Annotated in this window: 109 protein-coding genes and 1 tRNA gene (2 of these 110 cut by a window edge); 60 read left to right on the top strand and 50 right to left on the bottom strand. The window is 70.1% G+C overall.

The window, feature by feature from the left end:
• Together Q9R20_RS03170 and Q9R20_RS03165 are read right to left on the bottom strand one after the other, a co-directional pair.
• On the bottom strand, positions 1-1916 hold the 5' portion of the coding sequence (locus Q9R20_RS03170) for a LuxR C-terminal-related transcriptional regulator (protein ID WP_311247967.1). 667 nt of this gene lie to the left of the window's left edge; the window shows 1916 of its 2583 coding nt (coding positions 1-1916); its start codon is at positions 1914-1916; its stop codon lies beyond the left edge, outside the window.
• A 29-nt stretch (positions 1917-1945) separates the two neighbouring features.
• Positions 1946-3892 carry an Hsp70 family protein gene (locus Q9R20_RS03165; protein ID WP_311247966.1) on the bottom strand — a complete coding sequence of 649 codons (1947 nt, stop codon included), beginning with the start codon at positions 3890-3892 and terminating at the stop codon, positions 1946-1948.
• A 396-nt stretch (positions 3893-4288) separates the two neighbouring features.
• On the opposite strand from Q9R20_RS03165, the gene groES reads away from it, so the two are divergent.
• The 3 genes from groES to Q9R20_RS03150 all read left to right on the top strand — a co-directional run bounded on the left by groES (position 4289) and on the right by Q9R20_RS03150 (position 7177).
• Positions 4289-4585, top strand: coding sequence for a co-chaperone GroES (groES, locus tag Q9R20_RS03160; RefSeq protein ID WP_039394204.1), 297 nt, complete (start codon positions 4289-4291; stop codon positions 4583-4585).
• 137 nt (positions 4586-4722) lie between these two features.
• Positions 4723-5664, top strand: a complete 942-nt coding sequence (gene rarD / locus Q9R20_RS03155) for an EamA family transporter RarD (protein WP_311247965.1) — start codon at positions 4723-4725, stop codon at positions 5662-5664.
• 163 nt (positions 5665-5827) lie between these two features.
• Entirely contained in the window at positions 5828-7177 is a 1350-nt protein-coding gene (locus tag Q9R20_RS03150) for an ABC transporter substrate-binding protein (RefSeq protein ID WP_311247964.1), read from the top strand.
• 823 nt (positions 7178-8000) lie between these two features.
• Here Q9R20_RS03150 and Q9R20_RS03145 read toward each other — a convergent pair.
• The 5 genes from Q9R20_RS03145 to Q9R20_RS03125 form a co-directional block, all read right to left on the bottom strand.
• Positions 8001-9533, bottom strand: coding sequence for an HNH endonuclease signature motif containing protein (locus Q9R20_RS03145; RefSeq protein WP_311247963.1), 1533 nt, complete (start codon positions 9531-9533; stop codon positions 8001-8003).
• A gap of 782 nt (positions 9534-10315) precedes the next feature.
• Positions 10316-11038, bottom strand: a complete 723-nt coding sequence (locus tag Q9R20_RS03140) for an ABC transporter ATP-binding protein (RefSeq protein ID WP_311247962.1) — start codon at positions 11036-11038, stop codon at positions 10316-10318.
• Positions 11035-12054, bottom strand: coding sequence for an ABC transporter ATP-binding protein (locus Q9R20_RS03135; RefSeq protein WP_311248399.1), 1020 nt, complete (start codon positions 12052-12054; stop codon positions 11035-11037). The genes Q9R20_RS03140 and Q9R20_RS03135 overlap by 4 nt, the downstream gene beginning before the upstream one ends.
• Positions 12055-12091: 37 nt before the next feature.
• Positions 12092-13075 carry a branched-chain amino acid ABC transporter permease gene (locus Q9R20_RS03130; protein WP_311247961.1) on the bottom strand — a complete coding sequence of 328 codons (984 nt, stop codon included), beginning with the start codon at positions 13073-13075 and terminating at the stop codon, positions 12092-12094.
• Positions 13076-13082: 7 nt separating this feature from the next.
• Positions 13083-14351 (bottom strand): ABC transporter permease subunit, encoded by a 1269-nt coding sequence (locus tag Q9R20_RS03125; protein WP_396653664.1) that lies wholly within the window; start codon positions 14349-14351, stop codon positions 13083-13085.
• Between the two features lie 410 nt (positions 14352-14761).
• On the opposite strand from Q9R20_RS03125, the gene guaB reads away from it, so the two are divergent.
• Positions 14762-16264 carry an IMP dehydrogenase gene (gene guaB, locus Q9R20_RS03120; RefSeq protein ID WP_295837870.1) on the top strand — a complete coding sequence of 501 codons (1503 nt, stop codon included), beginning with the start codon at positions 14762-14764 and terminating at the stop codon, positions 16262-16264.
• Between the two features lie 47 nt (positions 16265-16311).
• On the opposite strand, the gene Q9R20_RS03115 is transcribed toward guaB, so the two are convergent.
• Positions 16312-17304, bottom strand: a complete 993-nt coding sequence (locus tag Q9R20_RS03115) for a sugar-binding domain-containing protein (protein WP_311247960.1) — start codon at positions 17302-17304, stop codon at positions 16312-16314.
• A 190-nt stretch (positions 17305-17494) separates the two neighbouring features.
• Between Q9R20_RS03115 and Q9R20_RS03110 the strand changes: the two genes are divergently transcribed.
• From Q9R20_RS03110 to Q9R20_RS03055, 12 genes are all read left to right on the top strand, one after another.
• Complete coding sequence (locus tag Q9R20_RS03110) at positions 17495-18481, top strand: phosphotriesterase-related protein (protein ID WP_311247959.1); 987 nt, start codon at positions 17495-17497, stop codon at positions 18479-18481.
• Entirely contained in the window at positions 18478-19131 is a 654-nt protein-coding gene (locus Q9R20_RS03105) for an orotidine 5'-phosphate decarboxylase / HUMPS family protein (protein WP_311247958.1), read from the top strand. The genes Q9R20_RS03110 and Q9R20_RS03105 overlap by 4 nt, the downstream gene beginning before the upstream one ends.
• A complete protein-coding gene (locus tag Q9R20_RS03100) occupies positions 19128-20078 on the top strand; it encodes an L-ribulose-5-phosphate 3-epimerase (protein WP_311247957.1) in 951 nt (316 codons plus the stop codon). Before Q9R20_RS03105 ends, Q9R20_RS03100 begins: the two co-directional genes overlap by 4 nt.
• On the top strand, positions 20075-20746 hold the full coding sequence (locus tag Q9R20_RS03095) for an L-ribulose-5-phosphate 4-epimerase (RefSeq protein ID WP_311247956.1): 672 nt from the start codon (positions 20075-20077) through the stop codon (positions 20744-20746). The genes Q9R20_RS03100 and Q9R20_RS03095 overlap by 4 nt, the downstream gene beginning before the upstream one ends.
• Positions 20743-21690 (top strand): sugar kinase, encoded by a 948-nt coding sequence (locus tag Q9R20_RS03090; RefSeq protein WP_311247955.1) that lies wholly within the window; start codon positions 20743-20745, stop codon positions 21688-21690. The genes Q9R20_RS03095 and Q9R20_RS03090 overlap by 4 nt, the downstream gene beginning before the upstream one ends.
• A 40-nt stretch (positions 21691-21730) precedes the next feature.
• Positions 21731-23086 carry an MFS transporter gene (locus Q9R20_RS03085; RefSeq protein WP_311247954.1) on the top strand — a complete coding sequence of 452 codons (1356 nt, stop codon included), beginning with the start codon at positions 21731-21733 and terminating at the stop codon, positions 23084-23086.
• Between the two features lie 84 nt (positions 23087-23170).
• Entirely contained in the window at positions 23171-23863 is a 693-nt protein-coding gene (locus Q9R20_RS03080) for a TMEM175 family protein (RefSeq protein WP_311247953.1), read from the top strand.
• Positions 23864-23878: 15 nt separating this feature from the next.
• Positions 23879-24994: a GuaB3 family IMP dehydrogenase-related protein gene (locus tag Q9R20_RS03075; protein ID WP_295837888.1), complete on the top strand. Its 1116-nt coding sequence runs from the start codon at positions 23879-23881 to the stop codon at positions 24992-24994.
• Between the two features lie 13 nt (positions 24995-25007).
• Positions 25008-25877: an SURF1 family cytochrome oxidase biogenesis protein gene (locus tag Q9R20_RS03070; RefSeq protein ID WP_311247952.1), complete on the top strand. Its 870-nt coding sequence runs from the start codon at positions 25008-25010 to the stop codon at positions 25875-25877.
• Between the two features lie 10 nt (positions 25878-25887).
• Positions 25888-26409 (top strand): DUF3817 domain-containing protein, encoded by a 522-nt coding sequence (locus Q9R20_RS03065; RefSeq protein ID WP_311247951.1) that lies wholly within the window; start codon positions 25888-25890, stop codon positions 26407-26409.
• Positions 26406-27986: a glutamine-hydrolyzing GMP synthase gene (guaA, locus tag Q9R20_RS03060; protein ID WP_311247950.1), complete on the top strand. Its 1581-nt coding sequence runs from the start codon at positions 26406-26408 to the stop codon at positions 27984-27986. The genes Q9R20_RS03065 and guaA overlap by 4 nt, the downstream gene beginning before the upstream one ends.
• A 463-nt stretch (positions 27987-28449) precedes the next feature.
• Entirely contained in the window at positions 28450-29811 is a 1362-nt protein-coding gene (locus tag Q9R20_RS03055) for a glycosyltransferase (protein WP_311247949.1), read from the top strand.
• A 36-nt stretch (positions 29812-29847) separates the two neighbouring features.
• Here the strand turns inward: Q9R20_RS03055 and ligD (Q9R20_RS03050) are convergent, their stop codons facing one another.
• Positions 29848-31080 carry a non-homologous end-joining DNA ligase gene (ligD, locus tag Q9R20_RS03050; protein WP_311247948.1) on the bottom strand — a complete coding sequence of 411 codons (1233 nt, stop codon included), beginning with the start codon at positions 31078-31080 and terminating at the stop codon, positions 29848-29850.
• Between the two features lie 473 nt (positions 31081-31553).
• Positions 31554-32426 carry a Bax inhibitor-1/YccA family protein gene (locus tag Q9R20_RS03045; protein WP_311247947.1) on the bottom strand — a complete coding sequence of 291 codons (873 nt, stop codon included), beginning with the start codon at positions 32424-32426 and terminating at the stop codon, positions 31554-31556.
• Between the two features lie 142 nt (positions 32427-32568).
• Between Q9R20_RS03045 and Q9R20_RS03040 the strand changes: the two genes are divergently transcribed.
• The 4 genes from Q9R20_RS03040 (at position 32569) to Q9R20_RS03025 (ending at position 37069) form a co-directional block, all read left to right on the top strand.
• Entirely contained in the window at positions 32569-33567 is a 999-nt protein-coding gene (locus Q9R20_RS03040) for a glycerophosphodiester phosphodiesterase family protein (RefSeq protein ID WP_311247946.1), read from the top strand.
• Between the two features lie 311 nt (positions 33568-33878).
• Complete coding sequence (locus Q9R20_RS03035; protein ID WP_311247945.1) at positions 33879-34808, top strand: FAD-dependent oxidoreductase; 930 nt, start codon at positions 33879-33881, stop codon at positions 34806-34808.
• A gap of 123 nt (positions 34809-34931) precedes the next feature.
• The gene (locus Q9R20_RS03030) at positions 34932-35984 is read left to right on the top strand and encodes an ABC transporter ATP-binding protein (protein WP_311247944.1); all 1053 of its coding nucleotides are present in this window, start codon (positions 34932-34934) and stop codon (positions 35982-35984) included.
• A 2-nt stretch (positions 35985-35986) separates the two neighbouring features.
• Positions 35987-37069, top strand: coding sequence for an ABC transporter permease (locus tag Q9R20_RS03025; RefSeq protein ID WP_311248398.1), 1083 nt, complete (start codon positions 35987-35989; stop codon positions 37067-37069).
• Between the two features lie 56 nt (positions 37070-37125).
• On the opposite strand, the gene Q9R20_RS03020 is transcribed toward Q9R20_RS03025, so the two are convergent.
• From Q9R20_RS03020 to Q9R20_RS03010, 3 genes are all read right to left on the bottom strand, one after another.
• Complete coding sequence (locus Q9R20_RS03020) at positions 37126-37962, bottom strand: DUF72 domain-containing protein (RefSeq protein WP_311248397.1); 837 nt, start codon at positions 37960-37962, stop codon at positions 37126-37128.
• A complete protein-coding gene (locus Q9R20_RS03015; protein WP_295837823.1) occupies positions 37959-38165 on the bottom strand; it encodes a hypothetical protein in 207 nt (68 codons plus the stop codon). Before Q9R20_RS03015 ends, Q9R20_RS03020 begins: the two co-directional genes overlap by 4 nt.
• A 244-nt stretch (positions 38166-38409) precedes the next feature.
• Positions 38410-39405 (bottom strand): GTP-binding protein, encoded by a 996-nt coding sequence (locus Q9R20_RS03010; protein WP_311247943.1) that lies wholly within the window; start codon positions 39403-39405, stop codon positions 38410-38412.
• An 80-nt stretch (positions 39406-39485) separates the two neighbouring features.
• Between Q9R20_RS03010 and ykgO the strand changes: the two genes are divergently transcribed.
• The 3 genes from ykgO (at position 39486) to Q9R20_RS02995 (ending at position 40292) form a co-directional block, all read left to right on the top strand.
• The gene (gene ykgO / locus Q9R20_RS03005; RefSeq protein WP_056226526.1) at positions 39486-39608 is read left to right on the top strand and encodes a type B 50S ribosomal protein L36; all 123 of its coding nucleotides are present in this window, start codon (positions 39486-39488) and stop codon (positions 39606-39608) included.
• An 82-nt stretch (positions 39609-39690) separates the two neighbouring features.
• Positions 39691-39999, top strand: a complete 309-nt coding sequence (locus tag Q9R20_RS03000; RefSeq protein WP_295837818.1) for a helix-turn-helix transcriptional regulator — start codon at positions 39691-39693, stop codon at positions 39997-39999.
• Entirely contained in the window at positions 39996-40292 is a 297-nt protein-coding gene (locus Q9R20_RS02995) for a hypothetical protein (protein ID WP_311247942.1), read from the top strand. Before Q9R20_RS03000 ends, Q9R20_RS02995 begins: the two co-directional genes overlap by 4 nt.
• Positions 40293-40377: 85 nt before the next feature.
• Here the strand turns inward: Q9R20_RS02995 and Q9R20_RS02990 are convergent, their stop codons facing one another.
• Both Q9R20_RS02990 and Q9R20_RS02985 read right to left on the bottom strand, forming a co-directional pair.
• Positions 40378-40602, bottom strand: coding sequence for an RNA-binding S4 domain-containing protein (locus Q9R20_RS02990; protein WP_295837812.1), 225 nt, complete (start codon positions 40600-40602; stop codon positions 40378-40380).
• Between the two features lie 4 nt (positions 40603-40606).
• Complete coding sequence (locus Q9R20_RS02985) at positions 40607-41377, bottom strand: DUF2071 domain-containing protein (protein WP_311247941.1); 771 nt, start codon at positions 41375-41377, stop codon at positions 40607-40609.
• Positions 41378-41443: 66 nt separating this feature from the next.
• On the opposite strand from Q9R20_RS02985, the gene Q9R20_RS02980 reads away from it, so the two are divergent.
• Positions 41444-41779, top strand: coding sequence for a metalloregulator ArsR/SmtB family transcription factor (locus Q9R20_RS02980; protein ID WP_311247940.1), 336 nt, complete (start codon positions 41444-41446; stop codon positions 41777-41779).
• Between the two features lie 49 nt (positions 41780-41828).
• On the opposite strand, the gene Q9R20_RS02975 is transcribed toward Q9R20_RS02980, so the two are convergent.
• Together Q9R20_RS02975 and Q9R20_RS02970 are read right to left on the bottom strand one after the other, a co-directional pair.
• Entirely contained in the window at positions 41829-42221 is a 393-nt protein-coding gene (locus Q9R20_RS02975) for a nuclear transport factor 2 family protein (RefSeq protein WP_311247939.1), read from the bottom strand.
• Positions 42222-42275: 54 nt separating this feature from the next.
• Positions 42276-42893: an HD domain-containing protein gene (locus tag Q9R20_RS02970; RefSeq protein WP_311247938.1), complete on the bottom strand. Its 618-nt coding sequence runs from the start codon at positions 42891-42893 to the stop codon at positions 42276-42278.
• A gap of 327 nt (positions 42894-43220) precedes the next feature.
• Here Q9R20_RS02970 and Q9R20_RS02965 point away from each other — a divergent pair, with 327 nt between their 5' ends.
• Positions 43221-43685, top strand: coding sequence for a hypothetical protein (locus Q9R20_RS02965; protein WP_311247937.1), 465 nt, complete (start codon positions 43221-43223; stop codon positions 43683-43685).
• A gap of 133 nt (positions 43686-43818) precedes the next feature.
• Here the strand turns inward: Q9R20_RS02965 and Q9R20_RS02960 are convergent.
• The 3 genes from Q9R20_RS02960 to Q9R20_RS02950 form a co-directional block, all read right to left on the bottom strand.
• Positions 43819-43891: transfer RNA gene (locus tag Q9R20_RS02960), tRNA-Met, on the bottom strand.
• Positions 43892-43973: 82 nt separating this feature from the next.
• Positions 43974-44627 (bottom strand): GntR family transcriptional regulator, encoded by a 654-nt coding sequence (locus Q9R20_RS02955; protein ID WP_311247936.1) that lies wholly within the window; start codon positions 44625-44627, stop codon positions 43974-43976.
• Positions 44608-45513: an EamA family transporter gene (locus Q9R20_RS02950; RefSeq protein ID WP_311247935.1), complete on the bottom strand. Its 906-nt coding sequence runs from the start codon at positions 45511-45513 to the stop codon at positions 44608-44610. The genes Q9R20_RS02955 and Q9R20_RS02950 overlap by 20 nt, the downstream gene beginning before the upstream one ends.
• A gap of 61 nt (positions 45514-45574) precedes the next feature.
• Between Q9R20_RS02950 and Q9R20_RS02945 the strand changes: the two genes are divergently transcribed.
• Positions 45575-45946, top strand: a complete 372-nt coding sequence (locus Q9R20_RS02945) for a hypothetical protein (RefSeq protein WP_311247934.1) — start codon at positions 45575-45577, stop codon at positions 45944-45946.
• A gap of 7 nt (positions 45947-45953) precedes the next feature.
• On the opposite strand, the gene Q9R20_RS02940 is transcribed toward Q9R20_RS02945, so the two are convergent.
• Positions 45954-46391 (bottom strand): MarR family transcriptional regulator, encoded by a 438-nt coding sequence (locus tag Q9R20_RS02940; RefSeq protein ID WP_311247933.1) that lies wholly within the window; start codon positions 46389-46391, stop codon positions 45954-45956.
• 53 nt (positions 46392-46444) lie between these two features.
• On the opposite strand from Q9R20_RS02940, the gene Q9R20_RS02935 reads away from it, so the two are divergent.
• Both Q9R20_RS02935 and Q9R20_RS02930 read left to right on the top strand, forming a co-directional pair.
• Complete coding sequence (locus tag Q9R20_RS02935) at positions 46445-46813, top strand: VOC family protein (protein ID WP_311247932.1); 369 nt, start codon at positions 46445-46447, stop codon at positions 46811-46813.
• 103 nt (positions 46814-46916) lie between these two features.
• On the top strand, positions 46917-47855 hold the full coding sequence (locus Q9R20_RS02930) for a hypothetical protein (protein ID WP_311247931.1): 939 nt from the start codon (positions 46917-46919) through the stop codon (positions 47853-47855).
• A gap of 67 nt (positions 47856-47922) precedes the next feature.
• Here Q9R20_RS02930 and Q9R20_RS02925 read toward each other — a convergent pair whose 3' ends face one another.
• Positions 47923-48330, bottom strand: coding sequence for a YccF domain-containing protein (locus Q9R20_RS02925; protein WP_311247930.1), 408 nt, complete (start codon positions 48328-48330; stop codon positions 47923-47925).
• A 135-nt stretch (positions 48331-48465) separates the two neighbouring features.
• On the opposite strand from Q9R20_RS02925, the gene Q9R20_RS02920 reads away from it, so the two are divergent.
• The 3 genes from Q9R20_RS02920 (at position 48466) to Q9R20_RS02910 (ending at position 53402) form a co-directional block, all read left to right on the top strand.
• Positions 48466-48945 carry a general stress protein gene (locus Q9R20_RS02920; protein WP_295837783.1) on the top strand — a complete coding sequence of 160 codons (480 nt, stop codon included), beginning with the start codon at positions 48466-48468 and terminating at the stop codon, positions 48943-48945.
• Positions 48946-49352: 407 nt separating this feature from the next.
• On the top strand, positions 49353-51785 hold the full coding sequence (locus Q9R20_RS02915; protein WP_311247929.1) for a UvrD-helicase domain-containing protein: 2433 nt from the start codon (positions 49353-49355) through the stop codon (positions 51783-51785).
• Between the two features lie 519 nt (positions 51786-52304).
• On the top strand, positions 52305-53402 hold the full coding sequence (locus Q9R20_RS02910; RefSeq protein ID WP_311247928.1) for an SseB family protein: 1098 nt from the start codon (positions 52305-52307) through the stop codon (positions 53400-53402).
• An 81-nt stretch (positions 53403-53483) separates the two neighbouring features.
• Here Q9R20_RS02910 and Q9R20_RS02905 read toward each other — a convergent pair whose 3' ends face one another.
• Entirely contained in the window at positions 53484-54110 is a 627-nt protein-coding gene (locus tag Q9R20_RS02905) for a DUF1684 domain-containing protein (protein ID WP_311247927.1), read from the bottom strand.
• 461 nt (positions 54111-54571) lie between these two features.
• On the opposite strand from Q9R20_RS02905, the gene ligD (Q9R20_RS02900) reads away from it, so the two are divergent.
• The 3 genes from ligD (Q9R20_RS02900) to Q9R20_RS02890 all read left to right on the top strand — a co-directional run bounded on the left by ligD (Q9R20_RS02900) (position 54572) and on the right by Q9R20_RS02890 (position 59057).
• Positions 54572-55600, top strand: a complete 1029-nt coding sequence (ligD, locus tag Q9R20_RS02900; protein ID WP_311247926.1) for a non-homologous end-joining DNA ligase — start codon at positions 54572-54574, stop codon at positions 55598-55600.
• A 323-nt stretch (positions 55601-55923) separates the two neighbouring features.
• A complete protein-coding gene (locus tag Q9R20_RS02895; RefSeq protein ID WP_311247925.1) occupies positions 55924-57801 on the top strand; it encodes an alkaline phosphatase in 1878 nt (625 codons plus the stop codon).
• Positions 57802-57869: 68 nt separating this feature from the next.
• Positions 57870-59057 (top strand): hypothetical protein, encoded by a 1188-nt coding sequence (locus tag Q9R20_RS02890; protein WP_311247924.1) that lies wholly within the window; start codon positions 57870-57872, stop codon positions 59055-59057.
• A 149-nt stretch (positions 59058-59206) separates the two neighbouring features.
• Here the strand turns inward: Q9R20_RS02890 and Q9R20_RS02885 are convergent, their stop codons facing one another.
• The 4 genes from Q9R20_RS02885 to Q9R20_RS02870 form a co-directional block, all read right to left on the bottom strand.
• Positions 59207-60250, bottom strand: a complete 1044-nt coding sequence (locus Q9R20_RS02885) for an ATP-dependent DNA ligase (RefSeq protein WP_311247923.1) — start codon at positions 60248-60250, stop codon at positions 59207-59209.
• Positions 60251-60254: 4 nt separating this feature from the next.
• Positions 60255-61427 carry an AI-2E family transporter gene (locus Q9R20_RS02880; protein WP_311247922.1) on the bottom strand — a complete coding sequence of 391 codons (1173 nt, stop codon included), beginning with the start codon at positions 61425-61427 and terminating at the stop codon, positions 60255-60257.
• A 233-nt stretch (positions 61428-61660) separates the two neighbouring features.
• Positions 61661-62902 (bottom strand): acyl-CoA dehydrogenase family protein, encoded by a 1242-nt coding sequence (locus tag Q9R20_RS02875; RefSeq protein WP_311247921.1) that lies wholly within the window; start codon positions 62900-62902, stop codon positions 61661-61663.
• A 251-nt stretch (positions 62903-63153) separates the two neighbouring features.
• On the bottom strand, positions 63154-63822 hold the full coding sequence (locus tag Q9R20_RS02870; protein ID WP_311247920.1) for a helix-turn-helix domain-containing protein: 669 nt from the start codon (positions 63820-63822) through the stop codon (positions 63154-63156).
• Between the two features lie 230 nt (positions 63823-64052).
• Between Q9R20_RS02870 and Q9R20_RS02865 the strand changes: the two genes are divergently transcribed.
• On the top strand, positions 64053-65546 hold the full coding sequence (locus Q9R20_RS02865) for an FAD-dependent oxidoreductase (protein ID WP_311247919.1): 1494 nt from the start codon (positions 64053-64055) through the stop codon (positions 65544-65546).
• Positions 65547-65720: 174 nt separating this feature from the next.
• Here the strand turns inward: Q9R20_RS02865 and Q9R20_RS02860 are convergent, their stop codons facing one another.
• The 4 genes from Q9R20_RS02860 to Q9R20_RS02845 form a co-directional block, all read right to left on the bottom strand.
• The gene (locus Q9R20_RS02860; protein ID WP_311247918.1) at positions 65721-66353 is read right to left on the bottom strand and encodes a LysE family translocator; all 633 of its coding nucleotides are present in this window, start codon (positions 66351-66353) and stop codon (positions 65721-65723) included.
• 244 nt (positions 66354-66597) lie between these two features.
• Positions 66598-68163 carry an FAD-dependent oxidoreductase gene (locus tag Q9R20_RS02855; RefSeq protein WP_311247917.1) on the bottom strand — a complete coding sequence of 522 codons (1566 nt, stop codon included), beginning with the start codon at positions 68161-68163 and terminating at the stop codon, positions 66598-66600.
• Positions 68156-70312 carry a molybdopterin oxidoreductase family protein gene (locus Q9R20_RS02850; RefSeq protein ID WP_311247916.1) on the bottom strand — a complete coding sequence of 719 codons (2157 nt, stop codon included), beginning with the start codon at positions 70310-70312 and terminating at the stop codon, positions 68156-68158. The genes Q9R20_RS02855 and Q9R20_RS02850 overlap by 8 nt, the downstream gene beginning before the upstream one ends.
• 4 nt (positions 70313-70316) lie before the next feature.
• Complete coding sequence (locus Q9R20_RS02845; protein WP_311247915.1) at positions 70317-71705, bottom strand: MFS transporter; 1389 nt, start codon at positions 71703-71705, stop codon at positions 70317-70319.
• Positions 71706-72069: 364 nt separating this feature from the next.
• On the opposite strand from Q9R20_RS02845, the gene Q9R20_RS02840 reads away from it, so the two are divergent.
• On the top strand, positions 72070-72834 hold the full coding sequence (locus Q9R20_RS02840; RefSeq protein ID WP_311247914.1) for a DUF4145 domain-containing protein: 765 nt from the start codon (positions 72070-72072) through the stop codon (positions 72832-72834).
• A gap of 386 nt (positions 72835-73220) precedes the next feature.
• Here Q9R20_RS02840 and Q9R20_RS02835 read toward each other — a convergent pair whose 3' ends face one another.
• The 4 genes from Q9R20_RS02835 to Q9R20_RS02820 all read right to left on the bottom strand — a co-directional run bounded on the left by Q9R20_RS02835 (position 73221) and on the right by Q9R20_RS02820 (position 76584).
• Entirely contained in the window at positions 73221-73862 is a 642-nt protein-coding gene (locus tag Q9R20_RS02835) for an aminotransferase class I/II-fold pyridoxal phosphate-dependent enzyme (protein WP_311247913.1), read from the bottom strand.
• 436 nt (positions 73863-74298) lie between these two features.
• On the bottom strand, positions 74299-75759 hold the full coding sequence (locus Q9R20_RS02830) for a ThiF family adenylyltransferase (protein ID WP_311247912.1): 1461 nt from the start codon (positions 75757-75759) through the stop codon (positions 74299-74301).
• Between the two features lie 19 nt (positions 75760-75778).
• Positions 75779-76159 carry a hypothetical protein gene (locus Q9R20_RS02825; RefSeq protein WP_311247911.1) on the bottom strand — a complete coding sequence of 127 codons (381 nt, stop codon included), beginning with the start codon at positions 76157-76159 and terminating at the stop codon, positions 75779-75781.
• Positions 76156-76584, bottom strand: coding sequence for a hypothetical protein (locus tag Q9R20_RS02820; protein ID WP_311247910.1), 429 nt, complete (start codon positions 76582-76584; stop codon positions 76156-76158). The genes Q9R20_RS02825 and Q9R20_RS02820 overlap by 4 nt, the downstream gene beginning before the upstream one ends.
• A gap of 490 nt (positions 76585-77074) precedes the next feature.
• Between Q9R20_RS02820 and Q9R20_RS02815 the strand changes: the two genes are divergently transcribed.
• The 4 genes from Q9R20_RS02815 to Q9R20_RS02800 all read left to right on the top strand — a co-directional run bounded on the left by Q9R20_RS02815 (position 77075) and on the right by Q9R20_RS02800 (position 81416).
• Complete coding sequence (locus Q9R20_RS02815; protein WP_311247909.1) at positions 77075-78178, top strand: ImmA/IrrE family metallo-endopeptidase; 1104 nt, start codon at positions 77075-77077, stop codon at positions 78176-78178.
• A 141-nt stretch (positions 78179-78319) separates the two neighbouring features.
• Positions 78320-79402, top strand: a complete 1083-nt coding sequence (locus Q9R20_RS02810; protein WP_311247908.1) for a hypothetical protein — start codon at positions 78320-78322, stop codon at positions 79400-79402.
• Positions 79403-79706: 304 nt separating this feature from the next.
• On the top strand, positions 79707-80564 hold the full coding sequence (locus tag Q9R20_RS02805; protein ID WP_311248396.1) for an alpha/beta fold hydrolase: 858 nt from the start codon (positions 79707-79709) through the stop codon (positions 80562-80564).
• A 42-nt stretch (positions 80565-80606) separates the two neighbouring features.
• The gene (locus Q9R20_RS02800) at positions 80607-81416 is read left to right on the top strand and encodes a hypothetical protein (RefSeq protein ID WP_311247907.1); all 810 of its coding nucleotides are present in this window, start codon (positions 80607-80609) and stop codon (positions 81414-81416) included.
• 229 nt (positions 81417-81645) lie between these two features.
• Here Q9R20_RS02800 and Q9R20_RS02795 read toward each other — a convergent pair whose 3' ends face one another.
• The 3 genes from Q9R20_RS02795 to Q9R20_RS02785 all read right to left on the bottom strand — a co-directional run bounded on the left by Q9R20_RS02795 (position 81646) and on the right by Q9R20_RS02785 (position 83145).
• On the bottom strand, positions 81646-82284 hold the full coding sequence (locus Q9R20_RS02795) for a hypothetical protein (RefSeq protein WP_311247906.1): 639 nt from the start codon (positions 82282-82284) through the stop codon (positions 81646-81648).
• Complete coding sequence (locus Q9R20_RS02790) at positions 82277-82699, bottom strand: Rid family hydrolase (RefSeq protein WP_311247905.1); 423 nt, start codon at positions 82697-82699, stop codon at positions 82277-82279. The genes Q9R20_RS02795 and Q9R20_RS02790 overlap by 8 nt, the downstream gene beginning before the upstream one ends.
• A gap of 65 nt (positions 82700-82764) precedes the next feature.
• On the bottom strand, positions 82765-83145 hold the full coding sequence (locus Q9R20_RS02785) for a nuclear transport factor 2 family protein (protein ID WP_311247904.1): 381 nt from the start codon (positions 83143-83145) through the stop codon (positions 82765-82767).
• A 303-nt stretch (positions 83146-83448) separates the two neighbouring features.
• On the opposite strand from Q9R20_RS02785, the gene Q9R20_RS02780 reads away from it, so the two are divergent.
• The 5 genes from Q9R20_RS02780 to Q9R20_RS02760 all read left to right on the top strand — a co-directional run bounded on the left by Q9R20_RS02780 (position 83449) and on the right by Q9R20_RS02760 (position 89910).
• Positions 83449-84954 carry an AMP-binding protein gene (locus Q9R20_RS02780; protein WP_311247903.1) on the top strand — a complete coding sequence of 502 codons (1506 nt, stop codon included), beginning with the start codon at positions 83449-83451 and terminating at the stop codon, positions 84952-84954.
• A 39-nt stretch (positions 84955-84993) separates the two neighbouring features.
• Complete coding sequence (locus tag Q9R20_RS02775; protein ID WP_311247902.1) at positions 84994-86823, top strand: DUF3556 domain-containing protein; 1830 nt, start codon at positions 84994-84996, stop codon at positions 86821-86823.
• On the top strand, positions 86820-88265 hold the full coding sequence (locus Q9R20_RS02770) for an NAD(P)/FAD-dependent oxidoreductase (RefSeq protein WP_311247901.1): 1446 nt from the start codon (positions 86820-86822) through the stop codon (positions 88263-88265). Before Q9R20_RS02775 ends, Q9R20_RS02770 begins: the two co-directional genes overlap by 4 nt.
• Positions 88262-89551: a helix-turn-helix domain-containing protein gene (locus Q9R20_RS02765; protein ID WP_311247900.1), complete on the top strand. Its 1290-nt coding sequence runs from the start codon at positions 88262-88264 to the stop codon at positions 89549-89551. The genes Q9R20_RS02770 and Q9R20_RS02765 overlap by 4 nt, the downstream gene beginning before the upstream one ends.
• A 101-nt stretch (positions 89552-89652) precedes the next feature.
• Positions 89653-89910, top strand: coding sequence for a nuclease (locus tag Q9R20_RS02760; protein ID WP_311247899.1), 258 nt, complete (start codon positions 89653-89655; stop codon positions 89908-89910).
• 47 nt (positions 89911-89957) lie between these two features.
• Here Q9R20_RS02760 and Q9R20_RS02755 read toward each other — a convergent pair whose 3' ends face one another.
• A complete protein-coding gene (locus Q9R20_RS02755) occupies positions 89958-90350 on the bottom strand; it encodes an aldehyde dehydrogenase (protein WP_311247898.1) in 393 nt (130 codons plus the stop codon).
• 304 nt (positions 90351-90654) lie between these two features.
• Here Q9R20_RS02755 and Q9R20_RS02750 point away from each other — a divergent pair, with 304 nt between their 5' ends.
• Positions 90655-91407, top strand: a complete 753-nt coding sequence (locus Q9R20_RS02750; RefSeq protein WP_311247897.1) for a hypothetical protein — start codon at positions 90655-90657, stop codon at positions 91405-91407.
• On the opposite strand, the gene Q9R20_RS02745 is transcribed toward Q9R20_RS02750, so the two are convergent.
• The 6 genes from Q9R20_RS02745 to Q9R20_RS02720 all read right to left on the bottom strand — a co-directional run bounded on the left by Q9R20_RS02745 (position 91400) and on the right by Q9R20_RS02720 (position 95145).
• A complete protein-coding gene (locus Q9R20_RS02745) occupies positions 91400-91609 on the bottom strand; it encodes a DUF1653 domain-containing protein (protein ID WP_311247896.1) in 210 nt (69 codons plus the stop codon). The genes Q9R20_RS02750 and Q9R20_RS02745 overlap by 8 nt on opposite strands.
• 81 nt (positions 91610-91690) lie before the next feature.
• Positions 91691-92131 (bottom strand): hypothetical protein, encoded by a 441-nt coding sequence (locus Q9R20_RS02740; protein WP_311247895.1) that lies wholly within the window; start codon positions 92129-92131, stop codon positions 91691-91693.
• Positions 92132-92841: 710 nt separating this feature from the next.
• Positions 92842-93129 (bottom strand): WXG100 family type VII secretion target, encoded by a 288-nt coding sequence (locus Q9R20_RS02735; RefSeq protein WP_311248395.1) that lies wholly within the window; start codon positions 93127-93129, stop codon positions 92842-92844.
• Complete coding sequence (locus Q9R20_RS02730; RefSeq protein WP_311247894.1) at positions 93129-93596, bottom strand: hypothetical protein; 468 nt, start codon at positions 93594-93596, stop codon at positions 93129-93131. The genes Q9R20_RS02735 and Q9R20_RS02730 overlap by 1 nt, the downstream gene beginning before the upstream one ends.
• Positions 93596-94867 carry a putative T7SS-secreted protein gene (locus Q9R20_RS02725; RefSeq protein ID WP_396653652.1) on the bottom strand — a complete coding sequence of 424 codons (1272 nt, stop codon included), beginning with the start codon at positions 94865-94867 and terminating at the stop codon, positions 93596-93598. Before Q9R20_RS02725 ends, Q9R20_RS02730 begins: the two co-directional genes overlap by 1 nt.
• Positions 94855-95145, bottom strand: a complete 291-nt coding sequence (locus Q9R20_RS02720; RefSeq protein ID WP_311247892.1) for a type VII secretion target — start codon at positions 95143-95145, stop codon at positions 94855-94857. Before Q9R20_RS02720 ends, Q9R20_RS02725 begins: the two co-directional genes overlap by 13 nt.
• A 182-nt stretch (positions 95146-95327) precedes the next feature.
• Between Q9R20_RS02720 and Q9R20_RS02715 the strand changes: the two genes are divergently transcribed.
• The 3 genes from Q9R20_RS02715 to Q9R20_RS02705 all read left to right on the top strand — a co-directional run bounded on the left by Q9R20_RS02715 (position 95328) and on the right by Q9R20_RS02705 (position 97432).
• On the top strand, positions 95328-95819 hold the full coding sequence (locus tag Q9R20_RS02715) for a DUF6153 family protein (RefSeq protein ID WP_311247891.1): 492 nt from the start codon (positions 95328-95330) through the stop codon (positions 95817-95819).
• 79 nt (positions 95820-95898) lie between these two features.
• Entirely contained in the window at positions 95899-96510 is a 612-nt protein-coding gene (locus Q9R20_RS02710) for a DUF305 domain-containing protein (RefSeq protein WP_311247890.1), read from the top strand.
• A gap of 124 nt (positions 96511-96634) precedes the next feature.
• Positions 96635-97432, top strand: a complete 798-nt coding sequence (locus Q9R20_RS02705) for an alpha/beta hydrolase (protein ID WP_311247889.1) — start codon at positions 96635-96637, stop codon at positions 97430-97432.
• On the opposite strand, the gene Q9R20_RS02700 is transcribed toward Q9R20_RS02705, so the two are convergent.
• The 3 genes from Q9R20_RS02700 to Q9R20_RS02690 form a co-directional block, all read right to left on the bottom strand.
• Entirely contained in the window at positions 97356-98180 is an 825-nt protein-coding gene (locus Q9R20_RS02700; protein WP_311247888.1) for an ADP/ATP-dependent (S)-NAD(P)H-hydrate dehydratase, read from the bottom strand. The genes Q9R20_RS02705 and Q9R20_RS02700 overlap by 77 nt on opposite strands.
• Positions 98173-98889 carry a histidine phosphatase family protein gene (locus Q9R20_RS02695; protein ID WP_311247887.1) on the bottom strand — a complete coding sequence of 239 codons (717 nt, stop codon included), beginning with the start codon at positions 98887-98889 and terminating at the stop codon, positions 98173-98175. Before Q9R20_RS02695 ends, Q9R20_RS02700 begins: the two co-directional genes overlap by 8 nt.
• Before the next feature lie 76 nt (positions 98890-98965).
• Entirely contained in the window at positions 98966-99466 is a 501-nt protein-coding gene (locus Q9R20_RS02690; protein ID WP_311247886.1) for a small multidrug efflux protein, read from the bottom strand.
• A 226-nt stretch (positions 99467-99692) separates the two neighbouring features.
• On the opposite strand from Q9R20_RS02690, the gene Q9R20_RS02685 reads away from it, so the two are divergent.
• The 4 genes from Q9R20_RS02685 to Q9R20_RS02670 are packed head-to-tail and all read left to right on the top strand — an operon-like array spanning position 99693 to position 102406.
• A complete protein-coding gene (locus Q9R20_RS02685) occupies positions 99693-99992 on the top strand; it encodes a hypothetical protein (protein ID WP_295835223.1) in 300 nt (99 codons plus the stop codon).
• Positions 99993-100033: 41 nt separating this feature from the next.
• The gene (locus Q9R20_RS02680) at positions 100034-100606 is read left to right on the top strand and encodes a GNAT family protein (protein WP_311247885.1); all 573 of its coding nucleotides are present in this window, start codon (positions 100034-100036) and stop codon (positions 100604-100606) included.
• Between the two features lie 28 nt (positions 100607-100634).
• Positions 100635-101807: a histidine kinase gene (locus Q9R20_RS02675; protein ID WP_311247884.1), complete on the top strand. Its 1173-nt coding sequence runs from the start codon at positions 100635-100637 to the stop codon at positions 101805-101807.
• Positions 101804-102406, top strand: a complete 603-nt coding sequence (locus Q9R20_RS02670) for a response regulator transcription factor (protein WP_311247883.1) — start codon at positions 101804-101806, stop codon at positions 102404-102406. Before Q9R20_RS02675 ends, Q9R20_RS02670 begins: the two co-directional genes overlap by 4 nt.
• Before the next feature lie 7 nt (positions 102407-102413).
• Here the strand turns inward: Q9R20_RS02670 and Q9R20_RS02665 are convergent, their stop codons facing one another.
• Positions 102414-102821: a Rid family hydrolase gene (locus Q9R20_RS02665; RefSeq protein ID WP_311247882.1), complete on the bottom strand. Its 408-nt coding sequence runs from the start codon at positions 102819-102821 to the stop codon at positions 102414-102416.
• A 232-nt stretch (positions 102822-103053) separates the two neighbouring features.
• Between Q9R20_RS02665 and sucC the strand changes: the two genes are divergently transcribed.
• Together sucC and sucD are read left to right on the top strand one after the other, a co-directional pair.
• Complete coding sequence (gene sucC, locus Q9R20_RS02660; RefSeq protein WP_311247881.1) at positions 103054-104217, top strand: ADP-forming succinate--CoA ligase subunit beta; 1164 nt, start codon at positions 103054-103056, stop codon at positions 104215-104217.
• A gap of 17 nt (positions 104218-104234) precedes the next feature.
• Positions 104235-105137 carry a succinate--CoA ligase subunit alpha gene (gene sucD / locus Q9R20_RS02655; RefSeq protein WP_311247880.1) on the top strand — a complete coding sequence of 301 codons (903 nt, stop codon included), beginning with the start codon at positions 104235-104237 and terminating at the stop codon, positions 105135-105137.
• Positions 105138-105561: 424 nt separating this feature from the next.
• On the opposite strand, the gene Q9R20_RS02650 is transcribed toward sucD, so the two are convergent.
• Positions 105562-107013: an NCS2 family permease gene (locus Q9R20_RS02650; protein ID WP_311247879.1), complete on the bottom strand. Its 1452-nt coding sequence runs from the start codon at positions 107011-107013 to the stop codon at positions 105562-105564.
• Positions 107014-107080: 67 nt separating this feature from the next.
• Between Q9R20_RS02650 and Q9R20_RS02645 the strand changes: the two genes are divergently transcribed.
• The 5 genes from Q9R20_RS02645 to Q9R20_RS02625 all read left to right on the top strand — a co-directional run.
• Positions 107081-107518 carry a nitroreductase family deazaflavin-dependent oxidoreductase gene (locus Q9R20_RS02645; RefSeq protein ID WP_311247878.1) on the top strand — a complete coding sequence of 146 codons (438 nt, stop codon included), beginning with the start codon at positions 107081-107083 and terminating at the stop codon, positions 107516-107518.
• A gap of 277 nt (positions 107519-107795) precedes the next feature.
• Complete coding sequence (gene nirB / locus Q9R20_RS02640) at positions 107796-110375, top strand: nitrite reductase large subunit NirB (protein ID WP_311248394.1); 2580 nt, start codon at positions 107796-107798, stop codon at positions 110373-110375.
• A complete protein-coding gene (nirD, locus tag Q9R20_RS02635; protein ID WP_295839286.1) occupies positions 110372-110764 on the top strand; it encodes a nitrite reductase small subunit NirD in 393 nt (130 codons plus the stop codon). Before nirB ends, nirD begins: the two co-directional genes overlap by 4 nt.
• Complete coding sequence (gene cobA / locus Q9R20_RS02630; protein WP_311247877.1) at positions 110761-111996, top strand: uroporphyrinogen-III C-methyltransferase; 1236 nt, start codon at positions 110761-110763, stop codon at positions 111994-111996. The genes nirD and cobA overlap by 4 nt, the downstream gene beginning before the upstream one ends.
• Positions 111993-112283: the 5' end (the start) of a uroporphyrinogen-III synthase gene (locus tag Q9R20_RS02625; RefSeq protein ID WP_311247876.1), read on the top strand. It continues 849 nt past the right edge of the window; 291 of the gene's 1140 nt are visible here — the first part of the coding sequence; it begins with the start codon at positions 111993-111995; its stop codon lies beyond the right edge, outside the window. The genes cobA and Q9R20_RS02625 overlap by 4 nt, the downstream gene beginning before the upstream one ends.

Raw genomic sequence — 112283 nt, 5'->3', positions numbered from 1 at the left:
GATTCCCACAGCGCCGGCTGTCCGAGATGCTCGAGCAGCAGCTCCGCCCGGCGCAGGTGCGAACGCACCGCGTCGGACTCCCCGACCCGGGCGGCTGAGAGGGCGAACTCGCCGAGGGGGATGAGCGTGTAGAGGTCGATCTGGGTGCGCAGCAGGGAGTCCTGCGCGCGATGCCAGACCGGGGCGAGCTCGGACGGCTGCCCGTTGCGGCGCACCAGCCCCAGTTCGACGGCGTCGGCGAGGAAGCGGTCGCGCGTGGAGAGCGGGCGACCGGAGGAGGTCGCGGCACGCAGCGCCGCCTCCGCCTCGGACGCGTGCTCGAGCTGCAGGGCGACCCACGCCCGCCACAGGAGCAGTCGCGGTGCCGCCCACGATCCGCCCTGAGCGCCGGCGATCGCGGCATCCAGCACCCGTTGGGCGACCGCGGCCTCGCCGAGGTGGAGGGCGACCAGCGCCGCGAGGACGGCGGGCAGTTCGGGCAGCGGGGCGTCGTTGGCGGAGGCCGTGTACATCTCACTGGCCCGCACCAGGTCTTGCAGGCCCTCTTCGCCGCTGTCACCGAGAGAGGCGCGGAGGCCGCGCGACAGCAGCTCGAGCGAGACGACGTGCGCGGTGGGGATGGAGCGGACGGTCGCACCGTCCTGCTCGGCGGCGGGGTCGGTGCGTCCGGCGGCGGTGGCGGCGATCAGCCACTTGGCGCGGCTCTCAGGCGTGGAGGGGGAGCCGCCGCCGTACACCTGCGCGGCGAGGTCCATGTCTCCCCGTGCCGCCCACACGGCCGCGGCCATGTCGAGCACCGCGTCGTCCGGCGCCTGAGCGCCCGACAGCATCCCGTCGACGAAGGCGCCCGCGGCATCCACGTCGCCCAGGGCCCACGCGGCGCGCGCGCGACGCAGCGCCAAGGTCTCGGGGGCGGCGCCCGCGCGGTCGGCCGCCGCGAAGAGATCCGCGGCCTTGGCCGGGTCGCGCGGGAGTTCGCGGTCGCCGTCGGCGAGCAGAGCGGATGCCACCCGCTCGTCCGTCGCGCCTCCGAGCAGCGCCTGCACGGTGGCGGCGTCCTTGACCAGGCGGGCCGAATACAGCTCGAGCAGACGGTCCGCCGTCAGGCGGGCCCGGACCGCGTCGCGCACGAGCGGGACGGTGCGTCCGCCGCGGTCGAGCAGGCCGGCGTCGTATCCCGCGGCGCACGCGGGTCCCGCGCTGCCGTCGAGGGCGTAGCGCTCGTCGAGGCACAGTGCTTCGACGGCCAGGCGCAGGGCCGGGTCGAGCGAGTCGATGCGGTGCGAGACCAGGTCGTACAGCGAGCGCGCGATCTCGTCGTGATCGCAACGACCGTCGCAGATCGCCTCGCCGTGCAGCACGAGGGCTTCGGCGGTCAGCCATGCGAGGCCGCCGGTCGCGTCGAACAGCGTGGTGAGGCAGTCCTTCGCGGCACCCGTGGGCGTCACGCCGACGTGGGCGATGGCGTCGGCGGGGGTGACGTGTCCGAGGAGCATGGGCGGCTGGTGCCGTTCGATGTCTTCGAGCAGGGCGCGCAATGTCGGGGATCCGGGATCGGGGCGCGTGGACAGCAGCACGGTCGCACTTCCGTCGCGCAGGCGCGTCGAGAGGATGCCGAGCAGGGAGTCGTCGAGCAGGTGCGCGTCGTCGACGACGATGACGGCCGTGCGGTCGTCGGCGGTCGGCAGGTCGGCTTCGCCCGTCAGCGCGACGGGAGTAGCGCCCGCGGCGCGAAGCGTCGTGAACAGGTGCCGGAGCACCCGCGATTTTCCGGCGCCCGCCGTGCCGACCACCGCGAGGGGGGTCGGCACCGCGGCGCCGAGATACGCGTCGAGCAACGTCCGGGCGACACGAGGCAGCAGCAACGTGTCGAGGTCACCGGACGCGGCATCGGAGGTGGTGTTCGAGATGGACATCGTCGTGTCTCTCGGTCCGATGCCGCGGCTCAGGCCGCGGGAGTTTCGGTCGACGTCTGCTCGGGTGCCGGCGAGCTCGTCTCAACGGGCGTCTCCGTGGCGGGCGGCTCGGTCGCCGGCGGGTCCGTCGCCGGCGGAGTGGTCTCCTCCGGCGTGGTCGTGGGCTCCTGCGTCACCGGGGGAGTGGTCTCCTCGGGCGGCGTGGTGGTGCCGGTGTCCGACGGCGACGGCGCGGGCGACGTCGGGTCGGTCGTGGGCGGGTTGGTCGACGTGCTGGGCTCGGAGCTCGCGGGCGACGAGCTCGAGGGCTGCTGCGCGGGGGAGGAGGCGGAGTTTCCGCCGGATCCGGAGTTGCCGCCGCCGCCGCCGTTGCCCTGCTGCTGCGGGGCAGCAGCAGCGGCGGACGGGCTGCGCTCCTCGGCCGCGCGCGGGGTCAAGCGCTGCGGCGACCGCTGGCGCGTTTCGCTCTTGTTCGTCGCACGCTGCTGCTCGGGCGCCGCTTTCTGCTCGGGCGCGGCGGGCTGCGCCTCGGCGGCAGGCTGCACGTCGGGGGCGGCGATGCTCGGCGGCGGAGCCGTCGGCAGGTCGATCGGGTCGAAGAGCAGCACCTCCGCATCGGCGGCGAGGGGCTGCGAGGTGATCCCGGCGCTGGTGCGGGCGAGGAGACCCACACCGAGCGCCGGGACGCTCACGACGCCGACGCCGACGGCGAGCGCCGTCACCCCCGCCGCGACGTACGCGGTCGCGGGGACGCGGCGAAACCAGGGGGCGCGCTTCTCGGCGCGGGTGGCGGTGAAGCCGAGGTCGCCGAGGGCGGCGTCGTCATCGTCGTCGTCCTGCACCTCGTCGTCGTCGACCGCGTGCAGGCCGACCAGAGGTGCGGCGACGGCGGCGAGGGCGACGGTGCGGGCGGCGCCGAGGGCGATGATCGCCTTGGGGTCGGCATCGACGGCGATGGGGCGATCGAAACGCTCCGACAGCAGCTGCGCGACCCGGGGGATGCGCGAGGTGCCGCCGGTGAGGAGGATCGCGTCGAGGTCCGCGGCGGCGAGGCCCGACTGCTCGAGCGCCATCTCGAGCACCTCGACGGTGCGCTCGATCTCGGGCTCGATCATGTCCTCGAACTCGGCCCGGGTCAGACGCACGGCTCCGTGGCCGTCGCCGATCAGCACCGGCACGACGGCCTCGCCGTCGAACGACAGCGACTCCTTCGCTTCGACGCATTCGCGGCGCAGCGATGCGAGCGCCATGCGCACGCCCGGGTCGGTGGCGACGCCCGCCATCGCGGATGCCGGGATGCCGGCGGCGCGCACCGTGTGACGCAGGACGATGTCGTCGAAGTCGGCGCCGCCCAGGTCGGGGATGCCGACGGGGCTGCCGACGAAGTCGACGTGACCGTCGCGGGTCTTGCGCAGGATGACGGTGTCGAACGTGCCGCCGCCGAAGTCGTAGACGGCGAGGGCGCGGTCGGTGTCGAGGGGATGCGTCGACTCGTAGTGGCGGGCAGCGGCCTCGGGCTCGGTGATGACCTGCACGTCGTTCCAGCCGAGGCGCCCGATGGCATCCTGCACCAGTCGCGTGCGGTATTCGCCCCAGGTGACCGGCACGGAGACCGCGATGCAGGCGGGGTGCTGGCCCTCGCGCTCGACGGCGGTTCCGATCACCCAGCCGACGACGAGGGCGTAGAGGTCTTGAGGGGAGAAGCGGCGGTCGGCGGCCACGATGGGCACGTCGTCGCCGATACGACGCTTGAACTCGCGCACCAGCCGTTCGGGCTGAGCGGTTCCCCGGCGCTCCGCGGCATCTCCGAAGAGCAGTCCGCTGTCGGATACGAAGACGGTGGTCGGTGTGCTGTCGGCGTTGCGCCCCAGCGGGAGCGGTGCGGCCACCAGCGTCCCGTCCGGTGCGGAACGCGCGGTCGCCGCCGCCGTCCTGCTCGTTCCCACGTCGATCGCCAGAAAGTACGGCGTTGCCATGTATTTCGACCCCCCGAAGAAACACAGGAACGCCGAACGTCCCCGAATCCCCCGATTCTCGGACTCGACAACGAGTCCTAGTGCTTCATCGCCCGATACCCCCTGTATGCGGACGACGCTGTTGCGACGAGTGTTGCACACCCCGGAAGCGGATGAAAGAGCGGGTGAAACGTGTTCACGTAGCCATCGAAAGATGCAATACTGCGCGCCCATCCCGCCGCGACGCGAGGCGCTGCGGCAAACGGATGGCCTCGTCGCGAAACGGCCCGTCGAGGTCGGCGCAGCCGCCGCTGGCACTCGCGTTGCATGAGTGCCAGTGCTTCTCTAGACTCGGATTAGCACTCTCCCCGCGTGAGTGCTGAAAAGTCTTCTGTAACGAGAAAGAAGAGGTAGACCGTGTCGGTTTCCATCAAGCCGCTCGAGGACCGCATCGTCATCAAGCAGGTCGAGGCTGAGCAGACCACCGCGAGTGGTCTCGTCATCCCCGACACCGCCAAGGAGAAGCCGCAGGAGGGCGAAGTCGTTGCCGTCGGCCCCGGCCGCATCGACGACAACGGCAACCGTGTCCCCCTCGACGTCGCCGTCGGCGACCGCGTGCTCTACAGCAAGTACGGCGGCACCGAGGTCAAGTTCGGCGCCGACGAGTACCTCGTGCTCTCGGCTCGCGACGTCCTGGCGGTCGTCGTCCGCTGATCGAGCGAGATCCTCTGAAGGCCCCGGATGCCATGGCATCCGGGGCCTTCGTCGTCCCGGCGTGCGCGCGAGGATCGTGGCAGGAAAGACGCGATGGTCGGCGGCCCGGCGGTCGGGCGCAGCCGTAGGCTGGGGCGGTGACCCCCGCTCCTCCCGCTCCGTCCGGTGGGAGCACCCGCGGCGCGCTCTACGCGCTCGGTGCCTACCTGCTGTGGGGCGTCCTGCCGATCTACTTCCTGCAGCTGGCCCCGACCGGTCCGTTCGAGGTCGTCGCGTGGCGCATCATCCTCGCGTTCGTCTTCTGCCTGCTGTTGCTGACGGTTCTGCGGATGTGGCGGCCGTTCCTCGTGATCGTGCGACAGCCGCGCCTCATGGGGCTGACCGCGGTCGCCGGCGTCCTCATCTACGTCAACTGGCAGACGTACCTCTACGGCGCCCTCTCGGAGCACGTCATCGAGACGAGCCTCGGGTACTTCATCAACCCGATCGTCACCGTGCTGCTGGGTGTGATCGTGCTGCGCGAGCGGCTGCGGATCGTGCCGTGGATCGCGATCGGACTCGCCGTCGTCGCGGTCGTCGTGATCGTCATCGGGTACGGCTCATTCCCGTGGATCGCGTTGACGCTCGCGTTCTCGTTCGGCTTCTACGGTCTGGTGAAGAAGCAGATCGGTCCGGCGGTGGATGCCGTCAGCGGCTTGACCCTCGAGTCGCTCTGGCTCCTGCCGGTCGCGGCGATTCAGCTGGTGATCGTCGCCAACCTCACCGGCATCACCCTGGGTGCGGCCGGCGCTGTGCACACCGTGCTTCTCCTGCTCGCCGGGGCCGTCACCGCCGTTCCCCTCCTGCTCTTCGCGTCGGGGGCGCGGCGTGTGCCGCTGACGGTGATCGGACTGCTGCAGTTCGTGGCCCCCATCATCCAGTTCGCGATCGGCGTGTGGGTGCTCGGCGAGCCGATGACGCTCGAGCGGTGGGTCGGGTTCGCGCTGGTCTGGCTCGCCCTCGCGATCCTGAGCGTCGACTCGGTCCTCGCCTCGCGACAACATCGTCGAGCGGTCGTCGATGTGGCCGAACCGGTCTGAACTCTCTTCGTTTCTCGGCCCGGAATTGCCCGGGAAAAGTAACGATTGGGTCGCGTAATCGACCGTTAACACATTGCAACAACACGGCCACAAGGGCGCCACTAGGTTTGTCACAATCCGCGGCGGTCATCTCCGCGGTTCCTACTCACCAAGGAGCACCCATATGAGTGTCCTCTCCCGTTCGCGTTCGGCGAAGATCATCGGCGGCCTCGCCGTGGTCGGCGTCAGCGCGCTCGTCCTGGCCGGTTGTTCCGGCAGCAGCACTCCGTCCGAGACCGGCGACGCTGCCGGTGGCGGCGACTTCCCGATCGACTGCAACGCCGCTGAGCCCGCCTCGTACACGCCCGAGTACTCGTCGACCTCGACCGGCCCCGCGACCGACCTCACGTTCAACATCGGCACGGCGCTTCCCGTGACCGGTAACCTCGCTTTCCTCGGCCCGCCCGAGATCGCCGGTACCGAATTCGCCGCCTCGGAGATCAACGCCGCCAACAAGGGTGTGCAGATCAACCTGATCCAGGGCGACTCGGGCGACACCGACAACAAGGCGTACGAGACCGAGATCCCGCGTCTGCTCGGTGCCGGGGCCACCGCCATCGTCGGTGCGGCCTCGTCGGGAACCTCGCTGCAGTTCATCGACCAGGTCATCGCGGCCAACGCCGTGCAGATCTCGCCGGCCAACACCTCGGCGGCCTTCACCGGCTACGACGACAAGGGTCTGTACTGGCGGACTGCCCCCTCCGACGTCCTCCAGGGTGAGGTGCTCGGCAACCTGATCGCCTCCGAGGGCAACGAGACGCTCGGCATGATCGTGCTGAACGACTCGTACGGCACCGGTCTGGCGTGCTTCACGAAGAAGGCGTTCGAGAGCGCCGGTGGTTCGGTCGTCGCGACCAGCCTCTACAACACCGGTGACACCAACTTCTCGGCCCAGATCGAGGACGTCCTCGCCCAGTCGCCCGACGCGATCGCCCTGATCACGTTCGACGAGGTGTCGACGATCATCCCCGACCTGACCGCGAGCGTCAGCCCCGAGAAGCTGTTCTTCGTCGACGGCAACCTGAAGAACTTCGGCAGCCAGTTCCCGAACGGCACCCTCACGGGAGCCAAGGGCACGTACCCCAGCGTCGACCCGGACTCGACGGCGACGTTCCGCAGCTCGCTGGAGTCGTTCTGGAGCGGCAAGGGCAACCCGGCGCTCGAGGACTTCACCTACGCGCCCGAGTCCTACGACTCGGTGGTCCTGCTCGCTCTCGCGGCGCTCAAGGCCGGCTCGGCTGCCGGTCCCGATGTGGCGGCCAACATGCAGTCCGTCTCGGGTGGCAGCGGTAGCGGCACAAAGTGCACCACGTACGCCGAGTGCGCCGACATCATCATCGGTGGCGGCGAGGCCGACTACGACGGCGTCTCCGGTCCGATCACGTTTGACGAGGTGGGCGACCCCACCGAGGCGACAATCGGTGTCTTCGAGTACGGCGACGACAACAACTACAGCTGGCTCCGCGCCGGTTGATCGGTTGATCAGGGAGGGCCTCGGAATCTTCGATTCCGGGGCCCTCCCCCTTTGTCGGCTGGGGTGGTGTCCGACGCTCTGTGGAGAGCGGTGTGGTGTACCCGATGGCAAGAGCGTCTGCGGAGCTACAGCGTGAGTCGCGGACCCGGGGCTGAGAGGGGCACGCTCCTGCCCTGAGGTGCCGGACACTATGCGACGGGTTCCTTGGGCGTGCGGCGAGCGGCGTTGGGCCGCATAGGGCAGAGACGGAGGACGTCCGGGTGTCGGGGTTGGTAGGGGGTCGGCCCGCGGTGGCGAAGGCGTTCCTGCTGACTGGCGCGCGGGACGCAGCTGCGCTCGCAAAGCGTGCGCCGTGGGAGCGGAGCTGCGCTAGAAGGGGCGTTCGCCCGAGTGGCCGAGCTGCACTCGCAGGGGCGTGCGTCTAAGAGGCGGAGCTGCGCTTACATGAGCGTGCGTCTAAGAGGCGGAGCTGCGCTTACATGAGCGTGCGCCTGAGAGGCATAGTGTGAATCCCGAATGAGGCGCAAGCCGTGCGCCCTGGATGAGGCGCAGCGTGATTTCAGGTGCACCCGGGTCTCAGGTGCACCGTGGTTGCAGGCGCAGCCACAGCGTGGGTGCAGGCGCAGCGTAGGTGTAGGCACGGCGTGGTTGCAGGCGCAGCGTGGTTGCCGGCACAGCGTGGGTGCAGGCGCAACGTGGTCCGAGGAGCAACGCAGCACCGCGCGGGCGCAAGAGGGGAGCGTCCGTGCCCACGATGGTGCCACTGCCGAAATGCACGCGCGAGCACCCTCGAATGGCGGTGCACGGACCCCGGCGACGCCCGTCAGAAAGGCGCGGACTGCGTGCTCTGGGGGAGAGCCGAGGCGGGTGGACCGTCCGAAGTGAATCGCACGACCGGCGCGTACGGCAGAGGGTGGTCGGTGTAGACGCGCCCGGTGGGTGAGGTGAACTCGATGACTCCGCCGGGGAGTTGTCTGACCTGCCATCGGGTGAATTGCTTCTGGGTGTGGTGTCGTTGGCAGAAGTGGCAGAGGTTGCACACGTGGGTTTTGCCGCCGAGGGCGTGATCGAGGTTGTGATCGACTTCGCAGCGGATGGCGGGGGCGGTGCAGCCGGGCCAGCGGCAGTGCCGGTCGCGGGCGCGGAGGTATCGGTCGATCGCGGCGGTCCGCTGATATGTGTCGGTGCAGAGCACTGCGCCGGTGACGGGGTTCGTGAGCACCCGATCCCACGGCACCCTCGTCGCTTCGGCCAATTGCCGGGCTGTGTCGATATCGATGGGGCCGTGACCGACGAGTTCGGCGGGGTCGATGTTCTCCCGACCCGGATCCTGAACGGACAGCGCCGGGACGACGACCTGCACGCGGGCGCGGATGGCGCCGAGGGTGCCGGGGCCGTCGTCGGTGCGGGTGGGGTCGGCGTCGGGGGCGGCGGTGAGGAGCAGGTCGGCGAGGATGTCGGCTCGGACCTGGTCGGTGCTGCGAAGATCGGCGGCGGCGGCGGCGGCGGCGGCGGCTGCGGCTGCGCCTGCGCCTGCGACCGTCGCGTCGCGCTGCTGCTCGTCCGTGGCCTTGACCGTTCGCCGTTCCGGCCGATCGTCGCTACCGTCGCCGACACGGTCAATCCCGAACGCGGCGCCGCCGACGATCGGCTGACCCAAACCCGGTGACGATGTGCCATCGGCGCTCGCCGAGACCGGCGAACCGGGCTCATTGCGCGCATCGATCAGCGCCCGCGACTGCTGCGTCAACCGGTCATAGATCCCCACCGCGAGCACCGTCGGCAGCGTCGCGATGAGATCCGACATGCCGTTCTCGCCCCGCACCACCCGCACGCATCGTTCCTCACGGCCCCGCTGGTGCCGTTCCGTGATCGTGGTCGGCTGCAACCGCTCCGCCAGAGTCGCCAACCGTGCCCGCAGCCGTCCGGGACTCAAGCCCTCCGCGGTGGTGACGGCGAGAACATCGAACTCCCCGCGCTTGTCGAGCGGCACCGGGGTGCCGGCATCGACGATCGCCTGCACGTGCGCCCGCGACAACGCTCCCGCCTCCCACGCGTCGACGGTCGTCGGGAAGTGGTCGACGAGCGTCAGCGCCTTCGCGATCTGCGCCTGCACCGACCGATCCGACAAACACCCCGCGGCCGCGATCTCCGACGCCACCTCCCGCAGCGCCATATCCGCCGCCCGCTGCCCCGCCATGACGTCGAGAGCCAGACGCCCCGCCCGGGCCAGCGCCCGCGTCCTGCGGGCTTCGGCGGCCGCGAGCGCGGCATCCGCGTCGAGCACCTCGGCAAGCACGACAGCAAGCGGGTCGCGCTCGTCGGCTGGTGGTGGCGGGGGTGTCGGAAAGCTCATGCAGGCATGCTAGCGCGCACCTGCGACATTGGACCGCTGACCGGGGCTTTCTGTGGATGGATTAGCCGCTTTGGTCGCTGTGGAGGAGGCGTCGCGACGCCCCCACCTCCGCTGAATGACAGTCGGATGCGCCGTCCGAATCTCGCTTCCGGGCCCAAGCCGTCATGGTCGAACTGCGCGCCGAGCTCCCTCTGCCATCAACGCCCCGCCTCCAAGCCGCCGCCAGCGCCCCTCGACTTCTCGTGCCCAACAAACCGCCCGCCGCTCCGCCCCCCCCGCGAGCCCCAGCCGCGCTCACCGCTCTACCTCCCCCCGGGCCCCAGCCGCACCCACCGAACCGGTCCGGGGCGTCCAGCCCCGCCCGAACCGCCCCTCACCCTCAAGCCCCGCGCCCACCGAACCGGTCCGGGGCCTCCAGCCCGAACCGCCCCTCATCCCAAGCACCGCGCCCACCAAACCGGTCCGAGTCCTCCACCCCCGCGCTCGAACTGCCCGTCATCCCAAGCACCGCGCCGACCGAACCGGTCCGAGTCCTCCAACCCCGCGCCCGAACCGCCCCTCACCCCAAGCCCCGCCCGCCGAACCCGGTCCGGTCGTTCAGCCCCGTCCGAACCGGTCCGGGGCCTCCAGCCCGAACCGCCCCTCACCCCCAAGCCCCGCACAGACCGCACCCCCTCGCCCCCCGCCGTGACCAGCGCCCCTTCCAGCCCCCCGGCCACCCCCCCACACGCAGAAGACCCGAGCCCCCACCGGGACTCGGGTCTTCTGCGCGGGGCGCCTGATCAGGTGCCGAGCGTACCGAGGTACAGGCCGATGACGGCCGGGTCGTCCATCAGTTCGCGTCCGGTGCCGGTGTAGGCGTCGCGGCCCTGGTCGAGGACGTATCCGCGGTCGCAGATCTGCAGGCAGCGTCGAGCGTTCTGCTCGACCATGATGCAGGTCACGCCGGCCTTGTTGATCTCGGAGACGCGGATGAACGCCTCGTCCTGGCGCACGGGGGAGAGGCCCGCGGACGGCTCGTCGAGCAGGAGCACCTTGGGGTCCATCATGAGCGCGCGGCCCATGGCGACCATCTGGCGCTCGCCACCCGACAGCGAGCCGGCGCGCTGCTTCAGGCGCTTGGCGAGGTCGGGGAAGATGCTCGTGACGAAGTCGACGCGCTCGTTGTAGCCCTTCGGGCGCTGGTAGAGCCCCATCTGCAGGTTCTCGGCGATCGTGAGGCTCGGGAAGACGTTGTTCGTCTGCGGGACGAAACCTACGCCCTTCGCGACGAGCTTGTTGGCTCGCAGTCCCGTGATCTCCTCGCCGTCCAGCACGACCGATCCCGAGCGCACTTTGACCTGTCCGAAGATCGCCTTGAGCATCGTCGACTTGCCGGCGCCGTTGGGGCCGATGATGCCGATGAGCTCGCCGGGGGCGGCGGTGAGGTTGGCGCCGTTGAGGATGTTGACCCCGGGCAGGTACCCGGCGTGCACATCGCGGAGCTCGACAACGTTGCCGGTCATCGACCGTCCTCCTTCTGATCCGCCGGGCGCGACGCGTCCGTCGCATCCGCCGAGCGCGGCGAGTCCGCCGAAGCCGACCCGTGCGCCGTCGACGACTCGCTCTCGATCGCGGCATCCATCTGCTGCGCGGTCTCGAGCAGTTCGGCGGCGGCGGCCGAGTCGACCGTCCCCTCGTGGCGGCCGGTGACGACGCCGAGGTCGACGTCCTGGTGGGCGCCGAGGTAGGCGTCGATCACGGCCTGATCCTTCATGACGGTGTCGGGCGGGCCTTCGGCGACGATCTTGCCCTCGGCCATCACGACGACCCAGTCGGCGATGTGGCGGACCATGTGCATGTCGTGCTCGACGAAGAGCACGGTCATGCCGAGGTCCTTGAGGTCGAGGATGTGGTCCAGCAGCGACTGCGTCAGCGCCGGGTTGACCCCGGCCATCGGCTCGTCGAGCATGACCAGCGTCGGGTCGCTCATGAGCGCCCGCGCCATCTCGAGGAGCTTGCGCTGACCGCCCGACAGGGAGGCGGCGAAGTCGGCCTCCTTGGCATCCAGCTTGAAGCGCTTGAGCAGCTCGCGCGCCTTCGCGTCGTTGGCGGCCTCCTGCTTGCGCCAGACGAAGGGGAGGATGCTCGAGAGCAGGCCCTCGCCCTTCTGCTTCGTCGCGCCGAGCTTCATGTTCTCGAGCACGGTGAGCAGACCCAGCGCCTTGGTGAGCTGGAACGTGCGCACCTGACCCATTCGGGCCGCCTTGAACGCGGGGATGCCGGCAAGGTTCTTCCCGTCGAACGACCACTGGCCGCTGTTGGGCTTGTCGAAGCCGGTGAGCAGGTTGAACAGCGTCGTCTTGCCGGCACCGTTCGGCCCGATCAGCGCCGTGATGGCGTTGCGCGGGATCTCGAGGTGGTCGACGTTCACGGCGGTGTTGCCGCCGAAGTCGCGACGCACGTTGTCGGCGACGATGATCGGGTCGACCTTCGCGACGCCGGGGCCGATCTCGCCCTTGTGCAGCCCGGTCGCCTTCACCCGCGGCGCCGAAGCGCTGGGTGCGACCGGCGTGGACTCATCGGACAAAGGTCATCTCCTTCTTGCTGCCCAGGATGCCCTGGGGGCGGAAGATCACGAGCAGCATCAGTGCGACGCCGACGATCACGAAGACGAGCATCTGCGACTGGTCGGCGGTGAGGAACGGCAGCAGTCCGATCGAGGACAGCGCCGGCAGGAGGTTCGACAGGAACGCGCGCACGACCCAGAACAGCACGGCGCCGAGCACCGGACCGAAGATCGTCGCCGCCCCGCCGAGCAGCAGCGCCGTGTAGACGAAGAACGTCTGCGACGTGACGTACACGTTCGGGTTCACGTTGGTGTCCATCGCGGTGATGATGCCGCCGGCGGCGATGATCACACCGCCGATGACGAGCGCCTGCATCTTGAAGGCGAACACGTTCTTCCCGAGCGCGCGGACGGCATCCTCGTCTTCCCGGATGCCGCGGATGACACGGCCCCACGGGCTGCGCATCAGCATCCAGACGAGCAGGACTGCCAGCGCCACGGCGACCAGGCCCAGGATGATGACGTACCAGCGGTTGGCGTTGTACGTCCACGGGCCGAAGCCGTAGTCGCCCGCGGGCAGCGGGTTGTTCTCGCCGCGCCAGCCCGACTGGAAGTTGAACAGGCCGTCCGCCGAACCGGTGACGCTGCGGAAGGTCGACGTGAGGAAGACCAGGCGCAGGATCTCGGCCGCGGCGATCGTGACGATCGCGAGGTAGTCGCCGCGCAGACGCAGCGTCGGGATGCCCATGATGAGCGCGAACACGACCGCGGCGGCGAAGCCGATCAGAGCCGCGAGGGGCCAGGCGATGCCGAACGTGAGGATCGAGATCGCGAAGCCGTACGCGCCGATGGCCATGAAGCCGGCGACGCCCATGTTGAGCAGGCCGGCGAAGCCGAAGTGCATCGACAGGCCGATCGCGGCGAGGGCGTAGCCGAAGGTCGCCGGGGCGAGGATCTGCGACGCCGTGTTGGAGAGGATCTGCAGGAAGTCCATGGTGTACCTACCCGATTCGCTCTCGACGACCGAGGATGCCCTGCGGCCGGAAGAGGAGGATGACGATGAGCACGACGAGGGCGCCCACATACTTCATGTCGGAGGGGATCCACAGCGTGGACACCTCGACGAGGAGGCCGACCACGATCGAGCCGATGAGGGCGCCGAACGCGGTACCGAGTCCGCCGAGCACGACGGCCGCGAACATGAGCAGCAGGATGCCCGAACCCATGTCCCAGCGGATGCCCGGGCGGAAGTAGGCCCACAGGACGCCGGCGAGACCGGCGAGAGCGGATGCCAGCACCCAGACGATGCGGACGACGTTGTCGACGTCGATACCGCTCGCCGCCGCCAGAGACGGGTTGTCCGACACGGCGCGCGTGGCGCGACCGAGGCGGGTGCGGGTCAGCCACCAGGCGAAGGCGCCGATCACGACGATCGAGATCGCCATGCTCGTGACGTCGGTGAGGCTGATGCGCACCGGCCCGAGCCCCGGGATGATCTCGCTCGAGGCGCCGGGCAGCTGCTGCGTGCCGCCGCCGATGAAGATCTGGAAGATGTAGCGCAGGGCCAGCGACAGACCGATCGAGACGATCATGAGCTGCACGATCCCCAGGCCCCGTCGACGCAGGGGCCGCCAGATCCCGGCATCCATCGCGAGCCCGAACAAGCCCGACAGGATGATCGCGAGCGGGATGGCGATCCAGATCGACCACCCCGTGCCGGCGCTGAGGAACAACGCGGCGATGGCACCGAACGTCACCATCTCACCGTGCGCGAAGTTCGACAGGCCCGTCGTGCCGAAGACCAGCGAGAGGCCGATCGCGGCCAGCGCGAGCATGAGACCGAAGTTGAGGCCGTTCACCGTGCGGGAGAGCAGCTGATCGACGAAGCTCGTCGTCTGCCGTTCCGCCGCGCCGAGGGTGAAGTTGCTCGACACCGTGCTGGAGCTGCCGAACTCCACCGTGCGCTCGAACTCCTGCCCGTCGGGCACCGTCACTCCCGCGGGGAGCGAGGTGCGATCGAGCTCGACCGTCCAGGCGCCGTCCTTGGTGGGGACCTTGATCGTGGCCCGACCGCGGTCGTCGGTGGTGGCCTCGCCGGAGAACGAGCCGTCCGTCGCGGTGACCTTCGCTTGCGCGACGGGCTCGCCTTCGGAGCGCACGTTGACCGTGATCGAGTAGGGAAGATCCTCATCGTTGACGGCTGCCGACGATGCCGGGGCGAACCCGAGCACCAGGGCGGCAGCGAAGAACCCTGACAACAGCGTCAAGATAGAACGTCGACGGCGAGGCACCCGTGGGGATGCTTGCCGAGTGGTCACGAAACCTCCTGGTTATTCGACGACGTGGCCCGTCGCCGCCCGGACACCGTAGTCCGGGAATATTGCCGTGGTGTTTCCACCGCGGCAGTCGATGCCAGAACGATACCCGGATGCGGGGAATTCGCGGCACACTGCGTTTTCGGTGTAGTCGATGTCGTGCGGATTGCGCGTTTCGCGGGGGCGGCGCGGGAATGCGGCCGTGCGCTCCGCCGTCGTGCCCGCCGACATTCCGCCGCGTCTTTTCGCGCCGGCGGGGAAGAAATCGCACCCCGCCGACGCTTACACTTTGAGGCGGAGCGCTCAGCGGGCGCACCGGCCGACGTCGTCTTTATCGAGCAGGCGCCGCGGGCGCAGGAGGATCCATGGAGCAGCACGACCCCTTCGGTTTCATCGGACTGACGTACGACGACGTCCTGCTCCTCCCGGGGCACACCGACGTCATCCCGAGCGAGGCCGACACCTCGTCGCGACTGACCCGCCGCATCACCGTGGCCACTCCTCTTCTCTCGAGCGCCATGGACACCGTCACCGAGGCGCGCATGGCGATCGCGATCGCGCGCCAGGGCGGCATCGGCATCGTGCACCGCAACCTCTCGATCGAAGACCAGGCGGGCATCGTCGACCAGGTCAAGCGCAGCGAGTCGGGCATGGTCTCCAACCCCATCACGACGAATCCGGATGCCACGGTCGCCGAGGTCGACGCGATGTGCGCGCAGTACCGCATCTCGGGTCTGCCCGTGGTCGACCCCGAGGGCGTGCTCGTCGGCATCATCACGAACCGTGACATGCGCTTCGTCTCGGGCTTCGAGCGTCAGACGACGCTCGTGAAAGACGTCATGACGAAGGACGGCCTCATCACCGGGCACGTCGGCATCCACGCCAACGACGTCATCGCCACCTTCGCCAAGCACCGCGTCGAGAAGCTGCCGCTCGTCGACGACGACGGCAAGCTCGCGGGCCTGATCACCATCAAGGACTTCGACAAGAGCGAGAAGTACCCGCTCGCCACCAAGGACGACCACGGCCGCCTGCGCGTCGGCGCCGCGATCGGCTTCTTCGGCGACGCCTGGCAGCGCGCCGAGGCGCTGCGCGACGCGGGCGTCGACGTGCTCGTGGTCGACACCGCCAACGGCCAGTCCGCGGGCGTCATCGACATCGTGCGTCGTCTGAAGGCCGACGAGTCGTTCGCACACATCGACGTCATCGGCGGCAACGTCGCCACCCGCGAGGGCGCGCAGGCGCTCATCGACGCGGGTGTGGATGCCGTCAAGGTCGGCGTCGGGCCGGGCTCCATCTGCACCACGCGCGTCGTCGCCGGCGTCGGCGTACCGCAGGTCACCGCGATCTACGAAGCGGCGCAGGCCGCGATTCCCGCGGGTGTGCCCGTGATCGCCGACGGCGGTCTGCAGTACTCGGGCGACATCGCCAAGGCGCTCGTCGCCGGAGCCGACACGGTGATGCTCGGTTCGCTGCTGGCCGGCACCGACGAGTCGCCGGGTGAGATCGTCTTCCAGGGCGGCAAGCAGTTCAAGCAGTACCGCGGAATGGGTTCCCTGGGCGCTCTGCAGACGCGCGGCAAGAAGACCTCGTACTCGAAGGACCGCTACTTCCAGGCCGATGTGCCCAGCGACGACAAGCTCATCCCCGAGGGCATCGAGGGGCAGGTGCCCTACCGGGGTCCCGTCGCGGCCGTGGCGTACCAGCTCATCGGCGGTCTGCGTCAGTCGATGTTCTACGTGGGCGCCCGAACGGTGGAGGAGCTCAAGAGCAAGGGCAAGTTCGTCCGCATCACCTCGGCGGGGCTCAAGGAGTCGCACCCGCACGACGTGCAGATCGTCGTCGAGGCGCCGAACTACAAGAAGTGAGTCGATCCGAGGGGGCCGGGCCGTGAGGCCCGGCCCCCTCGCCGTTCTCAGGGGCGGAAGTCCAGCAGTGCTCGCGCCGTCGGTTCGTCGGTGGCGAGCGCGTTGACGTAGCCCGTCCGCAGGATGGCGTGCAGCGCGGCGACCTTCTCGTGTCCCCAGGCCACCGCGAGGCTCACGGCGACATCGGCCAGCCGCGCCGGATCGAGTGCGATGAGGCGCTCGCACAACGACGTCGGCACGTGCCGCCCGCGTGCGTCGAAATGGTGGCCGGCCAGGTGCGCGACGGCGCCTCCCCGGCGCACCTCCGCGTCGACGGCGGGTGTCGCGTAGGCCCGGAGGATCCGTCCGGACGAGCCGTCGGCATCCACCGCCCCCACCCCGCACGCGGCGATGTCGGCGCGGGCGGCGAGCTCGAGGGTGGTCCGCACCGATTCCTCGCGCTCCATGGCGCGGGCCATCGCCGCGCTCGACACGACGATGGGTACCGGCAGCGGACGATGGGCGCCGCCGAGGCGATCGGCCAGGCGGCGGCACAGCTCGGGGCTGTCCACGAGCTGCGCGTCGGTGTCGGCGCCCGCGATCGCGCCGATCATCTGCACGACGTGGGATCCCGGCCATCGCTGCGGCGGCATCGCCGAGACCAGAGCGGAGAGCGACGACCCGTTCGAGAGGGCGACGACCGCGCGCTCGCCGCCGCGGCGGGCGATCAGCCGCGCGGCGACCCCGCCGACGGCCGCGGCTGAGCCGCCCCCGCGGTCGAGCGCGACAGCGGCCTCCGTCAGCCCGAAGCGCGAGCGCAGCCGGGTCTCGCACGCCAAGGCCGCCTCCACCGGGTGCGAGACCTGCACGGTGACGATCCCGCGGGCACGGGCCTGGGCGAGCAGACGCGACACGGTGGGCCGCGAGTAGCCGACCACCTCCGCCACCTCCTTCTGATCGAGCCCGTCGATCCAGTACAGGCGGGCGATACGCAGAAGGAGTCGCAGGTGATCCCGATCGTCGTCGCGGGTGAACACGTGTGCGGATTCTCTGCGGCTCATGGCGGTGACCTCCCTCGCGAAACCCCGGTGCACGCCGATTCTCGGCCGCCGAGGAGGCCGTCGGTGGTTCGGGCCTGAGCATATGTTTACATGCGTCCACCGCGCCGGCGACAGGTCTTCCTAACGTCGGCGATACCGGCCCCGCGGAGCGTGCCGAGTCCGACGCTCCGCTCGACTCAAGGAGCATCACGTGACCTTCGCGCGCACCATCCTCGGCGACGTCGCCCCCTCGACCCTGGGCGTCGTCAACAGCCACGACCACCTCATCCGCACCGGCGCCGGCGAGGTGTACCTCGACGCCGACCATCTGCTCGACGACGTCGACAAGGCGGTCGAGGAGGCCGGATACTTCGTCGAGGCGAGCAGGAGGTGGGCCGACGGCGGGACCGTCGTCGACATGTGCCCCGCCAACTGCGGGCGCGACGTCGACAAGCTCGTCGAGGTCAACCGGCGGGTGCCGGGCCTGCAGGTGATCGCCGCCACCGGCTTCCACCGCGAGAAGATGTACCTCGAGACCCGCTCGCACTGGGTCAACCGTTACTCGGTCGACACGATCGCCGAACTGCTGATCGCCGACATCACCGAGGGGATCGACCGGCACGACTACTCCGGGCCGATCGTCGAGCGCACCACGGTGCGCGCCGGCGTGATCAAGGTGGCCTCCGAGTACGGACGCATCACGCCCTTCGAGAACAAGTGCATGGAGGCGGCCTCGATCGCCTCGCTCGAGACGGGCTGCCCGATCAACACGCACACCACGTACGGCACGTGCGGCTTGGAGCAGGTCGAACTGCTCACGGGCTACGGCGTCCCGGCCGACCACATCGCGGTCGGGCACATCCAGCGCAACGCCGACGTGTACTACCTGCAGCAGATCCTCGACCTCGGCGCCTATCTGGAGCTCGATGGCACGTACCGCATCAAGTACCAGCCCGACTCCAATCGCATCATGGAGTTCCGCGAACTGATCGCGCGCGGATACGGCGACCGGCTGCTGCTCGGCACCGATTCGGGCAAGCGCGGGTACCAGAAGGCGTATGGGGCGGTCACCGGGATGGACTTCAACGCCGGGGTCGACGGTCCGCGCATGCTCGCCGAGGGCTTCGATCGCGCCGACGTGGACCGGCTGCTCTCCGGCAACGGCCAGGCCTTCTTCGCGTTCCGGGACCAGGCGTGAGCACCCCGCGCCTGCAGCTCGCGCTCGACTGCGCCGATCTGCCCGCGGCCCTGGCGCCGCTGGCGCGGTGCGCGGCCGACTTTGACGTCATCGAGGTCGGCACCGTCCTGCTCTTCGCCGAGGGCCTGCACGCGATCCGCGCGATCCGCGCGATCGCCCCCGATCACACGATCCTCGCCGATGCCCGGATCGCGGAGGCCGGATCGGTGCTCGCGCCGCCGTTCTTCTCTGCGGGTGCCGACTGGGTGAGCTGCGTGGCCGGCGCTTCGCTCACGACGATCGAGCAGACGGTCGCCGCCGCGCACCGACACGGCGGTGCCGTGCAGGTCGAACTGGGCGAGACGTACGATCCCGACCGCGCCCGCGCGTGGCGCGACCTCGGCGTCGAGCACGTCATCGTCAAGCGCTCGCGCGACCGGGAGGCCGCGGGAGAGCTCTCCTGGGGCGCCCAGGACGTCGACCGCATCGCAGCGCTCGACGCCCTCGGGTTCACCGTGACGGTGACCGGGGGCATCGGGCCGCGCGACCTGCCCGCACTCGCCGGGGCGCCGGTCGGTGTCGTCATCGCGGGCCGGTCGATCGTGGCGGCGGCCGACCCCGCGTCCGCGGCCGCGTCCCTGCGCACGGCGATGCGGGAGGTGTGGTCGTGACGCCCGCGTCGGGCGTCGCGCTCGGCGTCTACGAGAAGGCACTGCCCCCGATCAGCGACTGGGATGCCTTCTTCGCCGACGTCGCACGGACCGGTTTCACCTTCACCGACCTGTCGATCGACGAGAGCGACGAGCGGTCGCGGCGACTCACCTGGAGCGCGTTGCACCGCGAGGGCGTGCGCACCTCGGCCGCGCGGGCCGGCGTCGGCATCGGCGGGCTCTGCCTGAGCCTGCACCGGCGCGTGATGCCCGGATCGGTGGATGCCGGCATCCGGGCGCGCGCGGCCGAGGTCTTCCGGCGCGGCATCGACCTGGCCGCCGACCTGGGGGCGGCCGTCGTGCAGGTCGCGGGCTACTACGCCCATTACGAACCCGCCGACCCGGGCGCCCGTCGGCGCTACCTCGACACTCTGGCCGCGGCCGTACCCCATGCCGCCCGCGCCGGCGTCGTGCTGGGGATCGAGAACGTCGACGGGCACGACGTGCGCACGATCGGCGACGCCGTCCAGATCGTCGATGAGATCGGCAGTCCCTGGCTACAGGTCTACCCCGACATCGGCAACGTCGCCGAGCACGGCGGCGACGTGACCGCCGAGCTCGCGTCCGCCCGGGGGCGGATCCTGGCCCTGCACGTCAAGGACGCCCGGCCCGGTGAGCCCCGGCGCGTGCCGTTCGGCGCCGGCGACGCCGACTTCGACGCCGCGTTCGCCGAGCTCGCCCGTCAGCGCTGGGCGGGGCGCGTGCTGATCGAGATGTGGAACGACCCGGCCGATGCCCGGGAGCTATGCGTGGCCGCGCGTGCCTTCGTCACGGAGCGGCTGGCCCGCGCGGGCATCGCCGTCGTCGGCGACGGCCCCGGCGCACGGATCGCGATCGATACGACGGCATCCGTCGACCAGAGCCGCTCGGGCGATGCCGCCCGCCGAGAGAAGGAGAAGACCCCATGACCCTGCGTCAGCTGCGCGAGGAGGTGCTCGAGGGCAACCTCGCCCTCGCCCGCGCCGGACTCGTGGCCTGGACCGGCGGGAACCTGTCGGCCATCACCCCCGACCGGGATGCGATCGTCATCAAGCCGTCCGGAGTGCGCTACGAGCACATGGGCGTCGACGACCTCGTCGTGGTGGCCCTGGACGGCACGGTCGTCGAGGGCCACCACGGCCCGTCGTCCGACACGGCCTCGCACCTCGCCGTCTACGCCCGGCGACCCGACGTCGGCTCCGTCGTCCACACGCACTCGCGGTACGCCACCGCGTTCGCGGCGGCGGGACGCGCCATCCCCTGCGTCCTCACCGCGGTGGCCGACGAGTTCGGCGGCGACGTCCCGTGCGGCGGCTACGCGTCGATCGGCGGGGAGGAGATCGGCCGCGAGATCGTGGCATCCATTGGCTCTTCCCCCGCCATCCTCATGAAGCACCACGGTGTCTTCACCCTCGGGGCCACGATCGAAGCCGCCCTGAAGGCGGCGGTGATGGTCGAAGACGTCGCCGCCACCGTGCACGCCGCGCTCGTCCTCGGGCCGCTCGAGCGGCTGCCCGACGACGAGATCGCCGCGAACCACGACCGCTACCGGCACCGTTACGGCACGGCGGCCGCGTCGACGGGGGTGCGCTCGTGAGGTTCCATCTGACGACCATCGGGGAGGGCCAGATCCGGCTGACCGTGCCCGCGGGGGAGCGGCTCTCCAGCACCCGCGAGCTGCGTCTGTCGCCGGCCGGGTCCGAGGCCAACGTCGCGGGTGTGCTCGCCCAGTTCGGGCGCGCGGCGTCGTGGTGCACCGTCATGCCGCGGGGCGACCTCACCGAGCGCTGTCTCGCCGAATACCGCTCGGTCGGTGTCGACCTCTCGGCGGTGGTGCGCACCGACGACGGCCGCGTCGCGCTGTACTTCCTCGAACCGGGGGAGTCGCCGATGCCCTCGCGCGTGACCTACGACCGCCTCGGGACGCCGTTCCGTGAGATCGACCCCTCGGCCGTCGACTGGGACCTGCTCCTCGACACGCGGACGGTGTTCGTGACGGGCATCACCGCAGCGCTCACCGACCGCACGGCGGCCGTCGTCGAAGAGTTCACGGTCCGCGCGGAACGCGCCGGCGTGCGGATCGTGCTCGACGTCAACTATCGATCCCTGCTGTGGGATGCCGAAAGCGCCCGCCGCGTGCTGTCGCCGATCGCCGCGCGCGCCGACTTGCTGCTGTGCTCGCGCCGCGACGCGGCCACGGTGTTCGGCATCGCGCGCGACGGCGCGGGCTGCGTCGAGGAACTGCGCGACCGCTTCGGGGCGCGCCACGTCGTCTCCACCGATCAGACCGACGACGTCTACGTCGCCGACGAGAGCGGAGTGGCGCGGTTCCCGGTGTCGGTCGTGCCGATCGTCGATCGGCCCGGCGCCGGCGACTCCTTCGTCGCCGGTGTGATCGACGGATATCTCGCCGACGACGTGCGGGCGGGAGTGGAACGCGGCATGCGCGTCGCGACCTACGCCCTCACGCACCACGGCGACCTGACCCACATCGGTCGCCCCGACCTCGCCCAGGCGACGACGACCGACATCATCCGCTGAACCGCGCCCCGGCGCACCACCCTCCATCGAAAGGTCGACCATGGACGACGACGTCCGCACCAGCACACCCACCGCGACGGCGCAGATCGACGCGCGCCCGCTCTCGCGGCACCAACGCAACCTCATCGCCCTCGTCATCGCGGGCAACATCTCGGAGTTCTTCGATCTCTTCCTGATCGGCTTCGTGGTGTCGCTGCTGACGAAGCCCTGGAACCTGACGGGCTTCGAAGCGGGCGTCATCCTCGCCGGCTCCGGACTCGGCACCGTGCTGGGGGCGATCGTCTGGGGTCGGCTCGCCGACCGGATCGGGCGACGACGGGCCTTCTTCTGGTGCGTGCTCACGTTCGTCGCGCTCACGCTCCTGTCGCTGTTCACGCCGGACCGCGGCTGGCTCATGCTCGCCGTCCTGCGCATCGGCGTCGGCATCGGCGTGGGCGGGCTCAACATCTCGTCGATCCCGTACGTGCAGGAGTTCGTGCCCGCGCGTCAGCGGGGTCTCATGGCGGGGTTGGCGTCGGTGTTCATCCCCGTCGGGCTCTTCCTCGGCGCGCAGGCGCAGCAATGGTTGGGCGAGCCGCTCGGATGGCGCGGGCTCATCGCCCTCGGCGTCATCCCCGTGTTCCTGCTCGTGTGGCTGCGCTTCGTGCCGGAGTCGCCGCGGTTCCTGCAATCGGTCGGTCGCGACGACGACGCGCGCGCCTCGTACGCCTGGGCGATGCAGATCCCCGTCGCGCAGGTCGGTCCGCTCGTCCCGCTCGAGAGCACCGAGCGGGCGACCTACGCCGAGCTGTTCCGCGGCCACCTGCGTCCGCTCGTGATCGTGACGCTCGGCTCGTTCTGCTTCATCCTCGGCACCTTCACGGTCCAGTCCTGGGGCCAGACGCTGCTCGCGGAGGGTTTCGGGTTCACCGTCGCCACGGTCGGCCTGCTGTTCACGTTCGTCTCCCTCGCCGACGTCGTCGGGCGGCTCGGCGCCGCGTGGCTCGCCGACGTGATCGGTCGCCGGGCGGTGATGTTCTCCTTCGGCCTGCTCGGGGCGGCGGGCGCGGTCGTCGCGGCGCTCGCGCCGAACGGATGGGTGTTCTTCATCGGCATCCTGATCACGATGATGTTCGGCGACGGCGCCTTCGGCATCCTCAACGCCTTCGGTGCGGAGCAGTTCTCCACCCGCGTGCGCGCGACCGGTCTGGGACTCGGTTACGGAATCGGCGCGACGGCGAAGATCGTCGGGCCGGCGCTGATGGGCGGCCTCATCGGCGGCAGCATGATCAAACAGAACGTCACGCTCCAGGCGGTGCCGGTGGCCTTCTTCCTCTTCGCCGGCCTGCTCGCCGTCGGAGGCATCGTGTACCTCTTCGCCCGCGAGACCAAAGCGGTCCCGCTCGAAGAGATCTGACGCTCCGGTGCCGACGGGGAGCTGGTGGGGCGCCCCGTCGGCACCGGTCTGTCGGCCGATCGGCCGCATCGCTACGCTGTGCGCATGATCCGGCGGCGCAGTCACCCCGAGGCGTCGCTGTCCGCACGACGGACCGAGGCCTTCACCGATGGGGTGTTCGCGATTGCCGCGACCCTGCTCGTGCTCGGACTCACGGACCAATCGCTCGGCTCTCCCCGGACCGACGAAGACCTGGCCGTGGCGCTCCTCGGTCTCGCGCACCCGGTCTTCTCATTTGTGATCAGCTTCCTCATCCTCTGCGTGATGTGGATGACGCACGTGCGGCAGTTCGAGTGGATCGTGCGCATCGACGACGCGGGGATGTGGATCAACAGCGTTCGGCTCCTGCTCGTCGTCCTCGTGCCCTTCACCTCCTCGCTCGACACCACACACTCCGACCTCCTGCTCGGACGCGTGCTCCTGCCCGTGAACTTCTTCCTCGCGATCGTCCTGGGGTGGCTGCAGTGGGTGTGGGCGGTGCGGTCGCGGGCGATCGTCGACCTCGCACCCGACGACGCCCGCCGACTCGGGCGCGCGAGCCTGAGCGCGGTGATCCTCAGCGCGATCGCGATGGTCCTCAGCCCCCTGATCGGCTCGATCGGGTTCGCCATCTTCGTCTTCGACGGTCTGCTGACCCGGCTCCTCCGCGGAGCGGACGACCCGGTGTCGCCGCCGCCCCTGGATGCCGAGGGGCCCCGGCGAGACTCGGCCGACGGCGATGTCGAAGGGCGCGGGTAGGCTGGTCGGGTGACCATGGAGATCGATCTCGGCCGCGCCAAGCGCGCCCGCCGCGCCTACACCTTCGACGACATCGCCGTCGTGCCGTCGCGGCGCACGCGCAACCCCGAAGACGTCTCGACCGCCTGGACCATCGACGCGTTCCCCTTCGAGATCCCGGTGCTCGGCGCCCCGATGGACTCCGTGGTCAGCCCGCGCACCGCGATCGAGCTCGGCCGCCTCGGCGGTCTCGGCGTGCTAGATCTCGAGGGTCTGTGGACGCGTTACGACGACCCCGAGCCGCTCCTGGCCGAGATCGCCACGTTGCCCGAGGCCGACGCCACGCGTCGCATGCAAGAGCTGTACGCCGAGCCCATCAAGCCCGAGCTCGTGCGCGACCGTCTCGCCGAGGTGCGGGCCGCGGGCGTCACCGTCGCAGGCGCCCTCACCCCGCAGCGCACGCACGACCTCTACGAGACCGTCGTCGCCGCGGGCGTCGACCTCTTCGTCATCCGCGGCACCACGGTCTCGGCCGAGCACGTGTCGAGCGTGGCCGAGCCGCTGAACCTCAAGAAGTTCATCTACGACCTCGACGTGCCCGTCATCGTGGGCGGCGCCGCCACCTACACCGCGGCCCTGCACCTCATGCGCACGGGAGCGGCGGGCGTGCTCGTCGGCTTCGGCGGGGGAGCCGCCTCCACCACCCGCGCGACCCTGGGCCTGCACGCCCCCATGGCCACGGCCGTCGCCGACGTCGCGGGCGCGCGCCGCGACTACCTCGACGAGTCGGGCGGACGCTACGTGCACGTGATCGCCGACGGCGGGGTGGGCACCTCGGGAGACATCGTGAAGGCTCTCGCCATGGGCGCCGACGCCGTCATGCTCGGCGTCGCGCTCGCGCGCGCGACCGACGCCCCGGGCCGGGGATTCCACTGGGGTCCCGAATCGCACCACCCGAAGCTGCCGCGCGGACGCCGCGTCGCCGTCGACCGCGTCGGCCCGCTCGAGCAGGTGCTCTACGGCCCGGCGCCCGTCGCCGACGGCACCGCCAACCTCATCGGCGCGTTGAAGAAGTCGATGGCCACGACCGGGTACTCCGACCTCAAGGAGTTCCAGCGCGTCGAGGTCGTCGTGGCCCCCTACGGTCACTGACGCCGGAGACCGCATGACGTCCGCCCCCGCGACCGATCCGCTGCCGCCGCAGGTCTTCCCGCCGACGCTGCGGGAGGTCATGTTGCGGCCGCGATGGATCGCGCTGCTGGCGTTCTCGCTGCTGGTCGCCGGCGCCCTCGCCTGGCTCGGTCAGTGGCAGCTGGGCCGTGCCGTCGACACGTCGCCTCCCGAGCCCGGCATGACCGAGGTCGTGCAGCCGCTCGCCGAGGTCGTCCAGCCCGGCGACTACCTGCCCGAGCCCCTCGTGGGGCAGCGGGTCGAGGTCAGCGGCACGTGGGTGGCATCCGACTTCATCGTCGTCTCGTCGCGCTTCAACAACGACGTCGAGGGGTACTGGGTCACGGGCCAGCTCCGCGTCGCCGGCACCGACGCGCCGACCTCCATCGCCGTCGCGACCGGGTGGACGGCCTCGATCGACGCGGCCGACGCCGCCGCCGCCGACCTGCGCGCCGCCGCCGAGGCCGATCCGACGGCGGTCGTGCAGATCACCGGTCGCCTCATCTCCGACGAGGGGCCGTCGGTGCCGCCGTCGGGGGTAGACCCGCAGACGCTCACGCGCATGTCGCCGGCCATGCTGCTCGGCCGCTGGCACGACATCGAGGGCCTCGACGTGTACCGGCAGTTCGTGACCTCGCAGACGGCTATCGGGCCCCTCGAGCCCATCGCCTCGCCGGCGCCCGACGAGCGCTCACGCGTCAACTGGCTGAACATCTTCTACGCCGCCGAGTGGGCCATCTTCGCGGGCTTCGCCCTCTACCTCTGGTACCGCCTCGCGCGCGACGCGTGGGAGAAAGAGGTCGAAGATCTCGAGGACGAGCAGTCCGAGGCCCTCGCGGCGGGCGCCGCAGAATCGCGCGACTAGACTGGGATCCATGCCCCGCGCCCCCAAACTCGCCTCGTTCCCGGCGATCCGCGGAGCCCTGAAGTTCTACCAGATCTGCTCGATCATCACCGGTGTCGGCCTGCTGCTGCTGGTCGCCGAGATGATCCTGAAGTACACGCCCCTTCACGTGGAGCTGTTCCTCGGCGGATCCGGCGGCTTCCTGTGGTTCGCAGACGCCGTGCCCGGCCCCGACTGCCAGTGGTTCTCGCTGTTCCTGCCGGGCGGCAACGGATGCGACATCCTGTCCACCGGCGACGGGGTGAACGTGTCACTCGCGATCCTCGTCGCGCACGGCTGGTTCTACGTCGTGTACCTCATCTCGTGCTTCCGCGTGTGGAGCCTGATGCGGTGGCCGTTCCGTCGCTTCGTGTTCCTCGCCCTCGGTGGCGTGGTGCCGTTCCTCTCCTTCATCCTCGAAGTGCGCACCGCCCGCGGTGTTCGCGCCTACCTCGCCGAGCGCGAGGCCGCGCAGGCCTCCGCTCCCGTCTCCGCCTCGGAAGGCAACCGGTGACCGAACAGACCGAAACCTCCCAGCGTCCCGTCCTCGTCGTCGACTTCGGCGCCCAGTACGCCCAGCTGATCGCCCGCCGCGTCCGCGAGGCCGGCGTCTACAGCGAGATCGTCCCCCACACCGCCACGGCGGACGAGATCGCGGCGAAGAACCCCGTCGGCATCATCCTCTCGGGCGGCCCGTCGTCCGTGTACGAAGACGGCGCGCCGAGCCTCGACACCGGCGTCTTCGACCTCGACGTTCCCACGCTCGGCATCTGCTACGGCTTCCAGGTCATGGCGAAAGCGCTCGGCGGCGAGGTCGCCAACACGGGCCTGCGCGAGTACGGCGCGACGGATGCCACGATCGTCACCGAGGGCACCCTGCTCGAGGGGCAGCCCGTCGAGCAGAACGTGTGGATGAGCCACGGCGACCAGGTCTCCCGGGCCCCCGACGGCTTCGAGGTGCTCGCGCGCACCGCGCACACGCCCGTCGCCGCCTTCGCGAACGACGCGCGTCGCATGTACGGCGTGCAGTGGCATCCCGAGGTCAAGCACTCCGACCACGGGCAGCACGTTCTGGAGAACTTCCTCCACAAGGCCGCGGGGCTCCCCGCCGACTGGAACAGCGGCAACGTCATCGCCGAGCAGGTCGAGCGGATCCGCCAGCAGGTCGGCACCGGTCGCGTCATCTCGGCGCTGTCGGGCGGCGTCGACTCGGCCGTCTCGACCGCTCTCGTGCACGAGGCCGTCGGCGACCAGCTCATCGCCGTGTTCGTCGACCACGGTCTCCTCCGCCAGGGCGAGCGCGAGCAGGTCGAGAACGACTACGTCGCCTCCACCGGCGTGAAGCTCATCACCGTCGACGCGCGCGAGACTTTCCTGAACGCGCTCGCCGGAGTCAGCGACCCCGAGCAGAAGCGCAAGATCATCGGCCGCGAATTCATCCGCGCCTTCGAGCAGGTGCAGGCCGACCTCGTCGCCGAGGCGAAGGCCGAAGGCGAGCAGGTGCGTTTCCTCGTGCAGGGCACTCTCTACCCCGACGTCGTCGAGTCGGGTGGGGGCGCGGGCACGGCCAACATCAAATCGCACCACAACGTGGGCGGACTTCCCGAAGACCTCCAGTTCGAACTCGTCGAGCCGCTGCGCACCCTCTTCAAGGATGAGGTGCGCGCGATCGGCCGTGAGCTCGGTCTGCCCGAGGCCATCGTCGGCCGCCAGCCCTTTCCGGGGCCCGGTCTTGGCATCCGCATCGTGGGCGAGGTCACCGCTGACCGTCTCGAGATCCTGCGTGAGGCCGACGCCATCGCCCGCGCCGAGCTGACCAAGGCCGGACTCGACAACGAGATCTGGCAGTGCCCCGTTGTGCTGCTCGCCGACGTGCGCTCGGTCGGCGTCCAGGGCGACGGCCGCACCTACGGCCACCCCATCGTGCTGCGGCCCGTCTCGAGCGAAGACGCGATGACCGCCGACTGGACGCGCCTTCCCTACGACGTGCTGTCGAAGATCTCCAACCGCATCACCAACGAGGTGCGCGACGTGAACCGCGTGGTGCTCGACGTGACGTCGAAGCCGCCGGGGACGATCGAGTGGGAGTGAGCGTCGGCTGACTCCTGACCCCGCAACGGCGCCGTCGTCCGGTTCCGGGGTGTCGTCTTCGAATCGAGAGCGGGGCCCCTTCCCCGATCGACTCGAAGACGACACCCCTCCACCGGACGGCGGCGCCGTTGCTCTGTCCTCAGCCGGTGAGGGTATGCGGGGCCCCTTCCCCGATCGACCCGGAGACGGTGCCCCTTCGCCGTCCGGCGTCAGCGGCGCTCTGCATCGATGCGGCATGAGGCGAAGCGGCGGCCACCACCGGGCCTCGGAAGACTCCGCGTGTCGTGTGGCGAGGTGGCCCCGGGGCCACTTCCGTCGCCCCGGGGCCACCCGCAGCGCCCCGGAGGGCGGACGGCCCGCGCGGGCGGCGCCCCGGGGCCATTCCGGGCGCCCCATCGAGCCGACGCGCCCGCCGACCCCTGACACGCCGAGGACCCGCCACCGGGTGCGGGAGGATGGGGGCGTGAGCGACGCCGAGTTCCCCGACGCCTGGTATCTCATCCTCTCGAGCCGGCTCATCCCCGACCTCGACGGCGGGTACACGATCTCCACGCTCTCCCGCGCACGTCAGATGACGGATGCCGGTGCGGCACCGCTGCTTCTCACCGTCGACCCGGGTGCGGTCGACGCCCACGCGATGCAGCGCGCGACCTTCGTGGAGCGCGGCGCGGCGGCGGCATCCGAAGTCTTCCGGAACCTCTTCGACGAGGCGGTCGCGCCCGCGGGCGGCGCGGCGGATTGGCTGCGCGAGGCGGCTCACGACGGGCGGGCCGATCCCGCCCTGGAGTACCGCGACGTCGCGGGGGGCACGGTGTCGCTGCCGGTCGTCGTCGACCCGGACTGGCACCTGACGACGGCGCCGATCGTCGTGCGCGACACCACGGGCGAGCCGGTGGGCGTCGTCGACGGATTCGGCGCCCTGTACCGGGCGTGGCTGACCCATCTCACGGCGGAACTCCGGGCCGAGGACGACCGCCCGATCGTCGTCATCTGCGAGTCGCGACAGCTCGGCGAACTCATCGTGGGCTGGGGCGACGACCGCGTGCGCATCCTGCACACCGTGCACACGATCCACCTCGAGCCGCCCTACCGCGAGGATTCCGACCTCAATGCGCTGTGGCGACGGTGGTTCGAGATCTCGCCGCGCTTCGACGCGGTGCTCTGGCCGACGGCCTACCAGCGCGCCGATGTGCGTGGCCGCTTCGGAGACGCGGCCAATGACCTCGTCGCTCCGCACGCGGTGCCCGTGCCCGACGTGGTCGTGCCGTCGGCCGAGCGCGACCCGGGACGGGTGGTCGTCCTCGGCCGTCTGGCGCCCGGCAAGCGGCTGGAGCACGCCGTCCGCGCGTTCGCGCGCGCGGCGGTTCCCGGCGCGCGCCTGGAGCTGTGGGGCGAGGGGGCGCAGCGCGGTGCGCTCGAGGCGCTCGTGGGGGAGCTGGGCCTCGCGGACTCGGTCGCTCTTCCCGGGTTGACCACCGACCCGGACGCCGTTCTCGACCGGGCCGCGGTGTACCTCACCACCTCGGCGTTCGAGGGGCAGGGGCTCGCTCTCGCCGAGGCCCTCGCGCACGCGACGCCCGTCGTCGCCTACGACATCCGCTACGGCCCGCGCGACATGCTGGCCGGGGGCGGTGGGATCCTGGTGCCGGACGGCGACGAGAACGCGCTCGCCGGTGCTCTGCGGCGGGTGCTGACGGATGCCGCGCTGCGCGAGCGTCTGTCACGCGAAGCCCGCGAGGCCGCGACGACGCTGAGTCCGGCCCGGGCCATGCGGACGCTGGCGGCGGCCTGTCGGGAGGCGCTGGGGCGTGAGCGGCGGCGCTGAGCCGGACTGCGTCCCGCCTGGCGCCGTGACCCCGGCTCAGGCGTCTGTGGAGCGGCCGGCCCAGGGGTCGTAGTCGGCGATCAGATCCTCTTGCGCCGGGCGCTCGGCATCCGGGACGTGCTGCAGATTCACGCGGACGCGGTACCAGAGCGAGCTCGACCCGCGCATGCCGTCGACGAGCACATCGGCGGGGTGGAGTTGTGCCGTCGCTTCGGGATGCCGCTGTTTCCACGTCTCGAGGGCCTCGAGGGCCTCGGGCTTGGTCTTGGTGCGGGCGACCTCGATGAGCGGCATGGTCGAGGCGCGGCGACCGGATCCGTCGGACCCGCGCGGGGGCTTCTCGGCGGGGCCGAGCTCCTTCGCCAGGGCGAGGAGGGCATCGAGGGAACCGGCGGCGTCGTCGATCCCGGCGTGCGGATCGCCGATCGTACGGAAGCGCTCGGGCACGGTGAGGACGGTGAACTCCTCGGGGCGGCGATCGCGGACCTCGTCCCACGTCAGCGGGGTCGAGACGCGGGCGTCGGGGAGTGCGCGGATCGAGTACGCCGAGGCGACCGTGCGGTCCTTGGCGTTCTGGTTGAAGTCGACGAAGACGCTCTCGCCGCGCTCCTCCTTCCACCAGCGGGCGGTCGCGAGGCCGGGCGCACGGTTCTCGACCTCGCGGGCGAGTGTCTCTGCTGCGAGGCGCACGTCGGCGTAGCCCCACTCGGGGCGGATGCGCACGAGGATGTGGAGACCGCGTGACCCGGAGGTCTTCGGCCACCCGACGAGACCGTGGTCCTCGAGCACCTCGCGGGCGATGAACGCGACGTCGACGATCTGCGACCAGTCGACCCCGGGCATCGGGTCGAGGTCGACGCGGAGCTCATCGGGGTGGTCGAGGTCCTCGGCACGGACGGGGTGCGGGTTCAGGTCGAGGCAGCCGAGGTTGACGACCCACGCCAGTCCCGCGGCATCCCGGATCACCGTCTCCTCGGCGGAGGTGCCGGAGGCATAGCGCAGGGTCGCGGTGTCGATGAAGTCGGGGTGCTTCTCGGGCACGCGCTTCTGGAAGAAGGGCTCCTGGTCGAGACCCTTCGAAAAGCGCTTGAGCACCATGGGCCGGCCGCCGGCGCCGCGCAACGCTCCGTCGGCGACCGCGAGGTAGTACCGCACGAGGTCGAACTTGGTGAGGCCGGGCTCAGCGAAGACGACCCGGTCGGGGCTCGTGACGCGCACCTCGTGGCCGTCGATGTCGAGGATCTCGGGGGGAGTCTTCGAGGGGCTCATGGCGCGAGGCTAGCGCCGGGCCGCGCGCGCCCGCTGCCCCTTGCAGCGCGCGGCCGGGTTGGGGGTCGGCGGGCGGCTCGGGGGCCCGTGGTGTGGATCGAGTGTCCGAAACACCCGGTGCGCGGGCCCGTGGTGTGGATCGAGCGTCCGAAACACCCGGTTCGCGGGCTCTTGGTGCGGACCGAGTGTCCACAACACCCGGAGGATTTCCGCGGGCGTCCGGGTGTTCTGGACACTTAACGGTGCACACCGCGCGCGGGAGCACGCGCGCCGCAGACGAGGTCGCCGAGCGCGGCGCGACCGCGCGCGGGTGGCGAGGACGTAGGCCGGTCGAGTGTCCACAACACGCCGTCAGGAGGACCACGGTAGCGGCGTGGCTCGGACACTCGACGGGCGGTGCCGGCGGGCGAGTCGGGGCGGGAACGGTGAAGGGCCGCCCCGGAACGGGACGGCCCTTCGTGCGAGTCGGTGCGTCAGTTGTTGCCGCGCACGATCGCGATGAGGCGGAGGATCTCGACGTACAGCCACACGACGGTGACCATGATGCCGAAGGCGCCGACCCAGCCGTAGACGCGCGGGGCGCCGTTGCGGACGCCGCGCTGGATCTGGTCGAAGTCGAGAACCAGCGAGTACGCGGCCATGATGACCACGAGCACGCCGATGATGACGCCGAGCGGGATGCCGAAGATCTCGATGCCGCTACGGAGGCCGAAGGCGCCGCCCGCGAGGGGCACGTTGAACAGCATGAGACCGAGGTTCAGCAGGCTGAAGACGAGGTAGCCGACCATCGCGATCATGAAGATCTTGGTGGCGCGGGCGGAGGCGCGGATCTTGCCGCTCGCGAAGAGCGCGAGGGTCACGCCGACCACCGAGAGGGTGCCGAGCGTCGCCTGCAGGACGATGCCGGGGAACATCATCTCGAAGAAGGCCGAGATGCCACCGATGAACAGACCCTCGAACGCCGCGTAGGCGACGAAGACCGGGACGGACGGCTTCTTCTTGAAGATCGCGACCATGGCGAGCACGAAGCCGCCGAGGCCACCGATGATCATGGGCAGCGCGCTGGGCTGCGGGTTGGCGGCGGTGACGCCGCTCATCGTCCAGATCCAGCCGACGACGGCGGTCACGACGAGGATGCCGAACAGGGCCAGCGTCTTCATGACGGTGTCTTCGACCGTCATGCGGCCGGTGTCGACGGCGCTCGCGGACGGGGCCGCGTACGCGCCTTCGATGGTCGCGGCGGCGGCGGGGTCGACGGCCGGGGGCGGGCTGTAGCGCGTGTTAGCGCCACCGGCTCGAGGGTCCTGGAACGCCGGGGTATTGAATGCCGGGTTGTTGAGGGCCACGGGAACTCACACTCCAAAGATGGTGATCACAGCACCGTGCTGTCAGACAACACTAGCCGAGGGCTCCGCGAGAATCCCGGTGTTGACTGGGATTCTGCTCAGAGCGGACCCTCCGTTCACCCGGGCTGGCTAGCGTGTCGAGGTGCCTGTCGTGATCGGTCATCGCGGTGCCCCGGGATATCTGCCCGAGCACTCCCGCGGCTCGTATCTGCGCGCGATCGAGGCGGGGGTGGATGCCGTCGAGCCCGATGTCGTGCCCACCCGGGACGGCGTGCTGGTCGTGCGCCACGAGAACGAGATCTCGGCGACGACGGACGTCTCGAGCCGTTCAGAATTCGCCCACCGCTTCACCTCGAAGGTCGTCGACGGCGAGCTGCTCACCGGGTTCTTCACCGAGGACTTCACCTGGGACGAGCTGCGGACGCTGCGCTGTCGCGAGCGCATCCCGGCGCTCCGCCCGGCCAGCGCGGCACATGACGACACCGAGCCGCTGCTGTGCCTGCGCGACGTCCTCGACCTCGCGCGCGAGCGCGGCGTCGGCGTCGTCCTCGAGGTCAAGCACGCGGCATCCTTCGCCCGACTCGGCTTCGACCTCGCCGAGCTCGTCGGCGCCGAGCTACGCGCGGCGGGATGGTGGGATGCCGAGGACGCCCTCGTCATCGAGTCGTTCGAGCCGCAAGTGCTCGCGCGGCTGCGGGAGCGCGGCATCCGGGTTCCGCTCGTGCAGCTGATCGAGGCGGCCGGGGTGCCCGCCGACCATCGCGAGGGGGAGCCGACGTACGCCGACATGCTCCGGCCTGCGGGGCTTGCGGCGCTCGCCGAGGAGGTCGACGGGATCAGCCCCGACAAACGGCTCGTCCTCGCGCCGGACCTGCGCGGCCGGGCGAGCGGCCCCGCGCGCTTCGTCGCCGCGGCGCGCGAGCTCGGCCTGCGGGTGTTCACGTGGACCTGCCGACCCGAGAACGCGTTCCTCCTCCCCGCGTATCGGCGGCCCGGGGGCGATGCCGCCTTCGGCGATTACCGGTCGGAGTGGGCGGTGCTGCGCGACACGGGGCTCGACGGTGTCTTCGTCGACCATCCCGACCTGGGCGTGGAGTTCTTCCGGGGTGAGTCGAGCACCGAGGGCTCGCCGAACTCCTGAGTTCCGCGAGCCGGGCCGTGCCGAACTCCGGAGATTCCGGGCCGCCGCCCGGGTCACCGCCTTGGATTCAGCGGCGTTCCGACGCCGGGGCGCCGTTTCTCCGGAGTTCGGCGCGCCCTGGACGCGCATCGCGCGACCTCGAGCGCCCTCAGCCCCACCCGGGCACGGAGCCGCCTCACGCCGCACGCCCACCCCTCAGCCCACGCGCCGCACGACCCCGCCCACTCCGGACCGACCCCGCGGCGCAACCCCGCCCGACCCCGCCGCGCAACCCCGACCCGCCGCCTCGGATCTCGCGCGAGGATGACGCCATGACGGTGGACGTGACGGTGGTCGGTGGAGGCATCTCGGGACTCGCGTGCGCGCGAGCGGTTCGGGATGCCGGGCGCTCGGTGCGCGTGCTCGACCGGGGGCGGCGGGTGGGCGGGCGTCTGTCGAGCCGCACGATCGACGGTCGCCCGGTCGACCTCGGGGCGTCGTACTTCGTGGTCGGGGAGGCGGAGGGCTTCGGCCACGTCGTCGCCGACTGGGAGGAGCGCGAGCTCGCCCGGCCGTGGACCGACACGTTCCAGGTGATCGACGCCGAGGGCGGTCGAACGCCGAAGCCCGGGCCCATGCGGTGGGCGGCTCCCGCGGGTCTCCGCTCGCTCGCCCTCGACCTCGCCGAGGGCCTCGACGTGACGTCGGAGCGCGTCGTCGAGAAAGCGGAGCCGTTCCGCGTCGACGGGCAGGAAGCGGGCGAGGTCGTGCTCGCGATGCCCGCACCGCAGGCCGCTCGCCTGATGGGGGAGGCGCCCGGCGGCGCCCAGGAGTGGGAACCGGTGATCGCCGTCGTGCTCCGGTGGGACGAGCGCCAGTGGGATGCCGATCTGCACGGGGCCTTCGCCGACGGCGACGCCGACGTGTCGTTCCTCGCCGACGACGGCGACCGTCGGGGCGACGGCGCTCCCGTGCTCGTGGTGCACACGACCGCCGACCGCGCCCGGCAGCACCTCGACGACCCCGACGCGGCGATCGCGCCCGTGCTCGCCGCGACCCGCCGACTCCTGCGCATCGACGCCGAGCCCGTCGCGACGCACGCGCATCGCTGGACCTTCGCGCGTCCCGTCGAGACGACCGGCCGGCCGTTCTTCCGCTCCCCGGGGCTCTCCGCGTGCGGCGACGCGTGGGGCGAGAGTGCGGCGGTGCGCACCGCGTGGACGTCGGGCGATGAGCTGGGGAAGGTGCTCGCGGCATCCTGAACCGTGCGTGCGGGACACGCGCGGGGGTCGAGCGTCCGAGGAACACGGGCCGCCCGCGGAATCGCGGGGTCGGAGCGCTCACCGCGCCCGAGCCGTGTCGGAGGGTCCCCCTAGGGTGGGGCCATGGATGCCGGTATCGACGTCGCAGGGGTGAAACGGTCTTTCGGTGCGGTGCACGCCGTGCAGCAGGTGACCTTCACCGCCTCTCCAGGCCGGGTCACCGGACTCGTCGGGCCCAACGGCTCCGGCAAGACGACGCTGATGCTCATGCTCGCGTCGCTCCTCCGACCCGACGAGGGCGAGATGCGCATCGGGGGCGTCGACCCCGTGACCGATCCGGCCGGGGCGCGACGTCTTCTCGGGTGGATGCCGGACTCCCTGGGCGCGTGGCCGAGCCTCACCTCGCGCGAGGTCCTGGTGGCCACCGGGCAGCTCTACGACCTGTCGCGTGACGACGCACGATCCCGGGCCGACCACCTGCTGGAGCTGGTCGACCTCGGCGCGCTCGCCGCGTCGCCGGCGCGGGTGCTGTCGCGCGGGCAGAAGCAGCGCCTCGCGCTCGCGCGTGCCCTGGTCCACGATCCGCGGGTGCTGCTGCTCGACGAGCCGGCGTCTGGCCTCGATCCTCAGGCCCGCATCTCCCTGCGCGTGCTCCTACGGCGCCTGGCGGGCGAGGGGCGGACGATCCTCATCTCGAGCCACGTGCTGTCCGAGCTCGAAGAGGTGGTTGACGACGCCGTCTTCATGGTCGACGGCCGCACGGTCGGGACCGACCGTGTCGCTGCGGCGGCGACCCGTATGCGGGTGTGGCGCGTGCGCGTTCCCGCCGACGTCGCCCGATCGATGGATGCCGTGCGCCTCGACGTCGCGGCCGCCCTCGGGCGCGCGGGGCACGAGGTGGGCACCGATCGGCGCGACGTCCTCGTGCCGTTCGCGGACGAGGCGGGCGCGGTCGCCGGCCTGCGCTCGCTCGTGAGCGCCGGCCTCCCGATCGTGGAGTTCGCGCCGGCCGTGGGCGACCTCGAACACGCGTTCCTCGATCTCCGGGCCGACGCCGCGCCCCCGAAGCCCGCGGACGCGGGCGGAACCGTCACGACCGAACCCGCGCCGCCCGGCTCCTGGCAGCCACCCGCAGCGCCGCCCGCCGACCGCGCCGACGACGGGAGCGCCTCGTGAACATGCACCGACTGCGCACCATCATCGGCATCGAGCTGCGCCAGCGCGTGCGCTCCGTCGGCTGGTACGTGCTCCTGGGCGTCTTCGCCGTCATCCTGATCGGGCTGCTGGGCCTGTCGTTCGCCGCGTTCTCGCTCACGACGGGCGGCAGCGAGTGGTTCTTCTCGCTCGTCATCATGCTCGTCCTACTGCTGACGCTGCTCGTCTCGCCGACCCTGAGCGGGAGCGCGGTCAACGGCGATCGGGATGCCGCGACCCTCGCGCCGGTGCAGGTCACCCTCGCGACGACCGGCGAGATCGTGCTCGGCAAGTTCCTGGCCGCGTGGATCTCCGGTCTGGCGTTCCTGGTCGTCGCGGCACCGTTCCTCGTCATCGCCACGATCGCCGGCGAGCTGAACCCGGCGGCGATCGTCACCTCGCTCGGCATCCTCGTCATCGAGGTCGGCGTCGTGGCGGCGATCGGCGTCGGTCTGAGCGCGGTCATCGCGCGGCCGATCTTCTCGGTGGCCTCGACGTATCTGCTCGTCGCCGCGCTGACCCTGGGCACGTTGATCGCGTTCGGGCTCGGCGGGGCAGCGCTGCGTACCGAGGCGACGACCGTCTCGCGCGACGTCGACTGGACCGCGGTGCCCCCGGGGTGCGACCCCAGCGCACCGGTGCGGTCGAGTGATTGCCCGAGCTACGACGACCTCCCGTGCGTCGAGTCGACGACGGTCTACGAGCAGCCGCGATTCGACCGCGTGTGGTGGCTGCTCGCGGCGAATCCCTTCGTCATCCTCGCCGACGCGACCCCGCCCACGTACGTCGGCGGAAACCCCACCGACCTGTTCACGCAGTTCGCATCGGGCGTCCGTCTGGCTCAACTGCCCCCGGAGGAGCCCACCACGTATGACGGGTGCGCGCGGTCGGCGCAGTGGTACGCCGACGAGTACCCGAGCGTCCAGGAGCGCGTCGAAGGGACCACCCCGAGCTGGTTCGTGGGGCTGCTCGTGCAGCTGATCCTCGCGGGCGCTCTCCTCGCCTGGGGGGTGGCTCGCACGCGGACCCCCGCGAAGCGCCTGCCGCCGGGGACGCGTATCGCCTAACGGTTCGGCGGTGCGGGAGAGGACGGGCCGCACCGCACCGCACCGCGCCAGGGCCGTCAGCGCAAACGTTCCGCGAGAGCCATCGCGTCCCACGGGGCCCGGCCGCGGGCGTCGTTGTCGAAGTAGACGTAGGTGTCGCGCGGCATCCCGTCGTCCGCCGCCGAGCCATCGAGCCAGCCGCGAATCCGGTCGGCCCAGGCGTCGAGCTCGGCGTCGGTGTATCCGCTGGCGTACAGCTCGTGCGCGCCGTGCAGCCGGATGTAGACGTGGTCGGCCGTGATCGCGTCGAACGTCGGCCAGCGTCCGGCGGTGTCGGCGTAGACGAGGGCGACGCCGTGGGCGCGGAGGATCTCGAGAGCGCGGGGATCGCGGAACGAGTCCGACCGCGGCTCCAGCGCGTGCCGCACCGGCACGTCGGCGTCGATCTCGAGCCAGTCGCGCCCGTCAAGCCGCTGGTCGTGGTCGCGCGCGAGAGCGAGAGCCCCGCCCGTCGTCCGCGGCAACTGGTTCAGGAAGTCATCGAGCAGGTCGGCGTCGAACTCGACGCGCTCCGGCAGCTGCCACAGGAACGGCCCCAGCGCGGGTCCGAGTGCGAGCACGCCCGACGCGAAGAAGTTCGCCAGGGCCGTGTGCACGCCGTTGAGACGCAGCATGTGGGTGACGTAGCGCGACCCCTTGACCGCGAAGACGAAGCCGTCGGGCACGTCCGCCCGCCATTTCAGGTAGCTCGTGGGCCGCTGCAGCGAGGAGAACGACCCGTTGAGCTCGACGCTCGGCAGGCGCTCGCCGACGAACGCCAACTCACGCCGCTGCGCGAGCCCGCGCGGGTAGAAGTCGCCGCGCCACCGCGGATACCGCCACCCCGAGATGCCGACGAACGCCGAAGAGGTCAGGCGTGACCCTCGGCGGCGGGGAAGCCGGGCTCGGGGACGGGTGTCTCGCCGTCGATCGCGTCGCCGGTGTGGTCGTCGAGGTCGACGTTCTCCTCGGCTTCGGCGGCGTCCTCGCGGACCTCGTCGGTCACGGCATCGGTCGGGGCGGCCGAGTCGGCACGGGCGTCGTCGGCGTGGCGGGAGGGGATGTCAGGAGTGCTCATGCCACCACGGTGCTCCTCTCCACGCGCCCGGACGACCGGCTTGACATCATGCCGGTCGCATCGCTCCACTCCGCGATTCGGGGCGCGACCGACCACTGGGGGCGCCTTTCTCTCGCCCCGGCCCGCCGAATCCGCCCCGAGCCGTCCCCGACCCACCGGAGGCTCCCCGAATGGCCCGGGACCCGCCGACTTCGCCGCGAACCCCCGGACCCCGCCGCGAGCCGTCCCGGACCCTGCGGCAGCCTCAGTCCGTGGCATCCGGAATCGAGGACTCCACGGCGGGCCAGGCGGGCAGCGGGTCATCGAAGGTCAGCCACGCCGAGGGCCCGGCCGAGAGCTCGTCGTCGGTGAGAGCGGCCGCGTCGAGGGTGTGCGAGAGACGGGGGATGGACATGTCGAGACCCGTGAAGACGAGCTCCTGGCCGAGGCCCATGCGGCCGTCGTCTGTGCCGAGCGGTTCGATCCACATGGCTGAACCGATGTGCTCCCACTTGGCCAGGATGCCGGGACGAGACGCCAGCCGGCAGAATCCGGCCGAGCGCACGAGGCGTCCGGCGGCGCCGTCGTCGAGTCGGTCGAGCGCGGTCGACAAGCGCGCGGGGTGGAACGGTCGGACCTGCTCGTAGCGCACCGTCGCGACCCGGTTGTCGCGCATGAACGGGTCGTGCTCGTCGTTGAGTGCGCGCACCCAGCCGGCCCGCTCCAGCAGTTCGCCGTCGTGCTGCGCCGGCGATCGGAGGTCGTCCACCGGGTCGCGCGAGAGCCGCACGACGGCGGTCGGGTTGAGGTGCGAGGCGAGGGCCATCTGCACGGACAGGGCCGCGGTCGGCACCGTCTCCCAGTTGATCCAGACGACACGGGTGGCGAGCTCGATCGCGAGGGCGGCCTGACGGGCGCGGGCGCCGACGTCGCCGCGGGTGTCGCCGGGACGGACGGATGCCGCGAGCGGAGCGTCGTCGAGCAGGTCGCCGATCATGTGCCGGGCGTCGACGATGCACACCGCCTCGACCTGGGCACCGCCCTGCGTGGTGAGCCCGTGGATGAGGTCGGCGTCGGTGCCCATGTCGACGATCGCGATGTCGCTGCCGGTGCGGGTGCGCGGATGCGGCAGGGTGTGCGCGGAGCGCAGGTCGGTGTGGCGCAGCGTGTGCAGGGGGCGACGCGTCGCGGCGGCGGCGCGCTCGGCGTAGGCGCGGCGCTCCGGGGCGCACACGCCCATGATCGCGATCGGGCGGGGCATGGCATCCACCTCTCGTTTGGTCAGCGGGTCACCAGCACTCTAGCCTGTTACTGAGAACGGTTATCAACAAGGAGGATGCCATGAAGGTGCGCGCGTCGATCAAGTCGCTGAAGAAGCAGCCCGGTGCACAGGTGGTGCGCCGCCGCGGCAAGGTCTTCGTCATCAACAAGCTCAACCCCCGGTTCAAGGGGCGTCAGGGGTAGCCGCGCGATAACGGAAACGAGAACCGTTCCCGGTTGAGTGAACATATTGCAATCCGTTTATGCGTGTGGTGATGTGGATGCCGTGGAAACGATCGCCGGGCTCGACGACGCGGCGGAGTTGTTCAAGGTCCTCGGCAGCGAGTCGCGTCTCGCGCTCGTCTGGCTGCTGAGCCGTGAACAGCTCACGGTCGGCTCTCTCGCCGAGCGCGCCGGCCTGTCGCAACCGTTGGTGTCGCAGCATCTGCGCACCTTGCGGCAGGCGGGTCTCGTGACGTCCGAGCGCGAGGGCAAAGAGATCCGCTACGCCCTCGCGGATCAGCATGTCGCTCACGTCGTGCTCGACGCGATCGCCCACGTCACCGAACCGACCGACCAGGGGAACGAAGAATGAGCACTGCCGAGACCCACGCCGAGCACTCCGTCGAGGAGCACGCGCACGGCGACGACTGCGGCCACCAGAAGATCGAGCACGGCGACCACGTCGACTACGTGCACGGCACCCACCACCACGCGCTGCACGGCGACCACTACGACGAGCACGAGTCGAAGGCCGAGCACGGCGTCGAGGAGCACCGTCACGGCGACGACTGCGGTCACGAGAAGGTCCAGCACGACGACCACGCCGACTACGTGCACGACGGTCACCGTCACGCGCTGCACACCGACCACTACGACGAGCACTGAGCTCGAGCGGCATCCTGTGTCACGAGCGCAGGATGCCGCGGGGCCCGCTTCCCTCCGGGGTGGCGGGCCTTCCGTGTTCCCGGCTTCAGGCCTGAACGCGGAAGGAGCGTCCCTCGAAGGTCACGACGTCCCCGACCTGGAGCTGCCGCCCACGGCGGCGATCGACCTCCCCGTTGACCTCGACGTAGCCGTCGATGATGGCCTCCTTGACGTCGCCGCCCGAGTCGAGGACGCCGGCGAACTTCATGAACGGGCCGAGGCGGATGCTCTCGCTGCCGACGGGTACGTCCTGGGGTGCGGAAGCGGTCATGGGGTCAATCTTGCAGCAGTCGCGGGCTCGGCGCGGGCGCGTTGACTCCGCTCCAGCGTGTCGGCACGTCGTGCATGAACAGGGCGTGATCGAACTCGGCGGATCCGGCGGGGAGGGCCTCGAAGAAGGTCGACTGCAGGTCGGTGACGACCAGGGGCTCCACACGCCACGCTTCGGTGCTGAGTCGAAGTCCTTCGAGTCGTCCCGAGCGCGAGGGCGACCAGCCGACGGCATCCTTTCGGAAGAACATCGAGGACTCCTCGAGTGTCTCGAAGAGGCGGCTGTGGAACGGGATGCCGGAGCCCCGGCGAGCTGCGACGTGAACGCGCAGATCGTCGGCGCCGACGTCGACCGTGAGGTCGCTCTCGGTGGCGCGGAAAGTGACCGCGGCGGGGAGATGCGTGCCGGGGAAAACTCGGCCGCCGGCCAGACGCGCGAGTCGCGAGGAGCTGTGGCGGCGGGGGATGTAGACGCCGGTTGCCGGGCCGTCGGCGGTGTCCCACTCGACCGCGATGCGGTGAGCGGCGTTCCGACTGCGGTGCCCGATCGCCGGGGCGAACCACGCGGGGCGGAACGCGGTGAGGTGGATCAGGCAGACGCCTGCCACCGCGTAGCCGGCGATGAGCTGCGGGCGCAGGCCCCGGGGAAGCAGTGACTGTGCGACCTCGCGGTCGACGCGATAGTTGACGAGCACGCGCTGCGCGATCCTCGCCGCCATCGGTGGGATGGGCGGCGCGGCGTTCGCCCGTTCCCGAGCATCCGACTTCACGTCCATGGGAACTCCTTTGCTATTTAGCGAAGAAGCTACACGCAATTTAGCTTTGGTGCTAGATTGGATGCCGTGACCGACGCCGCATCCGACATCTTCGCGGCCCTTGCGCATCCGACGCGTCGTCAGATTCTGCAGGACCTGAAAGACGGTGAGATGGCCGCGGGTGAGATCGCGGCCCGGTTCGACGCGAGCGGGCCGACCATCTCGCGGCACCTCGGGGTACTGCGCCAAGCCGGCCTGATCACCGAACGGCGCGATGCGAATCGCATCCTGTACTCGCTCGTCGGTGAGCGTTTGGCGTTGTCCGTGGGCGACTTCTTGTCGACGGTGTGTCCCGAGCAGATCGTGCTGCGCGAGGTACGGAAGCGGCGGGCTCCATCCGTCGGTTCGGCGGCCGACCGCTAGGTCGTCACGCCGCAGACGCTGGCCGGGAGCGGTATCGCCCCGCTCGCGGTCAGGAGTCGGACGGCTGCGACGCCACCCACCAGTCCGTGAACATCGCGGCGCTACCGTCCTCCGCGAGGCGGATCACCATGAGGTTGTCGTAGCGTCTTGCCTTTTCGGTGGCGGTGGGATAGTCCGTCCATCCCCGGATGACGGCGATATCTCCGTCGACGGCGGTCAGCTCGTGCGCGAACGACCACGTGCCCGGTTCGTCTTTCTGCGCGAGCCACGCGTCGACGATCGCTTCGCGACCCACCCACGGTGCGGTCGCCGGCCCGTCACGGTACTCGGCATTCTCCGTGAACAGGGCGCGGATGTCATCGGGATCGTTCGTCGACCACGCGCGGACGTAGCGAGCGATCCAGTTCTCCGCTGCGGCGACGGCATCGTTGCGATTCTGCATTCCGTCAGGCTCGCGGAGGATCCGTGAGCGCGCAAGCGCCTGAGGTTCGTGCTCTCAGACCCGCCTCGCGGCCTCCACCCACGGCGCGGAGCGTCCCGCGATCGCCGCCCCCGCCCGCGCCCGTCCATCGGCGTCGACGACGACGGCCCACTCCTCCAGCGTCGCCCCGTGCTCGAGGAGCCGCTGCTCCAGTCGGCGCACGGCACGCCGCGAGGGCTCGCCGGTGACCGACGTCGTGACCATGTGGTTGCGGACGATCGCCAAGATCGGTTCGGAGAGGGATGCCGGCCACCCCGCCCGCTCCGCCAGCACGGCGACGAGGTCGGCCCCGTGCTCCGCGTGCCCCCGCGAGGTGAGACGACCGTCCACGAGCCGGGTGGTGGCCGGTTTGCCGATGTCGTGCAGGAGGGCTGCCAGCACCACGACCTCGCGCCGGATGTCGGGGCGCCACGCCGAGCGCCACGCGGATGCTGCGGCATCCATCGCGAGAAGGCTGTGTGTCAGCACGTCGCCCTCCGGATGCCAGACGGCATCTTGGGCGACACCCGCGAGACCGGCGAGCTCGGGGATCCGTTCGACGAGCCCGGCGGCGCGCACGTCGTCCGCGGGGTGGTCCGAGGTCGAAGCGATGGCGCGGAGGAGTGCTGTGGCGTCCTGGAGTGGTGCCGTCATGCGTGTGCCCTCCTCACCTCCGTCGTTCCGGCCCGAAATGCCCCGTGCGACGAATGCTCTCCGAGGAAGCATATGGACGGTGACGCAAGGGCGAGATGACGAATAATCGGCCGAGAGAGTTCGGGCGGTCGTTTGTCGATGGCAGGGTGGAGGCATGGCGAGCCCTCGCGAGGATGAGACGCCCCCCTCGACATGGGTCGGCGGGATCGATCCTGCTTTCGATTTCGAGGCGCACTGCGGAGAGCCTGTCTTCATCGGTCGCGACCGCGCCGAGGCTCGATCCATCGGGTATGTCGGCGGCACACTGGCGTGCGAGGGGCGTGCCGAATGATCGCGGTCAGTCGACGAAAGCGCGTCACGTTGGCGGTTCTTTCCATCGTGGTCCTGAGCGCTGCGTTCGCGGCGCGAGCTTTTGGAGAGGCACCGGCTCCGTTGATGCGGGATGGCGATCGTTCTGCTGCAGCCTTCGCGGAGGGCGAGGTGCTCGCGCATGCGCAGCAGCTCGCTTCGGACGCGAGTGATCCCGCCCGCGCGGTTCTCGTGTTCTTAGCGTCTCCGGAGGATGAACTCGGGTCGTTGTCTCCCGTCCACCTCTCGTTGCTGTCCGCGCGAGACTCCACTTTCGCCGTCGCCTCCTACGTTCACGTCAGAGCGGGTGGGCCCGTGCTGGTGGGGGCGGACTACTGGGGGCGAGCTTGCCTCGAGTACACCCTGGACAGCGATCGACACGTGTCCGTGACGCGAACGGAATGCGGGGCGGGCGTCGCCGAAGCCCCCTTCCTTGTCGACTGAACGGACTCATCTCCCGCGGACGAGCAGCTCATCCGGCTGGAAGGCGGGGCGGCCCGCGGTCAAGGTCGACACGAAGACGACATCCACATCGTTCATCGGTGGGACGGACGCTGCGCCCGGCACGGCCTGTTCGACGCGACGGCGGGAGTCGAACCCGCCACGCCTTCGGTTATGAGCCGAGGCCCGGGACCGCCCGGATCGCCGCGATGTGGTCCCACGCTAGACCGCGCGGCGGGAGGCGCGAAGGTGCGTTGCGGGAGGTGACGGGATGTGTCGCCGTGTGGCGGCTCACCGTCGGCTGTCGAGGATCGCTCGCGTCGAGTGGTCGAGGTGCGCCCGCACTGCGCGCTCGGGATCGGCGAGGGCGGCGGTCACGTACGCGCGGTGCTCGACGGTCAGGGCGCCGGGTCCGTAGGCGGGGCGCACGTGCGTCAGCAGCAGGTGCATCTCGCCGTCGAGGCGGCGGTACTCCTCGGCGATGCGCGGCGATCCGGCCGCATCGACGAGTGCCAGGTGCACGCGGGCGTGCGCCTCGAGGGTCGCCGGCCAGTCGCCGGAGTCCTCCGCGCGAGCGAGGTCGTCCAGGGCGTCGTCGATCCCCGGGGGATGGATGCCGCGCTCCCGCACGATCCGCAGTGCCTCCGTCTCGAGGGCGCAGCGCAGCTGCTGCAGGGCGACGAGCGCGGCGTCGTCGAGCAGCGACACGCGCACCCCGCGGTAGGGCTCGGCGGTTGCGAGACGTTCCGCGGTGAGGCGGGCCAGTGCGGTGCGCGCGGTGTGGCGGGAGACGCCGTACGTGGCGCTGAGCTCCTCCTCGCGCAGCGGCGTTCCGGGCGGCAGCTCGCCCGAGAGGATGCCGCCGCGAACGGCGTCGGCGACGAGGTCGGCCGTGCGCGGGCCCGGCGCGGCCGAAAATGTGGGATCAGGGCCGGGGCGCGGCATCCGGAACCTCCTCGCGCCGGCGCGACGGGACGGAGACGACGGCGAGACCCACGGCGATGAGCGCCAGGCCGATCCCGCTGACGAGCGTCAGCCGCTCGCTCAGCACGAACAGCCCGAGCAGGGTCGCGGCGAGCGGCTCGGCGAGGGTCAGGGTCGCCACGGTGACGGCGCTGAGGCGCGCGAGGCCCCAGCCGAACAGCAGGTAGGCCACGGCGGTGGTCACGATGCCGAGCCAGAGGGTGAGGGACAGTCCCTCGGGCGTGAACAGCCAGGCCGTTCCGGCGAGGAGCAGCACCGGCACACTCGCGACCGCGGCCACGCCGAAGACCGCGCCCATCACATGCGTCGAGTTCCACCCCCTCTCGATCAGCGCCTTTCCGCACACCGTATAGAGGGCGTACGACATCCCCGCCCCGGCCGACGCGAGCAGGCCTGCGGGGGAGAGGGCCACCGCTCCGCCGACGACACCCGAGACGAGGACGACGCCGACCAGTGCGAGGGCGGTGGCGGTCATCCACCGCACCGACGGCGGACGGCGCAGGCGCACGGCATCCACGATCCCCGTCGCGATCGGCGCGGAGCCGAGCGCGACGACCGTGCCGACCGCGACGCCGTTGTCGCGCGTGCCGAGGAAGAAGAGCGGTTGGTAGGCGAGCACGCCGATCGCGCCCACGGCGATGAGCAGCGCCGCGCTCCCGCGCAGGGGCGGGCGGGGGACAGCGGCCCGCCGGGGGAGGAGCGCGATCAGACCCAGGATGCCGCCGCCCACGACGATCCGTGCGGCGCCGACCGCGAGGGGCGAGGCATCGACCCCGGCCAGTGCCTGCGCGGTGCCGGTGGTGGAGAAGCACAGCGCCGCGGCGAGGATGGCAAGCGCGGGGAGCATGAGTGAATTGTTACACAATCTTGGGACTCAGTGTTTCACGTCCGCGCGGCATGATGGGCGCATGCGCACCGTGACCGGAACCGTCCTCCTGATCGTGGCGACGGTCATCGGTCTCGTCGGTGCGTTCGCGTTCGCTGAGACGGGACTCGACTGGAGCTTCTCGAAGCCGTCGACCGTCTTGGAGGACTCTCCGCGGTGGGACGCCGAACGCGAGTTCAGCGTGGGGTTCGGCGTCTCGGCGCTCGTGGTCTGGCTGGTGCTCGCCGTCACCGCGTTCTTCGCCCTCCTTCTCGGGCGGGAGCGCCGACGCCCCGTGCTCGCCTCCATCCTCGTGGGGGTGAGTGCGGCCGTCGTTCTCGGGGCGGTCATCGCGGTGCTGTCGGTGCCGCCGGTCGGCGAGCAGTATCCGCTCCCGCCCTGGAATCGCGCCTGAACGCAGCTCAGTCGCGCAGAGCCTGCACCATCGAGCGCAGGGCGCGGAGGGCGGCGGCCTGCTCGGCATCCGTCATGCCGGCCAGCATCCGCTGCTCGACCGAGCGGACGGCGGCGCTCGCCGTGTCGAGCGTGCGGCGTCCCTTCTCGGTGAGCCGGGTCGGCAGTGCACGGCCGGCCGGTGGGGCGTCGGGGCGCTCGACGACGCCGTCCTGTTCGAGCGCCTGCAACAGGACGTTCATCGACTGACGCGTCACGAAGGCGCCGCGCGCGAGCTCCGAGTTCGACAGGCCCGGACGCTGGGCCAGCAATTCGAGGCAGGAGTAGTGCGTGATGGTCATGCCGAGGGGGCGCAGGACGTCCTCCATCGCCTGGCGCAACGCACTGGCCGCCTCTTTGAGGAGATATCCGAGAGACGTGTCGAGATCGATGCGCTCTTGTGCCATGTCAGTATTCTGACATACACTCGATGTCAGCTAACTGACATAAGGAGCGTCTCATGCCCGTCACCGGACCCGACTTCATCTCGCTGCAGGTGCGCGACCTCGCCGCCTCCCACGCGTTCTACGCGCAGTACCTCGGTCTCGAGCGCTCGCCCGCGGGCCCGCCGCACGCGGTCGTGTTCACGACCGCACCGATCGCTTTCGCGCTGCGCGACCTGGCACCGGGCACCGACCTGAGCGGCGTCGCCCAGCCGGGCGTCGGCGTCGCGCTGTGGCTGCACGCGACCGACGTGCAGAACATCCACGACGCCCTCGTCGCGGACGGCCACCGCATCGTGATGGAGCCGATCGACGGCCCGTTCGGCCGCACGTTCACCTTCGCCGACCCCGACGGCTACCACGTCACGCTGCACGACAAGGCGTGAGCTGAAGTCGGGGGCCGCACGATGCAGGGGCGCGAGCGCGGCCGAGCGGCGGCGGACCTGCCTCCCGGCCGGGCACCGGCCGCGCGCCGGGTAACGTAGGTGCATGGCGACGAGGGCGGCGGGACGCGGCATCCTGGCCCTCGGCATCGCCGGCATCCTGCTCGCCTTCGGCGCGATCATCGCGGTGATCGTCGACCCGTACACCCGGATGCCGATGCGGGTCAGCTCCACCACGGAGTGGCTGGCGACGTTCCTCTTCTTCCTCGGTGCCGCGTGGCTCGTGATCGGCATGGTCGCCGCGCGCACCCGCTTGGTGCGGCGTCCCGGCGCGGCCGCCGCGCGCGCGACCTGGATCGCGTCGACCCGGCCCTGGCGTGCGCGGGAATCGAGCCTCGGGGTGCTGCCGCTGGACCGATGGCTGATGATCGTCGTCCCCGGCGGTCTGCTCGTCGCCACCCGTGTCGTCCAGACGCCCCGCGACGGCATGTGGGGCGTCGCCGTCGCGATCGCGGGATGGCTGGTCTTCGCCGTCGCCGTGCGTCTGCTGCTCGGACGCCGCTCGCCCTGGCCGATCATCGCCGCGGTGGGGGGAGCACTCGTGCTGCGCTGCGTCGTCGCGCTCGGCGCGGTCGCACTGTCGGGGCCCGAGGGGATCTGGCACGCGCTCTGGGGCTCACCCGCTCTGCGCATCATCTACCTCGCGGTCGCGATCGCCCTCGTCGCGTGGGTCTTTGTCGCGGCGGGGTGGTCGCTGTCCGCTCAGCTCGGCCGCCGTCGCGCGGCCGGGATCGCCGTCGCCGGCATCGGCATCGGCTACGCGCTCCCCGCCGCGACCATCGCGATGATCGGCGCGCGCGACGCGCTGCGCTCCTGGAACGAGCAGATCGGCATCCTGCCCTGGGACCTCGCCCGGCTCACCGGCGTGCGGGACGCGGCGTTCCCGATCGAGGTCATCACCGTCACCGCGGTGATCGGTGCGGTGGCGACGGTCGCCGGCATCCTGCTCGCCCTGCCCGAGCGCGTGTACCGCCGGGCGCGCTGACGGCGCTGTGCGCGGCGTCTGGGCGCCGGACCGGTCCTGGCGGTGCTGTTCGGCGGGAGGCGCCGCGTCAGCGGCCGAGGGTCCGGTCGAACGGTCCGCCGCGACCCACCTCGCGGATCTCCTTGCCGAGCGGCATGAGAGACACGGCCACGAGCTTGAAGTTTGCGATCCCGAGGGGGATGCCGATGATCGTTACGCACAGCAGGAGCCCGGTAACGATGTGCCCGAGCGCCAGCCACCACCCGGCGAGGACGACCCACACGACGTTGCCGAGGAACGAGCCGACTCCGGCGGTGGGCTTTGCGACGACCTCGCGCCCGAACGGCCACAGCGTGTACATGCCCACGCGGAACGACGCGATGCCCCACGGGATCGTGACGATGAGGATGCACAGCACGATCCCGGCGGCCAAGTAGCCGAGGAAGAGCCAGAAGCCCGAGAGCACGAGCCAGAGGACGTTGAGGATCAGGCGCATGTCTCCATCATCGAGGCCGCGGCTGTGCGGCATCCGGGGTTTGACAGCGCTAACGCCCGTTCCACGGCGGCGCAAGCGCCCTCGACGGCGCGGCTCGCCGCACTACCGTGAGGTCATCGAGGGAAGGAACCCACCATGTCCGACATCACCCGCGCCACCCCCGAACGTCGCATCCTGTCGAGCTTCACCGACTACACCGGTGCGCAGGCCGCCGTCGATCGCCTCTCCGACGCCGGCTTCCCTGTCGAGCACACCGCCATCGTCGGACACGACGTGCGCATCGTCGAGCAGGTCACCGGCCGTCTCACCCGCGGTCGCGCCGCGCTGTACGGCGCCGCCTCGGGCGCCTGGTTCGGTCTGCTGATCGGACTGCTGTTCGGCCTGCTCGCCCCCTTCGGCACCTGGATCGCGCTGCTGCTGTGGGGCCTCGTCCTCGGCGCGGTGTGGGGCGCCGTCTTCGGTTTCGCCGGTCACGCCCTCACCCGCGGTCGCCGCGACTTCTCGTCCGTGAAGGGCTTCGAAGCCGAGCGGTGGGACGTGACGGTGGATGCCGAGCACCTCGCCCGCGCGCAGTCGCTGCTGTCGTCGGGTGCCGCGGGCGAAGACCGGGTCTGACCGCCGCGCTTCGCTGGGCCTCGTTTCGGGGCGTTGCGGGTGGCCCCGGGGCGTCGTGTGTGGCCCCGGGGCCATCTGCGCACGCTGAACCCGCTTCGTTGACGTGGCGTCGCTGCGGGGCGTTGCGGGTGGCCCCGGGGCGTCGGGTGTGGCCCCGGGGCCACCGGCGCTCGCTGAACCCGCTTCGTTGACGTGGCGTCGCTGCGGGGCGTTGCGGGTGGCCCCGGGGCGTCGGGTGTGGCCCCGGGGCCATCTGCGCACGCTGAACCCGCTTCGTTGACGTGGCGTCGCTGCGGGGCGTTGCGCGTGGCCCCGGGGCGTCGGGTGTGGCCCCGGGGCCACCGGCGCACGCGCCCGATCTCCCGGCGGGGCCGATGTCGGAGGCCCCGCCTAGACTTGATCCCGCCATGACCGACGCCTCCACGCCCCTCATCGTCGACGGTCCCGGACCGTCGGCATCCCGACCCGACGCCGACCTCCTCGAGGGGCTGAACGGTCCGCAGCGCGAGGCCGTCACCTACCGCGGCCAGGCGCTGCTCATCGTGGCGGGCGCCGGCTCGGGCAAGACGAGCGTGCTCACGCGGCGCATCGCGTCGCTGCTGCGCACGCGCGAGGCGTATCCCAGCCAGATCCTCGCCATCACCTTCACCAACAAAGCCGCCGGCGAGATGCGCGAGCGCGTGCACCAACTGATCGGGCAGAAGGCCGACGGCATGTGGATCTCGACGTTCCACTCGGCGTGCGTGCGCATCCTGCGTCGCGAGGCCGAGCAGTTCGGGTTCACCAAGTCGTTCACGATCTACGACTCCGGCGATTCCCGGGCGCTCATCAAGCGCTTGGTGAAAGAGCACGAGGGCGACTCCTTCGGCCTCACCCCGGCCGGCACCCAGAGCCGCATCTCGAAGCTGAAGAACGAGCTGGCGGATGCCGAGTCCTACGCGCGGTCCGCCAACATGAGCGACCCGGCCGAGCGCGTGTTCGTCGAGATCTTCGGTTCCTACCAGCGCGAACTGCAGCGGGCCAACGCCTTCGACTTCGACGACCTGATCGCTCAGACCGTCTATCTCTTCCGCGCCTTCCCTCAGGTGGCCGACCGGTACCGCAAGCGGTTCCGGCACATCCTCGTCGACGAGTACCAAGACACCAACCACGCCCAGTACGCGCTCATCCACGAGCTCACGCGTCCGCCGGGTTCCGACGCAGAGCCCTTCTCGTCCGGCGGAATGATGATCTTCGACGCCGAGCCCGCCGGCGAAGATGCGGCGTCGCTCACCGTCGTCGGCGACTCCGACCAGTCCATCTACGCCTTCCGCGGCGCCGACATCCGCAACATCAGCGAGTTCGAACGCGATTACCCCGGCGCCAAGGTGGTGCTGCTCGAGCAGAACTACCGCTCGACGCAGAACATCCTGTCGGCCGCCAACGCGGTCATCTCAAACAACTTCGACCGCAAAGACAAGAAGCTCTGGACCGACGTCGGCGCGGGCGACCCGATCATCGGCTTCACCGGGTACTCGCAGCACGACGAGGCGCAGTTCGTCGCCGACGAGATCGAGGCGCTGCACAAGAAGGGCGTCGACTACTCGGGCGTCGCGGTGTTCTACCGCACCAACTCGCAGTCGCGAGCGCTCGAAGAGATCTTCATCCGCTCGGCCGTGCCGTACAAGATCATGGGCGGCACCAAGTTCTACGAACGCGCCGAGATCAAAGACGCCCTCGCGTACCTCGTCGCGGTGGCCAATCCCGCCGACTCCATGGCCCTGCGGCGCATCCTCAACCGCCCGCGCCGCGGCATCGGAGACGTCACCGAGACGGCCATCGCCCGCTACGCCGCCGAGCACGACATCACCTTCCGCGACGCCCTGGCCAACTCGGCCCAGCTCGGCGTCGGCCCGAAGCTGCAGAAGGCCATCGATCAGCTCGACGCGGTGCTGACCGAGGCCACGGCGATCATGCTCCCGGCATCCGGAGAACTCGCTCCCTCCACCTCGGTCACCGAGGGGCTGACGCTGCTGCTGAACAAGAGCGGCTACTTCGACGCCCTGCGCGCGAGCAAAGACCCGCAAGACGAGGCGCGCCTCGAGAACCTCGACGAGCTCGTTGCCGTGACGCGCGAGTTCGCGCGTAACAACCCCGAGGGCACGATCATCGACTTCCTCACCGAGGTCACCCTCGTGGCGGATGCCGACGACCTCGACGACGCCTCGGGCTCGGTGTCGCTCATGACCCTGCACACCGCCAAGGGGCTCGAGTACGACGCGGTGTTCCTCACGGGCGTCGAGGAAGACCTGCTGCCGCACCGGATCTCGGCGAACGAGCCCGGCGGCCCGCAGGAGGAGCGCCGCCTCTTCTACGTCGGCATCACACGCGCGCGCAAGCGCCTGCACGTGTCGCTCGCTATGACCCGGGCGCAGTTCGGCGAGGTCACCGTCGCCATGCCCAGCCGCTTCCTGCAGGAGATTCCGGCCGACCTCATCGATTGGCGGCAGTCGCCCGGCGACGTCAACGGTCGCGGAGGGTCGCAGTCGCGTGCGCTGAACGCCCGCGGCCGTCGCCCCGGTCAGGCCGGCGGGGGCAACCGCTACGGTGACGACCTCGTGCCGCTGCCCAAGCGCGCCCCGGCCGACCCGAGCAAGTTCCCCAACCGCATCCCGGCGAAGGTGCGCGACAACGGCGACATGGTGCTCGCCGCCGGCGATCGCATCCGCCACGACGACTTCGGCGAGGGCCGCGTCGACGCCGTCACCGGCGAGGGCGCGAAGCGCGTCGCGCACGTGCGCTTCGACACCGTCGGCCCGAAGAAGCTGCTCGTCAAGATCGCGCCGATCACCAAGCTGTAGCGCGGGCGCCGGCCGCGTGGCCGGGCCGGGAGTTGCGGTCTGGTTGCGCTGCCCGTGCGTGCCCGGCGGGTCAGGTGCCCCGGCGCGCCGACATCGCCCGGCGCTTCCTCCTGCGCCGGGGTCGGCGCGGGTTTGCGGGGGCCGTTGCGGGGTTGGGGCGGGTTCTGCGGTTTGGGGAGTGTTTTCTGCGCCCCGAGCGACGGGATACGCCCCGACCCCCTCGGCCCGTGCGCCTCTGCGCCGGGGTCGGCGCGGGTCGCGGGGGCCGTTGCGGGTTTGGGGCGGGTTCTGCGGTTTGGGGCGTGTTTTCTGCGCCCCGAGCGACGGGATACGCCCCAAACTCCCGGCCCCGCGCCGCGGACTCAGAGCGTCGTACCGGATGCGGATGCCGCGAGCCTCGGCATCCGCATCCGGCGCACCGGTCCGAATCTGTTCGCGGCACCTCGCCCACCGCCCATGACAGGTGCACGAGTCCGGGCCGGCGCGCCCGGCCGGGGACCGCCCGGATAGGCTTGCCGAATGGCTCTCTTCTCGCGCCGCAAGAAGTCCGACTCCGACGACGCATCGGTCGACCGGCCCGACACCACGATCGAGCCGGGCGAGCAGCCCGTCGATCCCGGCGGCCCCAGCGACGCCCCCGCCGACGCGGCGGGCCACGACGCGCCCGCCCCCGCCGAGGCGGCGCCCACGGTCGGCATCTCGATGTCGTCGTTCCGCGGTGTCGGCGCTGCCCCCGTCGACCCTTCGGCTCCGCCGGTGGCGGCCCGCCCCTCGGCGCGACAGCCGGGCGAGATGGTCGCGCCGGAGGCCCCCGAAACGGTCCCGGGGCTCCGCGACAACGTGCTGCTGGGCAACGCTCTCGCCGAGATCACCGGCCAGCCCGAGCCCGCGCAGCTGCTCAACATCGCGCGTCAGCTCCTGCAGGGCCACGTCTTCCTGCGCGTGAAGGGCGACGCCCGCGCGCTCCTCGCGGAGGGCAAAGACCTTCCGCTCGCCGTCGCGAATCGCGGCGACGAGCAGCTCGTGCTCGCCTACAGCAGCGGCACGGCGCTGCGGGCGAGCGTCGAGGTCGACGGCGATCGCGACACCTCCGCCATGGGCCAGCCGATCATGGCGCTGCTGCGTCACGTGCTGTCGGGACCCTACGGCGGTCTCGTGCTCGACCCGGCGTCCGGCGACAACCGCGCGGTGCTGCCGACGGCGCTGCTCGAACGGATGCTCGCCGAAGCCGACCCCGAACTGCGCGTCAAGACGGCACTCGTCGAGTCCCGCACCGAGGAGACGGCATCCACGGTCGTCGACGCCATCGTCGCCGACGCACCGCTGTGGATCGCCGTGAATCAGACCGAGGAGGGCGGCCCCGTCGGCGTCGCCGAGTCGCGATCGGCCGCGGGGGAGCGCTTCCTCGAGGTCTTCTCGCACCCGCTCGAACTGCTCGCTCTCGGGCGCGGCGACCAGCCGCTGCCGATCAAGAAGATCCAGCTCGCGAAGGCCCTCGCCGCAGACGCCGGGCTCACCGGCATCCTGGTCGATGCGGCCGGTCCCTGGATCCGCCTCACCCGCGACGAGCTCGCACCCGTGATCGCCCTCGCAAATGAGGAGGCGCCGAGCGCCTGACGCGACGAGACGACGGGCCGTTCCCCACGGGGAGCGGCCCGTCGTCGCCTGCGGATGCCGCGTGCTCGGCCCCGGACGAGGTCAGACCCCGTACAGCTCGCCGACCGGGACCGCCACCGGGAGCACGTTCCCGGCCGGGGCCAACGGACAGGCCCACATCGGGTCGTACGCGCACGAGGGGTTGTACGCGAAGTTGAAGTCGATCACGAGGGTCTCGGGGGTGGCGCCGCGCCCCAGGTCGGCGCCCTTGATCGTGTCGAGCAGGTAGCGACCGCCGCCGTACGTGCCGCCCGGTCGCCCGGCCGCCGCGTCGCGAACGGGGACGAACAGGCCCCCGCCGTAGGAGGTGAGGCGCCAGACGTCGAGAGAGCCGGTGTCGGGCAGCTCGACCCGGCCGATGCGCTCGAAGCCGACCTCGCCGTCGGTACCGGTCGTGGCGACGAACGACGCCTCGTCGGCATCGAGCAGCGGCACTTCGAACCGCCACGCCGCGTCGTACGGTGCGAGAGGCAGGCCGACGAAGCCGTCCCGCTGCTCCGGCAGCAGGGGAGTCGCCGGGTGGTCGGCGAAGAGCGCGTCGCGCTCGATGCGCCACAGCTCGTGAGCCTCTTCGGGGTCGTCGGCTTCACGCACGGCGTCGTACAAGGCGAAGACGCGGCGACGCCAGTCGGCGATGTCGAGGGCGGTCCGGGCAGCGGCGGAGGTCATGATCCGAGCGTAGGCGGACGCCGGATGCCGTGGCTTGGGCTGGACATGCGCGTCGCGTGGCGTCTGCGCGGTGAACGCGGGTGGCCCCGGGGCCACTTGTGTCGCCCCGGGGCCACGAAGGCGCCCGTCGGCGCGGGGAGGGTGTCGGATGCCGTGGCTTGGGCTGGACATGCGCGTCGTGCGGCGTCTCGGCCGTGCACGCGGGTGGCCCCGGGGCCACTTGTGTCGCCCCGGGGCCACGAAGGTGCCCGTCGGCGCGGGGAGGGTGTCGGATGCCGTGGCTTGGGCTGGACATGGGCGTCGCGTGGCGTCTCGGCCGTGCACGCGGGTGGCCCGGGGCCACTTGTGTCGCCCCGGGGCCACGAAGGCGCCCGTCGCTAGGGCAACCCCGGGGACGCGCCCCCACCCGCACGCCCGCAACGGGGCAGACACGACCCCGGCACGCGCACTAGCGTCGGGGCATGGCATCCCCCCGCATCACGCTGACCGTGCCGGGCCCCGAGGGCGATCGCGAGGTGGGCATCTCGAACCCCGATCGCGTGCTGTGGCCCGAGGTGGGCATCACCAAGCGCGAGCTCGCCGAGTACCTCGTCGCCGTCGCCGACCCGTTCATCGCCGCGAACGGCCATCGGCCGGTGTCACTCGAACGCTTCCCCGAGGGCGTGGGCGGCGAGGCGTTCTTCTCGAAGAACCCGCCGAAGGGGGCGCCGGCTTTCGTCGAGGCGGTGACGGTGACGTACAACAGCGGGCGTCGGCATCCGCAGCTCTTCCTCGGCGAGATCGCCTCGGCGGTGTGGGCCGCGCAGATGAACACGATCGTGTTCCACCCGTGGGCCTCGCTCGCGAGCGACGCGGACCACCCGATCGAGCTGCGCATCGACCTCGACCCGCAGCCGGGGACGGGCATCGCCGAGGCAGTCACCGCGGCGCACGAGCTGCGCAAGGTGCTCCGCGAAGCGGGTCTCGAGGCGTGGATCAAGACCAGCGGCAACCGCGGCCTGCACGTGTTCTGTCCCATCGAGCCGACCCACGAGTTCCTCGACGTGCGACACGCGGTGATCGCCGCCGCCCGTGAGCTGGAGCGACGGATGCCGGATGCCGTGACCACCAGCTGGTGGAAGGAGGAGCGCGGTCAGCGCATCTTCGTCGACTTCAACCAGGCCAACCGTGACCGCACGATGGCGGGCGCCTACTCACCCCGGGCGCTTCCGGCCGCCACGGTGTCGACGCCCGTGACCTGGGACGAACTCGACGGTCTCGACCCGCTCGCGTTCACCGTCCGTTCGATCCCCGGGCGACTGGCATCCGTCGGCGACCCCTGGGAGGGCTTCGGCGCTCAGCCCGGTCGCATCGACACGCTGCTGGACTGGTGGGAGCGCGACCTCGAGAACGGGCTCGGCGAGCTGCCCTTCCCGCCGGAGTTCCCGAAGATGCCGGGGGAGCCTCCGCGCGTGCAGCCGTCGCGGGCGAAGAACCCGGCGGCCGACTGAGCCGTCGATCCGGCACTCTTCCTCGGGGCGCCACGGCGGCGTCGGACCAGGGGATGGGGCGGGGACAAGGCGAACGGCCCGGCCCCGCAGCATCCCCTGTTCTCATGACCCGACGGGCTCACCGCGATCCTGGCCGGCATCGTCGCATCTTCCCGGCATGGCCGCCACCGTCTGACCGACTGTTCACCCGACGGTGAGAAAGCCGGGCGAACGTTCACCCGCGAGTGACCTGAGATTCGTTCTCACGAGAGGACCTTCCGCGAGCGTGGATTCCGACCGGCCCCCGACGGTCGGTGAATCCCATACGAAACGGAAGAGACATCATGAACCCTCGCACGACCGGACGCTCACGCCGTCTGATCGTCATGAGCACCGTGGCGGGCGTCGCCCTCGGTGCCACTCCGGCCGTGGCCGCGTCGGCGGAGACCGACGCAGTTCCCACGCCGAAGAACGTCATCGTCCTCATCTCGGACGGCGGTGGCTACAACCAGTTCGATGCCGCCCGTCTGTACGAGACCGGCCGGAGCTACCAGCAGGTCGAGGTCGCCCCGAACGCGGGCACCGCGACGAAGGTCCCCGGCACGAAGAGCGAGGTCTACGACGACTTCGCCGTCCAGATCGCCCAGTCGCACTACTCCGCGGGAGGACGCGCCGCCTACGAGCCCGAGAAGGCGTGGGGCGACTTCAGCTGGGTGGCATCCGGTGCCACCGACTCCGCCGCGGCGGGCACCGCGCTCGGCACCGGCGTGAAGACCACCAACGGAACCCTGGGCTTCGCCGCCGACGGCACGCGCCTGCTGACCGTGGGCGAGCAGGCCCTCGAGGCGGGCAAGAAGGTCGGGCTGGTCACGACGGTGCCGTTCAACCACGCCACCCCCGCCGGCTTCATCGCGCACAACAAGAGTCGCAACGACTACCACGGTCTCGCGACCGAGATGATCGACTCCGGCGTCGACGTGCTGATCGGCGGGGGACACCCGAACTACACGGATGCCAACACGCCCCGCACCTCGCACTTCGGTTCGGGCTCGTGGATCTCGCAGCCGGACTTCGAGCGCGTCACGCAGGGCAAGACGCCCTTCTCGTACATCGAGAGCAAGAGCGACTTCGAGAAGATCGCCGCCGGCGAGAGCGTCCCCGACAAGCTGTTCGGCCTGGCCCGGGTCGCCGAGACGTTCCAGTACAACCGTCCCGGCGTCGGCAACAAGAACGTGCTGCCCGGTACCGACAAGGCGAACGCCGACGTCCCCTCGCTCGCCACCTCGGCGAAGGCCGCTCTGAACGTCCTCGAGAAGGACGACGACGGCTTCTTCCTGATGGTCGAGGGCGGCGCGGTCGACTGGGCCGGTCACGCCAACCAGACCACCCGTATCGTCGAGGAGCAGCTGTCGTTCAACGAATCGGTCGACGCCGTCACCGACTGGGTCGAGACCCACTCGAACTGGGACGAGACCCTCGTGATCGTCACCGCCGATCACGAGACCGGCTACCTCGCCGGACCCGGGGCGGGCGCGGAGAAGGGCTGGACGGCCCTCACCGGAACCGCCGGACAGCTCCCGAACGTGTCGTGGCACTCGGGCAACCACACCAACGCCCTCGTCCCGCTGTTCGCCCAGGGGGCCGGCGCCGAGATGCTGCAGGCGCGCGCGACGAAGTGGGACTTCGTGCGCGGGGCGTACCTCGACAACACCGACCTCGGCAAGACGATCTTCGACCTGATCGGACACGCGCCGGTCGAGGGCGACGCGATCGGCGTCGAGGCCTCCGTGCCGCTGCCCGCCCGGGCCGGCCAGCTGAGCCTCGCGCTTCCCACCGTCGAGGGCCCGGTCGCTTTCGCCGGTGACGCCTCGGCCCAGCAGGCGGTGCTCCCGCAGGTCGTCGTGAACGACACCCGCAACGAGGCGCAGGCGCAGGGTCGCGGGTGGACGCTCTCGGGCTCGGCCTCGGCGTTCGTCGCGGGCAACCGGTCGTTCGGTGCCGAGAACCTCGCCTGGACGCCGAAGGTCGTGCGTTCGGCCGGAGGCGCTGTCGCCGGGGGAACCGCCACTCTCGACAAGCCCGCCACCCTGGCCGACGCCGGTCGCGTCGAGCGCGTGGGCGAGACGGCCGTCGCCGCCGACCTGACGCTGACGATCCCCGCGACCGCCGAGAGCGGCCGCTACGGCAGCGAGATCACCCTCACGCTCTTCGCGAAGGACTGATTCAGCCCGGCCGGTGCGTCCTCGCCGGGGCGCACCGGCCCTCCGTCTTCCCACCCCGAAGGAATACCGTGTCCCCCCGCACCCCTCGTCCGTCCGTTCTCGCCGCCGCCGCCGTCATCGGGGGTCTGACCCTCGGTCTCATCTCCGCCGCTCCGGCGACCGCCGCCGTCTCGGCACCCGTCCCGGTGGCGGCCACCGCCGTCGTGCCCCTCCCCGCCTTCGCTCCGGCCGCTGTCGCGAGGACGGGTGTCCTTCCGCGACCCGCCGTCGTCGTCGAGCCGCCTGCTGGGGACGACGCCGCCGCCCGGTGGAGCGTCGTGCCCGCCGACGCCGCCGGCCCGGACGGCCGGATCTCTCTGCGTCACTCCATCGATCCCGGGGCGAGCGTCACCGACGCGATCGCCGTCAGCAACCTGGGCAGCGAGTCCGCGACGTTCGTCGTCGCCGCCGGTGACGGGATCGTCGGCGCCGACGGCGCGTTCGACATCGCGGCGGGCGATCCGCAGGACTCGGGGACGTGGATCACCGTCGAGGGCCTGCAGGACGGCTCCGTCTCGATGGCGCCGGGCGAGACGCGCATCCTGCCCGTCAATATCGACGTCCCGGCCGGCGTCACCCCCGGAGACCACCCGGCGGGCATCGTCGTGGGTGTCAGCCGTGACGACGACGGCGTCACGGTCACGAACCGCGTGGGGGTCCGCGCTCACCTGCAGGTCACCGGCGAGATCACGCCGGCACTCGTGATCGACGGTGTCCGCGCGAGCTTCGAGCCGTCGTGGATCCCTTTCGCCCCGGGCACCCTCCGGATCGAGACGACCGTCGTCAACAGCGGGAACGTCCGGCTCGGCGCCTTCGCGGGCGTGGCCGGGACGGGCATCGCGAGCGCCTCCCTCGCGGGGGAGCCGGCGGAACTGCTGCCCGGCGACTCCGCGACCGTCGTCGCCGAGACCTCGGCCTGGCCGATCCTCGCCCTCTCCGGCGCGGTCGAGGTGCGCGCGGTCGCCCTCGGCGACGACACCGTTCAGGTGCCCGAACCGACCGCCCGGGAGTTCATGACGGCGGCGCCGTCGTGGACGGGCCTGGCGCTTCTCGTGCTCGTCGTCGGAGCGGTCGTCTCGCTGATCGTCGCTCGCCGTCGCACGGGGGGCTCGGATGCCGCTGCCCCGACCACGACGTCTCCGGAAGCGCCGGAGGAGGGGCCGACGTCGACCGAGCACGGGCGAGCGGGCGAGCCGGTCGACGCGGGCACGCGGTAGGCGGGGCCGGAGGAGGCGCTGACGTCGATCGGGGAGGGTGAGCCGGGCGACGCGGACGCCGCGTTTGGCGGGCCCACGGGATGCGTTGCGCTGCGGCGCTTCTGCCGGATACGCGGGGCGGTTCGGCCCCGTGCAACCCGCCGGGCGGCTCAGTCGAGAACGTCTCCGAGGTCGTAGGCATTGACGCTCTCGAGCTGCGCGAACGTACACGAGCGCGCCTCGCGGTCGGGGCGCCACCGGTCGAACTGCACCGTGTGGCGGAACCTCATGCCCTCGAGCTGGTCGTAACGCACTTCGAGCACGCGCTCGGGGTGGAGGCGCACGAACGAGACGTCTTTGGATGCCGAGAAGCGCGAGCGGTCGGTCTCGCCCGTGACGGCCTCGCCGTCTTCGTCGCGTTCGACGAGCGGGGCGAGCTCGTCGATCAGCTCGCGACGCCTCTTGTCGGTGAAGGCCGATGCGCCGCCTACGCCGTGCAGACGACCCTCGTCGTCGTAGAGCCCGAGGAGCAGGGAACCGACGCCCTCTCCCGACTTGTGGATGCGGTAGCCGAGCAGCACCACATCGGCCGTGCGCGCGTGCTTGATCTTGAACATCGTGCGCTTGTTCGGCGCGTAGGGCTGGCCGAGGGGTTTGGCGATCACGCCGTCGAGCCCCGCGCCCTCGAACTCGGCGAGCCACCGACGGGCGAGGTCGGGGTCATCGGTGGTGCGGGTGACGTGCACGGGGTGCGGCACGTCGCCCAGCAGATCCTCGAGCTGCGCCCGGCGCTCGGAGAACGGCTCGGACTGCAGGTCGCGGTCGCGCCGGGCGAGCAGGTCGAAGGCGATGAACATCGCCGGGGTCTCTTCGGCGAGCATGTTGACGCGGGACGCCGCCGGGTGGATGCGCTGCGACAGCGACTCCCAGTCCAGCCGCTGCGCTCCCGGCTCGCCCCGGGCGACGACGACCTCGCCATCAATCAGGCACGGCTCGGGGAGGAGGCGCGCGAACGCCTCCACGAGCTCGGGGAAGTAGCGCGTGAGCGGCTTGGCGCCGCGGCTGCCGATCTCGGCGTCGGTGCCGTCCCACGAGATCAGGGCGCGGAAGCCGTCCCACTTGGGCTCGTAGCTGAAGCCGCCCGCGACCTTGCCGTGCTCGGGGATCTCGGGCACCGACTTCGCCAGCATCGGCGCGGGGATGTCATAGGCCATGGTTTCAGCTCTCGTCGCCCGCGAGCGGGACGGGGTTCTTCCGCTTCTTGCGGCGCGCCCACTCGGCGGGCTTGTCGGGGCCGTTCCACACGGTGATGATGCCCCACGCGACCGCGGTGAGCGGCACGGCGAGGAGCGTACCCAGGATGCCGCCGATCGCGGTGCCGCCGGCCAGCACGACCAGCACGACGAACGAGTGCAGCTTCATCGAGCGGCCCATGAGCACGGGCTGCAGGAAGTTGCCCTCGAGCTGGTTGACCAGCACGACGATGCCGACGACGATCAGCGCGACGACCCACCCGTTGGTGACGAGCGCGACCAGGGCCGCGAGGATTCCCGCGGTGACCGCTCCGACGATCGGGATGAACGCCAGGAGGAACACCAGCACCGCCAGCGGGAGTGCGAGCGGCACCTGCAGGATGGCGAGCCCGATGCCGATTCCGATCGCGTCGACCGCGGCGACCGACGCCGTTCCGCGCACGTACGCACCGAGCACGGTCACCGTCTTGTCGCCGATGCGGCGCGCCCGATCGTAGTCGCTGCCGTGGAAGGGCCGCAGGACGAACTCCCACATGCGCGGGCCGTCTTTGAGGAAGAAGAACAGGATGACGACCATCAGCACGAAGCCGGTGACGAACGAGGCGATCGCGCTGACCCCGGCGAGGGCGCCCGTGCCGAACTGGGCACTCGTGACGAAGTCGCCGATCGCGTTGACGGCCTCGTTGACCTGGTCGGGCGAGATCGCGAAGGGCAGGGTGTGGTACCAGTCCTGTGCCTGTTCGAAGCCCTTCACGGCCTGCGAGCTCAGGGTGTCCCACTGGTCGATCACCGCGTTCACGACCAGCCAGCCCAGCGCGGTCAGCACGACGACCACGGCGAGCAGGGTGAGCACCGTCGCTAGCACCGAGGGCACGCCCTTGCGGCGCATCCACATGGTGACCGGGCCGAACGCCGAGGCGAAGATGAGCGCGAGGATCAGCGGGATGATGACCAGCGTCACCTGCCGGATGCCCCAGATGAGGCCCGCGACCAGCACCACCACGACGATGATCTGCACCGCCCGCACCGCGAGGCGACCGAACCCGTCGGCCCACAGGCTCTTCGGCGGCGTCTGCACGGCTTCGGCGACGGATTCGACCGCGCGACGCGGGGCGGGATGGCGAGAGAAGAGGCCCATGCGACGACGTTAGCGGGAGGCTCCGACATCGCTCACGCGTCTTGCGCACGCCCGGGCGCGGGATTAGGGCCCGAGGCCGCGCTCCCGCGTGGCCCTAGGCGACGGGATAACCGCCGCGAGACCGCCCGCGATCGTCGAGACCGCAGGCGATCGCGGCGTATCGCGAGCGTTCTCGGCGAACGACTGCGGTCTCGCGTCCTCGACCGTGGGCGCCGACACAGCGGCATCCGGGGTCAGACGAACGCGCTCATGCCGGTGATGTCGCGGCCGAGCAGAAGCGCCTGCACGCTCTCGGTCCCCTCGTACGTGTGGATCGCTTCGATGTCGGCCATGTGCTGCATGACGCCGTTCTCGAGAAGGATGCCGTTTCCGCCGAGCAGGTCGCGGGCGATCGCGGCGACCCGGCGCGCGGCGCGGGTGTTGTGGTACTTCGCGAGCGACGCCTGGGTGGGGCGCAGGCCGCCGGACGATTCGAGGTCGGCGAGGCGGCGGCAGTACAGCTGCATCGCGGTGAGCTCGTCGAGCATCTGGGCGAGCCGCTCCTGCACCATCTGGAACTTCGCGAGGGGCTTTCCGAACTGCATGCGCTCGGTGGCATACGTGCGCGCGATCTCGTAGCAGGCGGTCGCGTGGCCGAGCGCCGACCAGGCGACGCCCGAGCGGGTGGCGAACAGCACGACGGACGCGTCCTTGAAGGTGTGGGTGCCGGGCAGCACGGCATCCACGGGAAGGCGCACGTCATCCATCGCGATGTGAGCCTGATGGATGCCGCGAAGCGACACCTTGCCGGTGATGACGGTGCCCGTGTAGCCCGGGGTGTCCTGCTCGACGAGGAAGCAGCGGACGTTGCCGTGGTCGTCGCCACCCTCGCTCTCGACCCGAGCCCAGACGAAGGTGATGCCGCCGGAGGCGCCGTTGCCGATCCACTTCTTCGTTCCGCTCAGCGACCAGCCGTCGTCGGTGCGGGTGGCGGTGGTCTCGAGCGAGACGGAGTCGGAGCCGTGGTCGGGCTCGGTCAGCGCGAAGGCGCCGAGGACACTGCCGTCGGCGAGGGGCTTCAGCCAGCGCTGCTGCTGCTCGGGGGAGCCGTAGAAAGCGAGCGTGCGCAGCGCGAGCCCGCCCTGCACGGCGAGCGCTGTGGCGAGCGAGCCGTCGTGGCGCGAGATCTCCATGTTGACCAGACCCGCTGCCAGCGGCGAGGTGTGCGGCAGCTCGGGGTGCTCGATGCCGTCGGTGAAGAGCTCGAGCTCGCCCATCCGCCGAACGAGATCGATGGGGTAGGTCGCGGCATCCCATTCGCCCTGCATGCGCGTGCCGACCTCGTCGGCGAAGGCCTTGGCGGCGTCCCAGACGGCACGGTCGGCGTCGGGGATGTCGGCGAAGACCGCGTAGTAGTCGGTGTCGCGGCGGCCCAGCAGGTCGTAGTGCGCGACGCGCTCTCCGGGGAGCGTGCGGGCATCGGCGTCGATGGTCATGGTTCCCAGTATCGCTCATGTTGGTACTGGGTGTCACTCGGGTGGACGCTTAGTCCCGTCGAACGTCCGCCACGGGCGCCGGCAGGTCAGGGCGCGCGGGACCCGACGGGACGGGCATGCGGCTCACCCCACGTTGACTGTCCACAACACCCGGACGGATTCTCGAGACGTCCGGGTGTCTTGGACATTCGAGGGAAAGGAGCGCGCGGGACGCGGGGGCGCCGCCCGGCGCACGAAGGGAGCGGCGGCCGTCAGTCGCCGAGCGAGGCCCGCAGGCGCCGGGTGACCTCGGCCGCAGGCATCCGGCGCGGGAAGGCCGCGACGATGAGGTCATCCGCGGCCGGATCGTCGCCGTCGGGGTGAACGCCGTATCGCCGCAGGGCGTCGTCGAGAGCGCGACGCAGAACGGATGCCGGCACCCGGGCGCCCCGCATCAGCCGGCGCAGCACGTGGTTGTGCACGGCTGTGACGAGGGCGGCGAAGCCGACGGCATCCAAAGGGTCGATGCCGGGAAGCGCCTCGCGCAGGTACTGGTCGAAGAGGCGCTCGTAGCGGAACACCGTGACGATCTCGCGGTCGCGCAGACCCGGGATCTCGCGCACGATCTTGTACCGGCGGCGGGCGAGCTCGGGGTCGGCGGCGAAGTGTCGGAACACCCGCACCGACGCCTCGCACACGGCCGCCCACGGGTCGTCGTGCTGCTGCGCGAGATAGGTGCGCGTCTCGTCGAGCAGCACCTCGTGGTCGGCGAAGACGACGTCTTCCTTGCCGCCGAACTGTCGGAAGAACGTCGAGCGCGACACCCCCGCCGCCTGTGCGATCTGCTCGACCGAGGTCTGGTCGTACCCGTGCTCGACGAAGAGGTCGATCGCGGCGGCCACCACCGCCGTACGGCTGGAGGGCGCGGCGCTGTCGGTCACGCTGCGAGCCTAGTCGTCACGCGGCTGCGGCCACCGCCCGATCGTGCCGCGGCCCACGTCGCCCGGCCAGGCCCCGGCCACGCCGCGCCCCGCTGTGCGGCACCGCCTCGCCGATGGCCGTGGTCGCGCCCCACCCCACGTCGCCCGGCGCCGCCCCGGCCGCGTTAGACGATCACGCGGAGCGAGGCAAGCGGATGCCGAGCCCTCGACGCCCGCGATGGGATGAACGCATGACCTCTCCGCTGTGGCACCGCGACCAGACGCCCGTGCAGGGCTCCGCCTTCGAGCCCGACGCGCGGCACGACGTCGTCATCGTCGGCGCGGGGATCACCGGGCTCTCGACCGCCGTGATGCTCGCCGAGGCGGGCGTCGACGTTGCGGTGGTCGACGCCGGCGAGGTGGGACAGGGCGCGACCGGGGCGTCGGTGGGGATGGCATCCGTTCTGCAGGGCACCACTCTTGCGGCGCTGCGCGCCCACCACCCGGCGAGCCTCGTGCGCGCGTACGTCGACGCGAACCGCGCAGGGCTCGAGTGGCTCGCCGACCGGGCCGGGGATGCCGCAGACCGCCGCACCGCCTTCACCTTCGGGCGGGGGCTGGCCACCGATTCCGCACTCGACGCCGTGCGCGACGCGGCGCGTGAGGCGGGCCTCGGCATCCGCGAGGACGCCCCCGACGACTTCGGCGGGCGCACGCCCGTGCGCGCGGTCGCCCTCGACGACCAGCTCGCACTCGACCCGGCGCGGCTGACCGCCGACCTCGCCCGCGCGGCCGTGGCTGCGGGGGCCGTGCTGCACACCGGCGTCCGCGTCGACGACGTGCGCGCACTGCCCGCCGGTCGCGTCGAGACCGCCCGGGGACCGCTCCACGGCGACACGATCGTGCTCGCGACGGGAACGCCGATCACGCGTCGGGGACTCTACGACCTCAAGACGCGCGCGCTGCGCTCGTGGGCGATCGCGTTCGAGCTGGAGGGCGAGACTGAGGCCCCGGGCGGCATGTGGAGCGAGGTCGGTACCGACGGCCGCAGCGTCGTCGCCACCCCGACCTCGTCGGGGCGCACCGCGCTCGTCGTGACCGGGGCTCGGCATCCGGTCGGGTCGGCGCGGTCCGAGGTCGCGCTCGCCGAGGGACTCGCCGCGTGGGCGCGACGCACCCTCCCGGTCGGCGACGAGATCGCGCGCTGGTCCGGACAGGATTACCAGTCGCACAACCTCGTGCCGTTCATCGGGGGGATGCCGCGGGGTCTGGGCCGACTGCGATTCGCCACCGGATACGCGGGGTGGGGGCTCACCAATGCACCCGCCGCGGCGATGCGGTTGAGCGACGAGATCCGGGGCGTCTCGCGCGGCGACCGGCCGCAGTGGATGCGCACGATCGGCACGCGCCTGACGGTCCCGGCCGACCTGGGCCGGGGGATCGGCGAGGCGGGGCGTCGTTTCGGCGTCGCAGCCCGCGCGCTCGCCGCGGCGGCTCCCGCGCCGACCAGGCGTCCGGCCGAGGGCGCCGGGCTGGTATCGCGCCAAGGGCTGCGCACGGCTGCGGTCTCGACCATCGACGGACAGACGCGCGCCGTCGTCGCCCCGGCCCCGCTGACCTGGAACGACGCGGAACGCTCGTGGGACAGCCCCGTCGACGGCTCGCGCTACGCCCCGGACGGGGCGCGGCTCGAGGGCGCGGCATCCGCGGACCTGGGCGTGCGGGGCGGCTCGCGCAACTCCTGAGCAATTGCTGGTCGGCGGGGCCAATGCCGGACGCTGCCGCGGCGCAGCAGTGCCGGGGCGTGAAGGCTCAGGAGTTCGACGAGCCGCGACGCTGCGCCGGACCGCCACGCGTGCCTACTCGATTCCCCGGCGACAATCGACGCTCAGCCTCCGACAACCCAGACGAGCCGGCCGTCAGCTCTTCGCGCCCGACAGCGCGAGCGCGCCGCCGAGGCCGATCATGAGGAAGCCGCCCGTACCCGACAGCGCCGACAGACGCCGGGGGGAGCGCGCGAACCAGGTGCGGGCGGTGCCCGCGGCCACCGCCCAGATCGAGTCGCAGATGACGGCGAGAACCTGGAAGATCAGGCCGAGCTCGAGAAGCTGCAGCCACACGGCGCCCGCGTGCGGATCGACGAACTGCGGCAGCACCGCGACGAAGAACGCGATGGTCTTGGGGTTGGTCACGCCGACCACGAAGCCCTGACGCAGCAGCGTCCAGCGCGAGGTCGGGACGCGCGTGGGGGCGGTGACGTGGTCGTGGCGGTGACGGATGGCCTGGATGCCGAGGTACACGAGGTACGCGGCCCCGACGACTTTGAGGATCGTGAAGGCGACGATCGACGACGCCACGAGAGCGCCGATGCCGAACGCGACGGCGAGGATTGCGGGGATGTTGCCGAGCGCATTGCCGAGAACGCTCAGCAGTCCCGCGCGGCGGCCGAGCGCGAGCGACCGCCCGATGACGAACAGCACGCCCGGACCTGGGATGACGATGAGCACGACCGCCGCGGCGATGAACGCCAGGAGGGTCTCGATCGGAGGCATGCGTGAACTGTACTGCCTGGGCGTTCCGCGTCTCTCGCGGACTCGACCTGCGGGCCGGTCGCTCGACGCACGGTCGTCTGGGCGGGTGGTGGCCGGGTGGTCCGGTGGTGTCGGTCGGGTGGGTGTGCCGGGCTCCGGAGCGTCGCCGGTTCTGCCGGAGTGCTCGGGTGTCGGGCGGCGAGATCGCGGCCGTTTTTCCGGAGCGCGGCACGCGCCGGGCCGAGAACACGCGGGGCGACCCGCATCACGCCGGCACGGCCTCCCGGGCCAGCAGCTCGGTGATCCGGCCGACGCAGCCGCCGCAGCCGGTGCCCGCGCGGGTCGCGGCTTTCACACACGCCACGGTCGGCTCGCCGGCCGCTGCCGCCTCGCGGATGGCGCCGGCGCTGACGCCGTTGCACCAGCACACCGTGGCGTCGGCGGCGAAGGGGTCCGCCACCACCGCCATCCCGGCATCCGGCGCGTCGAGCCGCAGCAGCGAGGAGCGGTCGGCGGGCAGTTCCGACCCGCGTTCGAACAGCAGCGTCAGTTCGGCGCCGGTGCGCGGCATCCCGACCGCGACGAAGCCGGAAAGCACGCCGTCGACCGTGACGAGTTTGACGTAGGCGCCGCGCGCGGGGTCGGCCCAGAGCGTGACCTGGGGGCCGTGGCATCCGGGGGCGTGCGAGAACGGGTCGGCGTCGACCGCGCCTCCGGCGACGACGTCGATGCCCTCGGCTTTCAGCATGACGACGCCCGGCCGCTCGGCGGCAGCAGGTACCTCGACCCCCGAAGACAGCAGCGCCGCGAGCCGGTCGGCCTGGCGCCAGCCCGGACCGACGAGGCCGCTCGGGCCGCCCGGCACGCGGCCGTCGTCACCCGCGTCGGCGGGGTCGGCGACGTGGGCGCAGTCGCCGATCGCGAAGACGTTCGGATCGGTCCACGAGCGCGACGAGCCGTCGACGAGGATGCCGGTCGAGATCGCGAGGCCGGCGAAGGATGCCACCTCGGTGCGCGCCGCGACCCCGCACGACAGCACGAGCAGGTCGCCGGCGAGCACCTTGCCGTCGGCGCACACGAGACCGTCGAACCAGGCGTGGCCGTGGTCGTCGTAGCGGAGCAGGATGCTCTCGGCGCGCGCGTGGTGCGCCATCTCGACCCCGGCGGCCTCGGCCGCGGAGGCGAGCACGCGTCCGCCGTTCTCATCGAGCGTGCGATTCATCGGGGCGGCGGAGTGGTACGCGACCACCACCTCGGCGCCGGCTTCGGCGGCGGCCAGCGCGAGTTCCATGCCGAGCACTCCCGCGCCGAGCACGACGATCCGCTGCCCGGCCGACACGGCGGCACGCACGTGCTCGGCGTCGGCGAGGTCGCGCAGCGCGACGACCCCGCGGGGGAGCGGCGCGCCGCCGAGGTCGAGGTCCGCGGGGGTGACCGCTACCGAAGCCCGATCGCGCCGCGCCCGTTCCATCCCCGCGAGGGTGGGGACGTTCGCCCGGGCGCCGGTCGCGAGCACGAGCCGGTCGTAATCGAGGCGGATGCCATCGTGCAGGCGGACCACGCGACGGTGACGGTCCACGCCCACCACCGCCGACCCCAACACGAAACGCACTCCTGCCTCTTCGGCGATGCGGCGGTCGTCCATATCGAGGCTTTCGCGCTCCATGCGTCCGACGGCATATTCGGCGAGCAGAACGCGGTTGTAGACGTCATGAGTCTCGGCACCGACCACCGTGAGGTCGATGCGCCCCTCGCGGACCGCGGGCAGCAGCCCCTCGATCAACCGCGCTCCGACGGGACCGTAGCCCACCAGCACCACACGTTCAGACATGCAGACCCTCCTTCGTGGATGCGCCCACCCGGCCGACGGGCCCACCCGCGACCGAGACCCCGACCGGCTCCTGCGCGGCGGGATGCGCGGCGGGCACCGCGGCATCCGGAGTCACGGTCACCCGCGTGCGCTTGAACTCCGGCATCGCCGACGTCGGGTCGACGATGGCCTCGGTGAGGCGGTTCGCGCACTCGTCGCCGGCGTAGTGGAACGGCAGGAAGACGGTGTCGTGGCGGATGTCGGTCGTCACCGTCGCCCGCGCCCGCACCGTGCCGCGCTCGTTCGACACCGCGACGAGCGCGTCCTCCCGGATGCCGAGACGCGACGCGGTCGCGGGATGGATCTCGAGCCGCGCCTCGGGGCGCGCGCCGTTCAGCTCGGCCACCCGCCGGGTCTGCGTGCCCGACTGGTACTGCTGCAGGTAGCGGCCGGTGACGAGGGTCAGGTCGCCGCCGCGGTCGGTCGGTGCCGGGGGAGTGGCATCCACCGGCACGAGCTTCGCGCGGCCGTCGGGGTGGGCGAAGCGCTCGGTAAAGGGCCGCGGAGTGCTCGCGGAGCGGTACGGCCAGTACGCCTCGACGCCCGTGTCGAGCAGCGCGTGCGAGAGGCCGGAGTAGTCGGCGACACCGCCCTCCGACGCGCGGGCGAGCTCGTCGAACACCTCGGCCGGAACCGTCGACCAGGTGGATGCCGCGCCCAGGCGCCGCGCGATCTCGGCCATGATCCACAGCTCGCTGCGGGCTCCCTCGGGCGCGGCCAGCGCGCGGCGGCGGCGGATGACCCGGCCCTCGAGCGAGGTCATCGTTCCCTCCTCCTCGGCCCACTGCAGCACCGGCAGCACGATGTCGGCGAGCTCCGCGGTCTCGCTGAGGAAGAAGTCGCACACGATGAGGGTGTCGAGGGCTCGCAGCCGCTCCCGCAGCGCGTCGACGTCAGGCGCCGAGACGACGACGTTGGAGCCGGCGACCAGCAGCGTCTTCACCGGCCCGCCCAGTTCACCGAGCAGGGCGGTGGCCGGGATGCCGGCATCCGGGAGCTCGTCGGCATCCACGCCCCACACCCCGGCCACGTGCCGGCGCGCTTCGGGGTCGCGGATGGAGCGGTAACCGGGCAGCTGGTCGGCCTTCTGGCCGTGCTCGCGTCCGCCCTGGCCGTTGCCCTGCCCGGTGAGGGTGCCGTAGCCCGAGCCGTCGCGGCCGACGAGGCCGAGCACGAGCGCGAGGTTGATCGCGGCGGTCGCGGTGGCGGTGCCGTCGACGTGCTGTTCGACGCCGCGTCCGGTGAGGATGTACGCGCCGCCCGCGGCGAGACGCCGGGCGGTCTCGCGCAGCTGGGCGACCGGGATGCCGCTGGTCGACGAGGTCCGCTCGGGCCACCACTGGGCGACGGAGCGCCGCAGGCTGTCGAAGCCGCTCGTGCGCTCCTCTATATAGGCAAGGTCGGCGAGGCCTTCGGCGATGACGATGTGGGTGAGCCCGAGCAGCAGCGGCAGGTCGGTGCCGGGCGCGGGCTGCAGGTGCGTGCCGGCGCCGTCTTCGGTGAGGCGCGCGGTGGCGGAGCGGCGCGGGTCGACCACGATGAGTCCGCCGTTCGCGCGCGCTCCGGCGAGGTGGGCGAGGAAAGGCGGCATGGTCGCGGCGACGTTCGAACCGAGCAGCAGGATCGTCCGCGCGTCGTCGAGGTCGGTGACGGGGAAGGGGAGGCCCCTGTCCATGCCGAAGGCCCGATTGGATGCCGCGGCCGCCGACGACATGCAGAACCGGCCGTTGTAGTCGATGCGCGAGGTGCCGAGCGCGACGCGGGCGAACTTGCCGAGCTGGTACGCCTTCTCGTTGGTGAGTCCGCCGCCGCCGAAGATGGCGTTGGCGTCGGCACCGTGGGTCGCTTTCGTGTCGCGGAAGGCCGCGGCGACGGCATCCAGTGCCTCATCCCAGGTGGTCTCGGCGAGGGTGCCGTCGGGGCGCCGCATCAGCGGCATCCGGAGTCGGTGCGGGGATGCCAGGAGCCCCGCCGACGTCCAGCCCTTGGCGCAGAGTCCTCCCCGGTTGGTGGGGAAGTCGCGGCCGGTGACCGTCGTGTGGCCCGCGTGGCTGACGGTCATGGCGCACTGCAGTGCGCAGTAGGGGCAGTGGGTGTCGGCGGAGCTCATGGGGTCAGATCCGCGTTCCGGTCTTCTTCGACATCCGCAGGTAGACGCCCGCGGTGAGGGCGAGGAACGCGACGTAGGCGAGGGCGAACCAGCCGAGCGCGGGGGTGTAGGAGCCGAACGTCGTCTTCGAGAAACCGAGCAGCTGCGGGATGAAGAAGCCGCCGTACGCGCCGATCGCCGAGATCAGGCCGAGGGCCGCGGCCGCCTTGCGCTGCGCGCCGACGCCGCCGTTGGCCTTGAGGGCGAAGATCGTCGGGATCATGCGGTAGGTCGAGCCGTTGCCGATGCCCGCCGCCGCGAACAGCACCAGGAAACACAGCAGGAAGATCGCGAAGTTCTGCATCGGCAGGGTGAGGATCACACTCAGGATGCCGAGCCCCATCACCGTGAAGGCGCCGATCGTGATGACGGTGCCGCCGAAGCGGTCGGCGAGCTTGCCGCCGTAGGGGCGGGCGAGCGAGCCGACGAGCGCGCCCAGGAAGGCGAGGGTAACGGTCGCCGTGCCGATCGCGATCCCCTTGAAGTCGGGGAACGTGTCGGCGAGCAGCTTCGGGAAGACGCCCGCGAAGCCGATGAACGAGCCGAAGGTGCCGATGTAGAGGAGCGAAAGCACCCACATGTGCGGCTCTTTGAGGGCGGCGAGGGATGCCGTGATGTCGGCCTTCGCGGCAGAGAGGTTGTCCATGCGCAGGTAGGCGCCGACCATCGCGACGAGGATCAGCGGCACCCAGATGAGGCCCGCGAGCGGCAGGTTGAGGGTTGCCGCGGCGCCGACGGTGATGACGATCGGGACGACGAACTGGGCGACCGAGGCGCCGAGGTTGCCGCCGGCGGCGTTGAGTCCGAGGGCGTATCCCTTCTGCGCGGCCGGGTAGAAGAACGTGATGTTCGACATCGAGCTGGCGAAGTTGCCGCCGCCGAATCCGGCGAACGCGGCGATCAGGAGCAGGAGGCCGAAGGGCGTCTGGGGGTTCGACACCGCGATGGCGAGGCCGATGCTCGGGATGAGCAGGAGGCCGGCGGAGACGATCGTCCAGTTGCGGCCGCCGAACCGCGGAACCATGAACGTGTAGGGGATGCGCAGCGTCGCGCCCACCAGGCTCGGCATGGAGATGAGCCAGAAGATCTCACCCGTCGACAGCTGGAAGCCGGCGGCCGGCAGCGAGACGACGACGACGGACCACAGCTGCCAGACGACGAACCCGAGGAACTCGGCGAAGATCGACCACCGCAGGTTGCGGGAGGCGATGGCCTTGCCCACGCTGTTCCACTGCTCGGCGTTCTCGGGGTTCCAGTTGTCGATCCAGCGGCCGGGGCGGTGCCGGAGTTCCGTTGTTTCGGTTGCGGCCGCGGGCGGCGTTGCGGTTTCGGGGCGCGGGTCGGTGACGGTCACGGGAGTCCTCCGTTGGGCGATGCGGGGGAGGTGCAGCGCCTCGCATGGGCGGGGCGTGCCGTCAGCGTAGGGAGGGGGCGTTACCCGGGACCGCGTCGGGAGGGGCGGGGAGGTAACGGTTGTCTCACCCGGGGAGGGGGTGGGGGAGAGGGGGAGTTTACGTGGGCGTTACATGGGCGGGTGGGGCCGGTGGGATGTGGGAGAGTGGGCGGCAGTGGCCGACCTAAGATCCGCTACCGGTTGTCCTCGCACCAATTTCCGCACGGGTGGGGGAGTGGCACTCGTGTACGAGAAAGGCCGCGCGCAGCGGGCCACGCGGTCGCGCTAAGTCCGGGGGATTGGGTCGGACCGTTACGCTCATCGCATGGCGAAGGAACTATCGGAGTTGAGCGACTGGGTCACCAAATCTGAATGGCCGAAGGTCCGGTGCTCGGAGTGCGTGGAGGGCGCGCTCAGCTTTGAGAGATACGAAGTCTTGGGAGACCCTGAGTCTGTCGAACACGAACGTCTGTTCAAGCGCGGCGAAGTGGGATGGGAAGAGGAATCTGGCACCTTCGTCGGGTCACTCAAATGCGACAACCACGACTGTGGCCGGCTCGTCGCAATGGCGGGCGACTGGGATTCGGTGTGGGGCACCAACCCCGATGATGGCAATGACACCCTGTTCGAGCGCTTTCGTGTTCGCTACCTGAACCCGGCGCCGCCCCTGCTCCTCACGCCCAAGAAAACACCTGTCGAAGTGGTCACTGCGATCAACACGGCCTCAGCCGTGGTCTGGATAAGCCCCGATTCCGCCGCCACACAGCTTCGGCTCGGTGTCGAGGAGCTCTTGACCGCCCTAAAGGTCAAACGCACTACCATCAAAAAGGGAAAGCGACGGCGCGTTTCCGCGCACGACCGAGTGGAGATACTGAAGGCAAGCCGACCGGACGTCGCTGAGACCCTTATGGCAGTCAAGTGGATCGGCAATTCCGGCACACATTCCTCAGGAATGTCGATCGCCGATGTCGCCAAAGGCGCCAAGATCCTCGAGCACGCTTTGCGTCAGCTCTACGACACCTCCGAAGCGGCGCTGATTGCCGAGGCGAGAGCCATCAACAAACGGCGCGGTCTCCTCGGCCGAAGCTGACCCGCCGCGCCGATCCTGAAGCCGAACGCCAAGCACGCAACCACCCCCGGAGGGGATGGATTTTCGCTGCCCATGATCCCCAGTTGCTGGTCTCAGCCACTCTGGCGGCTGCGCTCTGCGCGCCCAGCTGAGCGATCAGCTCCGCGGCCGTGGTTCGTCTTTGGGACGTTCACTCGCCCTACCTGCGCGACAGCCTCGCTCTCCGGCCATCCCTGCGCGCATGCGCACGTCGATAATTCCCTTCGGGATGCCGTGCGATGAGTTTGCAGGCTGACATAACGCGATTATCGACTATGCGCGTTTTGCCCCCCTGAACACGACTATTACCGACAATTCACCCTGGGTGGTCTTCTTTTTTTTGAAGGTTCCGGAACCGCTCATGCCACTCAACGCGCGATATAGGCGATACGCCGCGCCGCCTCCTCGATTACGGAGGGTTCGCGCGCCATCGCCAGGCGGATGTATCGATCAGCATGCAACGCCGGCGGCTGAGGGGTGAAGAAGCTGTCGATACGGATGACCCCGAGCGACTTTGTCTGGAGCAGCGCGGCGGCGAGCGCACTGGCGCTCGCGCGGTGACCGACCGTGTCCAGCAGGAGGAAGCTTCCCGCGTCGGGAATCAGCGGCTGCAGTCCGGTTCCAACCAGGACCGCCTCCGCAATCTCGACGTTCGCGCGCGCCCGCTCCGACAGGTAGTTCGGGTAGCCATCACTCTTCGCACGTCTAAGGATCTCGCGGAAGAGCACTTTCAACCGGCGGCTGACGTCAAACTGGAGAATCTTCAGTCGGTGCGCAAGCCGATCGCGCAGGTCTGGCGAGCACACGATGAACCCCAGCTTGTCTTCGTTGAGACCGAACGTTTTCCCGGTATCCCAGCTGAGACCCTCGACCGCGACATTGGGGAGCAGAGAGATGCCGACACGGAAAGGGTCGATCAGCGCAAAGCACTGATCAACCACGAGCGTTATGCCTCGGTCGCGCGAAAACTCAGCGACCAGGGCCTCGATCGTCGTGTCCGGATTGGTCACCAGAAAGGCGGGGATGAACCGTTGCTGTGGATCGCAGACGTGCTACTCGGTGCGATCAACTCCGCCCAACTGGGCCAGCCGGCGCACCTGGAAGCACTCGAAGAGACGATCATCCTCCAGCACCGAACAGCGGACTCGCCCGTGCCATGAAAAGCGAAGGGCCCCAGATCCAGTCGTCCGGCTGGGTTTCTGAGGCCTTCTTCCGTACCCGTCGTTACGGGTAGCGCGTCTTATTGTGCCACGTATTGAGCCAACGGTCCATGACGCGTGTCGCGCACCGGCCATCGTGACTGAAGCCGTCATCGCCCGGTTTCATGGATAGGAGCCCGCGACCGCGACACTCCAGCGCTACCTTCCGGTGTGAAGGGGTGGGGTTTTCGGCAATCGGCAGCGGTCGAGTTCCCTACTCCGCAGGGTCACGGGGTAGGGAACTCTGTTACCGGAGTCGATGCAGGGCGCGTTGGAGCGCACCTTCAAGACTGGAGAGGATTCGGAGGTGGATTGGTTGTTTCTTGGCTCTGCGCGCAATGACCTCCGCACGCCAGTCATCCCGATGCTCCGCGATCGTCGTGCGGCGGTCCCCTGCCCCAGTAGCGTTTTCGTACGCACAGTACGGTCCGCATGACGCATCGGAGTGAAGAAGGGTGTGGGTCGACAGCACGTAGTGCAGGGGCGCGGGCGCCCCGCGTCCGCCGGGGTGCGCCGTCAAGCTCACAAATTGAGCCAAGAGCGACGCACTGACGCTCGCGGAGAGGGCGGCCACGTTCTGGTGCGATGGCGCCTCCCTATTGGCGCCCTCAATGTACTCAGGATCCTCGAGCAGCCCGAGTTTGTCGAGCGAGACGTCCCCGGCGACGAGCTGTCCCAGGCATGCCATGCATGGTCTGCCGGGGGTGAGGGTATGTGTCCGCCAGATACCGTTGCGCATACGGCCGTCGGGGAACGTCGTGAGCGCGATTCCGCCATCGATGACGGGAATCAGGTCGGCGTAGGCAATCCCGTTGAGTACAGCACGTGGCCAGGGCCTGTCGACGCAGGAGAAGATCACGTCGTAGTCCAAAGCGATGTTGACCCCGACGGAGTCGGTGATGCTGACCTCGTGACGTCTGACCTCGATCACGTCGGCGGTTGCGGCTGACTTCATCAGTCGAGCCGCGACGTCCACTTTTGAGCGGTTGAGTGCGGCGTCCAACCGGGTGGCGCCGATCATCCGATCGAGGTTTCGGTGTTCGACGGCGTCGTAGTCCATCACGCCGACGGTGATGAGTCCTGTCGCAGCAAGTCGTTGAGCGACGTCGAGACCGACGCTCCCGCTTCCTACAACGAGAACACGGAGTCGGGCGAGGGAGCCTTGCGCGCGGTCTCCCCAGGAGGACACTGTGCGCTCTTGAGCCCTCGTAATCCTGGGCGCGGGGCGCTGTTCGTCGTTCCACGTGATCGCCAGCATGGAGGAGACAGATCGGACGGATTCCGCCCAGGTGGGTTTCGACCGGTCAAACCAGAAACGTGCAGACCACGCCGTGTCGGCGCCACCAAGCGTCATGCCGAGTAGGGGCATCTTGGTAGCGGAGCGGGCGACTCTTTCGTATTCCGATTCGGTCTCGCGATCGGTCCGTGAGAGCTTCTGCCAACCGCGACCGCCGGGGTGAGAGTGCAGGAGCACGAGTCCATGCCCGGCGAGACGCGCTTCGTGTGCAGCGCGTAGCACGTACGCGCTGGTGAACGAGGCGTTCCCGTGGACATGACGCTCGCCCTCGCGGGGGAGGATGACCGACCGAATTAATGCCGTTGTGCGTTCAACGCCCGTGGACAGGACGTAGGTCGCGATGAGGACGTCTTCTTGCCCATCCTCCCGCATCAGGTGATCACGCATCGCGGCTTCGGTGTCGCCGCTCATTGCTACGGAGTAACGCATGTCAGGCCGCTCCGGGGATAGCGATTGAGACGAAGCCTCGGACGTGGCTCAGCCATGCACGGGCCGGGTGGATCGAAGTGTCGGTGTAGCTGTAGTCCCGTGAGTGCCTCTTGTATCCGGGTGCGCAGTCCGCGTCGTCCATGTTGGTCTCTGCGAACTGGATTGACGCTGGCAGGTGGATCCAGTGAGGCGGGACGGCCGGCCAGCTCTGGACTTCGGAGATGCTGACGCCGGTCGTGATGGTCTGACCTGCGAGACTTCCTCCGAATGCGACGATGTCGTAGAGGATGCGGGGGCCGTCGGCGCGCGCCGGGGCGCCCGCGGCAGTCATGTCAGCGATGAACTGCCGGGACGCCTCGGACAGCGGCTGCACCTCAGTCATGCGACACCTCCGACGTGCTTGACGGTGACGAATTCGTCGCCGTCGGTGATGGTCACGATCTCGTCGGCGCGGAACGAGGTAGGACTTCCCACGCGAGCGAGGTCGAAGGTGGCGGGGTCGAGGCCGGCGAGGCGCAGCAGCGCGGATGCGGCCTGGTCGTCGTCGTAGGTGCGGAAGGCCTCACCGTCGATCGTGAACCGGAGGTTCTGGCGGGTGACGAAACGGTCTCCGTCATCGAGGTTGATGATCTGGTTGTCCTTGACCCGCTCCTCGACACCGTTCTTCTTCACCACGAAGAGGTCGTAGGTTTTCGGGTCCTTTCCAGCGAGCCGCAGCAGGGATGCGGCTTCCTGGTCGGAGTCGTGAGTCTTGTAGGTCTTGCCGTTGATGGTGATCTGCAGGTGGGTGGGGGCAGTGGGGGTCATGACGACCCTCCTTCCTAAGTGAGGATTGAGTAGCGTGTTGCCCCTTCGTCCGGCTGGACTCGGGTAGCATGTACCTGTCGGGTAAACCCCATCATACACGACTTCCCGTTTACCTATGAGGTAAAGCTTGCTCATCGCCTGGATCAGCCCCCGCCTGGAGGGTTACTGCACCTCTGGTGCGCGCCTCCGTTCGGTCGCCGGCGACCAGACCGAGGCAGCCGAGGATCTCCTCTACCTCGTCACGCAAGCACCGCAACTGGGTAGCCTCGCGGCATTCCGTAGCATTCGTATGGACGTGCAGGCGGGGACGCTAGCCCTTTCGATCGAGGAGGTTGACATGCACGCACGCCCACTCAGCCCCGCGGGAGTTCCGCGCTCCGTCAGCAATCGAGCCTCGCTGCTCGACCACGCAACTACCGACGCGCTGCTCATACGAGACCTCCACATCCGTGGAGAATCCATCCTTCGGCGCACGAGCTGACCGGAAACCATGACTTCCTACGTTGCTCAAGACCCCAGCTTCGACTTCGCCCCGCGACCCGGGCGCATCCTTCAGCGCGAGCTAGACGAACGCTCCATCAGCCAAGCTCAGCTAGCCGCACGCACCGGATTGAGTACCAAACACATCAATCTCGTCATCAAGGGGACCGCGCCACTCTCCCCGGATTTCGCCGTGATGCTTGAGCAAGTTCTCGGCACCCCCGCGGAAATGTGGTCTCGACTGGACGCCTCATACCAGACCCACGAAGCGCGCGAACACAAGAGGAGAGGTCTCGCAGACTTCGCCGACTGGGCCGACAGCTTCCCTCGCCGAGTTCTGGTCGAGCGCGGCGTCATCAACCAGTCCGACACAGGGGCGGAGGTCGCAGATAAACTGCTCCGATTCTTCGGCGTCGTGTCTAAGAAGGCTTTCGAGAAGACCTGGCTCGAGCCGCAAGCGTCCTACAAGCGAAGCCAGCTGTTCAAGATCGATGGGAACCTCACCGCCTTATGGTTGCGCCTGTCAGAGGTGCATGCCGCCGACCAAATCAGTAGCGCACCTCCGTTCGACTCAACGAAGCTGCGCCTCGCGGCGGAGGCAATTCCTCAGCTGACCCAGCGACCGATCAGTACCGCGTTCCCCGAGGCGCAAAGACTGCTGCTTGACGCAGGAGTCATTCTCGTCTTCGTGCCAGAAGTACCCGATACACGGATAAGCGGCGTTTCTCGCTGGATTAACGGGACACCCCTGATTGCGGTCACGAGTCGCCACAGATCGCTTGACGGATTGTGGTTCACCATCTTGCACGAGATCGCGCATGTTCTTTTTCATCCCAAGAGGAGCACCTTTGTAGACCACGGAATGAAGGCTGATGATGACGCCGACTCCCAGGAGGCGGTCGCAAACAAGTTCGCTGCGACACATCTAATCCCACCCGCTTTTGATGCAGCCCTTGAAGCCGCTACGACGACGGCTCACATTCGTGCCATTGCGGACGAGCTCGAGGTGTCACCAAGCGTCGTCGCCGGACAGTGGGCCTTCAGGCACCAAAGTTGGGGTGGACCCATCGCGAAGCTTCGCGAGAAGGTCGATCTGGCCGAGGCGCTCGACTGACCGCCGTTCATCTATCGGGCTCCGAATGCCGCGCGCGATACGAGATGAGTGCCGTCCACCCGTGTCAGGTCCGTCAGCCTTATGGCCCGCGCGCAATCGCAACCCGACAGCTTCTTCCCTCACGGACGAAAGGCTCTGAGCATGACGCCCCCGAGTGCGCACCCTGACGCCGAACCGAAGCAGCGATTTCGCTGGGGCCTGGCAATCACGATTGCCCTCGTCGGAGTCGGTGTCACCGTTCTTGGGTCTCTGCTTTTCGGAGAGGAAGATCCCGATGCGTATTGGGCGTCGGCCATCGTCAACCTCGGGACGACGATATTCCTCGCCTCCAGTCTGGTCTGGGTGGAGCGCGTCCTCGTCAACAGAGTGCGGGTTACAACGCGAAAGGTCGCGACAGACGCGGCGGATGAAGCAGCTACGCGCGCAGCAAAGGCGGCAACCGAGCAGACGGTCGAAGCCCTCATGCCTCGACTCGACGACCTGGACCAACGTCTGCGCGACAGGCAGAACAGCGTTGCTGACGAAGTGGCTACGCGTGCTGCCAAGGTGGGCGAGTCCGGTTCATTCGAGAATCTCCATTCCGCTTTGAGTGACGCCGATGCGCTCAACGCTCTGGCGCGTCCTCGTCAAGGGGAGGATGCCTGGTCCACGCGGGGCGTCGAGGTCATCGTCCCGGCTGGCGACGGGCTTTCTGCGCCGCGAATTGTGACCACCCTCGTGCCCGATGGTCCAGGCCGCACGCGCACACTCACCCTCAGCTACGAGAACGCAGGTCGAGCGCATCGGAGGGCAATGGCGACGTGGGTGGAAGGAGAGTCCCCAGAAGACGTGTTTGTGAAGCTTCAAGAAGCCATGATCGCCGAAGGGCTTGGCTCGCGATCTCGAGAACTTTCCGTCCGAGTCTTTTTCGAGAATCTCGCGGGCGTCGTGGGCGACGCGATCCTGGCCAGGAGGGCGGCAGACGGAGCGTGGCTGAGCGGTAGCCCAGTAATCGAACTTGTCTCGAACGGTCTGGCGATCACAACCGAGGGAGTCGACGCACGCGGTGTCGACGGACATGCCGCTGAACGTGCTCAATTCGGGAGTTACGACTCAAGAGTCGTGAGCAACATCGTGGGATATCGGGTATCGCACGATCCACCCGATGGCGTCACGAACGAAGCGTGGCTTTCGGCGCTGGGACGCGCCACCGGTCACTACGTGCACCAGAGCACGAGATGGTGAGGGATTCAGCTCGACCGTGGTAGGGGGCTGGGTCAGCGGACTACAGTGATCGCGTCATCCGACATGAGGAAGGCTGTGTCGGACCTTAATTCGCTAGTTCCTCCACACGAACCCGCCGATGACGCCCTCGCGTTCGCCGGCGGGCTCACTCTGAACGCCGTCCCGGTAGTCGGACCGATGGCGTCGCGGGTTTTGGATCACGCCCTCGCCGCGCGGGATAACGAGCGCCGGCATGCATTCGACCGAGCGGTCGTACACGAGTTGACACGTATTGCAGAAGAATTGACCGGACAACTCAGCGTCGCTGACCCACGGCTGGCCGGGGAGCGTCGCCGAGTTCGTCGACGTCATCGACGAGCTCGCCGAACCTCAAGATGGCGAGACCCCGGCGTTCCACGTCGTCGTGCCGTCGCTGCCGGGGTACGGCTACTCCGACAAGCCCGCCGAAGAGGGGTGGGGTACGGAACGCATCGCGGCCGCGTGGGTTCAGCTCATGCGCCGACTTGGGTACGACCGCTTCCTCGCCCACGGGGGCGACTGGGGTGGGCCGATCACCATCGCGCTCGGTGATCGGTTTCCGGCGCAGGTCATCGGCATCCACACGACAACCCCGATCGCACCGCCCGGGCTCAGCTTCGACGTGCTCGACGAGACCGAACGCCAATGGGTCGAGCACACCCGCGCCTTCGAGAGGAACCGTCTCGCGTACGCGAAGGTCATGGCGACCTCGCCGCAGACGATCGGCTACTCCTTGGTCGATTCGCCCGTCGGGCTGCTCGCGTGGATCCTCGAGAAGTTCTTCGAGTGGAGTGACACGGTCGACTCACCGTTCGAGACCATCTCGCGCGACCGTTTCCTCGACAACGTGACCCTGTACTGGCTCACCGCGACCGGGGCGTCGGCCGCGCGGATCTCCCTCGAGAGTCACCAGTCGCTCGACCCCTGCCTGCGGGTGACGGTGCCTGCGGCCCTGACGACCTACCCGCACGACATCGAGAAGCATCCGCGGTCCTGGGCGGAGGAACGGTTCCGCCACATCGTGCGGTGGCGGGCGCCTGAGGCGGGTGGCCACTTTCCCGCGTTGGAGATGCCGGGGGAGTTCGTGCGCGATCTGCGGGAGGGGTTGGTGGGGGTGCTGGCGGCGTCCGGCCGGATACTTTAGGCCGCGATCAGCAGGTCGCCACCGTGGGTCTACGCTCGCGACATGTCACAACGTCGCAGCGGCGGAACTCGCACAGGGGGTTGGGTGCCGCCGCGGTTGTGGAGAGCCGTTTTCACCTGGTGGCCGGTGTTCTCGCTCCTCGGTGCGGGGGCAGGGGGAATCCTGCTCGTTCGAATCCTTCTCATCTCGTCGAGCCGTGAATACCGGTTCGGTATCGACATGCCGATCGAAGCAGCTGTTCTGGTCGTCTGGGGCGCGAGCGTGATTGTGCTGATGAATCCTCCACGATCTGTTCTCGCTCGCCAGGCCACGAAACGCCCGCCGCGGGGCCAGGTGTGGTCGTTGGGCCGCAGGTTCCGGATCTGGAACCTTCTCTCGGCGCCCGTCGCGGGGCTGCTTCTCGTGGTGTTGCTTGCGCCACTCGGCGAGGCGGTGAACTCGCAGGGGCTCACATCAGGTACGCCGTCTGCCTTTCTCGTGGTTCCCTTCACTGCGGCGGCTCTCGTCGTCGCTGTGTTTGTCGCCCGAATCGGTTGGTGGGGCGTCGAGCTGAGGGAGGACGTGCTGGTCGCGCGCGGTTTCCTCCGCAGTCGCCGGTTTCTGCGTGATGACATCGAAGCGGTGTGGCCCGGCCGGGTCTCGGGGCTGGGCGGGTGGCTCCTCGGGGTGCTCATGAACAACCAGGGCGACTACTTCGCGTTGAAAATCCAGCGGAGAGGCGAGCGGGCGAAGACGCTGTACGCCTCGCACTCAAGTCACCGTGACGTCCTGTATGCGGCCCAGATCGTTAGACGCTGGGTCGGGTCTTCCGCCGCGACACCTCCTCTGCAATCCATGGCGAAAGACCTGTGACGCGACGGTCGATCGGGTCAGGCCGCCAGCCGATTCCATGAGAACGTGACCCTGTAATGGCTCGCCGCGAGCCGCGCGCCAGAGGCGCGAATCTTCCTCGAGAGTCATCAGTCGCTCGACCCCGACCTGCGGGAGGGTTTGGCGGCCGTGGTCCCGGCGTCACGGTGAGGTGCCATGAGCTCGGCCGTGCCGCTGCCCCCCCCCCCCCCGGACGGCATCCGGCCCGCCCTTAGGAGGAGACGTCCGTCGCGACGACGTCCGAAACCGGACGAGCACGTCGCGCCCGCGCCACGAGCACGAGTACCCCCAGACCGCCGGTGATGCCCACCCAGACGACGAGGAGCCCGGTGGCTATCAGCGCCGTGAGCGGGAAGACGGAGAAGGCGACGTCCACTCCTACCGAGCCGGAGTTAGGGGCCCAGGTCGCTGCCGCGGTGAGAAGGGCGTACGCGAGGGCCGTTGACGTGAGCCAGGCGCCTCGCACCCGGCGGCCACGACGCACCATCGTCGTGGTTCCGCCCACGAGGCCCGCGATGATGGCAACGCTCACCGCCACCAGGACCACCCACGGCATCGCGGAAGCCACGAAGCCGCCCATCACGTCGCGGCAGAAGAATGCCCTGTTATCGCCCCAGCTGGTGCCCGCATGATGGCACTGCGCGCCGAGAAAGGCGATGGAGAAGACGATGGTTGTGCCACTCGCCACGATCGCGCCGAGGCTGAGGATGAGCCAGCCCCAGCCGAAGCCTGAGCGCGGCCATCGCCCCTTTCTCCCATTCCCCACGTTGTCAGTGTGGCATTTCCCGTGGAAGGTGACCGAGTGTTCTCCGGATGCCGAGGCGTCGATGGGTGCGGTGGGGTCAGTCACGCGGACCGGAGTCGACCACCGCAGCCACCGTCTCGATCTCCACAAGCTGGTCGTCGTACCCCAGCACGGTGACGCCGAGGAGCGTACTCGGCACGTCGTGCTCGCCGAACGCCTCACGAACGACCTCCCACGCCGTCACCAGGTCGGCTTGCCGCGTCGAGGCGACGAGGACGCGCGTGCTGATGACGTCCGTGATCCCGGCGCCGGCTTCGCGAAGGGCGATTCTCATGTTCTCGACGCACTTCGCCGCCTGGGCTGCGTAATCGCCGATGCCGGCGGTCGTGCCGTCGAGGTTCAGCGGGCAGGAACCGGCGAGGAAGATCAGCCGCGCCTCAGCGGGAGCGGTGGCGGCGTACGCATACTCCGCGCGGTCGGAGAGAGCGGTCGAACGGAGGAGCGTGACGGCGGTGGGCATGTCCTGACCTTTCGAGGGTGGGCTCAGATGTCGCTGGCCAGCGCTCCCGATCAACAGCACGCGATTCACGGCGCCGGTTGGGCGCTGCCGGCGACGACCTGCCAACGCCCATCGATGATCGACCAATAGCGGAGATAGTTGATCTTTCCCTCGACGCGGTGACCGTCGTTGATCAGCCGTGCGTCGACCAAGGAGTCGATCCGAGCCCTCCCCGCGTGCTCTCGCGTCGATCGATGCAGCTCGACCAACCGCTCGAAACGAACCGCTCCGGTCGAATGGGCGTTGAGGTCGGCTTCGCGGTCGGTCACCGAGCCATCAGGAAGCTCGAATGTCAGACCCTCGAAGAGCACGTTCCGCAGGACATCCGTGTCGCCGCGTCGCATGGCTTCGTGGAGGGCGTCTTTGGCCGCGTCGACGGAGCGCCCCGACGCATCGCGCGTGGTCATGCCCTGAGGCTAGCGCGGGAAGAAATGGCCGGGACGCGCTTTGCGACGGTCCCGATGCGGTTGTGCTCCGTCCACCCCACGACGACGGTCATCCCCCGAGAGCGACAATCCGACGGACCAGGATTTCTACCCACCGACGCACCGTGGCATCCGTGCACCGTGCACACTCCCCGGTGTGAAGTTCGCCACCCGCGCCACTGTGCTGCCCGGCCGACCTTCCTAGCGTGAAGGGAGCGCGAAGACGCGCACCAGAACGCTCGAATCGCGTCCGACGCAGCCGTCGACGCGGGGAGGTGAACGACGATGTCTCTCGACGAACTCGACATGCGCATCACGACACGGCGCCCGGATTCCGGCCTCGACCACCTGCCGTGGCGGAGCCCGTCGGCCGGGACCGCACGGCCCGCCGTGCGCGACGTGACCGAAGAGCTCAGCTACCGCGGCCTCGAACGGCGGGCCGCGGCGTGCGCGGAGCAGTTCGCCGAGCGCGGGATCGGGCGCGGCGACGTCGTGGCGATCATGCTGCCGAACTCCGTCGCGTTCCTCGCCGCCATGCTGGGGGCTTGGCGGGTCGGCGCCGCGGTGACGCCGGTGAACCCCACCTTCACCGAACGCGAGTTGCTCTACCAACTCGACGACTCGGGTGCGCGCCTGCTCGTGACGTCCGGCGCCCCCGCGGTCGAGGTCGAGACGCTGGCGCCGGCGGATCTCGCGCGCATCCCCGACGGATCCATCGACGATCCGCCCATCACCCCCGACACGCTGGCCCTGCTCGTGTACACGAGCGGCTCGACCGGCCAGCCCAAGGGCGTCATGCTCGATCATGCCAACCTCAGCGCGATGGCCGCCTCCCTCCGCCGCCACATCGAGCTCGGACCCGACGATCAGGCACTGCTCGTCCTGCCGCTCTTCCACGTCAACTCGCTCTGCGTGAGCTTCCTCGCCCCCATCAGCGCGGGCGGCAGCGTGTCGATCCTGGAACGTTTCGCCCCGGGCACGTTCCTCGACGCGGTCCAGCGCTTCCGACCCACCTACTTCTCGGCGGTGCCGGCGATCTTCGCGAGACTGGCCGAGGTCCCGAGGGAACAGATTCCGCGCCTGCCCTCGCTGCGCGTGGCGATCTGCGGTGCCGCACCGGCCAGCCCCGAGCTCCTCGCCCTCAGCGAGGAGCGATTCGGCATCCCGATTCTCGAGGGCTACGGCCTCACCGAAGCCACGTGCGCTTCGGCGTGCAACCCCCTGTGGGGCGAGCGCAAGCCGGGCACCGTCGGTCCCGCGCTCCCCGGCCAACAGATCGCCATCCTCGATGACGAGGGCCGTCTCGTGCCCCCCGGCGTGCGGGGGGAGGTCGCGATCCTCAGCCCCACGGTCATGCGCGGGTACCTCGGACGACCGGATGCCACGGCAGAGGTGATGCGCGGAGGATGGCTGCGCACAGGGGACATCGGCATCCTGGACGAAGACGCCTACCTGACGCTGGTGGATCGGGCGAAGGACATGATCATCCGCGGCGGTGAGAACCTCTACCCCAAAGAGATCGAGGGCTTCCTCGCCACGCACCCCGCGGTGCTTGAGGCCGCGGTCATCGGTCGTCCCGACCCCGTGTACGGCGAGGTCCCCATCGCCGATGTCGTGCTGCACCCCGGCGAGACCGTCACCGAGGACGAGCTGCGCACCCATTGCGCCGCAGGCCTCACCAAGATCAAGGTGCCCGCGGAGATCCGTATCGTCGCCGATCTCGCACGCAACCCGGTCGGCAAGGTCGACAAACCGGCGATGCGCCGCGCGCTCGCCGCGACCGCCGCCTGAACCCTCCTGTCCCCTCATCCCGTCACCGAAGGAGTTGTCATGGGATTCAAAACAGCGGACTTCCCGCCCGTCGACACGAGCACATTTCTGCACCAGCCGCTGCGCGAGCGGATCAAGGCTCTGACCCTGCACTGGGTGGAGTACGGCTTCGGATCGCCCCGCATGATCGCCGCGACCTACCTCGTGAAGATCGCCGTGCTGTGGCTCCTCATCGGCAGCATCGTCATCACGGCGACGAGCGGTGTGGGGTGGTTCTGGCAGGTCGACCAGTGGTGGAACCAGCCGATCGTCTACCAGAAGGCGATCATCTGGACCATGCTGCTCGAAGCGATCGGCCTCGCCGGATCGTGGGGGCCGACGGCGGGCAAGTTCAAGCCCATGACCGGCGGCATCCAGTTCTGGGCGCGACCGGGCACGATCCGGCTACGGCCGTGGGCCTGGGTGCCGGGAACGGCCGGTGACACGCGGACCGTGTTCGATGTCGTCGTCTACCTCGGTTTCCTCGCGGCGCTCGCCACGGCGCTCGTGCTCCCCGGCACGGTGACCCCTGCGCTCGCCGCGGCGCTTCCCGAGAACACGAGCGGGTTGGTGCAGACCACCCCCGTGATCGTCGCGATCGCGCTGCTGGTGATCGTGGGCGTGCGCGACAAGACGATCGCGGTCGCTTCGCGCATCGAGCAGTACCTGCCGGCGCTGGTGTTCTTCTCCGTGCTGTCGTTCGTCGACATGATCATCGCGCTGAAGCTGCTCATCGTGGCCGTGTGGGTGTGCGCGGGCATCTCGAAGTTCGGCAGGCACTTCGTCAACGTCATCCCGCCGATGCTCAGCAACACGCCGTTCTGGCCGCCGCGGTGGCTCAAGCGCGCGCTGTACCGCGACTTCCCGCGCGACGTCCGCCCGTCGAAGCTCGCGCACTTCATGGCACACGCGATGGGAACCACGGTCGAGATCGCCGTTCCGCTCGTGCTGCTGTTCTCACAGAACTTCTGGGTCACGCTCGCCGGGGTCGTTCTCATCGTGGGCTTCCACCTCTTCATCTTCTCGACGTTCCCGCTCGCCGTCCCGTTGGAGTGGAACACCCTGTTCTGCTACGCCGCGGTGTTCCTCTTCCTCGGCTTTCCCGCGCAGTCCGGGTACGCGGTCGCCGACTTCTCGAACGGCTGGCTGCTCGCCGCGATCGTGGCGGGCCTGGTGTTCTTCCCCGTGCTCGGCAACCTCCGCCCCGACAAGGTCTCGTTCCTTCCCTCGATGCGCCAATACGCGGGCAACTGGGCGTCGGCGCTGTGGACCTTCACGCCGGGTGCGGAGCAGAAGCTGGATGCCGTCATCCGGCCCACGTCGAACCAGGTCGATCAGCTCGTTCAGCTGGGTTACGCCCCCGAGATCGCCGAGATCACGATGCAGCAGACGCTCGCGTGGCGCTCGATGCACAGCCAGGGTCGCGGACTCTTCTCGGTGCTCTACCGGGCGCTGCCCGACATCGAGACCCGCACGATCCGCGAGGGCGAATTCGCCTGCAACTCGGTGATCGGCTTCAACTTCGGCGACGGCCACCTGCACGGCGAGTCGCTCATCCGTGCCCTGCAGAGCCGCTGCCACTTCGCGCCCGGGGAGTTCGTGGTGGTATGGGTGGAGTCCCAGGCCATCCACGCGGACTTCCAGGAGTACAAGGTGATCGATGCGGCCCGTGGTGTCATCGAGCGGGGAAGATGGCGCGTCGCGGATGCCGTGGCCGCCCAGCCGTGGCTCGCGGACGGCCCCATCCCGCTCGAGCGCTCCTGGCGGGCTGACGCGAAGGCTCCGACGACCGATGTGACGAACAGCGTCCGCACGGTCTCGCGGAGGCGAGGAGAGCGGGTCTCGAAATGACACGCGCGGTGGTCGTCGGCAGCGGTCCCAACGGGCTGGCCGCTGCCGCGACCCTGTCGGCCGCGGGCCTGGACGTGCACGTCGTCGAGGCCGCGGACGAACTCGGGGGAGGGGCGCGCAACAGCGAGCCCCTCCTCGCGGGGCTCATCCAGGACCACTGCGCCGCGGTCCACCCGATGGCGGCCGGCTCGCCGTACTTCGCCGACCTCGACCTGCCGGAATCGCCCTGGGTGCTCCCCGAGATCGACTGCGCCCACCCGCTGGACGACGGCGACGTGGTGTTGCTCCGTCGGTCGATCGTCGAGACCGCGGCCGGCCTCGGCGTCGACGGATGGCGGTGGCGGGCCCTATTCGGCCCCTCGTCGCGCTCGTTCGCGGCGCTGTCGGAAGACATCCTCCGCCCCCTCGTCGGCATCCCTCGCCACCCCCTGCTGCTCGCGCGTTTCGGCGCCGCTGCCGCGCTGCCCCCGGTGTGGATCGCGCGTGCTTTCGCCGAAGAGCGGACACGTGCACTGTTCTTGGGCGTCGCGGCTCACGCGTTCCAACGCCTCGACCAACCGCTGGTCGGCGGAATCGGCGCGGGGATCATCACCGCCGGACACGCTGTGGGGTGGCCCGTCGTCGCCGGCGGAACGGGAACGCTCACGGCAGCCGTCATCTCGCGGCTCCGCGAGCGTGGCGTGACGTTCGAGACCGGCCGCCGCATCCGTTCCCGGCGCGATCTGCCCCCGCACGACGTCGTCATGCTCGATGTGCACCCGCATGCGGTCGCCGAGATCCTCGGGGGCAGCCTGCCCCGTCGCACCGCCGAAGCGTTCCGCCGCTTCCGCCCCGGCCCCGCCGCCTTCAAGGTGGAGTTCGCGGTCGACGGCGGCGTGCCGTGGCGTGCGGTAGACGCCGGCCGCGCAGGCACCGTGCATCTGGCGGGGTCGGCGCGCGAGATCGCGGCCGTTGAACGTGATGTCGCCGAGGGGCGGATGCCGGAACGCCCGTTCGTGCTCGTCGGTCAGCAGCACGTCGCCGACCCGCAGCGCTCGGTCGGCGACACGCAACCGCTGTACGCCTACGCTCACGTGCCCGCCGGATACTCCGGGGACGCCACCGAGGCCCTGGTGTCGCAGATCGAGCGATTCGCCCCGGGATTCCGCGATCGCATCCTGGCGACCCGGGTGATCACCGCGACGGAGTGGAGTCAGCGAAACCCGAACTTCGTCGGGGGAGACATCCTCACCGGCGCCAAGACACCGCTGCAGTTCATGCTCGGTCCCCGGATCTCGGCCCAGCCGTACGATACGGGGGTGCCGGGTTTCTACCTCTGTTCCGCTGCGACGCCGCCGGGGCCGGGAATCCACGGACTGTGCGGCGTGAACGCCGCCCGACGTGCCCTGCGGGGCATCGCGCCCGCCTCCGCGAGACGGACCACGGAGGCGCAGCCCGCGTGACGACGGAATCCGGTTCCGGTGAAGAGCGCACCGCCGACGTCTCCGAGCTCCTCGCGCTCGTCGCGCGGCAGCTCGATCTACGCATGCCCGAGATCGTCCGTGAGATGAGGGACCTGTTGGCATCCCGCATCGACGACCTGGGCGGTGACCCCCAGCTGGTCGAGATGCTGCAGGCGAGCATCGAGGGCAACGTCACGACGATCTGCCACATCCTCGCGAACGGCATCGATCTCGAGAGCCTGCAGCCGACGACGGCCGCCGTCGAGTACGCGGCGCGTCTCGCGCAGCGCGACGTGCCCCTGGCGGCCCTGACGCGCGCCTACTACCTGGGGCAGAGCATGTTCCTGCGGCTAGGGATGGACGAAGCCGAGCGCCTGGGCGTGACCGACCGCGTCAAGATCGACGTCGTCCGCGACATCGCCGACGTCGTCCACCGCTACATCGACTGGATCCTGCAGCTCGTGACCGGCGTGCACGAGCAGGAGCGTCGGCGGTGGTGGAGCACCCGCGCGACGCTCAACGCGAGCATCATCCTCAAAGTGCTGCGCGGAGACTCCCTGCCGATCCGCGGGTTCGTCTCGGAGACCGGGTACACGCTCGCACAGACGCACCTCGGGGTGATGGCCTGGTCCGACGTGGATGCCGAAGACGCGGCGCGCCAGCACGAGATCGACCTCCTGCTGCGCCGACTGGCCACGGCGGTGCACTCGTCCGCCGCGCCTCTCATCACCGTGGTCGATCGATCCACGGCCTGGGCATGGTTCGGCGGGGCTCGGCTCGACGCGGGAGCGCTGGCACGGGTGGAAGAACTCGCGGCGACGGTGCCCGGCGTGCGGATCGCCCTCGGCGAGCCGGGCCACGACGTCGAGGGTTTTCGCCGAACGCACGAGCAGGCCGCGATCGCACGGCTCGTGGCGCTGTCGTCGCCGCGCTACCGGGACCGAGCGGTGGTATCGTACGCCGACCCCCAGGTCGCGCTGGTCCAGCTGCTGACGAAGGATGCCACGGCGACGGCGACGTGGGTGCGCGAGGTTCTGGGCGACTACGCCGGTGCCGGCGAGCAGGCGCGCGTGATGCGCGATACCGTCGCGGCCTACTACGCCGCCGACAAGAACGCGCTGCGCACGGCAGAGCAGCTCGGCGTCCACCGCAATACGGTGCGCCAGCGCGTAGACCGGTTCGAGGCCTCGGTGGGAGCGCGAGGAGTCGATCCCCTGCAGGTGGCGCTCGCCCTGCGGATCTACGACGATCTCTCCCTCGACGGCGGTGATCCACGGCCCACGTGACGGGGACCACCGAGTGTTACGGTTCGCGTCGCGGTCGATCGCCCGAGCTCTCGGCATCCCGTAGCTTCATCACACCAACTCCTCCGAAGGCAGGTGAAGCCATGTCCCGCACGATCTCGTCGACAGTCCACCCGATCCAGCGCTGCATGGCAGCCTCGAACCCTGCCGCGTGGTGGGACGGCCTGGTCATCGACGCCGACGGCTCGACCGCGACGGTCGCACTGCTGAGCGGTCGCACGGTGCAGCTGCGGATCGTCGGCCCGGCCGTCGACATCGCGGTGGGGGAGCCGGTGGCGTACCACCCGGTCGCGGAGCTGCTCAGCGCGTCCGCGATCCTCACGACCGCGCGCGCCGCATAGCCGAGCGGCCGCCGACGAAACGTCAGCGGCCGCGCGAAGTAGAGAACTCAGGCGGACATCGAAGCCATCATGGCCTCGCACTTGGCGACCATGTCGTCGCAGGCCATGGCGCAGTAGCGGCACATCTCGTCCATGTCGGCGTGGGCGCGGCACTCGGCGGCGCAGGCCTTGCCCATGGTCATGCAGGCGGTCATCATGGCGCTCATCACGTCCATGTTCATCCCGGCCGGACGCATCATCATGTGCATCGTCGCCTGAGCCATCTCGACCATGTTCGAGCACATGGCACAGCACGTCGCCATCTCGGGGCCGTGCATCATGTCGCTGCCGGCGCACATCGCCGCGGCCATTGCGCAGGCGTTGAGCGACTGCATGCATTCCTGCATGGCATCCATGTCCATCGACATTTCGCCCATGTCCATCGACTTCATCATGGCCATCGTGTCCATTTGTGCTCCCGTGTTCTCGTCGTATCGAAGGGACCGGATGCCGCGGAGGGACTCCGGCGTGAGGGCGATGCTACGCGCGTGGTGGCGGTGAATGACAGGGCTCAGAGGAAGTTGATTGCTCGACTGCGCATTGATAAGTCAGCCACCTATCTAGGAGAGCGACGTCAGCGGCAGTGCGAGGTTGGTCGCGTACCTCATCCATCCGTTGAGACGTACACATTCCCTGAGTAGCGTCAGGAACGTGCCGCGCGGCGCACGCGCGGCTTGTGCCCGCGCTCGACCGGATGGAAAGCCCATGTCCTACCTCGACTCGATGGCGATCAGGCCCGGCGCCGCTGTGCGCGCTGTCGGAACGCTGGCTCCCGCACGGTCGGGGCATGTCCTGACCGCGTGGATGGAAGGGGTTTATGGCGAGCTGAGTCGCGAACTCGGCGGTGATACCGCGCCTGTGGAGGGTCTCGCGAGCCCGCCACTGGACCAGGTGGTGACGGTGTGCGGCGTCTGGACCGGGGCCGAGATCGTCGATGCGCAGATTTTGGAGGGGCGGGTTGGCGTACGACCTCATCAGTCGCTCGATCCTCATCGTTTCCCAGCGGTTCCCGGCGTCGCTGAGCAACTCGACATCCTGCGCGCTGAGGTACTCGAGGCGTGCGATCCATTGCGCGGCCGCTCCCTCCTTTCCTTCGTGGCCGTTCCCGGCCCTCAGGGCTGGTTCGGACTCGCCGCTGCAACCGACGCCGAGGACGTGCGCGCTCAGCTCAGACCGCTGCTCCACCCGCATTTCCTGGTCACCGAGAGCGCCTGGACGCTCGGGCAAGCGGAAGAGGTGGAGCGCGTCCTCAGCGCAGACCACAACGTGCGGAACTTCGGAATGTTCTGGGACGTGGACGGGCGGTTTCGCGCACACGGTCTGCTGCATCACATGACGCCGGAGCTTGCGGCATCCCTCGATGCTTTCCCCGCAGAGATAGCTCACGTCAGCGCGTGGCTCATGCCGGATGATCCGGATGCCACCGCTCGAGGCAGCGAGGTGGCAAGCGTTACGTGACGCGGCGGAACCGTGGCCCCGAGTATCCGTCACGGTCGACGGTGTCGAGGAACATTGCCACCGGGCGCACCCAGGCCGAGTAGTCGTCGTAGAGCTTGCGGTACGAGACGAATACTTCCTCCGTCTCGGAGTGCCTCGCCGTACCGAAGACCTCGTATCGCTGGCCTTTGAAGTGTTCGTAGATGCCGGGTTCGATGTCCATTTTCAACGTCCTCTCGGGTCTGTCCGTGCTGCTCGAGCGCGCCTGAGCGGCGCGAATGTGACGTGCCGCGTCGACGGGGCGTCACACAGGTTGAGCTGCCGAGAGTCGTCGCCGATGGAGGAGCGCCTGCAGCTCCTCCTCGGCCGCAGGGGAAAGGGGACCTGGTTGGCGAAGCAACTCGCCGAGAGTCGTCCTTCCAATCTCATCGTGAACGGAGAGGCGAGCGAGGTCGAAGCCGTTCGACATGGCGGCGGCGTCACGCATGGCGTCATACAGTGCGCGCTGCTTCCACCGAGCGGAGCCGTTGCCGGCGAAGTCCTTCCGAATGGCCGAGGGGCCGAAGAGCTTCTCGGAACCGGCGCCCGTCCAGAAACCGCCCCCGCTGTGCGAGGCAATCGCTTTCGCCTCGTGCCGTTCGCACTGGCGAACGTAGTCAGCTGCCCACGGCAGAGTTCGTGCCCAGGCGAATTGCAGTGTGAACGCGCGATAGCGATTGAAGTGCTGTTCCTCGTCCAGCTCCACGACGAGTCCATCCAGCGGATGGTCCCATCCTCGGGGCCGGAGAAGTGGGGCCTTCTGGATGCCGCCGAGTGCCTCGTAGCATTCTGTGATCCGGCGAGCAGCGGATGGCGGAAGGCCAGGAAGGCGGGGAACCGGAGGGATCAGCCCATCGTTCGGCGCGAGTCGACGAAAGCCGAGCACCTCTAAGTAAGAGCCGAGCGTCCTCTCGCGGTCCCTTACTGCCATGACGTCCCTCCCGCGGGTCGACTCGACGCATCGATGTCATCATCTCAGTCCCCCGATGGTGCGCCGCCGATTTATCCTGCCCGACGGCACGGGATTCGCTTGATGAGAGAAGAGGGCACTCCGGCAGGGTGGTGCCGACATGATCGGTTCGAGTAATCGAAGAGGAGCACTTCTGACCCGCGATCGTCGGACCATCTCGGTTCCTCTGGTGTCCGCCGACGCGAGAACCCCAGAACGTGGCTCCGGCATACAAGAGTCGAGCCTTCCTCCTGGCTGCCGCCCCGCTCAGCCCGGTGTCAACGCGTTACTTCGAACGCCCACGTGACCGAATTGGAGAACGGCCGCCCTTGATCCTCCGCGAAGTAGCTGGCGGTCACAGTGAACACGCTAGCGGTGGCGTTCGCAGGAAACAGCGGACTGAGATCAACGATGACGTCGTCGCCGTGCGCGACGACGCCACACGCCGCGCCCTCGCCCGGAATGAGTCACGTCCAGAGCGACTGAGCAACCTTCTCCGCAGCGTCGTATCGGCGGGCGCCAGCCGCCGCCAGTTCGGCACACGAACTGAGCAGGTCGTGCATCGCGGCCAGGCTCTGACTCCACTCCCGGTGGGCAGACTCGTAGGCGCGCTGGGCCTCTCCCGTCCAGCCCTCGCGCAGAACGCTTGCCTCCTGTTCGAGAAGGAGGAGATGATCGTGTATCTCCGCGGCCGCGCTTCGCAGGGCTCTCCCGAGGAGGTCGATCCTGTTCGCGTCGAATCGGAGTGGTGCCATCACGACGCTCGCAGATCGAGTTCGCGGAGCACGTAGCCGGCCGGCACTCGACCCGTTTCGTAGTAGGAGATGTAGACGGGGGCTGCTTGAGCGGCGGTGAAGTCTTCGCCGGGGTAGACAAGGACCTCGCGGGCCCCGGCCCATTGGACCGGTACCGACCGTTGACCCCCGTGCGCGGTGCCCGGCCGGCCGATTGCGTATTGACGAGGCGTGCCGTCGTCGCTGATTTCACGGAGCTCGATCGTCATGCGTTCAGCCGTGCCAGCGCTCTGCAGAAAGGCATTGGGGGACATGTCGTTGTCAGGCCATTCTTGGCCTTCCGGGATACGCCAAATTGAGTACCCCCATATCGATTTTCCGTTCATCTTGCTCAGGGTGACCGAGATCTCCTCGTGCGGCTCGAAGAGATCTCCTAAGGCGCCAGATGAACGCCAATTGAGCGTCGACGCGTGCGTCCGTTGAGCCATCAGGCATACCTCACTTTCACAGACACGATGCGGATCAATTTGTCGTACAGTTTTGCCGTTGCGGGGTTATCGGGCGTTACCAGGGAATCGAACAACTCCTGATCGGTCCCCTTGTATCGGCCGGTGCCCGTCTTGACTTCAATCGCTGTGTATGTGCCGTCGGCATTGAGGAACAAGCCATCGTAATAACGCCCGGTAGGGCGTCCGCCGCTGACACGAGCAAGCACCTGCTTGCGCTCGATGGGGCCGCCCAGGATCTCCTCGGCACGATCGAGATCTTCCTGCTCCTTGATCTTCGACTCCTCGTCGAAGCCCGAGAACTTCCCATCGGGACCGCGCGTGTAGTGGCGCTCAAAAATCTCCACCTTTGAGCTCGACGCAGCAAATCCCGCGGCCTGGAGAATGCCCGCGCTTGCGGCGCCGACCCCGGCCACGATGAGGCCCGCGCTGGCGACGTTGACCGGTACTCCGGCCGCGGCGCCGAGTCCGGTGGCATCCAGAGCGATGCCACCCGCTTCGCCCGCCAGGCCGCTCTGAATCATCAGCGCTCCGCCGAGGACCTCGAACAGCAGCTCAGGGTGGTCGACGAACGCCTGGGCGAGGGAGGCCACCGCGTTGCCGGTCGCGCGCAACGCTTCGAGCGCCATCTGGGCCTGCAGGGCCCACGCGACCGAGAAGATGTGGCCCCAGTCGATGTCTCCGCGCAGTTTGCGAGCGGCGTCCTCGCCGGACGTGTCGATGTGTTTCCGAGCGGCGCGCAAGATCTCCTCGGCGGCGGCGCGGGTGGCGATGCCCGGATCGAGACCGATTCGCGGCACGGGGGTGTGAGCAGTTCCCGGCGACGTGATGTCGGTGCGCCCGAGCAGGCCGCGCCCGCGCTGGGACTGCGATGCGCTCGACGCCTCCGCCGATCGGTGCGCCGCTGTCTCGGCGACGCCGCGCTCGTACAGGGCGATCGCCTCGGCCGCCTGCCCTTGGGCGTAGTCCAGATCGGCGGCGAACCGGTCGAGGTGCGACGCGGCGGTGAGAAACGCTTCGGCTGCGGTGTCCCAACCGGGAGTCCACTCGGTGACCTTCACCTCGAACGCATCGGCCGCGGGGCCCGACCAGATGTTCTCGGCGCTCAGCGATCCGAGCGCTTTGCTCACCGCCGCCAGTTCGCGACCCCTCGTACGCCACGAGTCGACGCGCGCGCGGATCGCGTGAATGTCGCCGGGAATGAGCTGTCGCGGATCGCTCGTCTGGCCGAGTTCCGCCATCAACCGCCCCACTCCGGAACCATGTCGCGGGTCGCCCGCAGGGATGCGTCGTCTGCCGCTTCGTAGACCGACGCGGCTTCGCGCAGGTTCTCCGACATCGTCGCCGCGTCGCTGTGCAGCTTCGCGACGGCGTCCATCGACCGCGTCTCGAACGCCTCGATCGCCGAGATGAGACTCGGGTGCCCGACACCCGAGTCAGCCGAGGCGGCGCTCACGGCGCACTGCGGCGCGGCGGCATCGATCTTCGCGGCGAGCTGTCGCAGGGCTTCGGTGTCCACGTCGGTGACCACGGCGGACCTCCTGGGGCGATGGCAAGAGCATGTAAACATGCGTTTTGTGTCCCCATTGTGCGCATACCGGCGACGAAGGGCAAGCCGTGCACTCACCTCGCCAGCAGCCGTTGCCCGGGATTCGCGTGCGGCCCGCCGTCATCCGGCACCGCTTACCCTGGTGCTGTCGGAAGGAGGCGCGCATGTCGCTCATCGCTGTCGCCGCGCACCTCCGTCATCCGCGCAGGCTCCTGCATCTCGTGCTCCTGAGCGTCGTGGTCATCGCCGGTCTACTGGCGATGCACGCCCTGAACGCCCACGGCACGGCCATGGTCCATGGAGTGTCAACCGTGCCCGCCGTGACGGTCTCTCCTGACCCGCCCCACGCGGGCATGACGAGCGCGCACGCCCACGGCGGCGAGTCGACGGCATCCGGGATCGCGTCCATGGCTCGACCGATGTCTTCCGGTGCGTCCGCTCACGACGAGCACGCCCCATCGGGGGAGCGCTCGATGGCCTGGATGACGTGCGTTCTGGCGCTGCTCGTCGCCGTGATCGCCTTCATCGTCCTGGCGGGGGTACGGGCCGAGGGCCCGCGCGGGCTCCGGCCGCAGATGCGGCCGTTCCGCTGGACCGTGGTGGCGCACGCGCTCCCGCCTCCCTCGCTCACCGTTCTCTGCATCCGACGCACGTGACGGCGCGCCGGCCCGCTCCGCGCGGGCAGCGCACCCCGCCCGATGTCCTCGGGCCTCACGACCGACTTTGGAGAACACCATGAAGAACCGTCCTGCGGCGACCGCCGCACTCACCCTGACCGCTCTGCTCCTGCTCGCCGGCTGCAGCGGCGGCGGATCCGACAGCATGCCCGGAATGGATCACGGCGGCGGCGACGCGGCATCCGCCCCCAGCGACGCCGCCGGGGAGGGTACCGCCGCCGAGGCCGACGTCATGTTCACGAGCATGATGATCCCCCACCACCAGCAGGCCGTCGAGATGTCGGACACCCTGCTGGCGAAGGACGGCATCGACGAGCGCGTCACCGCTCTCGCGACGGAGATCAGAGCCGCACAGCAGCCTGAGATCGAGACGATGCAAGGGTGGCTCAGCGACTGGGGAGCAGCCCTCACCGATGGTGACGGCACGCACCACGGCGACGGCATGATGAGCGACGACGACATGCAGGCGCTCGACGACGCCTCCGGCGGCGAAGCCGCCCGGCTCTTCCTGTCGCAGATGATCGAGCACCACCGCGGTGCGGTCGAGATGGCGCAGGACGAGATCGATGACGGCTCGAACGCGGATGCCGCCGCCCTCGCGAAGAGCATCGTCGAGACGCAGACGGCGGAGATCGCCGAGATGGAGCAGCTGCTGGACGAGCTGTCCTGACCGAGCGGCGGGGCGGCGGCGCGAACAGAGCCACGCCCCGCCGTCGTCCCCGGGCGAAGCGGACGCCGCGAGGGCATGGCAACCCCCGAATGCCTTCCCCGTGGCGGCGCCTACGGTGACCGGCGTGACGACCCGGCACCACTCCGTGAGCAACCTCTCGTTCCGTTCCTTCTCGACCCGGCGGCCGGGGGCGACCGTCTACGTGCTCGTCCACGGGATCGGGATGTCGCACCGCTACTTCCGGCGCCTGCACGACGAGCTGGCGACGGATGCCGAGGTGCACACGATCGACCTGCCCGGCTTTGGCGGGGTGCCGACGCCCGGCCGGTCACCTGGCATCCGAGAGATGGCCGGCGCTCTCGCCGGCGTGCTCGACGGGTTGGGGGTGCGGGAGGCCGTGCTGGTCGGGCAGTCGATGGGCTCGCAGTGGGTGGTCGAGCTGGCTCTGCAACGCCCCGATCTCACGCGGGCGGTCGTGGCGCTGGGGGCCGTGGTCGACGACCGACGACGCGGGGCTCTCACCCAGGCCGCGCTGCTCGCGCGGGACTCCGCCCTCGAACCGCCGCGGCTGAACGGCATCGTCGTCAGCGACTACCTGCGCTGCGGGCCGGTCTGGTATGCCCGACAGGCCCGCCACATGTTGCGGTACCCGATCGAGGACCGGGTGGCAGAGCTCGCCGTACCCCTCCTCCTTACCCGCGGCTCGAACGACCCGATCGCCTCGCAGGAGTGGCTGCAGCGCCTCGCCGCGCGCACCACGAACGCAGAGATCGCGGTGATCGAGGGGCACCGCCACCTCGCGCACTTCACTGCGCCGCGCGAGACGGCGGAGCGCCTCCGCGCCTTCAGCTCTCGTGCACGACCGCGGTCAGTTCCGGCAGCAGATCCCGCGCGAGGAACCCCACCCCGACCCGATCGGTGAGGCGGTCGCCGGCGCGCGCGTGCGTCCATCCGCCCCACACGGCCGCGCGTTCGGCATCCATGCCGAGGGCCGCGAAGCCCGTGATGGCGCCCGACAGCACGTCGCCGCTGCCCGCGGTGCCGAGGCCCGAACCGCCCGGTTCGGCCTGCCAGACGCGGCCGTCGGGGTGGGCGACCGTGCCGAAGCAGTGCACCACCGCCGCGTAACGGCGCGCGATCTCGGCGACGTCGGCCGCGCGGTCCTCGTTCAGGTCGCGCTCCAGCAGCAGCTCCGCCTCCTCCTCGTTGGCGTTCAGCAGCAGGTCGGCGGGGAGGAGGTCGCGCTCGAACGCGGGCAGGATGCCGAGCGCGAAAGCGTCGAGGACGAGCCGGCCGATCTCGGCATCGGCGACGGATCGCAGTGCCGCGCGGGTGGCATCCGGGTCGTCGAAGCCGGGACCCAGGAGCACGGCATCCGCCGATTCGAGGGCGGAACGCAGGGCGTCGTCGAGGGGGCCGGACCCGGCGGGGAGGTCGTAGACGCCGGCCTCGGGCATCGCCGGTCCGAGGTGCGGGGCGATCGCGGCGGGGGCGGCGATGCCGACGCGACCCGCGCCGACGCGCAGCGCCGCTTCGGACGACAGCAGCACGGCGCCGGGGGAGCGGGGCGAACCGCCCACGACCACGACCTGGCCGCGGGACTTCTTCGAGCCGCCGGCGTCGGGCAGGCCCCACGCGCGCAGCAGGTCGAGGGTGACCTGTTCAGGCATCGTCTTCTCCGGAGTGCACGGTGACGTCGGCGCCCTCGCTCTCGAGGTGGTCGACCGACGAGAACGTCACGAGACGCCAGCCGTCGTCGTCGCGCACGAGCTCGGTGACCGAGGCGTTGCGCACGGTGTGGCTCGCGGCGAACGCCATCAGCTTCGCCTCGTCGAGGGGGAGCAGCACCGAGAGGATCAGCATGACCACCGCGTCGTGCGCGACGACCACCACGGTCGATGCGGGGCGGTTCAACGCCTCGCCGAGGAACGAGCGCAGCCGCAGGGCGACATCGGCCCACGACTCCCCGCCGGGAGGTCGGTGGTAGTACTTCCCCAGGTGGCGGCGCCGCGCCGCCTCCTCGGGGTGAAGCTCCTCCACACCCTTCCAGGTGAGCAAATCCAGGATGCCGAGCTCCCGGTCGCGGAGGCGCTCGTCGACCAGCGCACCGGATGCCGTCCGCGCGTCGTCGAGCGCGATCGCGAGGGTCTGCAGGGCGCGACGGTAGGGCGACACCCAGTACTCGTCGACGGATCCCTCGACCGAGCGGAGCCAGGTGCCCAGCGCCGCGGCCTGCTCCCGGCCGGTGGGCGAGAGCTCGACGTCGGCGTCGCGGATATCGAGGGCGATCACGGGTGAGCCGTCGCGTTCCGCGCGAGAGGCGGCGACGTTCCCCTCGCTCTCCCCGTGCCGGACGAGCCACAGTCGAGTCACAGACATGGCGGCACCGTAGGTCGATCCGGGTCGGGGGCGAGCGGGCGTTGACAGGACGACGGGGTGCGGGGAAGGGCGCCGGTCACGCCGCGAAGCGGATGACACCGGCGATGATGAGCGTGATCACCGTCGTCCACAGGGCGATCGCGGCGGCCTGCCACGCGATGACGCGTGCCGGCGAGACTCCCGTGGAGGTGAGCGCCGCGGCGGTGAACTGGGTCGGCAGCAGCAGGGGTCCGAGCAGGCTCACCCCGGGCGTCCCGTAGCGGTGGTAGGCCCGCTCGAACTTCTGGCGCCGGGCGGACATCGCCTTCTCGGGGGCGCCGCGGCGGGTGGTGACCGCGGTCCGCACGCGCGAGGCGACGAGCACGACGACCGCGACGCAGACGAGGTTGCCCACCGCCCCGGCGATCGCGGCGACGGCGGGATGGATGCCGCCGATGATGCCGATCGCGGCGGCACCCTCGCCCTCGATGAAGGGCACGGCCCCGGCGAGGGCGACGATGAGCGGTTGCACCAGATCGGGCACGTCGGCGACGAGGCCCTGGAAACCGAGGATGAGGTCCGAGATGGGGTTCGACATTGTTGCCTCCGGGGATCGGGCCGCGGGGTGTTCCGCGGTGATTCCATCCCATCGAGGCCGCCCTCTCTTCGGCAGTGTCGCCGTGTCACGACCGCGCGGGAGGATGCGCGCGTCGACCCGTGACGAATGTCACGGCGGGTGAATTACGGGCCGGGTGCTGTCGTTCCGGGCGTCGACCGGGTAGCGTCGCGACCCCGCAACGGTTGCGGCGGAAGGAGGACACGAGATGCCCACCGCCTTCGCCGGACTCGAGTACCTGTTCTGGGTCGTCATCGGTCTCGGCATCCTGATTCGCCTTTCGGTCGCCCTCTTCCGTCGTCGCGCCGACCGGCGCAAAGACGCCCTGCGATCCGCCCTCGGACCCGTGATGGGCGCCGGTGCCGCGCAGTCGGCGGCCTACGGGTGGACGCCGCCCCGGTCGATGGATGCCGCTGGCCCCGGCCGTTCGACCGAGACGAGCGAGTACTGGGACCGCGCCCCGGGCGACCTCCCTGACCATCACCGAGGCGGCGACGCCGGACGCTGAGAAGAGACGCGTCGCGGCGGGTCGCGGGGCAGGATGGACCCATGCCGCGCCCCCTCCCGCCCTGGCCCGCCACGCCCCCCGCACACGGGGCGATCGTCCTGCGCGAGGTCGGGCTCCGCGACCTCGACATGGTGCGCGAGCTCTCGACCGACCCCTACATCGCCCAGACCGGGACGCTGCAGGCGGATGCCGACGGCGCGCACGCGCGGGCCTGGATCGACCGCCAGAGCGCCCGACGCGACGAAGGCGTCGGCTTCTCATTCGCAATGGCGGATGAGGCCACCGGCGACGCCGTCGGGCACTGCGGTCTCTGGCTCACCGAGCTCGGTCAGGGCCGGGCCACCGCCGGGTACGTGGTCGCCCCCTCCGCCCGCGGCCACGGCTACGCGGCCGACGCGCTCGCCGCGCTGACGGCGTTCGCCGCGACCGTGCCGGGGCTTCATCGCGTGGCGCTGTTCATCGAGCCGTGGAACGCGGCGTCGATCCGCACCGCGGAACGGGCCGGGTACGAACGCGAGGGGCTGCTGCGCAGTTACGTGACCATCGGCGATCAGCGCTGCGACATGCTCGTCTACGCCACGGTTCTCCACAGCGGCGGGAGCGGCCACCCGTGACGAATGTCACGGCCGTACGATGGCCGGGGTGAGCACCCCCACCCCGACCACCACGTACGCCCGCGACGTGCGCGCCACCTGGTGGTACACCGTCGTCTCGGTCCTGTCGCTGCAGGTGTTCGGGCTGGTCATCTGGGCGATCGCGGTGGTGATCGACGGCACGCCTCTCGCGATCGCGCTGTACCTGGTCGGAGCGGTCGGGGCCACGGCATCCGCGGTGCTGCTGCTCATCCGGTACCGGCTCGAACCGCTCGACGACGACGTCGACGCCGCCGTCTCGCGACCGATCTGGCCGCTGGTGGCGGCCGGGGTGGTCTCGGGCGCCGTCGCCGGAGCCGCCGTGGGGTCGCTGCTGCTCGCCGTCGCGCTCGCCGCCCAGGCGCTCTGTCTGGTGCGCTGGCGTGCCGGCATCCGGTTGCGCCTGGTGATGCTGCTGATCGTCGTGATCGTCGCGGCCTGGATCGTGGATGCCACCCGGCTCAACCCCGGCGGATACGTCGCCGCGATCTTCGGCCTCGCGCTCTTCATCGCGATGCTGCCGCCGCTGTCGGCGACCTCGCTGTGGTGGTGGGACATCGTGCGCGAGCTCGACCGCGCCCGCCGCGCCGAGGGGCGCCTCGCCGCCGCCCAGGAGCGCCTGCGTCTCGCCGGCGACCTGCACGACCTGCAGGGCCACCACCTGCAGGTGATCGCACTGCAGCTCGAGCTCGCCGAGAAGATGATGGGGCGCGATCCGGATGCCGCCGTCGAACAGGTGCGCGCCGCTCGCGCGAGCGTCGACGAGGCGCGACGCGGAACGCGCGACCTCGCCGCACGGTTCCGCGGTGTGCCCCTCCCCGACGAGCTCGCCAACGCCGCCGACCTGCTCCGCGCCGCGGGTCTGACCGTCGACCTCCTCGTCGACGACGAAGCCGGCCGCGCACCGGCCGACGTGCTGGGTCCGGTCGTGCGCGAGTCCACGACGAACGTGCTCAAGCACGGCGGCGGGGTCGCGGCATCCCTCTCCCTCGCCCGGCATCAGGGGTCGTGGGTGCTCGTCGTCGAGAACGACGCACGCGCCGCCGCGTCTCCGGTGGGCGACGGGGCGGGGCTGTCGGGGATCGCCGACCGCGTCGGAGCGATCCGAGGAACCATGGATGCCACCCGCCTCGGCGACCGTTTCCGGCTCACCGTTCGCGTGCCCGAGGAGGTGACGGAATGATCCGCGTACTCATCGCCGACGACGAGGACATGATCCGCACGGCGCTCGCCGCCCTGCTGCGGTTGGAGGACGACCTCGAGGTCGTCGCCGAGTGCCGCGACGGCGAGAGCGCCGTGGCCGAGGCGCAGCGACTGACACCCGACGTGTGCCTGCTCGACCTCGAGATGCCCGGGCTCGACGGCGTCGACACCGCCGCGAAGATCCTGCGCAGCGTGCCCTCGCGGTGCGTGATCGTCACGCGGCACGCGCGACCCGGCGTGCTGCGCCGCGCTCTCGGCGCCGGCGTCGACGGGTTCCTCCCCAAGTCGCGGCCAGCGGACGACGTCGCGGCCGTGATCCGCGAGGTCGCCGCAGGGCGGCGGTACGTCGACCCCGAGATCGCGGCCGACGCGCTGAGCGATGAGCGCAGCCCCCTCACCGACCGGGAGCTCGACGTGCTGCGCGCCGGCGCGCGGGGCGAGACGGTCGCCGAGATCGCCTCCGCGCTGCACCTCTCGGCCGGGACCGTGCGCAACCACGTGTCGTCGGTGCTCGGCAAGCTCGGGCTCGCCAGCCGTCAGCAGGCGACGATCCACGCGCGCGAGCGGGGGTGGATCTGAGCCGCGATCAGTCGACGACCGCGGCGACCGCCTCGATCTCGACCAGCTGGTCGTCGTAGCCGAGAACGGTGACGCCCATCAGCGTGCTCGGCACATCGTGGTCGCCGAAGGCGTCGCGCACGACTTCCCACGCGGTGACGAGGTCGGCCTGGCGAGTGGATGCCACGAGCACGCGCGTGCTGATCACGTCGGTCATCTCCGCGCCCGCCGCTCGCAGGGCTCCCGTCATCGTTTCGACGCATCTCGCAGCCTGCGCCGCGTAGTCGCCGACGCCGGCGGTCGACCCGTCATCGTTCAAGGGGCATGAGCCCGCGAGGAAGATCAGGCGGGCGTTCGCGGTGGCGGTGGCGGCGTACGCGTACTCCGCGGCATCGGACAGGGCGGACGAGCGGATGAGGGTGACGGCGGACGGCATGAGGAGCTCCGGAGGGGCGGATGTCGGGGGTCGTCGACAGACTATGGGCACGTCGGCCGCAGCCCCGGCATCCAGTCGACGCCTCAGGCGGCGGCATCCACCCCCTCCGTTCGAAGGGGCAAGGGGCGGGGCCGTCCAGCCCCGTCGGGTAGGGTGGTCGATTGGCGAAGATCTCTTGATATCGAGAGAGTTCGCCTCCTCCCACCACCGATCGCCCAGCGAAGGATTGTCCGTGGATCTCTACGAGTACCAGGCACGTGATCTGTTCGAGAAGTACGAGGTGCCGGTGCTCGCCGGCATCATCGCCGACACCCCTGAGGAGGCGAAGGCGGCCGCAGAGAAGCTCGGTGGAGTCGTCGTCGTCAAGGCTCAGGTCAAGACCGGAGGTCGCGGCAAGGCCGGCGGCGTGAAGGTCGCCAAGACCCCCGACGAGGCGTTCGAGGCGGCGCAGGCCATCCTCGGTCTCGACATCAAGGGCCACGTCGTCAAGCGCGTCATGGTCGCCGCCGGCGCTCGCATCGCCAAGGAGTTCTACTTCTCGGTGCTGCTCGACCGCGCCAACCGCTCCTACCTCTCGCTCTCGAGCGTCGAGGGCGGCATGGAGATCGAGGAGCTCGCCGTCGAGCGTCCCGAGGCGCTCGCGCGCGTCGAGGTCGACCCGCTCGAGGGCATCACGCCCGAGAAGGCCCTCGAGATCGCCAAGGCCGCGAAGTTCGACGACGAGCTGGCCCCCAAGGTGGCCGACGTCTTCGTGAAGCTCTTCAACGTCTACAAGGGCGAGGACGCCACCCTCGTCGAGGTGAACCCGCTCATCCAGAGCGAGGACGGCGACATCATCGCCCTCGACGGCAAAGTCTCGCTCGACGAGAACGCCGGCTTCCGCCACCCCGAGCACGAGGCGCTCGAAGACAAGGACGCCGCAGACCCGCTCGAGGCCAAGGCCAAGCAGCACGACCTCAACTACGTCAAGCTCGACGGCCAGGTCGGCATCATCGGCAACGGCGCGGGTCTGGTCATGTCGACCCTCGACGTCGTCGCCTACGCCGGTGAGAAGCACAACGGCGTCAAGCCCGCCAACTTCCTCGACATCGGCGGCGGCGCCTCGGCGACCGTCATGGCCGCCGGTCTCGACGTCATCCTCGGCGACGAGCAGGTCAAGAGTGTCTTCGTCAACGTCTTCGGCGGTATCACCTCGTGCGTCGCGGTGGCCGAGGGCATCGTGAAGGCCCTCGAGATCCTCGGCGACACGGCGACCAAGCCGCTCGTCGTGCGCCTCGACGGCAACCAGGTCGAAGAGGGCCGCGAGATCCTCGCCGCCGCCAACCACCCGCTCGTCACCCTCGCCGCCGGTATGGACGAGGGCGCCGACAAGGCCGCCGAACTGGCCAACGCGTAAGGGATAGGGACAGAAACATGTCGATCTACCTCAACAAGGACTCCAAGGTCATCGTCCAGGGCATCACCGGCGGCGAAGGCACCAAGCACACCGCCCTCATGCTCAAGGCCGGGACCCAGGTCGTGGGCGGCGTGAACGCCCGCAAGGCCGGAACCACCGTGTCGCACAAGGACGCCTCGGGCAACGACGTCGAGCTCCCCGTCTTCGCGTCGGTCGAGGAGGCCATCCGCGAGACCGGCGCCGACGTGTCGATCGCGTTCGTGCCCCCGGCCTTCACGAAGGACGCGATGGTCGAGGCCATCGACGCCGAGATCCCCCTCCTCGTCGTGATCACCGAGGGCGTGCCCGTCGGCGACACCGCCGAGGCGTGGGCCTACGCGAAGTCGAAGGGCGAGAAGACCCGCATCATCGGCCCGAACTGCCCCGGCATCATCACGCCCGGCGAGGCGCTCGTGGGCATCACCCCCGCGAACATCACCGGCAAGGGTCCGATCGGTCTCGTGTCGAAGTCGGGCACCCTGACCTACCAGATGATGTTCGAGCTCCGTGACCTCGGCTTCTCGACCGCCATCGGCATCGGCGGCGACCCGGTCATCGGCACCACGCACATCGACGCCCTCGCGGCGTTCGAGGCCGACCCCGAGACCAAGGCGATCGTGATGATCGGCGAGATCGGCGGAGACGCCGAGGAGCGCGCCGCCGACTTCATCAAGGCCAACGTCACCAAGCCGGTCGTCGGCTACGTCGCCGGCTTCACCGCCCCCGAGGGCAAGACCATGGGCCACGCCGGCGCCATCGTCTCCGGTTCGGCCGGTACCGCCCAGGCGAAGAAGGAGGCCCTCGAGGCCGCCGGCGTCAAGGTCGGCAAGACGCCGTCCGAGACCGCCGCCCTGATGCGCGAGATCATCGAAGCGCTCTGACGTTTCGCTCTGAGGGCCCGGATGCCATGGCATCCGGGCCCTTTCGCGTTCCCGCAGGGGCGCCAAGCGCGGCGCGAAATCACATGATCGGTCCGAGATCACACGTTGTTGCGCGACCGGAGCGTGTGATCTGATGCGGATCGTGTGGTTTCGGCGCTGCCCGGAGCCGGAGCCGGAGCCGGAGCCGGAGCCGGAGCCGGAGCGGGACCGGGGCCGGAGCGGGGCGGCGCGGCGGCCGCGCGGTGCGGCCGCGAGGCGCCGGGCGCGGGTGTGGGGCGAGGTCACACGATCGGTCCGAGATCACACGTTGTTGCGCGGCCGGAGCGTGTGATCTCGTGCGGATCGTGTGATTTCGGCACTGGCCGGAGCCGAAACGGAACAGGGCCCGGATGCCATGGCATCCGGGCCCCGAAACGGGCTGGGCTCAGCCGATCAGCGCCTCGACCGGACCGCGGGCGAAGAAGATCACGAAGCCGGCGGCGACGATCCACAACAGGGGGCTCACGCGGCGGGCGCGGCCGGACAGGGCCTGGATCAGCACCCAGCTGACGAAGCCCGCGCCGATGCCGTTCGCGATCGAGTAGGTGAGGGGCATCACGGTCACGGTGAGGAACACCGGGATGAGCACCGACAGGTCGCTGAGGTCGATGTGGCGGATCTGCGCCATCATCAGCGCGCCGACGATCACGAGCGCGGCCGCGGCGATCTCGGTGGGCACGATGCTCGTCAGCGGCGTGAAGAACATCGCCAGCAGGAACAGCCCACCCGTGACGACGTTCGCGAGGCCCGTGCGGGCGCCCTCGCCGATGCCGGAGCCCGACTCGATGAACACGGTGTTCGACGACGACGAGGTCGCTCCACCCGCGACGGCGCCGATGCCCTCGATCACCAGCGCCGAGCGCAGGCGCGGGAACGTGCCGTCCGGCGCGGCCAGGCCGGCCTCACGCGAGAGGCCGGTCATCGTGCCCATCGCGTCGAAGAAGTTGGTGAACACGAGGGTGAAGACGAGCATGAGGGCGGCGAGCACGCCGATGCGACCGAACGAACCGGCCAGATCGACCTGGCCGACGAGCGACAGGTCGGGCAGGCTCACCCACTGCGCGGGCAGGGTCGGCACGCTGAGGCCCCAGCCGCCGGCATTGCCGTCGGCCTTGGCGCCCAGGCCCGCGACCGCCTCGACGATCACCGCGATGACGGTGCCGGAGAGCAGACCGATCAGCAGCGCCGCCTTGACCTTGCGCACCAGCAGCACGGCGGTGATGACGAGGGTCAGCACGAAGAGGGCCGTGGGGATCGTCGCGATCGAGCCGCCGACGCCGAGACCGACCGGGGGAGAGTTCAGCCCCGTCGAGGTGACCAGGCCGCTGTCGACGAAACCGATGAAGGCGATGAAGAGGCCGATGCCGACGGTGATGGCCGTCTTGAGCGCGAGCGGGACCGCTTCGAAGATCATGCGGCGCAGGCCCGTGACCGCCAGCAGCACGATGATGAGGCCGTTGATGACGACCAGACCCATGGCCTCGGGCCAGGTGACCTCGCCGACGATGCCGACGGCGAGGAACGAGTTGATGCCGAGCCCGGCGGCGAACGCGAACGGCAGGCGGGTGACGAGGCCGAAGAGCATCGTCATGACGCCGGCGGTGAGCGCGGTCACGGCGGCGACCTGCGGGAAGCCGAGGGCGTTGTCGGCGACGTCGGGGGTTCCGGAGAGGATGATCGGGTTCAGGATGACGATGTAGGCCATGGTCACGAAGGTGACCACCCCGCCGCGGATCTCAGCGCCGACGGTGGAGCCGCGGGCGGTGATCTCGAAGAAGCGGTCGAGGCCGTTCTTCGGTTCGGAGGCGGCAGTGGTCTCGGGAGCAGAAGCGCTCATGAAGGCTCCAGAAAAAAGGGGGAGGGGGCTAGACCGGAGGGAAAGACGCCGACGTATCGTGGGAGACATGTCGCTCTCAGGAGAGTATCTGCCCAGCACCAGCGAGTGGGCCCGTCAGCAGGCCGAGACCTTCGAGGCCTCGGGAGGCCGCGAGTCCGCCGAGCTGCGGGGCGTTCCCATCATCGTCCTCACCACCGTCGGCGCCAAAACCGGGGGTCTGCGCAAGACCGCCCTCATGCGCGTCGAACACGACGGGAAGTACGCGGTCGTGGCATCCAAGGGGGGTGCGCCCGAGCATCCCGCGTGGTTCTACAACCTCGTGAAGAACCCGCGCGTCGCCCTTCAGGACGGAGACGTGAAGAAGGAATACGACGCGCACCAGGCCGAGGGCGCCGAACGCGAGGAGTGGTGGGGCCACGCGACCGCCGTCTGGCCCGACTACGACGAGTACCAGAAGAAGACCGACCGCCGCATCGAGGTGTTCGTGCTGGAGCCGGTCGACTGACGCATCTCGCGCGCGAGTCGCCAGATTGTGTCGCTTCGAGGGGTGCCGAAGCGACGTTTTTTGGCGACTCACGCCCGGAGGGGCGGGGGATGCCGGGACTCAAACCTCACACGAACCCCGCCGCCGCGTGAGAGAAACGTTCGCCGGGGGTAACGCCGGGGCGAGGGCAGGGGAAACCTCGGCTGCTTAGCGTCGGGGCATGGCCCGCTCGAACCCCGCAACCGGAACGAAACACGCCGCTGACGCCTCGGCAAAGTCCGCCGCGTACGGTGACGGCATGCTCCACCCCGCGTCCTCCGGCACCGTCGTCGTGGTCGGCGCGGGCATGGTGGCCCACCGCTTCGTCGAGAGCCTCACCAGCCGCGACACCGACGGCCGCTGGTCCATCACGGTGCTCGGTGACGAGTCGCGCGGACCGTACGACCGGGTCGGGCTGACGGGCATCTTCAGCGGCAAGACCCCTGACGACCTCGCGCTCGACCCCGCCGTGTTCGATCACGAGCGCGTGTCGGTGCGCACCGACGCCCGCGTCACCAAGATCGACCGCGCGGCGCGCACCGTCACCACCGCGACCGGCTCCACCTACGGCTACGACCGTCTCGTTCTCGCCACCGGCTCCTACGCCGCGCGCCTCGCGCTCGACGGCTTCGACCACCGGGGCTGCTTCGTCTACCGCACGCTCGACGATGTCGCCGGCATGCGCGCGTGGATCGCTCAACGTTCGGCGCAGCTGGGCCGGCCCCTCCGCGGCGCGGTCGTCGGCGGCGGCCTCCTGGGCCTGGAGGCCGCGGGTGCCCTGCAGGCCGAGGGTGTCTCGCCCTTCGTGCTGCAGTCGAACGAGCGGCTCATGTCGGCGCAGCTCGACCTGGGCGGCGCGAAGGCGCTGCAGCGGCTCATCGAGGCGCGCGGTATCGAGGTGCGTACGCAGTCGGTGACGACCCGGGTGGATGCCGACAAGACCGGCGCCGTGTGCGGACTCGAGCTGCGCGACGGCACGTGGGAGGCCGTCGACATCGTCGTGTTCACGGTCGGCGTGCGCCCCCGCGATGAGCTCGCCCGCACCGCGGATCTCGCGGTCGACGCCCGCGGCGGCGTTGTGATCGACGCGGGCTGCGACACGTCCGACCCCTCGATCCTCGCGATCGGCGAGGTCGCGAGCTTCGACGGCCAGGCCATCGGCCTCGTCGCCCCGGGCTACGCCATGGCCGAGGTCGCAGCGACCCGCCTGCTGGGTGGCGAAGCCGCGTTCGACGGCTTCGACACCTCGGCGAAACTCAAGCTCTCGGGCGTCGAGGTCGCGAGCTTCGGCGACGCGTTCGCCGAGACGCCGAACGCCCTCGACGTCACCTACGCCGATCCGATCTCGGGTGTCTACAAGAAGCTCGTGCTGAGCGACGACGCGCAGACGCTGCTCGGCGGCATCCTGGTCGGCGATGCTTCGGCGTACACGTCGCTGCGCCCGCTCGTCGGTCGAGCGCTCGGCGGCGACCCCGCCGCGTACCTCATGCCGTCCGACCTCGCGCCCGCCCCGCAGGGCGATCTGCCGGGGGATGCCATCGTCTGCTCCTGCAACGGCGTCACCGCCGGGACCGTGCGCGAGGCCGTCACCGAACACCAGTGCGCGGATGCCGCCGAGGTCAAGGCATGCACCAAGGCCGGGGCGGCGTGCGGCTCGTGCTTCACGCTGGTGAAGAAGCTCGTGGCGACCGAGCTCGCGGCATCCGGGAAGGAGGTCTCGAACGGCCTGTGCGAGCACTTCGCCTTCACCCGCGCGCAGCTCTTCGACGCCGTCCGCATCTCGGAGCTCAAGACCTTCACGTCGATCGTCGAGCGCTTCGGCACCGGCCGCGGCTGCGACATCTGCAAGCCGGCGCTCGCGAGCATCCTGGCCAGCCTCTACTCGGGCCACGTGCTCGAGGGCGAGCTCGCGACGATGCAGGACACCAACGACCACGTCATGGCCAACATCCAGCGCGACGGCACGTACAGCGTCGTCCCGCGCATCGCGGGCGGCGAGATCACGCCCGAGGGGCTCGTCGTGATCGGCGAGGTCGCGCGTGACTTCGGGCTCTACACGAAGATCACCGGCGGCCAGCGCATCGACATGTTCGGCGCGCGGCTCGAGCAGCTCCCCGACATCTGGCGCCGCCTCGTCGATGCCGGCTTCGAGTCGGGGCACGCCTACGGCAAGTCGCTGCGCACGGTGAAGTCGTGCGTCGGGCAGACGTGGTGCCGATACGGCGTGCAGGACTCGGTCGGCATGGCCGTGCAGCTCGAGCTGCGCTACCGGGGCCTGCGCTCGCCGCACAAGATCAAGTTCGGCGTCTCGGGCTGCGCGCGCGAGTGCGCCGAGGCCCGCGGCAAAGACGTCGGCGTCATCGCCACCGAGGCCGGCTGGAACATGTACGTCGGCGGCAACGGCGGCTTCACCCCGCGTCACGCGGTGTTGTTCGCCGAGGGGCTCAGCGACGACGGACTGCTCCAGGCGATCGACCGCTTCCTGATGTTCTACATCCGCACCGCCGACCGGCTGCAGCGCACGGCTCCGTGGGTGGAGGACTACGAGGGCGGCCTCGAGGCGCTGAAGGGCGTGGTGTTCGACGACACGCTCGGCATCGCCGAAGACCTCGACCGCGCCATGGCCGCGCACATCGACAACTACGAGGACGAGTGGGCCGCGACCCTCGCCGACCCCGAGAAGCTCAAGCGCTTCCAGAGCTTCGTCAACGCCCCCGAGGTCGCCGACCCCTCGCTCGCCTATGTCGCCGAGCGCGGCCAGGCCCGACCCGCCACCGACGAGGAGCGCGCCTCGGGCGCGGTCTTCATCGGCGGCACGACCCTGGCGGTGCGCTCATGACGATCCTGGATGCCACGACCCCCGACGCCGCGACCACCGCGACGCCCGGGTGGACCCGCGTGTGCCGCGTCGACGACCTGCTCGTGGAGCGTGGGGCGGCGGCGCTCATCGGCGACCGGCAGATCGCCCTGTTCCGCACCTACGACGGCCGCTTCTACGCCACCGACCAGATCGACCCGTTCAGTGGAGCCGCGATCCTGTCGCGCGGCATCGTCGGCGACCGCGGGGGAGTGCCGACCGTGGCCTCGCCGATGTACAAGCAGGTGTTCGACCTGCGCACCGGCGCGTGCCTCGACACCCAGGGAAAAGAGCCGCTGTCGGTGCGCGTGCACCCCGTGAGCGTCCGCGACGGCGACGTGTTCGTCCGCATCGAAGGAGACCACCGATGATCGCTCTCGCAGGCCTCGACCTCTCCGACCGCCTCGTCGTCTGCGTCGGCGGCGGCTCCGTCGCCGAACGCCGCATCGCGCGGCTGCGGGCCGCCGGCGCCCGGGTGCGGCTCATCGCCCCCGTCGCGACCGCGCAGCTGACCGCGCTCGCCGCGGAAGGTGCGATCGAGTGGCACGCCCGGGCCTTCGAGCCCACCGATCTGGACGATGCCTGGTTCTGCCACACGGCCACGGGCTCGGCATCCGTCGACGCGGCCGTCGTCGCGGCCGCCGACGCCCGCCGGGTCTGGTGCGTCAACGCCGGACACGGGGGCAAGGGCACCGCGCGTCTGGCCGCCGAGACCACCAGCGGCGACGTCATGGTCGGCGTGGTCTCGACCGCCGGCGCCGACCCGCGCCGCACCGTCGCCGTGCGCGACGCCATCGCCCAGCGCCTCACTGAGGGCGCTCTTCCGCTCCGCCGCCGACGTCGCCCGCTCGTGGGGAGTGTGGCGCTCGTCGGCGGCGGTCCCGGCCCGATCGACCTCCTGACGGTGCGCGCCCGCGCGCTGCTCGCCGAGGCCGACGTCGTCGTGCACGACCGGCTCGGGCCCACCGGCGTCCTCGCCGAGCTCGGCGACGACGTCGAACTCATCGACGTCGGCAAACGCCCGCAGCACCACCCCGTGCCGCAGGACGAGATCAACGCGATTCTGGTCGACCGCGCCGCGAAGGGCCTGCGGGTCGTGCGGCTGAAGGGCGGAGACCCCTTCGTCTACGGTCGCGGCGGCGAAGAGGTCCTCGCGTGCCGGGCGGCCGGCATCCCGGTCGAGGTCGTTCCGGGCATCTCCAGCGCCATCGCGGTGCCCTCGGCGGCGGGCGTTCCCGTCACGCACCGCGGTGTGGCCGGTACCCTGCACGTTGTGAACGGTCAGGACGTCCCGAGCGAGGCGACCCTCGCGGCGCTGCGCGACGACAGCGCCACGGTGGTCGCGCTGATGGGCGTGAGCGCCCTGCCGCGCTTCGTCGGTGCCGCCTGTGCGGCCGGTGCCCCCGACACCCGACCGGTCGCCTTCGTCGAGAACGGCCACACCCCCGCCCAGCGCACGATCCGCACGACCCTCGGTGCGGCGATCCAGGATGCCGAGGCCCACCGCCTCGCCAACCCCGCCGTCCTCGTGTTCGGCGAGGTGGCCCGCGCCGACCTGCTCCTTCCCGCCGCGGTCGCGGCGCACGGGGAGGGCATCGGGTGACAGCCCCCGCGCGGACGATCAGCACGGTGCTCCTCGGATGCACCGTGCTGCTCCCCGTCGACCGCCGGTCGGGGGAGCTGTCGGCCGCGCTCGAGCGTCACGGTGCCCGCGTGCGCATCGCCCCGGCGCTGACGATCATTCCCCACGTCGACGACGAGGAACTTATCGCGAGCACGGGCCGTCTCGTCGCCGATCCGCCCGACGTGGTCGTGGCCACGACCGGCGTCGGCTTCCGCGGGTGGATGGAGACCGCCGACGAAGCGGGACTGCACGACGAGCTCAGCGCG

The organism is Microbacterium sp. PRF11 (assembly GCF_031844085.1).
Lineage (GTDB): Bacteria > Actinomycetota > Actinomycetes > Actinomycetales > Microbacteriaceae > Microbacterium.
Note: the sequence above shows the minus strand (reverse complement) of the source record. Positions and strands in the feature narration are given on the sequence as shown.

Bases quoted from the DNA above. Each gene is read 5' to 3' on its own strand.
- Q9R20_RS03165 (WP_311247966.1), bottom strand. From the start codon at position 3,892: ATGGCAACGCCGTACTTTCTGGCGATCGACGTGGGAACGAGCAGGACG.
- Q9R20_RS03150 (WP_311247964.1), top strand. From the start codon at position 5,828: ATGAGTGTCCTCTCCCGTTCGCGTTCGGCGAAGATCATCGGCGGCCTC.
- Q9R20_RS03145 (WP_311247963.1), bottom strand. From the start codon at position 9,533: ATGAGCTTTCCGACACCCCCGCCACCACCAGCCGACGAGCGCGACCCG.
- Q9R20_RS03140 (WP_311247962.1), bottom strand. From the start codon at position 11,038: ATGACCGGCAACGTTGTCGAGCTCCGCGATGTGCACGCCGGGTACCTG.
- Q9R20_RS03130 (WP_311247961.1), bottom strand. From the start codon at position 13,075: ATGGACTTCCTGCAGATCCTCTCCAACACGGCGTCGCAGATCCTCGCC.
- guaB (WP_295837870.1), top strand. From the start codon at position 14,762: ATGGAGCAGCACGACCCCTTCGGTTTCATCGGACTGACGTACGACGAC.
- Q9R20_RS03115 (WP_311247960.1), bottom strand. From the start codon at position 17,304: ATGAGCCGCAGAGAATCCGCACACGTGTTCACCCGCGACGACGATCGG.
- Q9R20_RS03095 (WP_311247956.1), top strand. From the start codon at position 20,075: ATGACCCTGCGTCAGCTGCGCGAGGAGGTGCTCGAGGGCAACCTCGCC.
- Q9R20_RS03085 (WP_311247954.1), top strand. From the start codon at position 21,731: ATGGACGACGACGTCCGCACCAGCACACCCACCGCGACGGCGCAGATC.
- Q9R20_RS03080 (WP_311247953.1), top strand. From the start codon at position 23,171: ATGATCCGGCGGCGCAGTCACCCCGAGGCGTCGCTGTCCGCACGACGG.
- Q9R20_RS03075 (WP_295837888.1), top strand. From the start codon at position 23,879: ATGGAGATCGATCTCGGCCGCGCCAAGCGCGCCCGCCGCGCCTACACC.
- Q9R20_RS03070 (WP_311247952.1), top strand. From the start codon at position 25,008: ATGACGTCCGCCCCCGCGACCGATCCGCTGCCGCCGCAGGTCTTCCCG.
- Q9R20_RS03065 (WP_311247951.1), top strand. From the start codon at position 25,888: ATGCCCCGCGCCCCCAAACTCGCCTCGTTCCCGGCGATCCGCGGAGCC.
- ligD (WP_311247948.1), bottom strand. From the start codon at position 31,080: ATGAGCCCCTCGAAGACTCCCCCCGAGATCCTCGACATCGACGGCCAC.
- Q9R20_RS03035 (WP_311247945.1), top strand. From the start codon at position 33,879: ATGACGGTGGACGTGACGGTGGTCGGTGGAGGCATCTCGGGACTCGCG.
- Q9R20_RS03030 (WP_311247944.1), top strand. From the start codon at position 34,932: ATGGATGCCGGTATCGACGTCGCAGGGGTGAAACGGTCTTTCGGTGCG.
- Q9R20_RS03025 (WP_311248398.1), top strand. From the start codon at position 35,987: ATGCACCGACTGCGCACCATCATCGGCATCGAGCTGCGCCAGCGCGTG.
- Q9R20_RS03015 (WP_295837823.1), bottom strand. From the start codon at position 38,165: ATGAGCACTCCTGACATCCCCTCCCGCCACGCCGACGACGCCCGTGCC.
- Q9R20_RS03010 (WP_311247943.1), bottom strand. From the start codon at position 39,405: ATGCCCCGCCCGATCGCGATCATGGGCGTGTGCGCCCCGGAGCGCCGC.
- ykgO (WP_056226526.1), top strand. From the start codon at position 39,486: ATGAAGGTGCGCGCGTCGATCAAGTCGCTGAAGAAGCAGCCCGGTGCA.
- Q9R20_RS02995 (WP_311247942.1), top strand. From the start codon at position 39,996: ATGAGCACTGCCGAGACCCACGCCGAGCACTCCGTCGAGGAGCACGCG.
- Q9R20_RS02990 (WP_295837812.1), bottom strand. From the start codon at position 40,602: ATGACCGCTTCCGCACCCCAGGACGTACCCGTCGGCAGCGAGAGCATC.
- Q9R20_RS02985 (WP_311247941.1), bottom strand. From the start codon at position 41,377: ATGGACGTGAAGTCGGATGCTCGGGAACGGGCGAACGCCGCGCCGCCC.
- Q9R20_RS02975 (WP_311247939.1), bottom strand. From the start codon at position 42,221: ATGCAGAATCGCAACGATGCCGTCGCCGCAGCGGAGAACTGGATCGCT.
- Q9R20_RS02970 (WP_311247938.1), bottom strand. From the start codon at position 42,893: ATGACGGCACCACTCCAGGACGCCACAGCACTCCTCCGCGCCATCGCT.
- Q9R20_RS02965 (WP_311247937.1), top strand. From the start codon at position 43,221: ATGATCGCGGTCAGTCGACGAAAGCGCGTCACGTTGGCGGTTCTTTCC.
- Q9R20_RS02955 (WP_311247936.1), bottom strand. From the start codon at position 44,627: ATGCCGCGCCCCGGCCCTGATCCCACATTTTCGGCCGCGCCGGGCCCG.
- Q9R20_RS02950 (WP_311247935.1), bottom strand. From the start codon at position 45,513: ATGCTCCCCGCGCTTGCCATCCTCGCCGCGGCGCTGTGCTTCTCCACC.
- Q9R20_RS02945 (WP_311247934.1), top strand. From the start codon at position 45,575: ATGCGCACCGTGACCGGAACCGTCCTCCTGATCGTGGCGACGGTCATC.
- Q9R20_RS02940 (WP_311247933.1), bottom strand. From the start codon at position 46,391: ATGGCACAAGAGCGCATCGATCTCGACACGTCTCTCGGATATCTCCTC.
- Q9R20_RS02935 (WP_311247932.1), top strand. From the start codon at position 46,445: ATGCCCGTCACCGGACCCGACTTCATCTCGCTGCAGGTGCGCGACCTC.
- Q9R20_RS02930 (WP_311247931.1), top strand. From the start codon at position 46,917: ATGGCGACGAGGGCGGCGGGACGCGGCATCCTGGCCCTCGGCATCGCC.
- Q9R20_RS02925 (WP_311247930.1), bottom strand. From the start codon at position 48,330: ATGCGCCTGATCCTCAACGTCCTCTGGCTCGTGCTCTCGGGCTTCTGG.
- Q9R20_RS02920 (WP_295837783.1), top strand. From the start codon at position 48,466: ATGTCCGACATCACCCGCGCCACCCCCGAACGTCGCATCCTGTCGAGC.
- Q9R20_RS02915 (WP_311247929.1), top strand. From the start codon at position 49,353: ATGACCGACGCCTCCACGCCCCTCATCGTCGACGGTCCCGGACCGTCG.
- Q9R20_RS02910 (WP_311247928.1), top strand. From the start codon at position 52,305: ATGGCTCTCTTCTCGCGCCGCAAGAAGTCCGACTCCGACGACGCATCG.
- Q9R20_RS02905 (WP_311247927.1), bottom strand. From the start codon at position 54,110: ATGACCTCCGCCGCTGCCCGGACCGCCCTCGACATCGCCGACTGGCGT.
- ligD (WP_311247926.1), top strand. From the start codon at position 54,572: ATGGCATCCCCCCGCATCACGCTGACCGTGCCGGGCCCCGAGGGCGAT.
- Q9R20_RS02895 (WP_311247925.1), top strand. From the start codon at position 55,924: ATGAACCCTCGCACGACCGGACGCTCACGCCGTCTGATCGTCATGAGC.
- Q9R20_RS02885 (WP_311247923.1), bottom strand. From the start codon at position 60,250: ATGGCCTATGACATCCCCGCGCCGATGCTGGCGAAGTCGGTGCCCGAG.
- Q9R20_RS02880 (WP_311247922.1), bottom strand. From the start codon at position 61,427: ATGGGCCTCTTCTCTCGCCATCCCGCCCCGCGTCGCGCGGTCGAATCC.
- Q9R20_RS02875 (WP_311247921.1), bottom strand. From the start codon at position 62,902: ATGACCATCGACGCCGATGCCCGCACGCTCCCCGGAGAGCGCGTCGCG.
- Q9R20_RS02865 (WP_311247919.1), top strand. From the start codon at position 64,053: ATGACCTCTCCGCTGTGGCACCGCGACCAGACGCCCGTGCAGGGCTCC.
- Q9R20_RS02860 (WP_311247918.1), bottom strand. From the start codon at position 66,353: ATGCCTCCGATCGAGACCCTCCTGGCGTTCATCGCCGCGGCGGTCGTG.
- Q9R20_RS02855 (WP_311247917.1), bottom strand. From the start codon at position 68,163: ATGTCTGAACGTGTGGTGCTGGTGGGCTACGGTCCCGTCGGAGCGCGG.
- Q9R20_RS02850 (WP_311247916.1), bottom strand. From the start codon at position 70,312: ATGAGCTCCGCCGACACCCACTGCCCCTACTGCGCACTGCAGTGCGCC.
- Q9R20_RS02840 (WP_311247914.1), top strand. From the start codon at position 72,070: ATGGCGAAGGAACTATCGGAGTTGAGCGACTGGGTCACCAAATCTGAA.
- Q9R20_RS02830 (WP_311247912.1), bottom strand. From the start codon at position 75,759: ATGAGCGGCGACACCGAAGCCGCGATGCGTGATCACCTGATGCGGGAG.
- Q9R20_RS02825 (WP_311247911.1), bottom strand. From the start codon at position 76,159: ATGACTGAGGTGCAGCCGCTGTCCGAGGCGTCCCGGCAGTTCATCGCT.
- Q9R20_RS02820 (WP_311247910.1), bottom strand. From the start codon at position 76,584: ATGACCCCCACTGCCCCCACCCACCTGCAGATCACCATCAACGGCAAG.
- Q9R20_RS02815 (WP_311247909.1), top strand. From the start codon at position 77,075: ATGACTTCCTACGTTGCTCAAGACCCCAGCTTCGACTTCGCCCCGCGA.
- Q9R20_RS02810 (WP_311247908.1), top strand. From the start codon at position 78,320: ATGACGCCCCCGAGTGCGCACCCTGACGCCGAACCGAAGCAGCGATTT.
- Q9R20_RS02800 (WP_311247907.1), top strand. From the start codon at position 80,607: ATGTCACAACGTCGCAGCGGCGGAACTCGCACAGGGGGTTGGGTGCCG.
- Q9R20_RS02790 (WP_311247905.1), bottom strand. From the start codon at position 82,699: ATGCCCACCGCCGTCACGCTCCTCCGTTCGACCGCTCTCTCCGACCGC.
- Q9R20_RS02785 (WP_311247904.1), bottom strand. From the start codon at position 83,145: ATGACCACGCGCGATGCGTCGGGGCGCTCCGTCGACGCGGCCAAAGAC.
- Q9R20_RS02780 (WP_311247903.1), top strand. From the start codon at position 83,449: ATGTCTCTCGACGAACTCGACATGCGCATCACGACACGGCGCCCGGAT.
- Q9R20_RS02775 (WP_311247902.1), top strand. From the start codon at position 84,994: ATGGGATTCAAAACAGCGGACTTCCCGCCCGTCGACACGAGCACATTT.
- Q9R20_RS02770 (WP_311247901.1), top strand. From the start codon at position 86,820: ATGACACGCGCGGTGGTCGTCGGCAGCGGTCCCAACGGGCTGGCCGCT.
- Q9R20_RS02760 (WP_311247899.1), top strand. From the start codon at position 89,653: ATGTCCCGCACGATCTCGTCGACAGTCCACCCGATCCAGCGCTGCATG.
- Q9R20_RS02755 (WP_311247898.1), bottom strand. From the start codon at position 90,350: ATGGCCATGATGAAGTCGATGGACATGGGCGAAATGTCGATGGACATG.
- Q9R20_RS02750 (WP_311247897.1), top strand. From the start codon at position 90,655: ATGTCCTACCTCGACTCGATGGCGATCAGGCCCGGCGCCGCTGTGCGC.
- Q9R20_RS02745 (WP_311247896.1), bottom strand. From the start codon at position 91,609: ATGGACATCGAACCCGGCATCTACGAACACTTCAAAGGCCAGCGATAC.
- Q9R20_RS02735 (WP_311248395.1), bottom strand. From the start codon at position 93,129: ATGGCACCACTCCGATTCGACGCGAACAGGATCGACCTCCTCGGGAGA.
- Q9R20_RS02730 (WP_311247894.1), bottom strand. From the start codon at position 93,596: ATGGCTCAACGGACGCACGCGTCGACGCTCAATTGGCGTTCATCTGGC.
- Q9R20_RS02715 (WP_311247891.1), top strand. From the start codon at position 95,328: ATGTCGCTCATCGCTGTCGCCGCGCACCTCCGTCATCCGCGCAGGCTC.
- Q9R20_RS02710 (WP_311247890.1), top strand. From the start codon at position 95,899: ATGAAGAACCGTCCTGCGGCGACCGCCGCACTCACCCTGACCGCTCTG.
- Q9R20_RS02700 (WP_311247888.1), bottom strand. From the start codon at position 98,180: ATGCCTGAACAGGTCACCCTCGACCTGCTGCGCGCGTGGGGCCTGCCC.
- Q9R20_RS02695 (WP_311247887.1), bottom strand. From the start codon at position 98,889: ATGTCTGTGACTCGACTGTGGCTCGTCCGGCACGGGGAGAGCGAGGGG.
- Q9R20_RS02690 (WP_311247886.1), bottom strand. From the start codon at position 99,466: ATGTCGAACCCCATCTCGGACCTCATCCTCGGTTTCCAGGGCCTCGTC.
- Q9R20_RS02685 (WP_295835223.1), top strand. From the start codon at position 99,693: ATGCCCACCGCCTTCGCCGGACTCGAGTACCTGTTCTGGGTCGTCATC.
- Q9R20_RS02680 (WP_311247885.1), top strand. From the start codon at position 100,034: ATGCCGCGCCCCCTCCCGCCCTGGCCCGCCACGCCCCCCGCACACGGG.
- Q9R20_RS02670 (WP_311247883.1), top strand. From the start codon at position 101,804: ATGATCCGCGTACTCATCGCCGACGACGAGGACATGATCCGCACGGCG.
- Q9R20_RS02665 (WP_311247882.1), bottom strand. From the start codon at position 102,821: ATGCCGTCCGCCGTCACCCTCATCCGCTCGTCCGCCCTGTCCGATGCC.
- sucD (WP_311247880.1), top strand. From the start codon at position 104,235: ATGTCGATCTACCTCAACAAGGACTCCAAGGTCATCGTCCAGGGCATC.
- Q9R20_RS02650 (WP_311247879.1), bottom strand. From the start codon at position 107,013: ATGAGCGCTTCTGCTCCCGAGACCACTGCCGCCTCCGAACCGAAGAAC.
- Q9R20_RS02645 (WP_311247878.1), top strand. From the start codon at position 107,081: ATGTCGCTCTCAGGAGAGTATCTGCCCAGCACCAGCGAGTGGGCCCGT.
- nirB (WP_311248394.1), top strand. From the start codon at position 107,796: ATGCTCCACCCCGCGTCCTCCGGCACCGTCGTCGTGGTCGGCGCGGGC.
- nirD (WP_295839286.1), top strand. From the start codon at position 110,372: ATGACGATCCTGGATGCCACGACCCCCGACGCCGCGACCACCGCGACG.
- cobA (WP_311247877.1), top strand. From the start codon at position 110,761: ATGATCGCTCTCGCAGGCCTCGACCTCTCCGACCGCCTCGTCGTCTGC.